The organism is Marmoricola sp. URHB0036, from assembly GCF_000426045.1.
Taxonomy (GTDB): domain Bacteria; phylum Actinomycetota; class Actinomycetes; order Propionibacteriales; family Nocardioidaceae; genus Marmoricola.
Window position 1 is genome coordinate 1 of record NZ_AUEP01000011.1, and the last position, 113,448, is coordinate 113,448.

Sequence of the window (113,448 nt, forward strand, 5' to 3'; positions counted from 1 at the left end):
CGACGGGACGGACACCGGAACCGGCACCGACCCGGGCACCGATACCGGCACGGACACCGGCACCAACGTCGGCACCAACGACGGGACGGACGTCGGGACGGACGTCGGGACGGACGATGGGACCGATGTCTCGATCGGGACCGGCGGCGAGACAGGAACCGGTATCGACGTGGGCACGGATATCGACGTGGGCACCGACTTCGATCCCGGAACCGCGCTCGAGGTGTTGGCTCCTCCCGAGGAGGACGAGGAGTTCGGCCGCGGTGCCGGTCGGGCAGGCGTCGCGCGGGCGGTGGCCACCATCGAGGGCGTCCGACGGGCCAGGGTGACAGTCGACTCCTCGACCAGCCGGCAGGAGCTCGACCTCCTGATGACGAGAGCGATGCACTCGGGCGATCTCGCGGCAGCGTCGTGGTTCGCCGACAAGCATGCGTTCAAGCTGACCGAGGAGCTGCAGCGCGAACGCTACTTGTCGATACCCAAGCTCCGGCACGATCTCGCCCAGCTGCGATATCTCGACGGCCTGGGGGTCACGCTGCCCCAGATGGACCGGATGATCGCCGCCTACCGCGACCTGCTGGAGGACGCCTCGCGCCGTGAGCCAGCCTCTGGTCGCTGGTTGATGAGCGAGACGGAGCGCAGCCGGATCGGCGCCTTCTACAACCGGATCCTGCACCGACCCGCCGCCGACCGCGTGCCCTCGGCCCTGTCTGCGAGCTGGGATCCGGAGCGCATCGAGGAGGAGTACCTCCACGGCCCGCGGCAAGCCGTGGTGATCGACGACTTCTTGTCGCTGCCGGCGCTCGACCTCCTGCGCAGGTTCTGTCTGGAGTCCACGGTCTGGTTCAACAACCGATACTCCTACGGCCGTCTCGGAGCCCTGTTCTCCCGTGGCTTCAACTGCCCGCTGTTGGTGCAGATCGGCGAGGAGATCGCCGCGTCGTTCCCGAACATCATCGGTCCCGAGCACCAGCTTCGTCAGATCTGGGGATACAAGAACAACGAGAACCAGCCAGCGACGCCGCCGCATGCCGACTTCGCGGCCGTCAACGTCAACATGTGGCTCACGCCCGACTCTGCCAACCTGGACCCGCAGACCGGCGGACTGGACGTGTACGACGTCGAGGCGCCGATGTCCTGGGGCTTCGACACGTACAACAAGGACGGCCGCGCCATCCGCGACTTCCTCCGCGAGTCCAAGGCGGTGGCCACCAAGATCCCGTACCGCGCCAACCGGGCGCTGATCTTCAACTCCGACCTGTTCCACGCGACGCAGCCACTGACATTCGAGGAGGGCTACGTCAACCGCCGGTTGAACGTGACGTTCCTGTTCGGCCGCCGCGAGGACGACTGGACGTCCACCGACAGCTGAGCAGGAACTCGCACACCGTCGATGAGTTCTGGGACGCGCGTCGGTCTGCCCCTACATGCGACCTTTGATCCTGAAGATGGAAATGACCCTCGACGGCTTCGTCGGACAACCCGACGAGGAGCCTGGGTGGCCCACGCACTACTACGACGACGACTTCTCCTCCTCCATGCTCGAGCTGATCAGCGGCGCCGGCGTGCACGCGCTGGGCCGGGTGGCGTACGTCGGGATGGCGCCGTACTGGCAGTCCTCCGACGACGCCTTCGCCAAGCCGATGAACGAGATCCCGAAGGCGGTGTTCTCGCGCACGTTGACCGAGGCCGAGGCCGACTGGCCGGAGACGACGGTCTACCGCGACGTCGCGAGTGGCATGGCCGAGCTCAAGGCCCAGGACGGCGGCCCGATCCTCACCTACGGTGGCGCCGGGTTCGCGCAGGAGCTGACCCGGCTCGGGCTCGTCGACGAGTACCGGATCAACGTCCACCCCATCGCCTTCGGCACCGGCTACCGGCTCTTCGGTGGACCGATGGACCTCGAGCTCAAGGACGTACGCCGCTTCGGCGCCGGATCGATCGCCTACACCTACACGTCTGGCTGAGCGTCCGGCCGCTGCGCCTGCAGTACGTCGAGGTCGCGCTCGGCGAACTGGCGGTGCGACCACTCCTCGTTGAGCACGACCCCCAGGCACTCCTTCACCGGGAAGCTCCGTGATGGGGGCCAGCCCGGACCCTCGACCGGCTCGGTATCGGCGGCCAGTGACTCGTCGGTCAGGCTGTCGATCAGCGTGCGCACGCCGTCCATCCGGTCGCGGCGCAGCGCCAGCACCTCGTCGAGCGACGGACGCACCTGGCGGTTGCGCGGGATGCCCGGTGTGTCGGGCATCTGGTCCCACGGCAGGTCTAGCGGGTCCCAGGGCGCCGGGTCGCCGAGGATGCCGCGGCGTACCCACGCGTCGGTGGCGAACACGAGGTGGCGCAGGGTCTCGATGAACGACCACTCCCCGTCCACCGACTCGTGCAGCTGCTCCGGCGGGAACCCGCGGGCGCGCTCCACGGTCTCGTCCCAGCGGCGTTCGACGACGGCCCAGGCCTCCCGGAAGCCGGCGGCATCCGTGGGTCGCAGCTTGACGCGATCGGGATCACGCTTGTCGAGCTCGGCGCTGACGTAGGCCGTCACGTCGACGCCGTCGATGCTCAGGTTGCGGATGAAGCCGTCGATGCGCACGTCGACCAGCTCGACGCCTCGCATCACGACGCCGTCCATGCCGGCACCGTGGATCAGCGCGCGCCGGAGGTTGACCCGTCTGAACTCGCAGTCGCTCAGGTCGGCATCGGCGAAGCGGGATCCGCTCAGGTCCTCCTCGATGAACTCAGCCATGGGCGGACACTAGACGCGCGCACCGACAAGCCGTGCGGTCTCAGGTCGACGGTCGTGACCCGGCCCAGACGAGGCTGCCGAAAGCGATGACCAGGGCGACGTTCACGGGGACGGCCACAGCCGACAGGTTGCCGATGTGAGCCACTGGCCACGCCGCCATGGCGACGAGGACGAGCAGACCCTGCCAGCGGTGACCGAGCCTGAGCAGCGCCACGGCGACCAGCGCGAACGACAGCGGGAAGAACAGCCCCAGCGGCTTGATCAGGTTGGCGGCGCCCGGCTGGTCGACGAGCTGGGTGTCGCCCAGGGACATGTGGATCGCCTCGAAGCCGTAGGCGGCGTTCCCGACCAGGCCGATCAGCCCGGTGAACAGGATCCAGGCGGCGAGCTTGGCGTCGTGGGGGAGCCAGGAGGCAGCCCGGAGCACGACGAATCCGTAGGCGATGGCGCCCAGGACGTGCAGCACGCCGGCAGTGGGGTCGTCCCAGCCGCGGGCGGCGTACGTCGAGTCGGCGGCCAGGTAGACGATCGGCGCGACGAGCAAGGAGCCGGTTAGCAGTCGTTCGGTCGGCGTGGTCGAGCTGAGCTCGGCCCTGACGTCCGCGGTCGCGGTGGTGCTGGTCATGAGATCTCCCGGTGGTCGATGTGGAACCCCACTCTGGGGAGGTGTCGACACGTTGCGCCCCGGGGAAGACCCTGGATCGGAGAAGCAGGGAAAACCCTGCATGGGCCGATGGTCCGGCATGCCACGATGACGCCGTGACCGCCACCGACCCTCGGGGACTCCGGGGGTTCCTGCCACTGCTGGTGGTCAGCCTGGTGGTCGTGGCCGTCGCCTTCGGGTTGTCGCGGGACCTCTGGCTGGAGAACCTGCACAACGGGTTGCTCGCCCTCTCGCTCACCATGGTGGGCGCCTACGTGCTGTTCCAGCGACCGGGACATCGCGAGGGGTTGCTGTTCCTGGCCGCCGGGGTCGTCGAAGGGGTGATGTTCCTCGGCCGGCAGGTGGGTCACGCGCCGAGCTCGGACGCGAGCCAGTGGTGGGGGTGGCTCGGGGTGTGGCCGCTGGCTGTCGCCCTGGCCCTGACCACGTTCGCGGTGATCTGCTTCCCCGACGGTCGGCTGCCGTCACCGCGTTGGCGCCCGGTCGCCGCGGTGGTCGTGGTTCTCGCGGTGTGCTGCGCGTCGGTCTCGGCGATCTGGCCGGTGGAGTACGCCGCGGCCGGCGTCGTCACTCCTCATCCGTTCCATGCCGAGACTCCCGATCTCGTCGCCCGCGTGTGGGACGCGGTCGCCCATCCGTCGTACATCGTGTTCCAGGTCCTCTGGGTGGTCGCCCTCGTCGCTCGCTGGCGGTCCTCCGACGGCAGCGGTCGCCGCCAGGTGGCCTGGCTCGCCGTGGCCGCCGGCATCTCGGTGGGCGCCCTGCTGGTCGGCCTGGTGATCTGGGGTACGCCGGTGCCGGGACTGATCTCGGCCACCCTGCTGCCGATCACGGCCGGCTGGGCGATCGTGCACGGCCAGAACGTGGCCGCCTACTCCGCACTGAGCTGGATGTCGCGGGCCGGGCCGGCGTCCGAGGACCGTCCGACCGACCTGGCCCGTGCCGTGGCCGAGGCCCTGGCTGCGCCGGGAGCGATCCTGTGGATGGGTCCGCGCGACGACCTCCACGCCGTGGGCGTCTGGCCTGAGAGCGACGAGGACATCCCGCCGATGGACCTCGACCTGTTGGCGAGCTGGCCCGACCACCAGGTCCGCGCCGTGACGAGCCGGGACGCGGTGGTGGGCGCCCTCAGCGTCCGGCGTACCGGGATCGACCGGCTCTCGCTGGCCGAGAACCGGCTCTTCGACGACCTCGCCGCCCAGGCCGCGCTCGTGATCGACCACCTCGACCTCGGCGAGATCATCCTGCGCCAGCGGCAGGCCGGGCACCTCGAAGGGCTCAGCCCTCGCGAGCGCGAGGTCCTGCAGCTGATGGCCCGTGGCCTCTCGAACGCGGCCATCTGCGAGGAGCTGCACCTCAGCGTCAAGACCGTCGAGCCGGTCGTCAGCACGATCTTCACCAAGCTCGGTCTGCATCCCGACGCGGCCAGCAACCGCCGCGTCCTGGCGGTGCTGGCGTTCATCCGCACCTGAGCACCCGGGCTAGCCAGGACGGGTGAGGTTTCGCCCGGGACCTTGCCTATCCGCGGCGCCGGGTCTGTGATCGAAGGTGCCCCGTGACCGGCCAGGCCGGGGCAACGAACCAAGGAGGAATCATGGCCACATCCCAGACGCGCAGCATCGACCAGCCGCACGAGACGCGCCCGTTCAAGGCCCACGGCCACATGGACGTCATCACCCTGGACGACTTCACCATGGGCCACGGAGTCTTCGAGCCGGGCTGGCGCTGGTCCGCGGACGTCAAGCCGATCGCCGGCACCGACTCCTGCCAGGCACGGCACACCGGCTACTGCCTCTCCGGCCAGATGACCGTCAAGTTCGACGACGGCTCCGAGATGAACGTCGGCCCCGGTGACGTCGTGCTCATCGAACCCGGCCACGACGCCTGGACGGTCGGCGACGAGGCGTGCGTGCTCCTGGACACCGGGGTGGCGGAGTACGCGAAGCCGTCCTGATCGACGCACCCGGGATCCGCGACGGACGCTGACCTTTCGTACCCTTGCGGGTACGTACCCGATCGGTTACATTACCTGCATGGACGCAGTACTGCAGGCACTGGCAGACCCGAGCCGGCGCACGGTGCTGGAGATCCTGCGCGACCATCCGGCGTCGGCCGGCGAGCTGGCCGATGCGCTGCCGATCGCCCGTCCGGGGGTGTCCCGGCACTTGCGCGTGCTGCGCGAGGCCGGGCTGGTCGAGGTACGCCAGGAGGCGCAGCGGCGCATCTACAGCCTGCGTCCTGAGCCGCTGGCCGACGTGGACGAGTGGCTGGAGAGCTACCGCGCGCTGTGGCGCAACCGGCTCGACGCCCTGCACACCGAGATCGCTCGAGGAAAGAGGAAGTCATGACCATCATCGGGAGTCTGCGAGCCCTGGACGAGAAACATGGAGTGGTGCGCGTCGAGGACGTCTACGACACCGGGATCCAGGACCTGTGGGAGGCGTGCACGACGCCGGAGCGGCTCGCCCGCTGGTTGGCCGAGGTGACCGGGGAACTGCGCGTCGGGGGAACCGTGCAGGTGGTGTTCACCAGCACGTGGACGGGTCCGGGACGCATCGAGGTGTGCGACGCACCGCACCACCTGCTGCTCACCATGCAGCCGGGTTCCGAGGGCGAGTGTGAGCTGGAGGCGTGGCTGACCGAGGAGGGCTCGAAGACCCGGCTGGCGGTCGAGGAACGCGGCCTGCCGCGCGACGAGCTCTACCTGCACGGAGCCGGGTGGCAGGCCCATCTCGAGCACCTCGGCATGTCGTTGACCACGGGCGCATCGGCCCACCCCGGAGGCTGGTCCTCCTCGCGACCCGCGTCCGTGTGGCAGGAGCGCTGGAACGAGCTCTCGCCGGCGTACAGCACCATGACGGTGGAAGAGGGGTGATCCGGATGAGCAACCCGAACGTCTACCCCGAACTGATCCTGGACTCGGCGCAGGAGAAGATCCGGGCCCTGGCGCGCAAGCAGGCCCGCGACGAGGCACGCCGCAACGCCAGAACCGCGCGGCGCCGCACCCGCGCTCATCACCCGTTCGGACCCTTGGCACGCTGGGCACATGGACTCCGATCCCAGCTGGGTCACCACGAACATCACCGCGGAGCTGATCCGCGGCGCCCTTGATCTCCAACCGACGGAGCAGGGGCTGCTGCCGCACCGGCTGCCGACGTGGGCTCGCAGGCAGATCCCCGACGACCAGCTGGCCGTGGCAGAGGCGCAGCCGTCCGGCGTACGCCTGGTGTTCCGTACGACGTCGACCGCGATCGAGCTCGACGTACTCCCCACGAAGCTGGCCTACGTCGGGGCACCGCCTCGGCCGGACGGGATCTACGACCTGGTCGTCGACGGGCACCTGCTCGACCGGGGGAGTGTGACCGGCGGCAACGTGCGGCTGGTCGACATGCAGACCGGTGCGACAGAGATCCAGCCGGGCTCGCCCGGCACGCTGGCGTTCACCGACCTCACGCCGGACGCCAAGGACGTCGAGATCTGGCTGCCGCACAACGAGGTCACCGAGCTGGTCGCGCTCCGCACCGACGCGCCGGTCGAGGCGCTGCCAGCCACGGGACGCAAGGTCTGGCTGCACCACGGCAGCTCGATCAGCCACGGGTCCGACGCCGAGAGCCCGAGCACGACGTGGCCGGCCGTCGCTGCCGCGGGTGGGGGAGTGGAGCTGGTCAACCTCGGATTCGCCGGGAGCGCCATGCTCGACCCGTTCACCGCGCGAGCGATCCGGGACACTCCTGCGGACCTGATCAGCGTCAAGCTCGGCATCAACCTCGTCAACGGCGACGTGATGCGGCTGCGGGCATTCGGTCCGGCGGTGCACGGGTTCCTCGACACCATCCGCGAGGGGCACCCGACCACGCCGCTGCTGGTGGTCTCTCCGATCCTCTGTCCCATCCACGAGGACACGCCGGGCCCGGCGATGCCAGACTTCAGCAAGCTGAGCGAGGGCCAGCTGAACTTCCTCGCCACCGGCGACCCGACGGACCCCACGCGGCTGACGCTTCGCATGATCCGCGACCAGCTCGCGCACATGGTCGAGTCACGTGCCGCCGACGACCCGCACCTGCACTACCTCGACGGCCGCGAGCTGTACGGCGAGGCCGACTTCGCCGAGCTGCCGCTCCCAGACCAGCTCCACCCCGATGCTGCGACGCACCGGCGGATCGGCGAGCGGTTCGCAGCCCTCGCCTTCGCCGGCGGGGGCGCGCTGGCTGTCGGCTGAGCTGGGTGCGCAGCACTTCCCCTGCTCTCGAACGTGGCCAGCGCAACCGAAGGTCACGCGCCGGCGGCTGGCTCGGCCCACGTGAAGGCGCCGGTCCGGCACTGGGTCAGGACGTCATACGAACTGGTCGCCATGACAGCCACTTCGTATGACGTCCCGGGCAACGTCATACGAACTGGTCGCCATAGCAGCCGATTCGTATGACGTCCCGCAACCCAAGTGCTCCCGGCAGAGCGGTACATCGACAACCCCGGGAGGCGAGCCGCATGCGGGCTGCGCGGAGGCTGACCGGTGTGCTCATCCGGACCGCGGCATCGCAGGCGCGGATGCCGAGCATCAGCACACACCGCTTCCGGGCGTACGACGGAGCAGGCACTCTCGGGGAGACCGCTCACCCGACCTCGAGGACGCGCATGTTCGAGTACTTCCCCGGCAACTACATCTGGAACCTCGGGGTGGTCGCGACCCTGAACAGCGGCGGTCTGATCGACGAGGTGGACCGGGCGTGCCGGCCGATCCGCGAGCTCGCCGCGCAGGGATCAGACGTCGGGACCAGGGAGTTCATGGCGTCGTGGAACGCGGTGGCCGACCAGCTGGAGGCACAAGCAGCCGAGGCCGAGAAGGCGGGCCACACGAGAACGGCCGGCCAGAAGTACCTCCGTGCCGCGGCGTACCTCTGCCAGGCCGAGCGGATGCAGAGCGCCAGCGACCCGAACCGGAAAGCCGTCTACCAGCACTGCCTCGACCTGATGCAGCAGTCGTTCGACCTGATCGACCCGGCGACGACGCGGGTGGAGGTGCCCTTCGAGGGGACCACGTTGCCGGCGTACTTCACCCGGGCCGAGCGACCGGACGGCAGCCCGGCACCGACCGTGATCATGTGGAACGGGCTGGACTCCACCAAGGAGCACATGTACACCTCGGGATGGCCGAGCGAGATGGCCGCGCGCGGGATCTCCGTGCTGCAGGTCGACACCCCCGGCAGCGGCGAGGCGTTGCGGTTCGGTGACCTGAAGTCGCGGATCGAGACCGAGGACTGGGCCGAGGCCTGTGTCGTCTACCTCGAGAGCCGCGACGACGTACGCCACGACCGGATCGGCCTGGTCGGCTGGTCGCTGGGTGGGTACTACGTGCCGCGCGCTGCCGCCTTCGAGAAGCGGCTCGCCTTCGCGGTCGCGTGGGGCGCCAACCACAACTGGGGCGAGGTGCAGAAGGCGCGCCTCGAGCGTGAGGGCGAGAACCCGGTGCCGCACTACTGGGAGCACGTGCTCTGGGTGTGGGGGTACGACGACGTCGACACCTTCATCGAGTTCGCCGAGGACATCCACCTCAACGGCGTGGTCGAGCAGATCACTTGCCCGTTCCTGATCACCCATGGCGAGAACGACCGGCAGATCAACATCAAGTACGCGCACCAGTCCTACGACCAGGCGGTCCGCAGCCCCAAGCGAGAGCTGCGGGTGTTCACCTCCGACGAGGGCGCGACGGAACACATCGGGCTCGACCATCTGCCACACGTCGGTGCGTTCACCGCGGACTGGATCGAGGACACCCTGGGCGAGCTGGACGGCTGAGAGACCACCCTGACGACACAACGGGCCGCCGAAGATGCCCGGTTCGGCATCCGCGGACTGCGTGAGTCCCCAGATGTTCGCGTCACCAGCCACCCGCGGCGACCTGCTGTGCGCTGACCATCCCACGACGAGAGCGCCAAAGCGATTCGGATCGGTCGAACTGGACAATCCGAGCGTAGTGGCCGGCTTGTCGGTGCTGCGTGCCACTGTGGCGCCATGGCGTACGACGAGGACCTCGCTGACCGGATCCGGGTGGCCATCGGCAACGCCGTGGACGTCGACGGGCTGGTCACCGAGAAGCGGATGTTCGGAGGGCTCGCCTTCCTGCTCGGCGGCAACATGGCGGTCGCCGCGAGCGGCCAGGGCGGGCTCATGCTGCGGGTCGATCCGGACGAGACCGAGACTCTCCTGGCGCAGCCACACGCCGCGCCGATGGAGATGCGTGGTCGCGAGATGGCCGGCTGGCTGAGGGTCGGCGCCGCCGGCGTGGACTCGGACGAGGACCTTCGGCGCTGGGTCGAGATCGGTCTCACCCGGGCCGGTTCGCTGCCACCGAAGTAGCTGTCTGCCACCGACACCCCCCCACGCGGAACGACCCCCGGCGGCGGGAGACAGAAGCTCCACAACCGCCGAAGGTCGCCCGTGGTTCACCTCAGCGGGGCCATTCTGCGCTCGTGACCCGTCCGCCTGCCACCGTCAGGGTCAGCCGCCGGACAGCGGTCTCCTTGAGGTAGAGCCCGTAGCGGCCTTCTCGCACCTCCGGGAAGACCAGCGAGGGCAGCTCTCCGCCTGCGACCGGACGGTTGACGACGGCCACGTGGGGATGGTGGACGTGACCGGTGGACCATCCGTCTTGCCCATCGGGTCGGATCTCGACCTCGACCCCCTCCATCCCGGAGGGCACCACGACCACGACCGCGCCGACGTCGTCACCGATGTCGAGCAGGACCGAGCCCTGCCCGGCGAACGGGTTCTCCACCGCCGGGGCGCTCATGACGCCTTCGTGGTGCCGGGCACGGTCTGGTACCCACCGCCCGGAAGTCCGAGGTACGGGAACGAGCCGAGCAGTGCCGCGTTGCTGTTCGAGGTGCCGTCGGTGATGGCACTGGCCGCGCCGTCCGGGGTGTACGACGGGTCGACCAGCGGGATCGTCGCACCGGCGATGGCCCGCAGCTCGATCGTGACCACGTCGTCGTCGATGCGTCGGCCGTTGGGGAACCCGGCCGCGTCACCGGCGACCAGTCCTCCGTTGTCCGGCTTCTTGGAGGGCGGCACCGCGAGGTTGAGCCGCAGCATGTCCGACTCGACCGGCCCGGTGTAGTTCTGGAACCCGGGTACAACTCCCGACGGGATGCCGGTGAGCAGGATCGCGTTCAGGTCCGCGCGCGGCTTGGTGTAGGCCTTGAGGTTCGGGAACACCCCCGGGTAGAGCACCGGCAGCAGCCCCTGGAGCTCGGGCTTGTCGACGTACTTCGCGAAGGCCGAGTCAGCACTGGGCTCGAGGTGGTTCCACCGGTCCTTCTCGGCCATCGGCACCAGCACCTCGTTGAACAGCGGGTTGCCCAGGCGGGAGACCTGCTCCCACGGACCGTGGCTGACGTAGCACCCCCTCTTGGCGTCCCAGACCCGCGACTTCTGCCGGCTGGCGGTGGCCCACACCCCGATGACCGAGCTCGGGTCCATCACGTTCTTCGGGATGTCGCCCTTGCGGCTCAGGTCGGAGATCGGCACCTGCAGCGCGATGGTGTGCACGTTGAACGCCTGCAGCCCGTTGACGCCCGTCGTGTCCGGCATCGAGATCAGGTGCAGGTGGTTGAACGGCCGCAAGGCCCCGAGGTCGAAGATGCTGCCGAGGTCGACGTGGAAGGCATCGGCGCGCTGGCCGGCGAACACCTTCCGGTTGCCGAGCGTGTGGACCGCTTGGTTGGCCAGGGTGGCGTAGTTCGGCGTACTCCTCTTGCCGACGTTGACGGGCGGGCAGGTCAGGTTCGTGCCGAGCACCTTGGAGTGGCCGCCCTCGATGCGGGTGACCGAGTAGAACTGCGGCCGGTTCCAGTTCGGGTCGTTGATGCTGGCGATCGGGCCGGTGTTGTAGAGGAACGTCTTCGGGTTCCGGATCCTGGTCTGGAACTGGAACCGGTAGACGATGTCGGCCTTCCCCTTGCCGCCGTTCGCGACCTTGATGTCGTAGGCCACGTCGTCGCCGAACTCATAGAAGTTCGGTCCGCCGTCCGGCGGCTGCAGCGGGATGAAGTTGGCGATGAGCGTGACGTAGCCGGGCTTGTCGGGGCTGACGAACGCGTAGGTGTCGGTCCCGTCGGCGACGGGGTCCTTGGAGATCTCCGGTGCTTCGCGGTGCGACGACATCTCACTCGCCCCCTGCCGCGTTCAGGATGCGGGTGACCAGGTCGCGGTCGTGCACCACGACCTCCCGCTCGCCCACCAGCAGCGTGACCGTGCTGCCCTGGTGGTCCTCCACGTAGGCGACGACCGTCTCCTTGGCCGCCGTGCTGCTGCGCGCGGGTCCCCCCGCGAACGCCGGCCCGGCGGTGATGCCGACGACGCCCGCAGCCGCTCCGGCACCAGCCGCAGCGAGGAACTTCCTTCTGTTGGTCTCACTCATGTCAACTGCCTCCAGTTGTCGCGACACGCGTCGGAGTGACCCGCGTCACCACGGGCTTCGACACGAGCCGGGGGCCGGATGGGGCCGGCCGCCGCCGGGCTAGACCAAGCTCACCGGATCGGCTTGGCTGGGAGCGTGAGCGTGCGTGTGGGACTGGTCGGCGCCGGCCCGTGGGCCGGGATGTTCCACGCGCCGATGCTGTCCGCGCACGCCGGTACGACGCTCGAGGCGGTCTGGTCGCGCCGCCCCGAAGCCGCCCAGGCACTGGCCGCAGACCACGGCGCCATCGCGGCTGCGACCTACGAGGACCTGCTCAGCCGCTGCGAGGCGGTCGCCTTCGCGGTGCCGCCCGACATCCAGGCCGAGATGGCCGTCGTCGCCGCGCGGGCAGGCAAGCACCTGATCCTGGAGAAGCCGCTCGCGTTCACCCTCGACGACGCCGAGCGCCTTGCCGGTGCGGTCGACGACGCCGGCGTGCAGACCGTGCTGATGCTGCGCAACCGGTTCACGGCGGTGGGGCAGGCGTTCGTCGAGACCGCCCAGGACTCCACGGTGCGGGGCGGGGTGGCCCACCACGTCACCGGCGCGGCTCTGCCCGGCAGCCCGTTCGCGACGCCGTGGCGCATCGAACGCGGTGCGCTCCTCGACCTAGGCCCTCACCTGCTCGACCTGATGGACGCCTCGATGGGCCGCATCGAGCACGTCGACGCGAGCGGCGACCCGCGGCGGTGGATCTCGATGGTCACCCACCACGAGGGCGGTGCGCTCGGTTCCGCCGCGCTGTCCATCACCGTTCCCGGAGTGACCGGCGACTGTCGGCTGGAGGTGTTCACCGACGACGGTCCGGTGGTCTTCGACAGCGAGGAGTCAGACAAGGACAGCGGCGTCGGCGAGGCGATCACGCGCGCGCTGGCCCGGGCGGTCGAGACCGGCGAGAGACCGTTGGTCGACGTACACCGGGGGCTGCACCTGCAGCGCCTGATCGCCGGGATCGAGGCCGAGCTGAGCTAGTCGACGAGCTTCTCGCGAAGGGCGTCCAGCACGTCGGGGGAGAGGCCCAGCCCGGTCGTCACGTAGTCCTCGACGGTGCCGAAGCTCTCCTCCATCTGCGCGGATGCTGCCTCGAGGTAGCTCTCCTGGACGCCGAGGATCGGCACGAGCAGCTCCGGGTCACCGCCCCCGGCGGCGAACTGGTCCATCCACGGCTGCACCATCGGGAGCAGCTCGGTGTTGGTGAGGAGGTACTCCTCCAGGATCTGGTCCTCGGGCACCCCGAGGAGCCGGAACAGCACCGCGGTGGCCCAGCCGGTGCGGTCCTTGCCGGTCGTGCAGTGGTAGAGCACCGGCGCGTCCGCGGCGGCGAGTCCCTCGAAGAGCCGGCGGTACGCCGACTGCGCCGACGGGAGGGTCACGAAGCCGCGATAGGCGGACTCGAAGTACTGCTGCGCCTGGCCCTCCCGGAGGAGCTCGTCGGCCCGCGACGGGTCCTCGAAGATCTGCTGCAGCTCGGCCGGCGCAGCGTGGCTGGCGTCGGCGAGGACGTCGAGCACCTCCGACGACGTGCCCGGGGGGAGTGCGTCGGGCTGGTGCGAGACCTCGGCAGCGGTGCGCAGGTCGTAGACGGTGCGTACGCCGAGCTCGGCGAACGCTGCCAGATCCTCACCGTGCAGCCGACTCAGCTCGGCGGACCGGTACACGACCCCCGGCCGGACCTGTCTCCCGTCGCCGGTCGGCCAGCCGCCGAGATCGCGGAGGTTGGCGGCGGTCGCGATGGCGAGGCGGGCTCGTCGCTCGGTGGTCACGGGCCCATCACAGCACGCTGTACCGCCGGTCCGGCACTCGCGGGGTTTCGAGTCAAATCCCGGCAATTCATCCCAAATGTATGCGACGATCCTCGCGGGCGAACCCGCCCGTGCCCTCGTCGTGCCTCGCCTGTGCAGAGCGTTTCCGACGCTACGGTGCTGACACAGGGGGCAACGACTCTTCAGCGGAGGAACGGCGGCATGCGTCACCCCATTCGGCACCTGGCGCCGGTCGCAGTCCTGGCGACCGTGCTGGCCCTCGTCGCAGGCTGCGGCGGTGGCAACGGTGTCAGCGAGCTGCCCAAGGCCCAGCCGCCGACGACCTCGCCGACTCCGACCGATCCCGACGTGACCGTGGCCGGTGTCGACTCCTCGGACCTCGACGTCACCAACGCCGCCGGGTCCTCGCCCGGGGTCAACCTCAGTTTCGCCTCTCCGATCTACACGGTGACCGCAGCCTCCGAGCTCACCGCTCCCGCGCAGGTGCAGCTCCTGCTCGACAACGCCCTGCCACGCACCGTGCCCGTCTTCGTGGTCTCGCGGCAGTCGGCGAAGCAGCCCTGGACCTATCAGCCCGGCCGGCTGATGTCCGACCAGCGGCACGTGCAGTTCACCACCTCGCGCCTCGGCGACCTCGCGGTCGTGGTGATGGACCTCGACGGCGCCCTGCAGAGCTTCCAGGACGACCTGCACAGCCGCCTCGACTTCAGCATCGACAAGAAAGTCAAGAAGCCGGAGTGTGCGGACGCCAAGGAAGCCCGCAGGGACGGCTACGCCGTGACCTCCTCGATCGGCCGCAAGACCGTCTTCTGGTGCTTCGGCTACGAGAACGGCAAGCGGGTGCTGCGTGTCGTCAACCGCCGCGTGCAGCCGATCCAGCTGGCGCACCCCAACGTCCCGGTGCTGCCGCCGACGGCCGAGGTCCCCAAGGCCTGGAACCCGTGGGTCGGTGTCATGGGTGACGACGCCTCCTTCCTGGCGCCCGGCCGTACAGCGACCTACGACGTCGACGTCGAGCCGACCAAGCGACTGCTCCTCAGCGCCACCGCCGACACCACCGCCCAGTCACTGCGGACCCTCCAGGCGACGACGACCTCGCTGGTGGCCCGGCTGAACGGCTTCGGCGGACCCCGGCACAAGCCCCTGGACACCATGACCGCCATGCTCGCGAAGCCGCAGTGCGCGAAGACGATCGGCCTCGGCGCCGACAAGATGCTCGCCGGCTGCTTCTCGCGGCCGAAGCTGGTCTCGATGTTCGGCACCCAGGGGCTGCTGCTCGCCAAGATCACCACCGACCCGAGGACGAAGGCCTACCTCCGCCAGCAGTTCAAGGCGGTGGCGCTCGACGTGCTCAAGAACGGCAACGAGAACATCCTGGTGCGGCGGGCCAAGCCCGACTTCACTGCGTTCGTCGGCTCCTTCACCGGCACGTCGCGGGTGATGGTCGTCAACGGCGACGGCCTCGTCTACGAGAGCGCCAGCAACACCACGGCGAAGGGTGTGACCACGCAGGTCGCCGACGTGACCTACCAGCTTTCGCTGCCACGCGTCGACAACGGTGTCGCGCATGCCGATGCCGTCGTCACCAAGGTGAAGATCTACGACAAGAAGGCGTTCAAGGGCCGCGTCCCGAGGGTCGGCGACACCGGTGTCTTCCGGCTGGACAAGGGCGTCGTCAGGTCGCCGTTCGTCAAGCGGCTCTACTGCGACGGCAAGGCCGCCAAGAAGGGCACCTGCGACTGACGGCTACTGCCGGGCGAGATACTCGGCCAGGGTCATCGGTTGCCGCGCGGTCAGGCGGAGCACGTCGTCGGTGACCTCCGCCATCTCGCCGGCGGCGACAGCGGTGTAGGTGCTCACCCATGCGTCGTACTGCCAGTCCGGCGCCTCCCAGCGCTTGCGTGACTCGTAGGCCTCCTCGACGGTCTCGTCGTGGAAGGTCACCTCTCGCCCCTGCACATGGGCGATGGTCTCGGCGACCTGCGACATGGTGATCGCCTCCGGGCCCGTCATCACGTACGTCGAGCCCACGTGGGCTCCCGGTTCGGTGAGCACAGCTACGGCCGAGGCAGCGATGTCGTCGCGCGTGACGGCGGCGACCACGCCGTCCCCGGCCGGTCCTCGGATCACGCCGTCCTCGCCGACCAGGTACGGGAAGAAGTCGAGGTAGAGGTTGTCGCGCAGGAAGGTCCAGTCCATGCCCGAGTCCTTGATCCGCTCCTCGGTGTGGAAGTGGTCGCGACCCAGCGTGAAGGTGCAGTCCGCGGCAGCGCCGGCGAACGAGGTGTAGACGACGTGACGTACGCCGGCCTCGGCGGCCGCGTCGACGAAGGCGAAGTGCAGGCCCAGGCGATCGGCGTCCTCGGCGGCCGACACCATGAACAACGTGGTGACTCCGTCGAGCGCCGCGACCACACTGTCGTGGTCGCCGTATCCGGCGAAGGGCACCGGCACGGCCCCGTCGAGTGTGGGGGCCCGCGAGGGGTCGCGGACGAGCAACCGCTGGCCGACGCCGGCGGCGGCCAGGAGCGTGGCCACCCGCCCGCCGAGGCCGCCCGTCGACCCGGTGACGGCCAGGGTGGGGAGTTCGGTGTTCACACCTCGAAGACTAGGTGGTCGACCACCGAGGGGTGGGCCCAGACCCAGCGCGGATGCGGAGGGGTGTTGGATGACGACAGACCCCGAGGAGATGAGCATGTCCCTGCCCGCATCGTTGGCCGCCACGACCGTCGCCGTGCTCGGTGGCACCGGACCCCAGGGCCGCGGTCTCGCGCGCCGCTTCGCCACCGCCGGGCTGCCCGTGGTGATCGGCAGTCGCAGCGCCGACCGCGCCGAGGAGACGGCCAAGACGCTGGCCTCGGCAACCGGCGGCGACGTCACCGGCGCCGACAACGAGGGCGCGGCGGCAGCCGGCGACATCGTCATCGTCGCGGTGCCGTGGGACGGGCACGGCGACCTGCTGAGGTCGCTCGCCGGCACCCTGGCCGGCAAGGTGGTGGTGGACTGCGTCAACCCGCTCGGGTTCGACAAGCAGGGAGCCTTCGTCCTCGAGGTGGAGGAGGGTTCCGCCGCCGAGCAGGCGGCCGCGCTGCTCCCGGACTCCACCGTGATCGGTGCCTTCCACAGCGTCTCCGCGGTGAAGCTCGAGGACCCCGACGTGGCCGAGGTGGACACCGACGTGCTCGTCCTCGGCGAGGGCGAGAACCGCGAGGCCTGCGACCTGGTCCAGGACCTCGCCGGCGTCATCCCAGGCGTCCGGGGTGTCTACGGCGGGCGGCTGCGCAATGCCCACCAGATCGAGTCGCTGACCGCCAACCTGATCGCGATCAACCGCCGCTACAAGGCCCACGCCGGCATCCGGATCACGGACATCTGATGGCGCTCGGATCCGGCATGTACGCCGCCTACCCCGAGCCGTCGGCTCAGGCCGTGCAGCTGTACGACGCACTCGTGGCCTTCATGCGCGAGGAGGTGTTCCCGGCCGAGGAGTCCTACGACGCGTACCGGGCCGAGGTCGGACCGAACGACCACACCGTCCCGCCGGTGATCGAGGAGCTGAAGGTCAAGGCGCGCGAGCGCGGACTGTGGAACCTCTTCCTGCCATCGGAGTCGGGCCTGACGCAGCTCGAGTACGCCCCGATCGCCGAGCTGTCGGGCTGGAGCAACGAGCTCGCACCCGAGGCCATGAACTGCCAGGCCCCCGACACCGGCAACATGGAGCTGCTCCACCTGATCGGCACCGAGGAGCAGCAGGCGCTGTGGCTGACGCCCCTGCTCGACGGAGAGATCCGCTCGGCCTTCTGCATGACCGAACCGGCCGTCGCCAGCTCGGATGCCACCAACATCGCGACGCGGATCGTGCGCGACGGCGACGAGTACGTGATCACCGGCACCAAGTGGTGGTCGAGCGGCGCCGCCGACCCGCGCTGCAAGCTGCTGATCGTGATGGGCAAGACCGACCCGTCGGCGGCGACGCACCGCCAGCAGTCGATGGTGCTGGTTCCGGCGAACACCCCCGGTGTGTCGATCAAGCGGTCGTTCCCGGTGTTCGGCCGGCATGACCAGCACGGCCACTGCATCGTCGAGTTCGACGAGGTGCGGGTGCCGGCGGCCAACATCCTCGGTGAGGAGGGCGGCGGCTTCGCAGCTGCGCAGGCCCGTCTCGGCCCGGGTCGCATCCACCACGTGATGCGTGCGCTCGGCGCGGGGGAGCGAGCCCTGGCGATGATGGTGTCGCGCACGCAGGAGCGGGTCGCGTTCGGCAAGCCGCTCTCCGACCAGTCCTCGGTCCGGGAGCGCATCGCCGAGTCGCGGATCGAGCTCGAGCAGGCCCGCGCCCTGTGCCACAAGGCGGCGTACGTCGTGGACAGCGCCGGCAACAAGGAGGCGCGGCACCTGATCGCCGCCGCCAAGGTCGCCGTGCCGCGGGCCGTGAACAACGTGATCGACCGCGCCATCCAGGTGCACGGCGCGGCCGGGATCTCCGACGCGACGCCGTTGTCGATGATGTACGGCTGGCATCGCGCGATGCGCATCTTCGACGGGCCCGACGAGGTGCACCTGACCTCGCTCGCGCGGGCCGAGCTCGGCGCCGAGCCGTTGTTCGACCTTCCCTGAGGAGCACACTGTGACGGTGCGACCCTCCCTCTACGAGTACGCCGGCGGCGACGCGGCCTTCCTGGCGCTGGCCCGGGCCCACCACCAGCGCTGCCTCGACGATCCCGAGCTGAACCATCCCTTCTCCCACGAGGGCCAGCACCCGCAGCACGTCGAGCGGCTGGCGGCGTACTGGGCCGAGGTGATGGGAGGCCCGTCGACGTACTCCCAGGAGTGCGGTGACCAGTCGGGACTGCAGCACATGCACTCGGGCAACGGCGACATCACCGACCTCGGGCGTCGCTTCGTGGAGTGCTTCGTGCTGGCGGCCGACGATGCCGATCTGCCTGACGACGCGGAGTTCCGAGCCGTGCTGCGCGACTACATGGTGTGGGCCGTCGCCGACGTGCTCGCCTACTCACCCGTCGGGGCAGCGGTCCCGGCCGGCTTGCCGATGCCGCACTGGTCGTGGGACGGCCTCGTGGAAGGAACGCAGCAGGATGCCTGACGAGGTCCTCACCGAGACCCGGGACGGCGTGCTCGTCGTCACCATCAACCGCCCCGAGGCGAAGAACGCCGTCAACGCGGCCGTGGCTGCCGGAGTGGCGGCTGCGATGGACGAGCTCGACGCGGACGACGACCTGCGCGTCGGCGTACTCACCGGGGCCGGAGGCACCTTCTGCGCCGGGATGGACCTGAAGGCGTTCCTGCAGGGCGAGGCCCCGATCGTCGAGGGGCGCGGACTGGCCGGCATCACCCAGCAGCAACCGCGCAAACCGCTGATCGCGGCCGTCGAGGGCTGGGCGCTCGCCGGCGGCTTCGAGATCATGCTGGCCTGCGACCTGGCGGTGGCGGCCGAGACGGCCCGCTTCGGCGTACCGGAGGTGAAGAGGGGGCTGGTCGCCGGCGCCGGTGCTGCTCTGCGACTGCCGGAGCGGGTGCCGATGCCGATCGCGCTCGAGCTGCTGCTCACCGGCGACCCCATCGACGCCGCGCGGGCAGCCGAGCTCGGCCTGGTCAACCGGCTGACTCCGGAGGGCGGCGCGCTCGACGCGGCGCTCGCGCTCGCCGCGACGATCGCCGAGAACGGTCCGCTCGCGGTGGAGGTGACCCGCCGGATCGCTCGTGGCTCCCGTGACTGGACGGTCGAGGAGGGCTGGTCGAAGCAGGACGAGCTGATGGGTCCGGTGTTCGTGTCCGAGGACGCGATGGAGGGCGCGAAGGCGTTCGCCGAGAAGCGCAAGCCGGTCTGGAAAGGGCGCTAGCCCCAGAGCCGGGCTAGCCCCCCGTGCTGCCGCGGTTGCCGACGATGGCGGCGATCGGCGGGATGACTGCCGCGATCACGCTCATCACGACCGCGGCCGTGACCGACCAGAACCGGACCACGTTCCAGGCCAGCAGGATGAGCACGATGCAGGTGCCCATCAGCCAGAAGTAGCCCTTCTTGCGGTCCATGCTTCGAGGCTAGCTGCTCCCTTCTCGCCCGGCCGACGGCATGAGCCGGGCAGCAATGGGCACGGAGTTCCCCCACCCCCCTTGACCCAGGAGGTACTCCGATGAAGGCAGCCGTGTGGCACGGCAAGCAGGACGTGCGTGTCGAGGAGGTGCCGGACCCGGCCATCAAGGAGCCCACCGACGCGATCGTGAGGATGACGACGACCGGGCTCTGCGGCTCCGACCTGCACCTCTACGAACCACTGACCCCGTTCATGACCGAGGGCGACATCCTCGGCCACGAGCCGATGGGCATCGTCGAGGACGTCGGCGCGAGCGTCGACAACCTCAAGGTCGGTGACCGGGTGGTGATGCCGTTCCAGATCTCCTGCGGCCACTGTCACATGTGCGACCTCGGCCTGCAGACGCAGTGCGAGACCACCCAGGTGCGCGAGCACGGCATGGGCGCCGCGCTCTACGGCTACACCAAGCTGTACGGGCAGGTGCCGGGTGCGCAGGCGGAGTACCTCCGCGTTCCGCACGCGGACTACAACCCGATCAAGGTGCCCGACGGTCCCTCCGACGACCGGTTCGTCTACCTCTCCGACGTGCTCCCCACCGCGTGGCAGGCGGTGGAGTACGCCGCCATCCCCGACGGTGGATCCGTCGTCATCCTCGGCATCGGCCCCATCGGCGACATGGCGGCCCGCATCGCCATCCACCGCGGGCACCACGTGATCGCCGTCGACCTCGTCCCCGAGCGACTCGACCGGGTGCGGGCGTTCGGCGCCGAGACCATCGATCTGCGTGACCACGACAACCTCGGCGAGATGGTCCGCAACCTCACCGAGGGCCGTGGTGCCGACTCGGTCATCGACGCGGTGGGCATGGAGTCGCACGGCTCCCCGGTGGCCGGGATGGCCCAGAAGATGGTCGGGCTGCTGCCGGACGCGCTGGCCGAGAAGGTGATGACGACCGCCGGTGTCGACCGGATGTCGGCCATCCACACCGCCATCGACGTCGTACGACGGGGCGGGACGATCTCGCTCATCGGCGTGTACGGCGGGGCCGCCGACCCGATGCCGCTGCTGACGATGTTCGACAAGCAGCTCACCCTGCGGATGGGCCAGGCCAACGTGCGCCGCTGGGTCGACGACATCCTGCCGCTGCTGACCGACGACGACCCGCTGGGCGTCGAGTCGTTCGCCACGCACCGGATGCCGCTCACCGACGCTCCGCACGCCTACGACATCTTCCGCCGCAAGCGTGACGGTGCCTGCAAGATCGTGTTCACGCCCTGAGCGACGTCAAGGGGCACCCGTCTAGGTTGGCGAGGTGGAACGCACGCACCGGTGGCAGGACTGGGACCTCGACGTACTGCTGAAGCGCAAGCGAGACACCGGTCTGAGCACCACCTTGGTGGTGCCGGCTCGCAACGAGGCGGCGACTGTCGGCGACGTGGTCTCCCGGGTGCGGTCGGCATTGATGGAGACCACCGAGCTGCTCGACGAGATCGTGGTGATCGACTCCGACTCGACCGACGACACCCACTCGGTCGCGACGGCTGCCGGGGCCGTCGTACACCGCTCGCGGGAGATCCGCCCCGACCTCGGCACCCACCCGGGCAAGGGCGAGGCGATGTGGAAGTCGCTGTTCGTGACCCGCGGGGACCTGGTGGTGTTCATGGACGCCGACCTCGTCGACTGGGACACGCACTTCGTGCCGGGCCTGCTGGGGCCGATGCTGAGCGACGACTCGGTCGCCCTGGTGAAGGGGTTCTACCAGCGGCCCCTGCGTGGCCACGCCGGTCTGGAGGAGTCCCTCGAGGGCGGCCGGGTCACCGAGCTGGTGGCGCGTCCACTGATCGCCCTGGAGTGGCCAGAGCTGAGCTGGCTGCTGCAGCCGCTGGCCGGTGAGTGGGCCGTACGACGCTCGCTGTTCGAGCAGCTGTCGGTGCCGACCGGGTACGCCGTCGAGCTGGCCGCGCTCATCGACACCCACCGGCTGCTCGGCGCCGACGCGATCGCGCAGGTCGACCTCGGCCGGCGCGCCCACCGCCACCAGGCGCTCGGTGACCTCGGCGCGATGGCCGCCCAGATCCTGGCCGCCTCCCGCCGCCGCTCGACCGGCGCTGCCCCCGACCGGGTGCAGCTCGACCAGCACCGTGTCGCCGACTCGACCGGCTCCGGGGAGATCGAGACCGTACGCCGCGAGATCACCCTCCTCGAACGCCCTCCAGCCGCAGGTCTCCGCTAGCCCGCCGACCGGGCAAGTTTGGTTGGCTGGAGTCCGCCGACAGGGCGGATTTGGTTGGCGGGAGCGTTCCGAGCGGGCGAGAGCGGTTGGCTCGGCCCAACCATGACTGCCCTCTCGGCGTACCGCCAGCAACCAGAAGTGCCCTCTCGGCGTACTCCGAGCGACCAAAAGTGCCCGCTCGGCGTGCTGAAGGAGGGCCTCCGGCGATTGAGGCTTCAACCGGGGTGGCAGGATCGACGGCATGACGCTCCGTCTCGGCCGGCACTCGTTCGCCGACGACCGACGGCTGATGATGGCGATCGTCAACCGGACTCCCGACTCCTTCTACGACAAGGGCGCGACCTGGTCCGAGGACAAGGCCTTCGACCGTGTCTCCGAGGTCGTCGAGCAGGGTGCCGAGATCATCGACATCGGCGGCATCAAGGCCGCACCTGGCGAGGAGATCGACGTCGAGGAGGAGCAGCGGCGCACGGTCGGCTTCGTCGAACGGGTCCGGGCTGCCCACCCCGACGTGGTGATCAGCGTCGACACGTGGCGCGCGCCAGTGGGCCGGGCGGTGTGCGAGGCCGGGGCCGACGTGCTCAACGACGCTTGGGGTGGCGCCGATCCGGCGCTGGTCGACGTCGCCGCGGAGTACGACGCCGCCATCATCTGCACGCACACCGGGGGAGTCACCCCGCGGACACGACCGCACCGAATCGAGTACGCCGACGTGGTGGCCAGCGCGATCGCCGACACCACCGCCTACGCCGACCGGGCGCTGGCGGCCGGCGTGGCCCGCGAGAGCATCGTCATCGACCCGGCCCATGACTTCGGGAAGACCACCCGCGACTCCCTCGACCTGACCCGTCGGCTCGACGAGATGGTCGCGACCGGCTGGCCGGTGCTGGTGAGCCTGTCCAACAAGGACTTTGTGGGGGAGTCCCTCGATCTGCCCGTCGGAGAGCGCCTCACCGGCACCCTGGCTGCCAGCGCCATTGCCGCGATGCACGGCGCCCGCATCTTCCGGGTGCACGAGGTCGTCGAGACCCGCCAGGTCGTCGACATGGTCGACGTGATCTTCCAGCGTCGGGCGCCACGTCGCGCGATCCGGGGACTGGCGTGAGGGGGTCGGCGTGATCGACTCCGCCCTCGTGCTGCCGAGCCCGCGCGCGCTGTTGCCCGAGCTCTCCGAGACCGACCCCGTCCCCGAGCTGCGTGCCGCCTGCGCGGCCGCGCTCGACATACTGCTCGCCGACGGCCCCGACCGGCTGGTCGTGCTGGCCCCTCCGGTCAGCGACCTCAACCGGGCGCGTGGCGTCGTCGACCCCGTCGGGCACCGCATCGCCAGGCACCTGCTGGGCGAGCACGACTTCGAGGCACAGGTGGCGCTGCCCTACGAGGCGGCGTCGCTGGTAGAGCACGAGGACGTCCGCTCGACGGCGGTGATCGTGATGGCCGACGGCTCGGCCTGTCGAGGCGAGAAGGCGCCTGGACACCTGCACCCCGAGGCAATCCCGTTCGACGACGCCATCGAGTGCGCGCTGCGCACCGGCGACGTCGACGCCCTCGCTGGCATCGATCCCTCGCAGGCACACGAGCTGTGGTGCGAAGGTGCCGCCGGCTTCCACGTCCTGGCCGAGATCGCCCGCGGTCGGCAGATCGCGACCGACGTGAGCTACGCCGATGCGCCGCACGGCGTCGCCTGGTGGGTGGCCCGCTGGGACCTGGCCTGAACGACAACGAGATGGAGGAGCGCGTGCACACGATCGAGATCCCGATGCCCGACGGCGGCGTGGCGGAGGCGCTGGTCGCCCGTCCGACCGGTGACAGCCGTGAGCACCCCGGCGTGCTGTTCTTCATGGACGCCATCGGGCTGCGGCCGCGGATCGAGGAGATGGCCGGGCGCATCGCCGACTGGGGCTACGTCGTGCTCGCGCCCAACGTGTTCTACCGCGAGGGCAGCGCCGAGGACCTCGCGCCGACGGCCGACCTCCAGGAGCCCGGCGAGCGGGAGGCGTTCTTCGCGGAGGCCATGCCCCGGGTGCACACCCTCTCCTCCGACAAGGCGGAGCGCGACATCCCGGCGTACCTCGAGGCGCTGCGCGGGCTCCCCGGCGTCGCCACCGGAGCAGTCGGGACCGTGGGCTACTGCATGGGTGCCCGACTCGCGATCCGCGCCGCCGCCCTCGACCCCGAGGTGGCGGCCGTGGCTGGCTTCCACGGTGGCGGTCTGGTCACCGACGCCGACGACAGTCCCCATCGGGGACTGCCGCGGGCACACGCCGAGTTCGTCTTCGGCCACGCCGAGAACGACCGGTCGATGCCGTCGGAGGCGATCGTGACGCTGGGGGAGACGCTGCGCGAGGCGGGTCTGACCGCCAGCAACGAGGTGTACGACGGAGCGGCCCATGGCTACACCATGTCCGACACCCCGATGTACGACGAGGCGGCCACCGAGCGGAGCTTCGAGGAGCTCCGCGAGCTGCTCGGACGCACCCTGCAGGCCTAGAGGCCCATCCCACCTGGGCTGATCGGGCGGCCGTGGGCACGGGTGCGCTGGCGCACGACGGCCGGGTCGGTCGGCACCGGGTTGCGGGGCCAGCTCTTGCCGAGGCCGAACTTCAGGCCCCTCATGACCGGTGCACCCGGAGGTTGCCGCTCACGGTGTGGGCGGTGATCTCGACTCGTTGCTGGCCGTCGGCCGGAGCGCCGGTCTGCTCGAGCTCCTGGATGACGCGGCCGGTGAGGGTGGAGACGTCGAGCCAGGCGGCGGTGCCCTCGGCCACGCCGATGGTGATGCTGCCGCTGGCGCCGTTGGCCTTGACCGAGCCACTCGTCGCACGTCGTACGACGAGGTCGCCGGAGCCGGACTTGGTCACGAGCGTCCCGCCCAGCCGGTCGACCTCGACATCGCCCGAGCCGGTCTTGGTCACGGTCTCACCCGTGACGTCGGCGATCTTGATGTCGCCGGAGCCGACGCTGAGCTGGGCGCTGTGGCCGGCGCTCTCGAGGCTGACGTCGCCCGAGCCGGTGCTGATCAGGGCGGCCTTCCCGATGGTGCCGGCGGTGACGGTGCCGGAGCCGGACTTGAGCTTGGCTGATCCGGTGACGTCGTCGATCTGGACCTCACCGGACCCGGTGGTCAGGACCGCCTCGGCGTAGCGACCGGTGGCGGTGATGTCGGCGGACTCGGCCTTGACCTCCACGACGCTGTCGATCGGGCAGGTGATCTCGATCCCGACCGAGGGGTGGGGGCGGAACAACCCACCGCGGTGGCGTGGGATGTCGACGACGACCGACTCGCGCTGCTGCTCGACGCGTGCCTCGGCGATCGCGTCCTGCCCGGCGGCGTTCAGAGCGGTGAGCTCGACGGTCGTGCGCGGGGTGTCCTCCGCGCGGACGGTCACGTGGCCGGCGCCGGCGCGGACCACCAGGGTGATCGGTGCGGGTGTCTCGAAGGTGTGCATGGAGATGCTCCTGTTCCTGTGGTCGGTCCGGGTCAGCTGACCCAGCCCCGGATCTGCTTGCGGCGGACGCCTTCCTCGCTGAACGTGATGCGGTTGCTGCCGATCTCGAGATCGATGCGGCGTCCGTCGAGGGCGCTGCGGACCGCGTCGACCAGCCAGGCGTTCAGGGACTGACCGATGCCGTTGGCTGCCTCCTCGGCCCGGACCTTGACCGACTCGGGGAGACGCAGGGTGATCCGCGACTGGGAGTCGTCCTCGGGCTCCGGCGGGGCGGGCGGCTCGGGGGGAGCGGGCGGGGCGGGCGGTCCGGCCGGCTCGACGTGGGTGATCACGAACTGCGGCTCGCGGCCGCTCATCCGCACGTCGACGGCGTCGCTCTCGAGCTCGCCGGTGATCTCGTCGGCGGCCTGGGAGAGCGCCTCGAGCAGCATCATCCGGGTGGCGGGGTCCAGCGCGAGGGCCAGGCGCTCGGCGGCGGCCTGGGCCTCGGGGCCGCCAGCTGCGGCAGCGTCGGTGAGGTCGCGGCGGAGCCGTTCGACGAAGGGCGTGAGTTCCATGACGTCACTGTGACACCACAGTGACGTCATGTCAAGGGAGAACGACATCACTGTGCTGTCAATGCGGCGTCACAGTGCCGTCATGCCGGCGTCGGGGTGCTGTCACTGGTCGCGAAGTCGCAGGAGTGCTTGGCTGGACCGGTGACCCAGAATCCGACCCAGAACCCGACCCAGAACCCGAGCCAGAGCTCGCTCCCCAGCCGCTTCGTCAGTGCCGTGCAGGACAGTCCGGTGAGCCGGGTCCTCGACCACGTGCTGACCACCGTCACCGCGCCGTTCGTGCCCTCCGACGACAACATCGCGCGCAGCACCGTGCTCGGTCACTCGCTGCATCCGGTGCTCACCGACCTGCCCCTGGGCTGCTGGACGTCGGCCTCGATCATCGACCTCGTCGGCGGCCAGTCGGGGCGTACGGCGGCCACCAGGCTGGTCGGGCTCGGGTTGCTGGCGGCCGGCCCGACGGCGTACGCCGGCCTGGCCTCGTGGAGCCGGCTGCAGGGCGAGGACCGGCGAGTCGGAGCGGTGCACGCGATCGGCAACGACGTGGCGATCGTGCTGTTCGCGGGTTCGTTCCTCGCCCGGGCACGCGGCGACCACTGGCTCGGCGTACGGCTGGCGCTGCTGGGCAACCTCGCGACGGCCGCGGCCGGCCACCTGGGCGGTCACCTGGCGCTGAGCAAGGGCACGGCGGACCGCTCGTGAGCGGAGAGATCCCCGGCTTCACCCGCGGTGAGCTGGAGGAGCTCCAGCTGCAGCGGCTGCGGAGCACGCTGCGCTCGGCGTACCAGCACGTGCCGCACTACCGACACGCCTTCGACGAGCTCGGCGTGACACCGGAGGACCTGCACACCCTCGGGGACCTCGCTCGGTTCCCGTTCACGGCCAAGGCCGACCTGCGCGCCAACTACCCCTTCGGGATGTTCGCCGTCCCGCGGGAGCAGGTGGTCCGGGTGCATGCCTCCAGCGGTACGACGGGCAAGGCGACCGTCGTCGGCTACACCCGCGAGGACCTCGACACCTGGGCCGAGGTGATGGCCCGCTCGATCCGGGCAGCAGGCGGTCGTCCCGGCGACATCTGCCACGTCGCCTACGGCTACGGACTGTTCACGGGTGGGCTCGGCGCGCACTACGGAGCCGAGCGGCTGGGCTGCACGGTGGTGCCGGTCAGTGGAGGGATGACCGAGCGACAGGTGCAGCTGATCCTCGACTTCGAGCCGCGGATCATCATGGTGACGCCGTCGTACTTCCTGGCGATCCTCGACGAGCTCGAGGCGCAGGGCGTCGACCCCCGCAGCACCAGCCTGGAGGTCGGCATCTTCGGCGCCGAGCCGTGGACCGACGAGATGCGTCGCGCGGTCGAGGAGCGTGCGGGGATCCGCGCGGTGGACATCTACGGCCTCTCCGAGGTGATGGGTCCCGGGGTCAGCCAGGAGTCGGGGGAGACCAAGGACGGGCTGCACGTCTGGGAGGACCACTTCCTGCCCGAGATCGTCGACCCGGTGACGATGGAGGTGCTGCCCGACGGTGAGGAGGGCGAGCTCGTCTTCACCTCGCTGACCAAGCAGGCGATGCCGGTGATCCGCTACCGGACCCGCGACCTGACCAAGCTGCTGCCCGGCTCGGCGTACCCCGCCTTCCGGAGGATGCAGAAGGTCACCGGCCGCACCGACGACATGATGATCGTGCGCGGCGTGAACGTCTTCCCCAGCCAGATCGAGGAGCAGATCCTCGCCATCGAGGGGCTCACGCCGCACTACCTGTGCGTGCTCACCCGGCCGGGGAACCTCGACGAGCTCACCGTCCAGGTCGAGCACGCCGGCGGTGTCGCGGACCCCGACGCCCTCGGCAGCGCGCTTCGCGACCGGGTCAAGCAGCGCATCGGGGTGAGCACCCGGGTCGAGGTGCTCACCCCGCACGCGCTCGAGCGGTCGCTCGGCAAGGCGAAGCGGATCAGCGACCGGCGTCGGCCTCGGTAGCCGGCCGGACCGGGTGGTTCGAGCGGATCACGTCGCTTGCGTCGTACTCCGCCTTGACCGCGCGCAGCCGTGCGTAGGTCCCGTAGGAACCGAACAGTGCCTTGCCGGTCTTGGGGCGCTCGGCGAAGTTCAGGTAGACCCCGCCGGTCGTCCACGGCCCCATCACGTGCTGTACGCCGACCACGGCCGACTCGACTGCCTCGGCCGCCTCCGGAGTCGGGGTGATCCCCACCGCGAACAGCGCGAACTCGGCGTCGATGCCGGACACGGCACCGCCCGTCATCCGTCCCGGTGTGAGTGCACCGCCGAGGTGACGCAGCTCGATCGACAGCAGCGGCGAGCTCTCGGCGGAGGCGACGCGTGCGAACGACTCGATCGCCTCGGCCGACAGGGAACCCAGCAGGGCACCGTCGCCCTTGCCCGGCACCGGACCAGGTGGGTCCATGTGCAGCTGCGAGAGTCCGATCATCGGGATCGTGTCGAAGGTGTCCATCGCCGGACCGAGCGCGCGTAGCGGGGCGAGCAGGTCCGCGGCCTCGTCGGCGGGCAGCTGGCAGGCGGCCTCGACGACGACGAAGGACTGACCGCTCAGGTGCGGCGGCAGGTCCGGGAGGGGCGGGAAGCGCAGGACCCGGCCCACCGAGGTCACCGAGTCGGGGACCGACGGCAGCCACTGCCGCCAGGCCTCGAGCACCTCGGCAGCACGGTCGAGCGGGAAGAACAGGACGCCGGCGTACACCTCGGTGACCGGGTAGAGCCGGAACTCGATCGCGGTGACGATGCCGAAGCTGCCGCCGCCTCCCCGCAGGGCCCAGAACAGCTCGGGCTCGTGGGACTCGTCGACGCGGCGGTGCACGCCGTCGGCGGTGACCACCTCGATGGCCACGACGCTGTTGGCGGCCAGGCCGTGCGACCGGGCCAGCCACGACATGCCGCCGCCCAGGGTGTAGCCGGAGACGCCGACGTCGGGTGCCGAGCCGGCCAGTGCGGCGAGCCCGTGCTCGGCCGCCGCGGGGGTGACGTCCATCCACATGGCGCCGCCTTCGGCGCGAGCCACCCGGGCCACCGGGTCGATCTGCACGTCGCGCATGGCGGAGGTCTTCAGCAGGATGGTGCCGGCGAGGTCGCCCATCGGTCCCGCGTTGTGACCGGTGGACTGAGGTGCGACGCGCAGGCCGTGCTCGCGTGCGACGTGCACGACGGAGACGACGTCGCGCACCGTCTCGGCGATGACGACGGCCGTCGGGCTCTGGTCGACGGCCAGGTTCCAGGCGGCGCGGGCTCCGTCCCAGGTCGGGTCGTCGGGCCGGGCGAGGGTGCCGTCCAGGTCGGCGGCGAGGGTGTCGAGTGCTCGGGTGAGAGCTGACCGGTCCTGCTGGCGGGGCAACCTGTGGGTCGTCTGGTCAGTCTGCTGGCCGGTGGTGGGGAGCGTGACGCTCATGGCGGGGGTTCCTCTCGATGCTGGTGGTGCTTTCCGGGGTCTTGGAGTGCCACCAGCCTCCGCTGGATACATCGCGTGACCCATCCCACGAAAGTGAGTCCGTTTCGCCGTACTGATCCCCGGGTCAAGGGGTCCATACCAGTGCGGCCCCCTACAGATGAGGGGTTGCCGCCGGGACGCTGGACTGTCGAGAATCACACTGTTCCCTTCGCGGGGGACACCCGTGGGAGGGGTCGTGTCCGTCACCGCCAGGTCCGCAGCCACCAGCCAGCGCCGGCTGGGTGAGCTCTCCGAGGTGTGCGCGAAGGCCGCCAACGACCAGCAGCTCTTCGAGGACGTCTCCAACCGACTGCGCGAGATGGTGCCGTACGACGGCGCCGCGTTCTTCGCGACTGACCCGACCACGATCCTCGCGACCAGCCCGGTGCGCATCGAGAACGTCGAGGAGGGCCACTGCGAGTCCTACTGGGAGCGCGAGTGTCTGGTCGAGGACACCATCCTCTACCGCGACCTCGCCCGCAGCCCGCTGGGGATCGGCACGCTCTACGACGCCACCGACGGTCAGCCGGGACGCAGCGCGCGCTACCGCGAGTTCCTCGCTCCGCAGGGGTACGGCGACGAGCTCCGCGCCGCCTTCCGGCTGGGCGACAGCACCTGGGGCGTGCTGGACCTCTACCGTGACCGCGCCCGGAAGGCGTTCTCCGCCGAGGAGATCGAGATGGTGCGTTCGATCGTGCCGCCGGTCGCCACCGCCCTGCGCAGCTTCGCGACCCAGCCGAGCCCGGCCCACCAGGGTCCCGACGGACCCGGCACCGCCTTGTTCTCCGGCCACAACACCCTGCTCTCGCTCGACGACCAGGCCGAGCGGCTCTTCGAGGAGGTCGCTGGACCCGACTGGGCCGCGACGCCGCTGCCGATGACGCCCATCTTCGCCGTCGTGGCCCGCGCCACCGCCGTCATGGAGGGTCGCGAACGCGGCCCAGCCCAGGCCCGGATGCGCTCGTCGGTCGGCCGCTGGCTCTCGGTCCACGCCTCGTGCCTGCGCGGCGCCGACGGCCAGCCCGGCCCCACCGCGCTGACCATCGAGCCGGCCAAGTCGGCACAGATCGCACCCATCATCGTCGAGGCCTACTGCCTCACGCCGCGCGAGCAGGAAATCACGAGGGGTGTCTCCCGCGGGCTCTCCAACCAGGAGATCGCGGCCGATCTCTTCTTGTCCCCCCACACCGTGCGTGACCACCTCAAGGCGATCTTCGCCAAGGTCGGGGTGACCAGTCGCGGCGAGCTGGTGGCCAAGCTGTTCGCGGAGCACTACTACCCGGCCATCCACGCCCCGGGTGCTTACGAGCACGTCGAGGTCTCGGCCTGACCCCCACGTAGCCCCTTCGGTCGGACCGCTCATCCCCCGGCAAGGAGCGGTCCGGCCGAAGCTGCCCGGATCCTCCCGACCCACCTACCAGCCGGCGCCGAAGCTCAGCATCGGCACGACGTCGTCGGCCTCGGCCGACACCTGCGCCAGCGCGTCGGCGGGTGCGGTGCCGGCGGCGAGCAGCGTGTGCCAGCGCGACATGGCGTCGCACGCGATGTCGTCGGCGATGAGGACGGGGGAGGAGAGCACCGTCCGCGCACCGGCGTGCAACCACGCGGCCGACATCCCGATCGCCTCCTCGCCGGAACGCACCGAGACGCGGCCGAGCTCGCAGGCCGAGAGCACCACGGTCGACGGCGTACGCCGCAGCTCGTCGATGTCGTAGCCGAACCAGGGACCGTCGACCAGCTCGACGGCGGAGAACAGCGGGTTCTCCCCGGTGTGCCGGCCGTGCCCGGCGAGGTGGAGCACGTCGACGGTCTCGGCCAGCTCGGCGACCCGCGTCGTGGTCGCGTCAGGCCCGCCGAGCACGGTCGCGTCCCGCCAGGCGAAGGCGGCACGGGTGACCTCTTCCGGTCCGCGGGCCACGTCCGGTCCGGCCACCAGCCCGACGCGGCCGGGCTGGGGCGCGCCGCGCAGCTCCAGCCAGCGGGTCGCCGAGGGCGGGATGGTGAGAGGTCGCCCGACGAGTCCCGGGAGCAGTGACCACGGCGTGCCCGCCAGACCGCCGGACGGGGTCAGCACCAGCCTGCTGTCGCCCAGCAGGTCCACCAACGGCGCCACCAGCTGCTCGGCGACGACCGCGAGACGGGCGCGCAGTGCAGCACGCAGGGGTACGGCGAGGGGGCCGTCGCGATGAGCCGCGGCCATGGTCAGGTCAGAGGTCAGACCGTCCAGCCGGTCGCGGAGCCCGTCCAGCCGGCCGAGGTTCACGACGGCGGACCGGTCCGGCGCACAGACCAGCGCCGAGACCCGGTCATTCACCACGAGGTGGGCCACCAGGACGGCGTCGTCCTCCTTGAGTGCCGACTGCAGCTGGTCGACGTCGGCGGGCTCGGTGACCTCGCCCGCTCCCTCGGCGTACCACCGGTGCTGGCGCACCCGGTCGCGGAGCGCCTCCATCCGTCGGGCCTCGGGCGTCCTGGGAGCCGGGCCGGCGGTCTGCAGCACCCGCAGCTCGGTGAGGTCGCTGGCCACCTGCTCGTCGGTCGGCGGGCGCACCGGGGTGACCCGGCCGACCAGGGTGCGGGCACGCTCGGACCACTCGAAGACCATCGCCGGGTCGCCGTGCTCGAGCGCGAGTCGCAGGCCCTGTCTGGCCAGGTCGCGGCCATGGCCGACGAGCGTGCTCTGGAGGTCGAGGCTCCCGAACGACGCCTGCCAGGTGTGCAGGTCGGCCAGCCCGGCCCGGACGTGGTCGCGTGCGTGTCGTGCGTCCCCGCGGGCGTGTGCCAGCTCGGCCCGGACCTCCCGCCAGAGCAGGCGCGTGGTGACAGGAGTGTTCATGTCGACGCGCACCGCGCTCAGCCGGTCCCGCGCGTCGTCGAGCTCGCGGCGGACGACGCTGACCCGGGCGCCCTGCAGCTCGAGCACGACGGCATCTCGCACCAGGCCGTGGGCGTGCAGCGCCGCGACCAGCCGGTCAGCCCGCTCGAGCAGTGATCGTGACTTCCCGCCGGCAGCGATCTCGGCCACCAGGGCCACCGTGTCGGCCCGCAGCTCTCGCGCCGGGCTGGCCTGACCGCGGAAGCGGCGGGCGGCGCGGCGGGCGACCACACGTGCCTTGGCCGGGTCGTCGCGGAGGAGCGTCCAGGCCAGGGTGAGCTCGCACTCGGCCTGGAAGGTGCGCAGCCGCCGGGAGCCGTAGGCCGTGGCCGCCTGCTGGAGGGCCCGGGCCGCTTCGCGCGGACGCCCGGCAGCAGTGAGGATCTCGGCGCGGTCCTGCTCCACGGTCGCCCGGTTGATCGCGGACGAGGGCGAGAGCACCTCGGCCGCCTCGGCGATCTGGGTCATGGCGCCGATCAGGTCGCCGAGGAGCAGCTGGGAGTACCCCAGGTTGTGCTCGGCCTTGGCCCGGTCGAGCTCGAGTCCGGGCTTGTCCAGCTCCGCGCTCGCCGCCGCGAAGTCGGCTGCCGCCTGGCGCGGACGCCCATGTTGCAGGTGCACGTTGCCCCGGTTGATCAGGGCGTAGCCGAGGTCGTCGCTGCCCGGCGGCAGCACGGCGATCGCCTGCGCGAGGGCCTCCATGGCCGCCTCGTTCTCGCCGGTGCGCATGCGGATCAGGCCGAGCTGCTGCCAGGCCTTGCCTTCCGTCACCGGGTCGAGGTCATCGCTGTCGAGCACCTCGAGACAGCGCTTGAGCGCCGCGGCCGGGTCCCCGGTCTCAGCCTCGATGTAGGCCCGCGTGATCTCCGCGCGCGCCAGGACGTACGGGTCCTGCGAGGCCGCGCACGCCTGTTCCAGATATCGGGTCGCCCGCGGGTAGCTCCCGCTGCTCGCCGCCAGTCGTGCGCGGTCGAGGAGGTCGTCAGCGCCCGGCATGCCTCACATCATGGCGTCAGGTCGGTGATGCCCGTCAACGCCTGCCAGCCGCGTTGCACCGCGGAGGAGCGGTCGTCGTGGTCGGGGTCGATGGTGTCGCACAGCTTGGTGGCGACCCGACCGGCGAAGAGGGGGGCCGCGAACGACGTGCCGCTCCACAGGGCGAAGGTGCCGGTGAAGTCGTCGGGGTCGATCGACTCGCGCACCCGTTGGTAGGCCTCCGTGCGGGCGGCCGGCTCGAGTCCGCCCTGGAACTGGGGGAGCGTGCTCATCACCGAGGCGCCGGGCGCGTAGGCCCGGACCCAGGGGCCGGCGTTGCTGAACAGGGCATCGGTGCCGTTGGGGTTGAGGGCTCCGACCGAGACCACCGGCACGAGATCCTTGGTCGCGGGCACGCCCCCCTTGCCGTCGGCCCACGGCGCGAAGGCGGCCGGGAACATCGGTCGCGCGGTGGCGTCGTTGCCGGCCGAGCAGACGACGGACACACCGCACTCGCCGAGCAGCTTCAAGATGTCGTACATCGTCGGGTCGAAGAGGAGGTCCTCGGGCGTCTCGTGGTAGTACCCCATGGACAGGCTGAGCACGTCGATCGGGTGGCCGCCCTCCTCGCCGTCACGGTGGCGGCGGGCCACCTCGGCGATGTCGCCCAGCGCCTTGACCAGGTCGCTCTCGACGACCGGCCCGTCGGAGCCGACGATGCGCCAGGCCAGGATGTCGGCGTCGGGGCAGCCCTGGTGGATCAGGCCGGCGATGAAGGTTCCGTGGCCGGCGAGCGGGTCGATCCCGCCGTCGAGCGCGCCGACCTGGTCGAACCACTTCTCCGGGTCGGAGGCGTCGTCGACGTAGCCGATCGGCTGACCGTCGAGCGAGGGGCCGTGGGAGACCACCGGTGCCAGCCAGTCGTGCTTGCCGCACCCTGTGTCGAGCGTGGCCACGACCGGACGTCGACCGACGATCTCGTCGTCGGTACGGCGCACGGGCCCGGGCCCGACGTACATCATCGGCTGGCGACCGCCGAAGCCGGGAGCGCCGTAGGAGCTGATCGCGGCCGAGTCCGCCACTCCGGACGCCGGACTGGGCGAGTGGAAGGGGCTGGGGGAGTGGAAGGGGCTCGGGGAATGGAACGGGTTGGAGTCGATCGAGCGGATCAGCACCACGTGGTCGAGGCCGACGCGGCTCATCGCCTCGATGCCGAACCGGGCGCGCGCGTTCTGGAGCAGCACCCAGCCGTCGGGTGCCAGCGTGGCGGTCTCGTCCTTGACCGCGAGATCGAGGCGTACGACGCGCGGCACTGCCTCGCGCGGCGGCTCGGCGGCCTTGGCCTCGTCGTCGGTGTGGACCGTCGCCACCCAGCCGAGCGACTCGGCCACCTCCTGCAGCTGCTGGATCACCCGCGGGGTGTCCGGCGTCAGCGAGACGATCAGCCGCGGGCCGACGTACACCGTGCTGCGCGGGCGCACGTTCTTCACCGACAGGGCCGTCCCGGGGTCCAGCACGCGCCCGCTGACCTGGTCGAGCACCGGTCGAGGTGGCACGAACGGCTCGCGTTGCGCCGAGAGCGACGACTGACGCGACTCGGCCTGGTTGGGGCGTTCGGGGTGGGGCGTGGAGTTGGAGCTCATGGGACCTCAGATCCAGAAGGGCGGGGTGACCCGTGGCTTGGAGCCGCGGGCCGGGTCGACGAAGGTGAGGCGGGAGAGGCCGGCGGCGACCGACGGGAACTCGAAACGACCGAACTCGTCGATCTCGCTCTCCAGCGGCTCGGCCTGTCCGTCGCCGCGCAGCTGCACGCTCAGCGGCTTCACGGGCACCACCCAGCCGTCGAGCCGGGTGCGGTCCTCGATCCGGGTGAACCGCACATAGATGCGTACGTCGGGACCTTCGTACTCCAGCATCCAGGCGCCGGTGTCGGGGCCGTCTTCCGGAGCCGCATGACGTACGCCGGCCAGGGCGCCGTCGGTCTCGACCAGGGTCAGCAGCTCGAACTCGAGGTCCTCGGCAGCGATCGCCGCGAGTACGCCGTCGACGAGGTCGACCGGCGGCGGGTCGACCTGGGCCCAGACCTCGGCGATCGCAGTCAGCAGTGTCGTGTCGTCGGGGTGGACGGGGGGACCGGTGGGCTGTTCGTTGACCATCAGAACCCTCCTGCCTGCGCCAGCTCGCGGCGCAGCTTGTCGAGACACCGACCCCGGGTGGGGCCGATGCTGCCCACCGGCATGCCGAGCTCGGTGGCGATCGCGGAGTAGTCGGGACGGGCCTCGGCGGCCACGATGCGCAGCAGCCGCTGGCACCGCTCGGGCAGCTTGCCCAGGCACCCCCAGAGCCGGGCGTTGTCGTCGTCGAGGACGACCTGGCCCTCGGGTGCGGGCTCGTCGGGCAGGCGGCGGGCGATCGCTTCGTCATCGGTGGGCTGCTGGCGCCCGGACGCGCGCGACACGCGCCAGGCCTCGCGGCGGGCGGTCGTGGTCAGCCAGCCGGCGACGGCACGCGGCTCGGTGATCGAGTCACCGGATCGCACCAGTGTCAGCCAGGTCGTCTGGACGACGTCCTCGGCGGTGCTGGGATCCAGCCGGCTCGCGCGCACGACCTGCCACAGCATCGGGCTCAACAGCCTGACGAGGTCGTCGAGGGCGCCCTGCTCGCCGGCACGCCACCGCTCGAAGAGACGCGCTGAGGCCTCCCACACCGACGGAGTCTCGGTGGGTAGTTCTGACATGGTCTGCACACCTCCCCATGAGCGGTCCCGGGACCGCCTGATACATCCTGCCTTGGAAAGGTCTCACAGAGCGAGACCTGCTCCGGATCAGTAGATCGGGGGGAGGTCGCTGGCCTTGCCGGTGAACTCGGGATCGCGCTTGTCCAGGAAGGCGGCCACGCCCTCCTTGCCGTCGCCGATGCTGGCGTGCCACATCGCGAGGCTGTCGGCGCGGTGCGCCTCGATCGGGTGGTCGACCGAGCTGTTGCGGTAGAGCAGTCGCTTGGCCAGTCCGAGGGCGACCGGAGAGCGGCGTACGACGAACGAGCGGGCCAGCTCGACGGCCGCCGGGAGCAGCTCGTCGGGCTCGTGCACCGACCGCAGCAACCGACCCTCGAGCGCCTGCTCGGCTGTGAGGATCTCGGCCGAGTAGACCCACTCGAGTGCCTGCTGGAGGCCGACGAGGCGCGGCAGGAACCAGGTGGACGCGGCCTCCGGCACGATGCCGAGCCGGCCGAACACGAACCCGATGCGCGCCTTGGTCGACGCCATCCGGATGTCCATCGCAAGGGTCATGGTGGCGCCGATGCCGACGGCCGGACCGTTGATGGCGGCGATCACCGGCTTGGGCAGCTCGTGGATGGCGAGCGTCACCTTGCCGCCGGTGTCGCGCACGCCGGACTGGTAGGGCTCCTCGGTCAGGTGGTCGCGGAGGTCCTCGGGCGTGGGATGCGCTTCCTCGTCGAGCCCGAAGACGTTGCCCTCCGCGGAGAGGTCCATGCCGGCGCAGAAAGCCCTACCGGCACCGGTCACGACGACCGCCTTGACGGCGTCGTCGGTGGCATCGGTACGGAAGAATTGCTCGAGCTCCTGCGCCATCGTGACGGTGAACGAGTTGAGCGCGTCGGGCCGGTCGAGGGTCAGGGTCGCGACGCCCTCGTCGTCCAGGGTCGAGCTGATCGTCTCGTAGGCCATCTCAGTTGTTGACTCCCGGCAGACCGGTCGGCGTGCACAGCCGCTTCGGGATGTCGCCGGTGCTGTCGGTCTTGATGTACTTGATCAGTGCCAGGGCGCGCTGCTTGTCCCAGTGGATCGCCTGGTCGGCGATCGGCATCGCGCAGGTCAGCCCGTTCTTGCCGTTGACCCGGGTCATCGCCAGCCCGAACTTGGCCAGTGCGATGGGGCCGGTGCCCTTGCTGATCACCAGCGAGGACGTGGCGGCGTCGTTGACCCGGAAGTAGCGCACCGGATTGATGAAGGTCCACGGCGACTTCACCTCTGAACCGATCGCGCTGACCACCTCGCGCTGGTGGCGGGCCCGGTCGATGTCGCCGTACCTGCTGACGTGGCGGGACCGCGAGTAGCCCAGGGCCGTGACGCCGTCCACCTCCTGGCACCCCTTCTTGATGTTCAGGTTGGCCCGGCGGTCCTTCATCCGCTGCGTCGGGCAGATGGTGATGCCGCCGACGGCGTCGACCGAGTTCACGAAGCCGCCGAAGCCGATCTCGACGTAGTGGTCGACCCGGATGCCGGTGTTCTGCTCGATGGTCTTGACGAGCAGCTTCGGTCCGCCGTACGCGAAGGCGGCGTTGATCTTGGTGGTGCCGTGACCGGGGATGTCGACAAGGGAGTCGCGGGGGATGGAGAGCAGCATGCTGGGGCCGCTGCCGGTGTGGAGCAGCATGATCGTGTCGGTGCGCTGCCCGACGTCGCCGACGCCGCCGGCGCCGAGCCGCCGCTTCTCCTTCTTGGACAGTCCCTTGCGGCTGTCGGAGCCGACGAGCAGGTACGTCGTGCCGGGCTGCGAGGCCGGTCTGGCCCCAGCGGGGTCGGCGTCGACCTTCTCGATCTTGCTCCAGGCCCACAGGGGTACGGCGATGAGGAACACGATCCATGCGACCAGGAGCAGCAGCAGGATCTTGCCGATCGGCCACCGGCGCCGCTGCTTCTTCTCCTGGGCCGGCGGCTGCACGGGTTGGGCCGGCTGCACCGGTCGTCGTCCGGGTGGGCCGTCCCCGCCGCGTGAGGCCGAGGTGGGCTCCGGACGATCCATCTTCGGCAGCATCCTGGTGGGTTCGGGGTCATCCGATCCGGTCGGGGCTGCGGGCGACGAAGGCGTGCCCGTGGACGGCGACTGCTGGCCCCCGTAGAGCCATCCGTAGTCGGGGCCGTCGTCCGGTGGGGTGCCGGGGCCGCCACTTCTCCCGCTGTCAGGCATGGCGCAGACGCTACCGTGCGGCCCCTCCGTCGGCGCGCCGCCACCGATGGGGCCCATGTGACTGGTGATACTGGGCGGCACCGACCGGCCCGCCTCGACCCGAGAGGTCCTTCCCCATGCCGCCAGTCCTGACTGCCGACCCACGCTCGTCCAGTGCGGGGGCTATCAGTGGTCGCTCCACCAGCGGCGTGCAGTTCCGTCGGGCCGTCGTACTCATGCTGATGACGCTGGTGCTCCCGGGCTCGGCCCAGCTGGCAGCCGGTCGCAAGCAGGTCGGCCGGATCGCGCTGCGCATCTGGTTCGGGTTGATCACCACCTGCGTGCTGCTGTTCGGGCTCGGGCTGCTGTCCAGCTCGTTCGTGTTCTGGCTGCTGAGCAACACCTTCGTGCTCGGCCTGGTCCGGATCGTGCTGATCGTGATGGCGATCGGGTGGGCCTTCCTGTTCATCGACGCCTGGCGGCTCGGCGATCCGCTGGCGCTGCGCCAGAAGCAGCGCCTCGCGATGGTCGGCATCAACGGGGTGCTGTGCTTCAGCGTCGCCGGCACGCTGCTCTTCGCCTCCCACGTCGTGGGCGTGCAGAAGGACTTCCTCAGCGCGATGTTCACCAACGGCCACGTCAGCAGCGCCGTCGACGGCCGCTACAACGTGCTGCTGCTGGGCGGCGACTCCGGGGCGGACCGCTGGGGCCTGCGCCCCGACAGCCTCTCGGTCGCCAGCATCGACGAGGACACCGGCCAGACGGTGCTCTTCGGCCTGCCCCGCAACATGCTGAACTTCCCGTTCCCCAAGGCCTCGATCATGGCCGAGCAGTTCCCCAACGGCTACGACTGCGGCTCGCAGTGCGAGCTGAACTCGCTGGCGACCTGGGCCGCCGACCACAAGAGCCTGTTCAAGGGCTATGCCAACCCCGGGGTCGAGGCCACCAAGGAGGCCGTCGAGGGGATCACCGGGCTGAAGATCAACTACTACGCGATGGTGAACCTCCAAGGCTTCCAGAAGCTGGTCAACGCCGTCGGCGGTGTCACCCTCAACGTGCGCGACCGGATCCCGATCGGCGGCATCGGCGCCCCGATCTCGGGCTACATCGAGCCCGGCAAGCGCAAGCTCAACGGCTTCGAGACGCTCTGGTTCGCGCGCTCGCGCGTGGCCGCCGACGACTACTCGCGGATGGCGCGCCAGAAGTGCGTGATGAACGCGATGCTCACCCAGCTGAGCCCCACGACCGTCGTGCTGAAGTTCGAGAAGATCGCCAAGGCCAGCGAGGCGCTGATCACCACCGACCTGCCCAAGAGCGAGGTCGACAACTTCATGCAGCTGGCCCTCAAGGCCCGCAGCAAGCCGATCCGCACCGTCTCCTTCGTGCCGCCGATGATCTCCACCGGCCACCCCGACATCGACCTGATCCACAGCTCGGTGCAGAAGGCGATCGACCGCGCCGAGGGCAAGAAGTCGAAGAAGAAGACCTCGACCCCGTCGAGGACCAGCCAGCCCACCGGCACCACCGGCGGCTCGATCGGCAACCTCAAGCAGGGGTACGCCGCCAACCAGTCCTCCGACCTGTCCTCCGTCTGCTGAAAACCAGGTGGTCGAGCAGCCTTGCGTTGAGCAGCGAGCGCCAGCGAGCGGTCAGTCGAAACGGGCGGAGCGAGTGATCGGTCGAGACCACACACCGCAAGCCGCACGCTGACCGGACGTTAGGGTTCCCACGTGCCCGAGACCAGCGAGCGATCGACCCGTGTGGTCGCGGTGGTGGTCACCTGGAACCGGCGTGAGCTGCTCGGCGAGGCATTGACGGCCCTGGGCGTCCAGACACACCCGCTCGAGCAGGTCGTGGTGGTCGACAACGCCTCCGACGACGGCACCGAGGAGCTGCTGTCGAGCCGCGCCGACCTCGACGTCGTACGCCTGGCGACGAACACCGGGGGCGCCGGCGGGTTCGCGGTGGGCATCGCGCGGGCGCTCACCCACGAGCCCGACCTCGTCTGGCTGCTCGACGACGACACCATCCCGACGCCGGACGCGGCGCGGGAGCTGGTCCGCGTCTGGGAGGAGTACGACGACCCGGCGGGCCGGCCGCCCGTCGTACTCGCCAGCAAGGTGGTGTGGACCGACGGTCGCGACCACCCCATGAACACACCGCGCCAGAAGCCCGGAGCCAGCCGCCACGAGATCGACTCGGCCGCCCGGCTGGACGCGATCCCGATCCGGTCGGCCTCGTTCGTCTCGATCATGTGTGACGCCGACGTGGTGCGTGAGCGCGGGCTGCCCATCGCCGACTACTTCCTGTGGAACGACGACTTCGAGTACTCCACCCGGCTGATCCGCGACCGGGTGGGGGTCTACGTCCCCACCAGCGTGGTGCTGCACAAGACCAGGACCTTCGGCTCCACGGACGCCGACCCGGGGGAGCGGTTCTTCTTCGAGGTGCGCAACAAGGTCTGGCTGTTCACCCGCTCGCGCGGGCTCAGGCCGGGGGAGAAGGCGGTCTACGGCGCCTCGACCCTGCGCCGCTGGGCGCGGACCTTCGCACGGTCGAAGGACCGCCGCACGCTGCGCTCGGCGCTGCGCCGCGGGCTCGGCGCCGGGCTGCGCAGCGGACCGAGGCCCAACGAGGTCGTGCTTGCGCCTTCGGTGGTCGACGCTCACCAGCTGCCGCCGGGCCAGCCGTTCGCCCTGCTGATCAGCACCTACGCCCGCGACAGTCCCCAGTTCCTGCGCCAGGCGTTCCACTCGACGGTGCACGACCAGACCCGTCGGCCGGCGCAGGTCGTGCTCGTCCAGGACGGGCCGGTGCCCGACACCCTGGCCGAGGAGATCGCACGGCTGAAGCAGGAGAGCCCCGTCCACGTGGACGTGGTCGAGATGCCGGTCAACCTCGGCCTCGGTCCGGCCCTCGACGCCGGGCTGCGCGCCTCCGAGCACGAGATCGTCGCGCGGATGGACGCCGACGACGTGAGCGTCCCCGAGCGGTTCGAGAAGCAGCTGCCGCTGATCGAGGCCGGGGCGGACATCGTCGGCTCGGGGCTCTGGGAGTTCGGCTCCTCGATCGAGGACGTCGTCGGTCGTCGTACGCCGCCGACGGACCCGGACGAGATCCGCCGCGTCATCCGCTTCCGCGACCCGTTCAACCACCCGACCGTGGTCTACCGGCGCAGCGCCGTCCAGGCCGCCGGGGGGTACGCCGACATGGCCCTGATGGAGGACTACCTGCTGTTCACCCGGATGGTCGCGGGGGGTGCCGTGCCGGCCAACCTGGCCGAGCCGCTCGTCCACTATCGGGTCGGCGATGGTGCCTACGCGCGCCGCGGCGGACGGCAGCTGCTCCGGTCGGAGCTGGCCCTGCAACGCCGCTTCCGCGAGCTCGGCCTGACCACCCGCTCGCAGTACGCCCGCAACGTGGCGGTCCGGGGCGGCTACCGGCTCGTTCCTGAGAGTGTGAGAAAGGTCGCGTACCGCCGCTTGTTGGCGAACCGTTCCGGCGGCACCCACGGCTGAGGCCGTGAACCTCGGACCTTCGCTGGCGTCCGCGGCGCTGCATCCCGCCTGGCTGCGTTGTCGGCGCTCAACGCAGCCCGCTGCGCTTTCACACCTCCGCCTTGCCAGACGTGCGCAGCGCCACGCCCGCCAAACGCGAATCTCCTCGGTTCACGGCCTAGACTGCCTTGGGCCACGAGCGCCGTACGGCCTGCCTGCCTGCGCGACAACTTCCCACCCCGTGGCCCGTAGTGAGGAGAGAGTCAGCCGTTGACTGACGGACACACGCCCGACCTGGTCGTCGTCGGATCAGGGTTCTTCGGACTCACCATCGCCGAACGCTGCGCGAGTGAGCTGGGTCTACGCGTCCTGATCCTCGAGCGGCGCCACCACCTCGGCGGCAACGCCTACAGCGAGCGCGAGCCGGAGACCGGCGTCGAGGTGCACAAGTACGGCGCCCACCTCTTCCACACCTCCAACGAGAAGGTCTGGGAGTACGTCAACCGGTTCACCACCTTCACCGACTACAAGCACCGGGTCTTCGGCAAGTACCAGGGGCAGGTCTACTCGCTGCCGATGAACCTCGGGCTGATCAACCAGTTCTTCGGCAAGAGCCACACCCCGCAGGAGGCCCGCGAGCTGATCGCCAGCCAGGCCAGCGAGATCTCCACAGAGGACGCCACCAACCTCGAGGAGAAGGCGATCAGCCTGATCGGCCGCCCGCTCTACGAGGCCTTCATCAAGGGCTACACCGCCAAGCAGTGGCAGACCGACCCGACGCAGCTCAGCGCCGACATCATCACCCGGCTCCCGGTCCGCTACACCTTCGAGAACGGCTGGTTCAGCGACACCCACGAGGGGCTGCCGACCGACGGGTACACCGCGTGGCTGACGCGGATGGCCGACCACCCCCACATCGAGGTCCGCCTCGAGACGGACTTCTTCGACGTCGTCGACGAGTTCAAGGGCCGGGTGCCGATCGTCTACACCGGCCCGGTCGACGAGTACTTCGGGAACTCCGAGGGTCGGCTGTCCTGGCGCACCGTCGACCTCGAGGCGTCGGTCGAGGACGTCGACGACTTCCAGGGCACCGGGGTCGTCAACTACAACGACCAGGAAGTCCCGTTCACGCGGATCATCGAGTTCAAGCACTTCCACCCCGAGCGCGTGAAGACCTACCTGCCCGGCAAGACCGTGATCGTGCACGAGTACTCCCGCTTCGCCGAAGAGGGCGACGAGCCCTACTACCCGATCAACACCGCCGAGGACCGCGAGAAGCTGCTCAAGTACCGCGAGCTCGCCAAGCAGGAGCCCATGGTGCTCTTCGGCGGGCGCCTCGGCACCTACAAGTACCTCGACATGCACATGGCCATCGGGTCGGCACTGTCGATGTACGAGAACAAGCTCAAGCCGCACTTCTCCGACGGTGCCGAGCTGACGTCCGGAGGAGTGGACGAACAATGACCACAGGTCTTTCCACAGACGCGACAGGTCCCGCCAGCGGCGCCGACACCGTCCGCAAGGTGCTGCAGCGCTTCGTGCTGCCCGCCGACCGTGACCTCGACGTCGTCCCGCTCTACGTCGACACCGAGCCTGCCGTCCTCGATGCCGACAAGGAGTCGATCGGCTCCAGTCGCACCGCCAAGAACCTCAACCGGGCCGCACTGCGCCAGTCGATCTCGACCGGGACGGCGCTGCACCCCGACGCGATCCTCGATCGCCGACGGCTCCGTGTCGACCACAGCGAGCGGATCTCCGCCGGTACCTACTTCAACGGGTTCGCGGCCAGCTACTGGCGACGCTGGACCGTCGTGGAGGAGGTGACGCTCGACATCACCGTCAGCGGTCCGGGCGCCACCGTCACCGTCTACCGCTCCATGGCCAACGGTCGTTCGCAGCGGGTCGACTCGGCGACCACCACCGAGGAGGGCGTCAACCGCTTCGAGTTCGCGCTGTCGCTGACGCCGTTCGTCGACGGCGGCTGGTACTGGTTCGACGTGGTGGCCGGTGACGCCGACGTCGTCGTCGAGGAGGCGAGCTGGGTCGCCGACGTCCCGGCGGACCGGGCGGAGCCCGGCAGCGTCACCGTCGGCATCACCACGATGAACCGGCCCGACTTCTGCGCCAAGCTGGTCGGCCAGATCGGCGGCGACGAGGACGTCAAGGCGTTGCTCGACGAGGTCCTGGTGATGGAGCAGGGCACCCAGAAGGTGGTGGACAGCGAGTTCTTCGCGGCGGCCGAGCAGTCGCTCGAGGGCAAGCTCCGCGTCATCGAGCAGGGCAACATCGGCGGGTCGGGCGGCTTCGCCCGCGCCCAGTTCGAGGCCCTCAGGGCCGACCGGTCGACGTACGTCCTGTTCCTCGACGACGACATCGTCGCCGAGCCCGAGAGCATCCTGCGCGCCGTCACCTTCGGCGACCTCGCGCGGCGGCCCTCGATCGTCGGCGGCCACATGTTCAGCCTGTTCAGCAAGTCCCGCCTGCACAGCTACGGCGAGATCATCAACCGCTACCGGTTCTGGTGGATGTCCCCGCCCACGGTCGAGACCGACTGGGACTTCGGTGCCCGCAACCTGCGCAGCTCGCGCTGGTTGCACCGTCGCGTCGACGTCGACTTCAACCCGTGGTTCATGTGCCTGATCCCGATGCAGGTCGTGCGCGAGATCGGGCTGAGCCTCCCGCTCTTCATCAAGTGGGACGACTCGGAGTACGGCGTCCGCGCCCAGGCAGCCGGCTTCCCGACGGTCACCATGCCCGGTGTCGCGGTGTGGCACGTGCCGTGGACCGACAAGAACGACGCCCTCGACTGGCAGGCCTACTTCCACCAGCGCAACCGCTTCGTGGCCGCGCTGCTGCACTCGCCCTTCCCGCACGGCGGGCGGATGATCCGGGAGAGCTTCAACCACCAGATCAAGCACCTGCTGGCGATGCAGTACTCCACGGTCGAGCTGCGCCACCTCGCCCTCGAAGACGCCCTGGCCGGCCCCGAGCACCTCCATGACGACCTGCCGACCAAGCTCGGCGAGGTCCGCGAGCTCCGCAAGCGGTTCTCCGACGCCCGCCTCGAGCCCGACCCCAACGTGTTCCCGCCCGTACGCCGGGCCAAGCCGCGCCGCAAGGACATGGACTCCGAGATCCCGGGTCGCGCCTCGCAGTACCTCTCCGCCGTGAAGGGCTCGCTGCGCCAGTTCCTCGGCACCCGTCCGTTGTCGCGCGAGTTCCCCGAGTCGGCCGTGCCCGCGATGGATGCCCGATGGTTCCGGCTGGCCACCCTCGACTCGGCGGTGGTGAGCATGCCGGACGGCACGTCGGCCGCGCTCTACCAGCGCGACCCCGAGCTGTTCCGCGACCTGCTCCGCCGCACCATCGAGATCCACGAGCGGCTCTACCGCGAGTGGCCGCGGCTCTCGCAGCTCTACCGCGACCAGCTCGGCGAGGTCACCTCGCCGCAGCGCTGGGAGAAGACCTTCGCAGCCTCGAAGGAGGGCTGATGGCCACCGCAGACAAGAAGGCCGAGTCCCAGGCCGCCATCGACGAGCGGGGCCGGCGCGAGAACGCCGCCCGCCGTGCCCGCCGGATGGCCAAGAACCAGGCCGACGCCATGCCGGTCGTCGAGGCGAGCGGTCCCCGCCAGCAGCGAGTGGTCGAGGCCGAGCTGATCTCGCCGGCACCACGCGGCGGGATCATCGAGACGATCCAGCAGCCCTACCTGCTGCGGCTGATCGTCTCGCGCCAGCTGGCCCAGATGTACGCCGCGTCGCTGCTCGGCCTGGCGTGGTCCTACGTCCAGCCGGCGATGCGCTTCGGCGTCTACTACATCGTGATGGGGTTCATCCTCAAGCTGCACAGGGACATCCCCTACTTCGCGCTGCACCTGTTCACCGGCATCGTGGTGGTGCACTACTTCAGCGAGACCTGGAGCGGGGGAACCCGGTCGATCTGGCAGAACAAGGCGCTCGTGCAGAAGATGCGAATGCCGCGCGAGATCTTCCCGGTCGCAGCGATGCTCGTCGCGGCGTACCACACCATGCCGCAGCTGCTCGTGCTCGTGCTGTGCTGCGTCATCATCGGCTGGCACATCACCTGGTCGGCGGTGGCAGCCGGGTTGCTGGGGTTGGCCATCCTGGTGTGCTTCTCGATGGCGCTCGCGCTGTTCTTCGCGGCCCTGAACGTGTTCTACAAGGACTTCCAGAACATCGTCTCGACCATGCTGCAGTTCATGCACTTCATGGTGCCGATGATGTACCCGTTCACCCGGGTCTACGCGATGCACGGGGACCACCCGATCCTCTACCAGATCTACATGGCCAACCCGGTCACGCAGGCGGTGCTCCTCTTCCAGAAGCTCTTCTGGGCCTCGTTGAGCGACAAGGACCTGTCCGCGGAGTTCCCGCCCGATCTCTGGGTGCGCGGCCTGATCACGCTGGTCGCCTGCGCGGGGCTGCTGTGGCTGGCCCAGAGGTTCTTCGCCCGTGTCGAAGGCAAGTTCCCGGAGCGTATGTGATGAACACCCCAACGAACCACTCGCTGCGCTCGCGCTTCGCCGGGGGCCCCGAATGACGATTTCCATCCAGGTCGAGAACGTGACCAAAGAGTTCACGATGCAGTACCACCGCACCCTCAAGCAGATGGCCGTCGCCTCGCTCAAGCGACTCCCGCTCCAGGAGAAGTTCCTCGCCGTCAACGACGTCTCCTTCAACGTCGAGCAGGGCTCCTCGATCGGCCTGATGGGCCTCAACGGCTCGGGCAAGAGCACCCTGCTCAAGCTGATCAACGGCGTGATGCGTCCCGACACCGGCATCATCCGCACCCGTGGCCGGATCGCCGGACTGATCGCCACCGGCGCCGGCTTCCACCCCCAGCTGACCGGCCGCGAGAACCTGTTCCTCAACGGCGCCATCCTCGGCATGAGCGAGGCCGAGACCAAGCGCAAGTTCGACGAGATCGTGGAGTTCGCCGACATCGGCAAGTTCCTCGACACCCCCGTCTCGCACTACTCCTCGGGGATGTACGCCCGGCTCGGCTTCTCCATCGCGGTCCACGTCGACGCCGACGTCTTCCTCGCCGACGAGGTGCTGGCGGTGGGGGACCGGCCGTTCAAGAAGAAGTGCATGGCCAAGATGCAGGAGATCCGCCAGCAGGGCACCACGATCTTCTACGTCAGCCACGCCACGGCCTCCGTGCGCGCCATGTGCGACCGCGTGCTGGTGCTCGAGTCCGGCCGTCTGAACTTCGACGGCGACGTCGACGAGGGCATCCGCTACCTGCAGTACGACGACGCCGACGACGACGAAGAGAACGAGATGGATTCCGAGCTCGGCGCCGACGTCTGAGCGCTCCCAAACGGCTCTTCGCATTTGATTACACGCCTGTTATTCGCAAAAATACAGGCGTGTAATTCATTAAATACACCTTTGTAATTCGGGCAAATCGCTTGCGGTAAACCCTGTTACGGGTGTGAAACTTGGTACTCGTGTGACACCTTCCCCTCTCACATGGAGTGCATTTAATGCGATTCAGTCGTGCTCGTTACGTCACCTTGTGCCAGCAATCTCTGGTCACGGCTGCCGTCCTCGCCGTCGGTCTCACCGCCGCCGGCGTGAAGACCCTGGACATCGTTCCCCAGCCGGGCGCCACTGCCGGCCCGCAGACGAATGCACCCGCCAACGGCCCCGCTGTCGACTCCGCGGGCCCGAGCCAGGTCCTGGCCGAGGGGGGCAGGCCGGGCAGCACCGAGGTCGACACCGCACCGGTCACTCCCAAGGTCCGAGAGGTCTCGGTGACCACGGCGCAGTCGCACACGGCTGCCCGACAGGGCCAGTCCCAGAAGGTGCAGCCGACACCGAAGCCGACGGCGACCCCGACCACGTCGCCGGACAAGAAGACCGCGACCACACCCACGCCGCGCACCGTCGAGTCGGCCCCGCAGAAGGTGTCGGGGTACGCCACCATCGGCGTGACGTGGGCCCATGGCGTGACCTACGCCGAGGACCAGATCAAGATCCAGGTCCGCACCCTCAAGGACGGCGCCTGGTCGGGCTGGACCAAGGTGCAGTACCACGACGACCACGGCCCGGACGGTGACTCCAGCGAGGAGGAGTCGGCTCGCGAGCGTCCCGGCACCGACGCCCTGGTGATCGGTGACGTCGACCAGGTGCAGATGCGTGCGACGACCGCCGACGGCTCGGTGCCGCCGGACATGAAGCTCGCCCTCATCGACCCGGGCACCGGCAAGATGACCAAGCAGGCTCCCGCGATCGACACCGCGAAGCTGCCCTCGGCCAAGACCGACGACGCCGGGAACGGCACGCCGCAGGCCTCCGGCACGTTGAAGGTCGAGGGCGACGACGGCACCCAGGACACCGTCACGCTGAGCGCGATGGCGCGGGCCCCCAAGCCCTACATCTACTCGCGTGCCCAGTGGGGTGCCAACGAGAAGATGCGCGAGCAGACCGCTCCGGCGTACGGCACCGTGAAGACCGGCTTCGTGCACCACACGGTCAACGCCAACAACTACACCGCGGCCCAGGTGCCGGCGCTGCTGCGCGGCATCTACGCCTACCACACGCAGTCCCGCGGGTGGCGCGACATCGGCTACAACTACCTCGTCGACCGCTTCGGCCGGATCTGGGAAGGCCGCTGGGGCGGCGTGGACCGCGCGGTGGTCGGCGCCCACACGCTCGGGTACAACGAGGTGTCCTTCGCGATGTCGGCGATCGGCAACTTCGACATCGCCCAGCCGCCGCAGGCCGTGCTCGACGCCTACGCCCGTCTGTTCGCCTGGAAGCTGTCGCTGTACAACATCCCGGCCAACCAGACCAACATCCTGGTCAAGGGTCGCCGCCTGAACGCGATCAACGGTCACCGTGACGTCGGGCAGACGGCATGTCCGGGCCGCTACCTGTACGCCAAGATCCCCTGGATCCGCACCAAGGCACGCGCCATCCAGGTCGCAGCCCAGTCCGGTGGTGGCGGTACGACGACGCCGACCCCACCCAAGCCACCGGTGTTCACCTCACCGACCCAGACGGCTCGCGCTGCCGTGGCACAGCCCAGCACCATCAGGTTCCCGCGCAGCCTCAACCTGGCTGGCTCGGCGTACCCGGACATCGCGATGCGCGACTACGCCGGCAACGTCAAGCTGCTCGCCACGGGTGGGCAGGCCGGCTACCGCGGCGGGACCTACTCGCGAGGTCCGTGGCGCTCGATGACCCTGCTGGCCGCAGTCAACGACGTGAGCGGCGACGGGCGGGGCGACGTCATCGGCCGCATCGGCGGCGGCTCGACCATGGTCTACCGCGGGGACGGGGCCGGCCACGTGTCGAGCGTCGGGATCGCGCCGACGACGATCTTCCGCCGGGCCAACCTGGTCGTGGCCGCGGGCGACTTCAACGGTGACCGCCGCAACGACGTACTGATGCGCAGCTGGAAGAACGGCGGCCTGTACCTCGTGCGTGGGCTCGGTGCCGGCAAGTTCGCCGCACCGCGACTGCTCGGCATGGGCTGGGCGAAGTACTCCTCGATCGCCGTGCCCGGCGACGTGACCGGTGACGGACGTCCCGACGTCGTCGGCGTGAAGAGCGGCGTCATGTACGTCTACCCGAACGTCGGCGGCCTCCGGATCGCTCGTGCGACCCAGAAGCAGACCGTGGGCTCGTCGTACACCGCTGTCGCAGGCTCGGGTCGCGACATCAGCGGCGACGGCGTCGGCGACCTGCTCGTCCGTGACCGGGCGAGCGGTGGCCTCGGCATCCGCACCGGTCAGCGGAAGTCGACCTTCGGTGCGACCCTCGGCTGGTTCGGCGGAGCAGCGCGGTTGGCCAAGGTGTCCACCGGACAGATGTCCGGCAGCTCGCAGGCCGACGTGCTCGGTGTCGGGCCGGGGGGCAGCCTCGTGGTGATGGCCCACAACGGGCTGAGCAACGTCGCGGCGGTGCTGTCCACGAACCTGAAGCTCCCGGACGCCTCGATGATCCTCGATGCCGGCGACTGGAACGGCGACGGCAAGGGTGACCTGATCGCCAGGGACACCGGCAAGGACCGGCTCGTCCTCTACCCGGGTCTGGGCAACGCCCGGTACGGCGCCGGTGCGGTGATGAGCACCGGATGGAAGACGTTCGTCAACCTGGCGGCAGTCGGCGACGTCACCGGCGACGGGCGGCCCGACCTGATGGGTCGCGTCGACGGCGGGAAGATGACCATCTTCCCGAGCGCGGGTGGCGCCAAGTTCCAGGCTCCGATCCTCGCCCCGGCGACGATGCGGACGTTCAACCAGATCGGCTCGGGCATGTGGCGCACGACCTCGATGCCGACGACGAGCGTGTTCAACATCGGTGCGTTCTTCGTGCCGACGGTGGACGCACGCGGCAAGATCCCCAGCCCCTACACCCGCGTCGTCGGTCCCGGCGACGTCGACGGTGACGGGCGTGCGGACCTGGTCATGCGAGACAACGCAGGAACGCTCTGGCTGGTCCCGGGCCGGGCCACGGGCTACGGCCCCCGGCGGTACCTCGCCTCGGGCTACAACGGCTTCATGACCTTCGGGTAGGAGGCGGGGAAACTTCACGCCCGAAGCTGTACGTCGGCCCGCTCGTCCTCCAGACGGGCGGGCCACGTCAGTTCCCGGGGATCGCGCAGCAGCACCAGCGAGCCGCCGCTGAGCAGTGGGCCGAGGAACGCCGGCACGCCGTGGTCGGCGGCCGGGTGCACGTCGGTCAGCAGTCGTGCCCCGGGTGCGTAGCCGGCCCCGGTGGCCTCCTCGAGCAGCTCGGCCTGGGTGCGCGCGTCGCCGGCGGCCAGCCAGGCGGGGGTGTCGGGAGTCGGCGGCGTCAGCGGCACGAAGACGTCGCTCTGGCCCGGCCACAGCACGCCGTAGTCCAGCACGCCCTCCGGCAGCGGCTCGGCGAACCGCACCGCGAACGGGAGCAGCGCGCAGGCCACCACAGTGTCGGCGTGCTGGTGCCGCTCGACCGAGTCGGGGCCGCAGACCACGAGGTCGTGCAGGACGTCGGTGTCGGTGGCGACCGAGAGTGCGGAGCTCCAGGCCGCGCCGAGGAAGACCGGCACCAGCCAGTGGGAGGGCAGGTCGAGGAGGACGGTGTCCCCGGCGTCGAGGCCGAGCTCGTCGGTGAGCAGGTTCGCGGTCTTGCTGACCCAGTTGGCGTAGGTCGTGACCGACAGCTCGGTGCGTTCGCCGGTCGTGTCGTCGTACGCCGTGAGGAGTGGCTGTCCCGGGTCGCCCGAGAGTCGTGCGGCGAGCAGCTCGGGGAAGGTGCGCGGCGGGTTCGCGGGAGAGCTCATCGGGGCACGGTAGCGCCGTATGACCAGTCGCCGGGCAGACGGGCGCCGGATGGCAGGATGCGCGCCATGACCTCCTCCGACCTGGACCGACTCTGGGCCGTCGTCCCGGCCGGAGGTGCGGGCACCCGGCTGTGGCCGCTCTCGCGGGCGCGCACCCCGAAGTTCCTCCTCGACCTCACCGGCACCGGGCGGACCTTGATCCAGGGCACGATCGACCGGCTGGCACCGCTGGTGGGGGACCGCGTCGTCGTGGTCACCGGCTCGGCCCACGAGCAAGCCGTTCGCCGCCAACTGCCGAGTGTGGCCCGCGTGCTCGCCGAGCCGTCCCCGCGCGACTCGATGGCCGCCATCGGGCTGGCCGCCGCCGAGCTCGAGCGAGAGGATCCCGACGCGCTGATCGGCTCGTTCGCGGCCGACCACCTGATCACCGACGAGCAGGCGTTCGCCGCCAGTGTCCGCGAGGCCGCCGGGCTCGCGGAGGCGGGCTGGCTGGTCACCATCGGCATCGAGCCCACAGCGCCGGCGACTGGCTTCGGCTACATCCGGGCCGGTGACGCGGTGCCGGGCTTCCCGACCGCGCGGGCCGTCACCGAGTTCGTCGAGAAGCCGGACGTCGAGCGCGCGCGGGCCTACGTCGCGTCGGGGGAGTACCGCTGGAACGCCGGCATGTTCCTGTGCCGCGCGACAGTGCTGCTCGACCTGCTCGCCGAGCACCACCCCGACCTCGCCGCAGGTTTGCGGTCCATCGCCGCGGACCCCTCGACGCTGGAGGCCCGGTGGCCCGGCCTCACCAGGATCGCCATCGACCACGCTGTGGCCGAGCCCGCCGCGGCAGCCGGCCGGGTAGCGGTCGTGCCCGGCCCGTTCGGGTGGGAGGACGTCGGCGACTTCGCCTCGCTGGCCGCGCTCACCTCCCCTGACGAGAACGGCGTGCGGATCCTCGGCGACGAGTCGCTCGTGGTGTCCGCGGACGCCAGTGGGCTCGTGGTCCCGGCCGCGGGGCGGACGGTCGCGATCGTCGGCCTCGACGACGTGGTGGTGGTCGACACCGGCGACGCGCTGCTGGTGACGTCGTACCAGAGGGCGCAGGAGGTCAAGGCCGCCGTGGACGAGCTCCGGCGGCGCGGTCGCACCGACCTCACCTAACGCCGAGCCGGCGTCACCGTGAGCGTGTCGTCGGCGGCGGTGTCGCTCTGCGGGCGCCAGCCGTGGGCATGCGCCACCAGCCGGACGCGTTCGGCGGCCGCCACCTGGTCACGGGCCTCGGCGGGCAGGTGCACGCGCACCGAGATCCCCTCGGCCTCGACATTCAGTCCGCAGGACTGCAGCGCTGCCCGCACCTCCTCGGTCGACGCAGGCGCCCCGAAGCAGTCGGCCTGGTCGCCGCGCACGGCGGCGAGCACTGCCTCGCGGGCGCCGAGGGCGAACATGTCCTGGTCACGCGGCCGCAGCAGTACGACGGCTCCGGGGCCGTCCTCGCCGGGCGGGAGCACCCGCTCCGCGAGCCCGCGCACGACCGAGACCGGCCGACCGCCGAGCTTGCCGGTCACCAGCTCGGCCAGGGAGGCGAGCTCGTCCGCGACCGCCGGAGCGGTGACGGCCAGCTCGTTGCCGTAGGAGTCGGTGCTCCCGTCGAAGTCGTCGAGCGGCTCGAGGCCGGCCACCCCGACGGCGAGATCGGTCTGTCCGGTGCGCCAGGCCCGGCCGGCGGTGTCCGTGACCAGGACGGCGACGTTGCGGCCCGACTCGTCGTACACCCGCTGCCGGATGGTGCGCGCCGAGGCGTCGGGGTCCTCCGGCAGCAGCACCACGTGCCCGGCAGTGACGTTGGAGGCATCGACGCCGGCGGCGGCCATCACCAGCCCGAGGTGGTTCTCCACGATCGAGGTCGGGCCACGACGGGCCACCACCCGTACGGTCTCGTCCCGGATCGCCTGTTCGCGCTCGCCGGCCCGGACGCGTCCCTCCGCCTTGCTGACCACCTTGCTGGTGACGAGCACGATGTCACCGTCTTGGAGGTCGAGGCGCGCGACGACGGCGGCGAGGTCGGTGCCCGCGTCCACCTCGCCGATGCCGTCGACGGGCCAGGCTTCGAGCCGCGTCAACGGACGCTCTTCGCCCGGCTCATCGGACGAGGTCGAGGGCTGCGGCCGCCATGTCGGCCGTCGCGTCGTGGTCGGTCATCCACAGCGGCACCGCCCGGCAGCTCAGGCCGGCTGCGGTGACCCGGTCGACGGAGTCCGCGTCGCTCGTGTCGACCAGCCAGCCGTCGAGCACACCGCCGTTGCTCCGTGCGCCGTAGTGCTCGGCGACTCCGGCCGCGGACACCTCCACCCCGATGACCTCGAGCAGCTGTCGAGCCATCCCACGGACGTGGTCGTGCCCGATGATCCCGGAGACGCCGACGACCGGGGCCGCGGTCCCGGTGATCGCGTCGCGCACGCCGGGCACTCCGAGGATGGTGCCCACCGACACGACCGGGTTGGACGGCGGCACGATCACGACATCGGCCTCGGTGATGGCCTCGACGACGCCGGGTCCGGGCTTGGCGTCCTCGATGCCGATCGGCACCACGGCGTGGGCGGTCACGGAGGCCTGGTGGCGGATCCAGTACTCCTGGAAGTGCACGGCCTTGCGCTCGACAGCTTCGGGGCCCGGCTCCGGGTCGTCGATGACGACGTGGGTCTCGACGCGCTGGTCGGTCATCGGAAGCAGCTCGACGCGGTCCCCGTGGACCGGACTCAGCCAGCGCCGGCAGAGAGCGGCGGTCACGGCGCTGAGCGGGTAGCCGGCGTCGAGCATCTGGGTGCGCACCAGGTGGGTGGCGATGTCGCGGTCCCCGAGTCCGAACCAGGTGGGCTCCACGCCGTACGCCGCCAGCTCGTCCTTGGCGTGCCAGGTCTCCGCCGTGCGGCCCCAGCCGCGCTCAGGATCGATGCCGCCGCCGAGCGTGTACATCACCGTGTCGAGGTCGGGGCAGACCTTGAGCCCGTGCACCCAGATGTCGTCGGCGGTGTTGGCGACCACGGTGACCCGGGTCTCGGCGCCGGTGCGCTCCACGAGGCGCAGCAGGCCCTGGATGAACCGGGCGCCGCCGACGCCTCCGGAGAGCACGGTGACGCGCGCCGGGGGAGTCAGGGAGGGGGTCTCGGGGACCGCTTCAGCAGTTGATTCGGGCATCTCAGACATGTGGTCGGGAGGGTGGACAGCAAAGGCGAGTGTGGACCAGCCGTCCCCAATACCAGACATCGGCTTGACTTCCGGGGTACGACAGGCATGTAATCACACCAGTGTGATTAGCAACTCGGTCCGTCAGGATCGAAGGGTCGAAGAGGGGCGAACACTGTGCGCGAACTGTATCTGCTGGATGACATGAGTGAAGAAGACGGCGGATGGGCGGAGCGCGGTCTGTGCGCTCAGACCGACCCAGAAGCCTTCTTCCCCGAGAAGGGCGGCTCCACTCGTGAGGCCAAGAAGGTCTGCCTCACCTGCGACGTACGCCAGGAGTGCCTGGAGTACGCACTGGAGAACGACGAACGGTTCGGGATCTGGGGCGGTCTCTCCGAGCGAGAGCGTCGCAAGCTGAAGAAGCGGGCCGTCTGACTCCTGACGATTGCGAGCGGGCCTCGAGGGTCCGGGGCCGGCTCGCAACCGTCAGGACTCACCTCAGCGGTGCCCGTCAGGGCTCGTAGTCCGGGTGGACCTCCTCGGCCGGTACGCCGAGGTAGTCCGCCAGCTGCTCCACCACGACGGTGAGCAGCAGGGCCTCGAGGTCGGCACGGGTCTCGGCCCGGTGCTCGATCGGACGCCGGAACAGCACGAGTCGCGGCGGCACCACCTGGGTGGCCGGCACCAGCGAGGCCAGCGGCACCCGCGGCGCCACCCACGTGTGCGGCAGCACCGGGATGTCCTCGACCGCGAGCTCGACGGTGGCGAGCTCCTCGGGCCAACGCGACTCGACGTCGCTCATCACGTCGATCGCGACCTGGTCGAACAGCTCGCGCGAGCTCAGGTGTGCCGGCACCCGGCCACCCGGAGCGTCCAGGCCGAAGGCCGGCCCGCGCATCCCCCGGCCGCGGCGGTCATGGATCTGCCCACGGATGTGACTGGTCACGACCGCGAGCCTACGGCGAGGGGTCGCTCCTGCGTTGTAGCGTCCGAGCGTGGGTCTCCTCCGCCGTTGTTCTCGCACCGCCTGTGGGCGTCCTGCGACGACCACGCTCACCTACGTGTACGCCGACATGACCGCCGTGGTCGGGCCGCTCGCGACCTATGCCGAGCCGCATGCCTACGACCTCTGCGACCCGCACAGCGAGCGACTCTCCGCCCCCCGCGGCTGGGAGGTCCTCCGCCTCGCCCATGACGACGATCGCGGCCCGTCCTCCGACGACCTGCTCGCGCTGGCCGACGCCGTCCGCGAGGCGGCCCAGCCGCGTCCGGTGGAGCAGCCGTTGCAGCCCGCCCGCCCGGTCGAGGGCACCCGTCGCGGCCACCTGACGGCCGTCCGCAGCGAGGACTGACCGGAGGACTGACCGGAGGCTGACGGCGGCGCGGCCCCGGCTAGGGTCGGGACATGTCGACCAGTGACCCTGCCGCCCTGGCCGCCACCTTCAAGGCCTACGACGTCCGGGGCACCGTCCCCGACCAGGTCGACGAGGACCTCGCCCGTCGGGTGGGCAACGCCTTCGTCACCGTCACGGGGGCCGAGGCCGTCGTGGTGGGCCACGACATGCGCCCCTCCTCGCCCGGGATGTCCCGCGCCTTCGCCGAGGGTGCGGCGCGCGCCGGTGCCGATGTCGTGCTGATCGGCCTGGCCTCGACCGACCAGCTCTACTTCGCCTCCGGGCGGCTGCAGCGCCCCGGCGCGATGTTCACGGCGAGCCACAACCCGGCTCGCTACAACGGCATCAAGATGTGCCACGCGGAGGCCGCCCCCATCGGCATGGAGACCGGGCTGGCCGAGATCCGCGACCGGGTGGCCTCCGGCGAGACGACCACCGCCGGGACTCGTGGCGAGATCACCGAGCAGGACGTGCTGGCCGACTATGCGTCGTACCTGCTCGACCTGGCGCCGGTGACCGGTCGCCACCTCCGCGTGGTGGTCGACGCCGGCAACGGGATGGCCGGCCTGACCGCGCCGGCGGTGCTCGGCCGGCTGGACCTCGACGTCGAGGAGCTGTTCTTCGAGCTCGACGGCACCTTCCCCAATCACGAGGCCAACCCGATCGAGCCGGCCAACCTGGTCGACCTCCAGGCCAAGGTGATCGAGACCGGCGCCGACATCGGCCTGGCCTTCGACGGTGACGCCGACCGCTGCTTCCTGGTCGACGAGCGCGGCGAGCTGGTCAGCCCGAGCGTGCTCACCGCGCTGATCGCCGCCCGCGAGCTGGCCAAGGAGCCCGGGGCGACGGTGATCCACAACCTGATCACCTCGCGGGCGGTGCCCGAGATCGTCGAGGAGCTCGGCGGCAAACCGGTGCGGACGCGCGTCGGGCACTCCTTCATCAAGGCCCGGATGGCCGAGACCGGGGCGATCTTCGGCGGGGAGCACTCGGGTCACTTCTACTTTCGCGACTTCTGGCGTGCCGACTCCGGGATGCTCGCCGCCTTGCACGCGCTCGCCGCGCTGGCGGAGTCGGACGCCCCGCTCTCGGAGGTGCTGGCGCCCTACGTGCGCCACGTCGCCAGCGGCGAGATCAACTCCGAGGTCGCCGACCAGGCCGCCATCCTGGCCGAGCTCGAGCAGACCTGGGGCAGCCGCGAGGACGTGGAGGTGGACCAGCTCGACGGGCTCACCGTCACCCATGCCGACTGGTGGTTCAATGTTCGCGCGTCCAACACCGAACCGCTCCTGCGGCTCAACGCCGAGGGCGCCGACGGTGCCACCATGGCCCGGGTCCGCGACGACGTCCTGGCCGTCATCCGAAGGAGCGACCGATGAACCTCGACCGCCATCTGCTCGACGTGATCGTGTGCCCGGCCTGCCGGCAGTCGCTCGCCGCCGACGAAGCGGCCCAGGAGCTGGTCTGCGTCGGTTGCGGCCTGGCCTACCCGGTGCGCGACGACATCCCCGTCCTGTTGGTCGACGAGGCGCACAAGCCGGCCTGAGAGGTCCACGGCGATGACCTTCGACGACGGCCTCCTCGACGACGAGACGGCGCTGGCTCGGGCCGACGTACGCCTGCGCTACCTGGCCGAGAGCGGCGCCCGCGTACGCCGGGAGGCCGTGGCTGCCCAGGAAGCCGTCCTCGAGGCGATGCAGCGGCTCTCCGACGAGCAGCCGCGTGCGGTGGTGGCAGCCGGTCCCGACTCCCGGCTGCTCCGTGCGGTGCTGGAGCCGGTCTGCCCGGTGCCGTTCGTCGCCTGGCCGGGACCGGGACTGCCCGGTTGGGCCGGCAGCCTCGACCTCGTGGTGGTGCTCGCGCCCGAGGGCGACGACCCGGGCACGGCGGCCGGCGTCGCGGAAGCCGTACGACGAGGCTGCCAGCTGGTCGTGGCCGCACCCGAGGAGTCCCTGGTCGGGCAGCACGCGCAGGGTCGCTACGCCACCCTCCTGCCGACCCAGACCGGTGACCAGCTCGCCATCGCCGTGGTGGTGCTCGACCTGCTCGACCGTGTGCACCTCGGGCCGCAGACCGACCCCAACGTGGTCGCCGACGCGCTCGACGAGATCGCGGTGTCCTGCAGCCCCCATCACGACCTGGCGGTCAACCCGGCCAAGATCCTGGCCATCGGCATCGCCGACTCCAACCCGGTGCTGTGGGGCGGCACCGTGCTCGCCGCCCGCGCGGCCCGCCGGATCGCGGAGTCCATCCGCCGCGCGACCGGCCGGACCGCCCTGGCCGCGGACGCCGAGCACCTGCTGCCCGTCCTGGAGGCGACGGCGCCGGCCGACGTCTTCGCCGATCCCTTCGCCGACGGCGGTGCCCAGCGCCGGCCGGCCCTGGTGCTGCTGGACGACGTCACCGGCGACCCGACGGTGCTCGAGACCCGCCAGAAGCTCGAGCAGACCGCGCACGACCACGGCGTACGCGTGGAGTCCATCGCCTCGGAGGCCGACGGCGACGTGGCGCGCTACGCGGCACTGCTCTCGACAGGCACCTATGCCGCGGCGTACCTCCAGCTCGGGCTGGACGCCTGAGGGTCGCTGGCCCCGGCTCGCTACGCTGCCGCCATGTCAACCGAAGGCGGCAACCGGGCTGTCGTGGCGGCGCTCCTGGCCAACACCGGCATCGCCGTCACGAAGTTCATCGCGTTCGCGCTGACCGCGTCCTCCTCGATGCTGGCGGAGGCGATCCACTCGGTCGCCGACTCCGGCAACCAGCTGTTGCTCCTCCTCGGCGGCCGCCGGGCCCGCAAGGACGCGACGCCGGAGCACCCCTTCGGCTACGGGCGCGAGCGCTACATCTACGGCTTCATCGTGGCCATCGTGCTGTTCAGCGTCGGTGGCCTGTTCGCGCTCTACGAGGCGTACCACAAGTGGCACCACCTCCATGAGCACCCGGGCGACATGGGCGAGCTCGACGGCCGCTGGTGGTGGGTGCCGCTGCTGGTGCTGGGCGTAGCCATCGCGATGGAGTCGTTCAGCTTCCGTACGGCGATCCACGAGTCCAACCAGGTGCGCGGCGACGCCAACTGGGTCCAGTTCGTACGACGGGCCAAGGCGCCCGAGCTGCCGGTGATCCTGCTGGAGGACTTCGCCGCCCTCACCGGTCTCGGCTTCGCGCTGTTCGGGGTCGGGCTCACCCTGATCACCAAGCAGCCCATGTTCGACGTGATCGGCACCGCCATGATCGGGCTGCTGCTCGTCGCCGTCGCGGTGATCCTGGCCATCGAGACCAAGAGCCTGCTGCTCGGCGAGGCCGCCAGCCCCGATGCCCAACGCCGGATCCGCGAGGCGATCGAGGCCAGCGAGGGGATCGACGGTGTGATCCACATGAAGACGATGCACCTCGGTCCCGACGAGCTGCTGGTGGCGGTGAAGATCGCCGTCTCCGCCTCGGACACCGCGGCCCAGGTGGCCAGCGCCATCGACACTGCCGAGATCGCCATCCGCGAGGCCGAGCCGACGGCGCGCGTCATTTACCTCGAACCCGACCTGCGTAGGGTCATGTCCTAGAATCGAAGATGCGCCTTTCGCACGAGATCGTGGTCAGACGCTCGCGCTCTTTCTGCGCGCCACCACGACACATGACCCCTCGCTGAAAAGGAACTTCACGCATGGACTTCAAGGTCAAGGACCTCACGCTCGCCGACTACGGCCGCACCGAGATCTCCCTCGCCGAGCACGAGATGCCCGGGCTGATGGCGATGCGCGAGCGCTACGGCGCCGACAAGCCCCTCGCGGGCGCCCGCATCGCCGGCTCGCTGCACATGACCATCCAGACCGCGGTGCTCATCGAGACCCTGGTCGCCCTCGGCGCCGAGGTGCGCTGGGCCTCCTGCAACATCTTCTCCACCCAGGACCACGCGGCGGCCGCCGTCGTCGTCGGCCCGGACGGCACCCCGGACGACCCGAAGGGTGTCCCGGTCTTCGCGTGGAAGGGCGAGACCCTGCAGGAGTACTGGGAGTGCACCCAGCAGATCCTCGACTGGCCCGGCGACGAGCAGCCCAACATGATCCTCGACGACGGCGGCGACGCCACGATGCTGCTGCACCTCGGGGTCCAGGCCGAGAAGACCGGCGAGGCCCCCGACCCCGCCACCGCCGGCTCCACCGAGCAGCGGATCGTCTTCGAGGTGCTCAACGCCCAGCTGGCCAAGAACGCTGACCACTGGGGCCCGATCGCCAACTCGGTCAAGGGCGTCACCGAGGAGACCACGACCGGTGTCCACCGTCTCTACGAGATGATGCGCGAGGGCACGCTGCTGTTCCCGGCCATCAACGTCAACGACTCGGTCACCAAGTCGAAGTTCGACAACAAGTACGGCTGCCGCCACTCGCTCATCGACGGCCTCAACCGTGCGACCGACGTCCTCATCGGCGGCAAGGTCGCCGTGGTCTGCGGCTACGGCGACGTGGGCAAGGGCTGTGCGGAGTCGCTGCGCGGCCAGGGCGCCCGTGTCATCGTCACCGAGATCGACCCGATCTGCGCGCTGCAGGCGGCGATGGACGGCTACCAGGTCGACACCCTCGACAACTCACTGGCGATCGCGGACATCATCATCACCTCGACCGGCAACAAGGACGTCGTCACCGTCGACCAGATGCGCCAGATGAAGCACAACGCGATCATCGGCAACATCGGCCACTTCGACAACGAGATCGACATGGCCGGCCTCGAGGCCGAGGGTGTGGCCGAGCGCAAGAACGTCAAGCCGCAGGTGGATGTCTGGACCTTCCCCGAGGGCAACGCGATCATCGTGCTCAGCGAGGGACGTCTGATGAACCTCGGCAACGCGACCGGTCACCCGTCGTTCGTGATGTCGAACTCGTTCACCAACCAGGTGCTGGCCCAGATCGAGATCTACACCAAGACCGAGGAGTACCCGGTCGGCGTCTACGTGCTGCCCAAGCACCTCGACGAGGAGGTCGCCCGGCTGCACCTGGGTGCCCTCGGGGTCAACCTGACGACCCTGACCGACAGCCAGGCCGCCTACCTCGGGATCCCGGCGGAGGGCCCCTACAAGTCCGAGCACTACCGGTACTGACCGAGGAGCTCGCGTGGCGCAGGCGGAGGTGGTGGCAGATCGGCCACGGGTGCTCGTCGTCGACGACGACGCCGCCCTGGCCGAGATGCTCACCCTCGTCCTGCGCAACGAGGGGTTCGTCAGCGAGATCGTCACGCGCGGTGACGAGGCAATGGCGGTCTTCCGTTCGTTCCGCCCCGACGTGGTGCTGCTCGACCTGATGCTGCCCGGCAAGGACGGCATCGACGTCTGCCGCGAGATCCGCGCCGAGTCCGGCGTACCCATCGTGATGCTGACCGCGCGCAGTGACACGGTCGACGTGGTCGTCGGCCTCGAGTCCGGGGCCGACGACTACGTCGCGAAGCCGTTCAAGCCCAAGGAGCTGATCGCCCGCATCCGGGCGCGGGTACGCCGCTTCGAGGTGCCCACGCCGGAGGACCTGCACATCGGCGACCTGGTCATCGACGTCACCGGCCACGAGGTCACCCGCGCGGGCAGTCCCATCGGGTTGACCCCGCTGGAGTTCGACCTGCTCGTGTGCCTGGCCCAGAACCCACGCAAGGTGTTCACGCGCGAGGTCCTGCTGGAGCAGGTCTGGGGCTACCGCCACGCCGCCGACACCCGGCTGGTCAACGTGCACGTCCAGCGACTTCGCGCCAAGATCGAGGTCGACCCCGAGAATCCCACGATCGTGCTGACCGTCCGTGGTGTGGGCTACAAGGCGGGCAGCGCGGATGAGCCCGCAGGGGACTGAGGGACGCTTCCGGCTCTGGGCACTGGTGCGTGCCTGGCCGAGCAGCGCGCTGCACCTGTGGCGCCGGTCGCTGCGCACGCGTGTCGTGACCGCGATCGTGGTGCTGAGCGCGGTGGTCGTCGGCTCGGTCGGTTTCATGGTGATGCGGCAGATCTCCAGCGGCCTGGTCAAGGGCCGGGTGGACAGCTCGGTGGCCGAGGCCCGCACCGAGACCTCGACGGCGCGCGAGCTGCTGAATTCGGCCGGTGGCAGCGACTACGACCCCGAGACACAGCTGCGGCTGCTGGCGGAGAACCTCGTCTCGCGCGGCGAGGTCAAGGGGTTCGACGTCGTGGTCCGCGGACCGGTCGGCACGGGCAGCACCGCCGGCGGCGTACGCACCACACCCGCGGTCGACATCGCGAGCGTCCCGGCCAACCTGCGCAGGACGGTGGAGGACGACGGCAGCAACGGTGTGGCCTGGACCTACACCCGGATCCGCCACCTCGCGACGTCAACGACGGACCGGGTCGACGAGCCCGGAGTGGCCGTCGGCTCGACCGTGGTGCTGCCGTCCGACGGCGGCACCTACGCGCTCTACTACCTGTTCCCGATGGACGAGGAGCAGCAGACGCTCCTGCTCCTCCGTCGGGTGCTGCTGACTGCCGGCATCCTCCTGCTGCTCCTCGTCGCCGGAGTCGCTGCCCTGGTGACGCGCCAGGTGATCACCCCGGTCCGGCTCGCCCGCCGCGTCGCGGAGCGGATCGCCTCCGGACGGCTCGAGGAGCGGATGCACGTCTCGGGGGAGGACGACATCGCCCGGCTCGCGATGTCGTTCAACCAGATGGCCGAGGCGCTGCAGTCGCAGATCCGCAAGCTGGTGGAGCTCTCCCGGGTGCAGCGCACCTTCGTCTCCGACGTCTCCCACGAGCTGCGCACTCCGTTGACGACGGTGCGGATGGCCGGCGACGTGCTGCACGACGCGCGCGAGAGCTTCGACCCGGTCACGGCGCGGGCGGCCGAGCTGCTGCAGACCGAGCTCGACCGGTTCGAGAACCTGCTCGGCGACCTGCTCGAGATCAGCCGGTTCGACGCCGGCGCCGCGGTGCTCGAGCTCGACGACACCAATCTCGGCGACGTCGTCCACCGCGTCGTGGGCACCGTCGCACCTGTGGCGTTGCAACGCGGCGTCCCGGTGCGCGTGGTGGACGACGGCGTGTTCATGGTCGAGGCCGACGTACGCCGGGTCGAGCGGATCGTCCGCAACCTGCTGACCAACGCGATCGACCATGCCGAGGGCAGCGAGGTGACCGTCCGGCTCGCCTCCGACGGGGAGGCCACCGCGTTGACGGTGCGCGACCACGGGATCGGGCTCCAGCCGGGCCAGTCGGCCATGGTGTTCAACCGCTTCTGGCGAGCCGACCCGGCCCGCGCCCGCGCCACCGGGGGCACCGGTCTCGGCCTGGCCATCGCGCTCGAGGACGCGCGGCTGCACGGTGGCTGGCTGCAGGCCTGGGGCACGCCGGGTGGGGGAGCGCAGTTCCGGCTGACCCTGCCGCGCCGTGCCGGCGACCCGCTGACCCACAGCCCGCTCCCGCTCGTGCCGCGCGACGTCCCGGAGAGTGTCACGTGAGCGCCCGTCGAGTGCTGGCAGCGATCGTCGCCGTGCTGGCGGTCGCGCTGACCGGCTGCGCCACCCTTCCGGAGTCCGGGCCGGTGCACCGCGCGTCGTCGGAGGAGGCCGACCGGCCCCAGGACCCGCCGTACTTCAGCCCGCCGGGACCGGCCCAGGACGGCAGCCCGTCGGCCATCGTCTCGGGGTTCCTGCTCGCCATGCAGGCCAACCCGCTGAGCACCTCGGTGGCGCGCTCCTACCTGACCGAGCACGCCCGGGCCTCGTGGAAGCCGAACGACGGCACCATCATCTACGACGCCTACACCGTGCGGCAGACCACGGACGGCGCCGTGGTCCGGTTGGCCGACACCCACCGTCTCGACGCCCGCGGCGGGTGGCAGAACACGCCGCCCGGGCGGTCGCTGGACCTGCGGTTCGACCTCGTCTCCGAGCACGGCCAGTGGCGCATCGACAACCCGACCAACGCGTTGATCGTGCGCACCTCGTTCTTCGAGAGCAGCTTCGCCCGGTTCAACCTCTACTTCTACGACCAGACCGGTCGGGTGCTGCTGCCCGACCCGGTGTTCATCCCGCGCGGCGAGCAGACGGCCACCAACCTGGTGCGCGGGCTGCTCGCCGGACCTGGCTCGACGCTGGCGGAGGTGAGCCGGTCGGCGCTGCCCGAGCGCACCGACCTCGACCTGTCGGTCGTCGTGACCGAGAGCGGAGTGGCCGAGGTGCCCCTCAGTCGCGACGTCCTCAGGGCAGCGCCCGGCGAGCTCAGCCGGGCCGTCGACCAGCTGGCGTGGACCCTGCGTCAGGTTCCCGGCATCGAGCGGGTGCGCATCACCGTCGCCGGCGCGACCGTGCCGCTCTCCGGTGGCCGGATCGACGCCCCGGTCACCAGCGGCAACGAGTTCGACGCCGCGGGGCCCGACACAGCGGCGCTGTGGGGACTGCGCGGCGGCCGTGTGGTCGACCTCGCCAGCCCGACCGGCACGGCGACCACCGGACCGCTCGGTCGCCCCGGCTACTCGATGCGCAGCCTCGCCGTGAGCGAGTCCCCGCGCAGGCTGGCTGCCGTCTCGGGCAACGGCTCGACGGTGTTCGTGGCGCCGGCCGAGGGTGGCAACGCGTCCACCCCGGTCGCACGGCCGGTCGTCGGTGGCACCGACATCCTGCGACCGTCGTACGACATGTTCGGCGACCTGTGGCTGATCGACCGGACCCCCGGCGGCGCCCGCGTGCTCGTCGTCCGGGGCGACCAGGTGCGACGCCTGCGCGTCCCCGGCGTGACCGGCGCCGACGTCGCCGCCTTCTCGGTGGCCCGTGACGGCAGTCGCCTCGCGGTGGCCTACGCCGGCAGCCGCGCTCCCACGATCCGGGTGACCGACATCCTGCGCACCGACGAGGGGATCGTCTCCGGCGCCGGGCGGTCGCGCACCTTCGCCGCCGGCGGCCGTGATGCCTCCAAGCTGGTCGACCTCGGTTGGCGCGACCCGTCGACCCTGGCCGTGCTGAGCCGGACCTCGGCCGAGACCAGCCAGGTCACCTACATCTCCGCCGACAGCTCCCCGGTCGACTCCACGCTCACCGATCCCAACGTCTTCCGCGGTGCGACCGCGGCCATGGTCATCGCTCCGGCCGTCAACCTGCCGCTCCGGCTGATCACGCCCGACCAGCGTCTCTACACGCTGAGCAGCAACGGCAACTGGCCGCGCAGCGACTCGAAGGTCCTCGCGGCGACGTACGTCCGCTGACCGGTCCACAGGCCACCAGGAGTCGCATCCGCTCCACAGGTCGACCTCGGCCTCTGTCCCGGGACCGCGACGGCGGTCAGGGTGGTGCGGTGCTCGATGCCTGGCTCGACCTCGTCCACGGCGGCGGCTGCGTGGGCTGTGCGGCCCCGGGACGCTCGCTGTGCCACGACTGCGCCGAGCGACTCCCGACCGGCGGGCGCCCGGTCCGGCCGACGCCGTGTCCTCCCGGGCTGGCTGCGTGCTTCGCAGCGGGGGAGTACGCCGACCTGCTGCGCGCCATGGTGCTCGCCCACAAGGAGCACGGAGTGTTCGCGCTGGCCGGTCCACTCGGCCGCGTGCTGGCCGCGGCAACGGCGGCCGTCGTGCCCGCGACTCCCACCCTGCTCGTGCCGGTGCCGTCGCGAGCGTCGGTCGTGCGTGCCCGTGGTCACGACCCGATGCTCCGCATCGCCCGCGCCGCCGGCCACACCCTGAGCCGTTCTCCGGGCCGCGACGGACGACCGGTGCGTGTGGCACGCCTGCTCGAGGTGCGCGGGCCGGTGCGTGACCAGGCCGGGCTCGACGCGCGACAGCGGGCCGCCAACCTGTCCGGCTCGATGGCCGTTCGGGCCGGCACGCGCAGGTCCCTCGCCCGGGCGCGCGTCCCGGTGTCGATCGTGGTCTGCGACGACGTGCTCACCACCGGTGCCACCGCCCGCGAGGCCCAGCGTGCGCTGGAGGACACCGGTGTCCCGGTCCGCGCGATCGTGACGGTGGCCGCCACCCGGAGGCGTTTGCCGGTCAGCACTGCACCATCGCAGCCGGGCCTACCGCTTTTCGGACGTGGCGACTAGCGTCTGCACATGGAGACCCTGCGAGTCCGTGCAGCTGGCGGACTTCGGCTGGTCGAGGCCGGTTCCCGGCACTTCGGGTCCGGTCCATTCGTTGACGAGGTAGCAGGTGCTACCCGCACGAAGGTGCACCGACCCGCGCTCGGCCTCGTGGACAGGAGTCTCCGGACAACCAGATAGTCGCTCGGTTCGATCGAACAGCACGGGAGGTCTGTGGTGGATGTCGTGGTCAGCAGCCGGCACTGCGAGGTGTCGGATCGGTTCCGGGAGCACGTCGAGGAAAAGCTCACCAGGCTGGAGAAGCACAACCACCGGATCATCCGGGTCGAGGTGCTCCTCGAGAAGGAGGCCCGACCTCGCGATCCCGAACGAACGGTCCGGGTCGAGCTGACCGCGAAGTCCAAGGGACCGGTGGTCCGTGCCGAGGCAGCCGCGGAGGACAAGATGGCCGCCCTCGACCTCGCGCTGGACAAGATGGCCGCGCAGATGCGCCGGGCCGCCGACCGCAAGAAGGTCCACCGGGGCCAGCACAAGCCCGAGTCGCTCGGCCAGGCGATGGCACGCACGTCGCCCCCGCTGGCCGACCAGTCCGACGCGGAGCACATCGCCGAGCGCAAGGTCGGTCCCGTCACGGTGACCGGCGACGGCCCGCTCGTCGTACGCGAGAAGAGCCACGCCGCCGCGCCGATGACGCTCGAGCAGGCGCTCTACGAGATGGAGCTCGTCGGCCACGACTTCTACCTCTTCGTGGACAAGGAGAGCGAGAAGCCCTCGGTGGTCTACCGCCGACGTGGTTATGACTACGGAGTCATTTCCCTCGAGATGGGCTGAACGGGTCAGCCCGGAGGGCCATCGCCTGACCCGATCGGACCACGACCCGAGTGGCCCGGTCGTGTACCAACCGTGTGTTCCTCTGCCATAGTGAGCAAATGGTCGCTGAGGGCGCAGCATCAGGTGTCGACGCAGTGCGCGTCGTCGTGGTGGACGACCAGGAGCTCTTCCGACGCGGGTTGACCATGCTGCTGGGCGTCGAGCCCGGTATCGAGGTGGTCGGCGAGGCCGGCGACGGCATCAGTGCCACCGACCTGATCGTGGCCACGGTGCCCGACGTCGTACTCCTCGACGTGCGCATGCCCAAGCGCTCCGGGCTCCAGGCCTGCATGAAGATCAAGGAGCTCGTGCCGAGCGTCAAGATCATCATGCTGACCGTCAGCGACGAGGAGGGCGACCTCTACGAGTCGGTGAAGAACGGCGCCTCCGGCTACCTGCTCAAGGACTCCTCGATCGACGAGGTGGCCCAGGCCGTCCGGGTCGTGGCCGAGGGGCAGTCGCTGATCAGCCCGTCGATGGCGGTCAAGCTGATCGACGAGTTCAAGGAGATGGCTCGCACCGACCGCGAGCAGGTGCCGACGCCGAGGCTGACCGAGCGCGAGCTCGAGGTGCTCCGACTGGTGGCCAAGGGCATGAACAACCGCGACGCCGCCCGAGAGCTGTTCATCAGCGAGAACACCGTGAAGAACCACGTGCGCAACATCTTGGAGAAGCTCCAGCTGCACTCGCGCATGGAGGCGGTCATGTACGCCGTCCGCGAGAAGCTCCTCGACATCCCGCAGTAACTGTCGGCTGCGGCCGTTAGCCTCTCGACGTGTCGTCGTCACCGACTGCCTTCTCCCAGGCGCAGGCCCGCCGGATCGCCCTCGTCGCCCAGGGCTTCCGCGACCCCCGCCACACCACCCCGACGATGCGCACGTTCACGCGCACGCTCGCACGCACCGGTGTGCTCCAGGTCGACTCGGTCAACGTGCTCCAACGAGCGCACTACATGCCGCTGTTCTCGCGGATGGGGCCCTACGACATCGACATGCTGAAGCGCGCCTCGGAGCGCAAGCCGCGCCGGATGGTGGAGTACTGGGCGCACGTCCAGGCCTTCATGCCGGTCGACCTGTGGCCGGTCATGCAGCACCGGATGACCGGGTTCCGGGAGAGCCCGCGCTGGGGCGCCTGGCTGCAGACCAACCACGAGGTGGTCAGGCGTGTGCACGACCAGGTGCGCGACCTCGGCGCCTCCACGGCTCGCGAGCTCGACACCGGCGCTCCGCGCGAGAAGGTCGACTGGGGGTGGAACTGGTCGGAGGCGCGCAAGGCACTCGACTACCTCTTCCTCGTCGGCGACCTGGCGATCGCCGGCCGCAACGGCCAGTTCGAGCCCGTCTACGACCTCGCCGAGCGGGTGCTGCCGGCGGACGTCCTTGCGGCACCGGTGCCCGACGCCAGGGAGTCGACCAAGGAGCTGGTCCGTCGTGCCGCCCGCAGCCACGGGGTGGGCACGGTCCGCTGCCTGACCGACTACTACCGCCTCCAGCTGCAGCGCGGCGAGGGAGCCGCGGCCGCCCAGCGGGCGATCGACGAGCTCGTGGAGGAGGGCGAGCTGCTGCCGGCCACCATCGAGGGGTGGAAGCGACCGGCCTGGCTGCACCGCGACGCGGCGATCCCGCGCAAGGTGCAGGCGAGGGCGTTGCTGAGCCCGTTCGACCCGGTGGTGTGGGAGCGCGAGCGCACCGAGCACATCTTCGACTTCCACTACCGCATCGAGATCTACGTGCCCGAGCCGAAGCGTCAGTTCGGCTACTACGTGCTGCCGTTCCTGCTCGGTGACCGGATCGTGGGTCGGGTCGACCTCAAGGCCGACCGCAAGGACCGCGTCCTGCTGGTCAAGGCGACCTACGCCGAGCCCGACGCGCCGCCCGAGACGGCTGTCGAGCTGGCCGAGGAGCTGCGCGACCTCGCGTCGTGGCTCGACCTCGACGACATCGTGGTCGCGGACAAGGGTGATCTCGCCCCCGCGCTCGCGGCCGAGATGGCGGCATGCTGATCCGCCCGGTCGACCTGGCCCGGATCCGCGACGGCGAGATCGACCTCGCCTTCCGTCGGTGGGCACGGCCGCGGCTGCTCGTCGGCACCCGGATGCGCACCTCGGTCGGCCTGGTCGAGGTGACCTCTGTCGACGAGGTGGACGACGTGAGCGACGAGGACGCCGCCCGGGCGGGTGCGCCGCGGGAGCAGCTGCTGCAGCTGATGGCGCCCAAGGCCCCGGCCCCGATCTGGCGGGTCGGCCTGCGGTACGCCGGCGAGGATCCGCGGGTGGCGCTGCGCAACGAGCCGGACCTCAGTGCGGAGGAGCGGGTCGCCCTCGTGGCCCGGCTCGACCGGTTCGACCGCGCCTCGTCGTACGGTCCCTGGACGCGGGAGACCCTCGCGATCATCGCGGCCAACCCCGCGCGCCGGGCGCCCGACCTCGCCGCCGAGCTCGGTCGGGAGACCGCGCCGTTCAAGCGCGACGTGCGCAAGCTCAAGGAGCTGGGGCTGACCGAGTCGCTCGAGATCGGCTACCGGCTCTCGCCCCGCGGCGCGGCCCTGCTCGAGGGTCTCTGACCCTTGCCGAAGCGGGTGGGGGCGGTCAGGCTGACCACGTGAAGCCTCGGGTCGTCGTACCTCTCCTGCTCGTGCCGCTGGTCGTCACGGCCTGTGGTGCAGACCCCGCGGCCACGGCCGGGTCGGTGCGCGACGTCGCCCGCACCTCGCCGGTCGTGATGGGCTACGCCCTCGAAGGGTCGGCGAGGCCCGCGTCGATCACGCGCGACGGCGACTTCCTCGACACGATCGGCGTCGACGGGGTATCCCTGACGGCTCGTGGGGGAGTCACCGCCCTGAGTGCGCAGGCGGCGGGTCTGCGGCGCGCCGCCAACCGCGCCGGGCGACCGCCGGTGCTGCTCTTCTCCAACTACAACAACCGGATCGGCGACTTCGACGAACCGCGTGCCCACCGGATGCTGGTCAGCCCCCGCAAGCGTGCTGCCGTGGCCCGGGCGCTGGCTCGCCGCGCGGCCGGGTTCCGCGGCGTGCAGCTCGACCTGGAGTCACTGCGTCCTCGTGACGCCCGCGGACTGGTGGCTTTCACCCGTGCCGTCCGCCACGCGCTGCCGAAGGGCCGGACCGTCTCGATGGCGTTCATGGCCAGCGTCAACGCACGCGGGTACGCCGCCCGGGGCTACCGGCTGACCGCACTTGCCCGGCTGCTCGACGTGGCGGTGCTGATGTCCTACGACCAGCACGGGCCCTGGTCGGGACCCGGGCCGATCGCCGCGATGCCGTGGGTGAGGTCCGAGCTGCGCTACTTCGTCTCCCGGGTGCCGCGACGCAAGGTCGACCTGGGCGCGGCGGCGTACGGCTACCAGTGGGGCGGCGGAGCGTCCGAGCTGACCGTCCCGGAAGCGCGCAGCCTGGCCGGCTCGCGGGCGACCTGGAGCTCGACGTTCGGCGAGTGGCACGCGACCCTCGCCAACGATCGACGGATCTGGTGGGACGACGCCCGCTCGGTCGACGTGCGGCGGCGGCTCGCGGTCGACCAGCACCTGCACGGGCTCGCGATCTGGCAGATCGGGTCCTCGGGAGGGCTGCGGCCATGAGTGAGACCCTCGTCCGGCACCCGCTGTTCGCCCGCCTCTACAACCGGGTGCTCGCCCCGTCCTTCGCCCGTCAGGGCGGCGACGACCTGCGGCGACGCGTGCTGGCCGGGCTGAAGGGCATCGTGGTGGAGATCGGCGCGGGCGACGGCGCCAACTTCCCGCACTACCCCGACGAGGTCGAGCGCATCGTCGCGGTCGAGCCCGAGGCCTACCTCCGCGAGCAGGCGTCCTCGCACACCGACGAACGGGTGGAGCTGCGCAACGCGGTCGCCACCGACCTCCCGGTGGCTGACGGGGAGGCCGATGCGGTGGTGTGCACGTTCGTGCTGTGCTCGGTCGACCAGCCCGCTGCGCTGGCCGAGGCGCGGCGGGTGCTGCGCTCCGGCGGCGAGCTCCGCTTCCTCGAGCACGTGCGCTCCCACGAGCCCGGCCCTGGCCGGCGTACCCAGCGGGTGCTGGACGCCACCGTCTGGCCGCCGCTGTTCGGCGGCTGCCACGTCTCCCGCGACACCGTGGCCGCGATCGAGGCGGCCGGGTTCACCCTCACCGAGCTGGAACGGTTCCACATCCCCGAGGGCTCTCGCGGGCCCTCGGCCGCGGCGGTCATCGGCTGCGCCGTCCGTGCGTGACCAAGCGGGTGAAACTCCGCGGAGGTCCCGCCCGTTAGCATGGTTGACGGGCCTGAACGGCCCTCGTCCCCACTGAGTCAATCCCCAGGAGTAGTCCGCGTGTCGATCATCGACAAGGTCCTGCGCATCGGCGAGGGCAAGATCCTCCGCCAGCTCGAAGCGATCGCCAAGGCCGTCAACGCCATCGAGGACGACTTCGTGGCCATGTCCGACGACGAGCTGCGGGGCATGACCGTCGAGTTCAAGGAGCGCCTGGCGAACGGCGAGACGCTCGACGACATCATGCCGGAGGCGTTCGCCACCGTCCGTGAGGCGGCCAAGCGGGTGCTCGGCCAGCGTCACTTCGACGTCCAGATCATGGGTGGCGCGGCGCTGCACCTCGGCAACATCTCCGAGATGAAGACCGGTGAGGGCAAGACCCTGGTCTCCACCCTCCCGGCGTACCTCAACGCGCTGACCGAGCGCGGCGTCCACGTGGTCACCGTCAACGACTACCTCGCCAAGTACCACGCCGAGTGGATGGGCCGCATCCACCAGTTCCTGGGCCTCACCGTCGGCGTGATCCTCCCGGAGATGAGTCCCGACGAGCGCCGGGTCGCCTACAACGCCGACATCACCTACGCCACCAACAACGAGCTGGGCTTCGACTACCTGCGCGACAACATGGCCACCTCGCTCGACAACTGCGTGCAGCGGACGCCGTACTTCGCCATCGTCGACGAGGTCGACTCGATCCTGATCGACGAGGCCCGGACCCCGCTGATCATCTCGGGCCCGACCCAGGACGAGGTCGAGTGGTACGCCGAGTTCGCCAAGGTCGCGCGCAAGCTCGAGAAGGACACCGACTACGAGGTCGACGAGAAGAAGCGCACCATCTCCATCCTCGAGCCGGGCATCACCAAGGTCGAGGACCACCTCGGCATCGAGAACCTCTACGAGTCGGCCAACACCATGCTGATCTCGTTCCTGAACAACTCGATCAAGGCCAAGGAGCTGTTCCGCAACGACAAGGAGTACGTCGTCATCGACGACGAGGTGCTCATCGTCGACGAGCACACCGGCCGCATCCTCTCCGGCCGTCGCTACAACGACGGCCTGCACCAGGCGATCGAGGCCAAGGAGGGCGTGACGGTCCGCGAGGAGTACCAGACGCTCGCCACGATCACGCTGCAGAACTACTTCCGCCTCTACGAGAAGCTCTCCGGCATGACCGGTACGGCCATGACCGAGGCCTCCGAGTTCGACAAGATCTACAAGCTCGGCGTGGTCCCGATCCCGACCAACAAGCCGATGGCCCGCATCGACCAGCGCGACCTCGTCTACCGGACCGAGGAGGCCAAGTTCGCGGCCGTCGTCGACGACATCGCCGAGCGGCACACCAAGGGCCAGCCGATCCTGGTCGGCACCACGTCGGTGGAGAAGTCCGAGCTGCTCTCCGGGCTGTTGAAGAAGAAGGGCGTGCCGCACTCGGTGCTGAACGCCAAGCAGCACGCCGACGAGGCCAAGGTCGTCGCACTCGCCGGCCACAAGGGCGCGGTCACGGTCGCCACCAACATGGCCGGTCGAGGCACCGACATCATGCTCGGTGGCTCCACCGAGTTCCTTGCCGACCAGGAGCTGCGCAAGCAGGGCCTGGACCCGGTCGAGAATGCCGAGGAGTACAACGCGGCCTGGCCCGCGACCCTCGAGCGCATCACCGCGCAGGTGAAGGCCGAGCACGACGAGGTCAAGGAGGCCGGCGGCCTCTACGTCCTCGGCACCGAGCGCCACGAGTCGCGGCGCATCGACAACCAGCTGCGTGGTCGTTCCGGTCGCCAGGGTGACCCGGGCGAGTCGCGGTTCTACCTCTCGCTGGGCGACGACCTGATGCGGCTGTTCAAGTCCGACTGGGTCGAGCGGGTGCTGCTCGCGCTGAAGGTCCCCGACGACGTACCCATCGAGAACAAGTCGGTGACCAAGTCGATCCAGTCGGCGCAGAGCCAGGTCGAGGCGCTCAACTTCGAGTCCCGCAAGAACGTCTTGAAGTACGACGACGTGATGAGCCGCCAGCGCGAGGTGATCTACGGCGAGCGCCGCGAGGTCCTCGAGGGCGCCGACCTCACCGACCAGGTGCACCAGATGATCGACGAGGTCGTGGAGACCTATGTCATCGCGGCGACCGAGAACTTCCCGGAGGAGTGGGACCTCGACGCGCTGTGGACGGCACTGAAGTCGATCTACCCGGTCTCGCTGCGCTACCAGGACCTCGAGCGCGAGGCCGGCGGCCGCGACGGGCTCGACCGCGACACCCTGCTGGCCGACCTGCAGGCCGACGCGCAGAAGGCCTACGAGGCCCGCGAGGCCGAGGTCGGCGCCGAGGTGATGCGCGAGCTCGAGCGGCAGGTGCTGCTCTCGGTGCTGGACCGCAAGTGGCGTGAGCACCTGTACGAGATGGACTATCTGCGCGAGGGCATCGGCCTGCGGGCCTACTCCCAGCGCGACCCGCTGGTGGAGTACCAGCGCGAGGGCTTCGACATGTTCAACGCCATGAAGGAAGGCATCCGCGAGGAGACGGTGGGCTTCCTGTTCAACCTCGAGGTCCAGGTCGAGGAGGAGGACGACGCCGCGATCGACGTCGACCTGCTGGCCTCCGCCGACACCAGTGGCGCGTCCGGCCTGCCGGTCGAGCACGACCATGACCACGCGGCCGACCACACCGGGAACGGCCACGAGCACCACGCGCCGCACATCTTCGCCAAGGGTCTGCAGCCCTCGCGGGCACCGGAGAACCTCACCTACTCCGCCCCGAGTGAGGACGGCGAGGCCGAGGTCAAGGGCAGCACGTCGGTCAGCAACGCCGACGACCCTTACGCCACCGCCGGCCGCAACGACCTGTGCCCCTGCGGCTCGGGCAAGAAGTACAAGAAGTGCCACGGCGCCCCCGGCGGCCCGACCGACCTCAAGGCCCGCCCCGCCGGCTGAGCTCAGGTTCTCAACACCCGAGCCTGCCGTTGGGCGGGATGCTCAGGCTCGTCAAGGCGAGGCGCCAGTAGCTGTCCACTCGATTGTCCTGCGGGATGAACATCCGGTTCCAGTACCGCGCGAAGCTCTGACGCGACCGCGTGCGCAGCTCGATGATGATGAGGCGTTCGCGCAGCAAGGCGCTTGCCACCTTGCTGGTCGCGGATGCTGCCTCCGTCGTGGGCCACTCGGACGGCGTGTTCGTCAGGTGGCTCGCAGCGGTGAAGTCCGTCCGCTGGAGACGCAGGAGGGCGGCGCGAACCCGGCGCAGCCGCTTGCCCTTGACCTGTCCTGCTCGGACCAGGTGGTTTCCCTGGGAGAGCGCGTTGATCACGCTGTTCCAGGCGGGGATCTGCGGACACACCGAGTTCAGGTAGTACTGGCTCGCGTAGTCGGGAGTCATGGCCCACGCCGGAGCCATCGCCCCCAGCGCCAGAGTGAGGGACAGCACGATGGCGGCAGACAGGCGCTTGGTCATGTCGACTCCAAGGGGAGGCCGGTTCATGCAGAGATCTTGACTTAGTCTCATCATGCGGACACGAGCCGACCTGGCCTCCGCGGTCTACACCGCCATTGCCGACCTGAGCCACACATCGCCAGCGCGAAGCCGAGCCTCAGCCGAACTGCAGCGCCGTGCAGCACCAGCGGCCCTCGACCAGCTCGATGCGGGCGGCGATGGCGCGCGAGCGCTCGCCCTGGCGGACGTGCACGCTGACCTCGGCCGCCTCCGGCGAGGGACAGAACAGGTGCACGCTGCGCACCTGGCTGCGTAGCCGGCGCAGTCGCCGGTCCCCGGGCGTCGTCCCGGAGAGCAGGGCCGACCGGCGTTGGAGCTCGGCGTAGACCTTCTCGCTGGTCCACCGCAGCAGCTGGCTCGGACCCCGGTCGCCGCCGACCACCTCGACCACGGCGCAGGCGAAGCGGTGCGCGAACGCCTCGAGCTCGGCGCGCCCGCCGGCCACGAGGCGTAGGTCGGGGGAGGGCGACGAGCGGACGTCGTGGCCGTAGTCGAGGGCCAGGGTCCCTTGGACGCTGGTCATCGGGGCCGGGTGCCGGTGGGGGTGAGTGAGCTGTGCGGTCATGGGTGTCTCCTGTCGGTCCTTCAGTGGCGTGGCTGGTCCTGGCGCTGCAGCGGGATGCGCAGCCGCTGACCGGGCCGGATCAGGTCGGGGTCGGCCCCGATGACCCTCCGGTTGGCGAGGTAGGTGCGGGCGACCATTCGCGCGAGGTCCTGTTGCGAGGTGGTTGTCCGGGAGTGCTCCCGCGCCAGTCGCCACAGGCAGTCGCCGGGTTGCACCTCGACCCGCTGGCGGGGCAGGGCGTACGCCGAGCCGGTCGGCCTGGCCGGGACCGGCAGCCCGAGCCCGGTGCGGGTGTCGCTGCCCAGCGGAGCCGGCGCGGCGGACACCGGACCCGCCACGACGGCACCACCACTGGCGAGCACGAGGCCGAGGCCGGCGAGCAGTGCACGCCTCGCCGGGGCCGGGCAGCCGAGGCGCGCGGTCGCGGCGAGGCGACCGGACGAGAGGACCTCGACGACGCCTGCCACGACGATCAGGACCGCCCACGCGGCCCCGATGGCGAGGGCCCACGTGGCCCCGGTGACGAGAAGGTCCCCGAACGACATCCCCAGATCCTTGCGTTTGCTTGTGTTTGCACCAGACAACGCCCAGAATCATCGGGTGTCAAACGTTTGTCCACAGACTGTTTGGGGCCTACCGACCCGGGGCATGCACAGGGTCATGAGCTGGGAAGAGTCGATGTTCGCCGTCTTCGACGACCTCGAGCAGCAGGCGAGCGGGCTCCACCTGGCCGAGCGCGATGCGGAGGTCGCCGACCTCACCGTGGCGGAGTACTCCCGGGTCAGCCTGGCCTCACGGGTGCACGCCTCGATGGGCGAGGACCTGCGGGTCCGGCTGCTCGGCGGACGCGTCGTCGGGGGCCGGCTGGCGCGGCTGGGGGAGGACTGGTTCCTGCTGGTCGACGGCTCCTCGGAGTGGGTCGTCCGGCACGCGGGCGTCGCCACCATCGGCGGGCTCTCGGGCAAGGCGCACAGCGAGGACACCTGGTCGCCGGTCGACCGGTTGACCATGCGCGCCGTGCTGCGCCGACTGGCGATGGCCCACGAGCCGTGCGTGGTGCACTTCTGCGACGACCAGCAGGTGGAGGGGGTCGTCGGACGCGTCGGCCGGGACTTCTTCGAGCTCGCCGTCGGCGAAGGTGCGGGCCGCCTCGCCCAGGCCGTCCCCCACGCGGCGGTGGCGGCCCTCCAGGGCCGCCGATGAAGCAGGCGCCGGTATCAGTCGCGGGGGGTGGGGGATCCCTCGACGAACGGGTGCTCGCGCACGAACTGCTCGGCGTCGGCGTAGGCCCGCTGGATGTAGGCCTCGAGTTCGCTCGCCTCGACGCGCCACTGGCCACGACCGCCGATCTTGATCGCCTTCAGCTCATGTCGCCGTACCAGCGCGTAGACCTGGGCGCCGGAGATGTTGAGCACCTCGGCGACGTCGGCCAGCTGGAGGAACCTCGGCGTCGCGTCCATGACCTCCACTCTGCCACTGGAAGCAGACGGTTGCGACTGTTTGACACGCGTTGCCTGTGGATGGCACCGGCGAAAGGACACCTGCGATGACGCTCACTGCTCCGCGCCAGGAGACCGTGCCGGCCAGGGCGCAGCGCAGCCGACGACCGGGCTGGCGCAATCCACGTCTCATCCTGGGACTGCTGCTTGTCGCCGCGTCAGTCGTCATCGGCGCCCGGCTGATGGCGGCGGCCGATGACACGGTCGGGGTGTGGGCGGTGGCTCGCGACCTGCCGGCCGGGGCCAGCCTCGGCGACGGGGACCTCGAGCGCCGGCAGGTGCGCTTCCCGGACGAGGCGACGGCCGACAGCTACCTCGCTGCCACCGACGAGGTGCCGGCGGCGGCCACGCTGAACCGACCCGTCTCGGCCGGCGAGCTGTTGCCGCGAGCAGCCATCGCCGAGCAGGCCGGCCATGACCTGGTCGAGGTGCCGATCAGCGTCGCCGTCGACGATCTGCCCGCGACCGTCCGCCAGGGTTCGGTGGTCGACGTCTGGGTCGCACCCAAGGTCGGTGCCGAGAGTGGTCAGCGGTCCACCGCCGTTCCCGTGCTGACCGACGTCACCGTGGTCGCCGTACCCCGCGGGTCGAACAGCCTGGCGCCGGAGTCGACGCGCCAGGTCATCGTCGGAGTGCCGGCCGATCGTGCCGGCGAGCTGGGTAAGGCGTTGGGCGGCATCTCCGACGGCCGCGTCGTGATCGCACGGAAGGGCTGAGCGATGGCCGACCGGGTGGCCGTGCTGCTGGCCGCGGGTGGTGAGTCGTGGGAGGCCGCGGCCCTGCGGCTGCTCGACGGCGACGGCATGGTGGTGCTCAAGCGGTGTGTCGACCTCGCCGACCTGCTGGCCAGCGCCGCCACCGGGCAGGCCGACGTCGCAGTCGTGTCCGGCGACCTGGGCGGCCTCGACGCCGACGCCGTCATGCAGCTGTTGCGCGACGACGTGCGGTGCGTGGCGGTCGGGGGCGACGCGGACGCCCTGGCGCGCATCGGTGTGGTGGCGGTGGTGGCCGCGGCCCAGCTCTCCGACCTGTCGGAGACCGTGAGCTCGGCGGGAGCACGGGCGCTGGTCGTCGACCCCGACCCGCTACCCGCACCGAGCCCGGATCCGGTGACGGCGCGCGGACGGGTGATCGCGGTGCACGGTCCCGCCGGCGCCCCAGGACGTACGACGCTCGCGATCGGCCTCGCCGCCGAGCACGCCCAGCGCGGCCACCCGAGCGTGCTGGTCGACGCCGATCCCCACGGAGGAGCCGTGGCGCAGCACCTCGGCGTGCTCGACGAGGTCTCCGGCCTGCTCGCGGCGGCCAGGCTGGTCAATGCCGGATCACTGGACACCGAGTCGTTCGCCCGCTGCCGACGCGTGGTCTCCGACCACTTCGAGGTGCTCACCGGTCTGCCGCGCCCGGACCGATGGGTGGAGGCTCGCCCGGGCGTGCTCGATGCCGTGCTGGATCGCGCTGCCGAGGTCGGCGACGTGGTGGTCGACACCGGGTTCAGCCTCGAGGACGACGCCGACCTCGGCCGCCCGCTCTCGCGCAACCAGCTCACTCTCGACGCCGTCGCGGGCGCCGACCAGGTCGTCGTGGTCGGGTCCGCCGAGCCGACCGGGTTGGCTCGGCTGGCCCGCACGCTGGTGGAGATCCGCGACAGCACGGGCGCGCCGGTGACGGTGGTCGTCAACCGGATGCGCGACTCGCTCGGCTGGGGCCGGCGCGACATCGTCGGCATGGTCGAGGGCTACGTCCGGCCCACCGGCGTGCACTTCCTGCCCGAGGACCGGTCGACGACCGACAAGGCGCTGGTGGGCGGCCGCTCCGTGGTGGAGCTGGGTGACTCAGCGCTGCGCAAGGCCCTCTCCGAGGTGTACGACGCCGCGCTGGTCGCCCCGTCGGCTCACAGCGCCCCGCCCATCAGCAGGTAGAGGCCGGTCGCCGTGTAGGCGACCATGATGACCAGCATCCCGATCTGGCCGCTGACGTGATGCCGCTTCGGGAGCAGCGAGATCGCCCGGTCGTGCGCGGCGATCACCCCACAGATGTGGCCGGTGACCACGGCCAGCACCTGGATGCTCGCGAGCAGCGACGGGTGGAACGAGAGCCAGTAGTTCACGTTGAAGTTGGCCGTGCCGAGCAGGTTGTCCCCGCGGACCATCGGGTCGCTGAGCTGGATGATCGTGTTCTGCCCCTGCTCGATGAAGTAGCTCAGGTAGTGGGCGGTCATGTAGCCGACGATGATCGGGATCACCGAGTGGGCCAGCAGGGCCGGAAGGTCGCGGCGACGTACGGCGCTGGGTCCCTCGGTCTCCACGCCCGTGGACATCGCGGCCAGGGTGAAGGAGACCCCGACGATCAGGCAGAAGACCAGCAGGGCCGCCGTGTTGGTGAGCTTGTTGTCGAGGCCGACGTCGGTGAGGATCCGCTGCCAGGAGAGCGTGTCCTTGTAGGTGTCGAACGCGGTCGATCCGAAGAGCGTCGCGACCACCGCCACCAGCCCCGGTCGGGGAGTCACGGTGGCGAGGTTCGCCAGCGGACTGCGTACGACGAGCCGGGCTCCGTCGCGTCCCCAGGCCGACAGGTGGGCGAGCAGCGAGGAGTACACCTCGAACGGGTCGGCGCGCTCCAGCCAGACGTCGCCGAACACGGCGGCGCCGATCAGCATGGTCGCGAGGTAGGCCACCAGCCACAGCCGGACCGAGCTCAGGTAGGCGCTCTGCGGGTTGACCAGCTCCTGCCAGGTGAACGCGAACAGCCCGACCGCGGCCGGCCAGTAGCCCCACCGGGCGGGGTACGTCGCCAACCCGGTCGCCGGATCGCCGCCGGTCACCTTGGCGAGCAGCAGGTTGAGCGTGCGCACCGGGCTGACCGCCTTGACCACCGGGCCGAGCAGCAGGGAGGCGGGCACGATCCCGACCCACACCAGCACGTAGAACGTGCCGAGCACCGGGTTGGTGACCAGGTCGGGTCCCCAGATCAGGGCCCAGGTGAGGTAGGCAGCGAGGGCCAGCCCGAGGATCCGCATCGTCCACTGGAAGCGCGGGTCGTCGACGACCCGTTGCACGCCCGGCACCGGACGACCCGGGCGCGGACCCTCGTAGCGCGGCTGCCGCCAGGCCAGGGACAGGACGCAGAAGGAGACGACGAGCGCCGCGACCGCGCCCGAGATCGCCAGTGCGAGCGGGATGGGCAGGTCCTTGGACCCGCCGATGCCGTGCAGGGGCAGGAACTCGGGGAGCCGGCCTGCGAGGGCTGGGGCCCGGGGCACTCAGCGCACCGTGAGCTGGAGGATGAGCTTGTCGAGCGAGTGCGACTCGACGTCGACGACGCCGGGCTGGTCGATGGTCACCGTCTTGTCGGTCGTCCCGGCGGCGTACTCGATGTGCTGCTCGGGGGAGCTGTGCACGTGGATCTCGCCGGCCTTGTCCGCCGTGATGTGCAGCTTGAGCGGGTCACCGGCCTTCACCTTGACCTTGGCGCCCGACGGGGTCACGCTGTCGCCCTTGAAGGTGATGTCCACGGTCGAGGTGCCGCTGGAGTCCTTCTTCACCACCGAGCTGTCCGAGCCGGACCCGCTTCCGGAGTCGTCGGAGCCACATCCCGCCACCGCCAGGGCCATCACGGCAGAGACGAGCACGGCGCCCAGCGGACGGAACGGGCGCGCAGAACGGGACATCGAAACCTCCACCTGGTGGGTCGGCCGTTCAGACGTGAGCCGGCCTCTGCCAGAATCCCATGAGGCCCAAGTACTCAACGGGAGGGGGTTCGCAGGATGAGCGAGAGGCTGCGCGCGAGCGACCTCGCTCTGCTGGCGGAGGAGACGCCGCAGACGCCCATGCACAACGCGACCCTCGAGATCTTCGACCCGAGCGACTCGGACTTCGACTACGACGCCCTGCTGGCGCACATCGACGACCGGATCTCGTTCGTGCCCCGCTACCGCCAGCACGTACGTCGGGTCCCGGGTCGACTCGCCAACCCGGTCTGGGTCGACGACGAGGACTTCGACCTCGCCTACCACGTACGCCGCTCGGCGCTGCCACGTCCCGGCACCCTCGACCAGCTGCGCGAGCTGACGGCCCGGATCCTCTCCCGACGCCTCGACCCCGACCGCCCGCTGTGGGAGATCTACTTCGTCGAGGGCCTCGAGGACGGCCGGGTCGCGCTGCTCTCCAAGTCCCACCAGATCCTGGTCGACGGCATCTCCACCGTCGACCTCGGCCAGGTGCTGCTCGACGTCGACCCCGGCCCCCGCCAGCTGGTCCGCGACGACTGGGTGGCTCCGGCCGAGCCGACACCGGCCAAGCTGGCGGCCAGCGCGATGCTCGAGTCGGTGCGCAGCCCCAAGGTCGCCGTGAGCACCCTGCGCAGCAACGCCGAGGCCGTCGGTCGCACGGTCGGGGGAGCCGCCGCCAAGTTCGGGGCCATCGCGGGCGAGCTGGCCAACCGCCGCTCGAGCCCGGAGTCGCCGTTCAACATCGAGCCCTCGGCCCAGCGTCGGGTGGTGCTGGTGCGCACCTCGCTGAAGGACTACCGCAAGATCCGCCGCGTCCACGGCGGCACCGTCAACGACGTCATCCTGGCCACCCTGTCCGGGGCCATCCGGGCGTGGTTCATGACCCGTGCCGAGTCCGTGGCCGCCGGGCGACGGCTGCGTGCGCTGGTGCCGATGAGCGTGATCGACGAGGAGCTCGAGCCGACCTCGCTCGGTTCCCAGGTGGTGGGGCATCTCGTCGACCTGCCGATCGGCGAGGGGTCGCCCGTCGTACGCCTCCACCAGGTGTCCTACGCCCTGCGCGTGCACAGCGAGACCGGGCGCGCGGTGGCCGCCGACCGGATCGCGGGGGTCGCCGGGTTCGCGCCGACCACGTTCCACGCGCTCGGCTCGCGGGTGGCGTTCAAGGAGGCTCGCGGCAACGTCAACCTCGTCATCACCAACGTCCCCGGGCCGCAGTTCCCGATGTACCTCGCTTGCGCCGAGATGGTCGAGACCTACCCGGTGCCGCCCCTCCTCGACGGCTTCTCGGTCTCGGTCGGCGTCACGTCGTACGACGGGGCGGTCTACTACGGCATCAGCGCCGACCGCGACGCCCTGCCCGACATCGACGTGCTCGGCCAGTGCGTGCGCGAGTCCCTCGACGAGCTGGTCGACAGCGCCAGCGACAACCGGCTGCGCGCCCCGCGTGGCCGCAAGCGCGCCCCGCTGACGCCGGGTCCCGTGGAATGAGCGTGCGCATCTACGTCCCGGCGACCCTCACCACGCTGGCGGGGTTCCTGGCCGACGGCGGCGTCGGGCCCGCACCCGTACCGGCCCGGGCGGTGACCGGCTGGCTGCGCGAGCAGTGGCCCGAGGCCGACGAGGAGGAGTGGGAGTACGCCGCCCTGATGGCCGCTGCTGACGATTCCGTCGGCCTGCTGACCGACGAGGACCAGCCCCGACGCGTGGTGCTGGCCGTCGATGTCGACTCGGCGGTCGAGAGCGACGACTCCACGCGGGTGGAGGTGCTCTCGGCCTTCCCGTTCCGGCTGGTCAAGGCCGTGCACGCCGACACCGGCGACCTCGAGCGGGCGGCGTCGTACGACCCGGAGGCGCTGGGCGACCTGGCCTGGTTCGGCACGCAGGAGATCCCGGACCTGCTGTCCTGAGCACCATTTTCCTATTTATGAGTTCTGTCCGGGTTTGTCCGACTAGCATGTCCATCGACAGGAGTCGGAGACCCCGCCATGACTCGACGCTGGTCACTGCTCGCCGGTGCCATCGCGCTCAGCCTGGCTGCCCCCCAGGCCGCTTTCGCGAGCCCGGAACCGCCGGCCGCCTCGTCCGCTCCCGACCCCGACACCTCGTCGGCCGATGCCATCCGGGACCTGAAGGCCGACGCCGACGGCGCCGTCCGGGTGACCCGCGACGCCTCGGGTGACGTCGCCTTCGTGACCTCCACCGACGGCAGCGCGATGCTCGACAGCGACTCCTCCACGCCGCAGGGCTCGGTCCAGGAGCAGCTGAAGGAGCACGGCGACGCGTTCGGCATCGACGGCACCACCTCCCGGGCCGTGGTGACCCGGACCCTCGGCTCCGCCACCGGCGGCACGATCGTCCGCGCCGACCAGGTCGTCGACGGGGTACCCGTCTTCGGCGGCCAGCTGGTGCTGAGCCTCGACGACCACCAGGACGTCGTGTCGGTCGCGTCGGCCACCACCGACGCCACCCAGGTGCCCGTCCCCGCGGTGAGCGAGGCCCGGGCTCGGCGTACGGCGATCGACGCCATCGCCAAGGGGCACCACGTCAGTGCCGCAGACCTCTCGGCCACGGTGCAGGGTCGCCGCGTCTACGACCCGGCGATCGTGCACGTCGCGGACCCGGTCGGCGCCCGCCCGGTGTGGCAGCTCGAGGTCACCAACGGCTCCGAGATCCGCGAGACCGTGCTGGTCGGCACCGACCGGGGCGAGGTCGCACTGCACTTCAACGACGCTCCCGAGGCGCTCAGCCGGCGGATCTGCGACAACGGGGACGCGCGACTCACCTCCGGCGACGACCCGGTGCCGCCCTGCACGGCCCCGATACGCACGGAGCTCACCACACCGATCCCGGCGAACGACGACGTCAACGACGCCTTCGACAACCTCGGCGCCACCGCCGACGCCTACCAGCAGCTCGCCGGGACCGACCTGACCGACCTCATCGGGGTGGACCACGTCGGCACCAAGTCGCTGGAGGCGACGGTGCAGTGGTGCTACCAGGCGCAGGACCTCGACCACGACAGCCACGACGACTTCGGTGGCTGCCCCTACCCGAACGCGTTCTGGGACGGCACCCAGATGGTCTTCGGCGCCGGCTATGCCGGGGCCGACGACGTGGTGGGCCACGAGCTCACGCACGGCTACGTCCAGCACACCTCCAACCTGTTCACGCTGCACCAGAGCGGAGCGATCAACGAGTCGGTCGCCGACACGATCGGCGAGATCGTCGACCACCGCAACCCGCTGTCGCCCGCCGGCGATGCCGGCTGGACGATCGGCGAGGACCTCACCGACGGGTCCATCCGCAGCCTCGCGGACCCGCCGTCGATCGATCCTCCGCCGGGAGAGGCTCGCCAGCCGGACAAGATGGCCGACTACCACGCGGCCGACATCTTCGACGACAACGGGGCCGTGCACCTCAACGACGGCATCGGCAACAAGACGGCCTACCTGATCTCCCAGGGCGGCGCCTTCAACGGCCAGGCCGGCATCGTGGGGATCGACGGCAGCGACAACGGCCTGACCAAGACCGGCCAGCTCTACCTCGAGGTGATCAAGCGGCTCACCTCCGGCGCGCAGTACGCCGACCTCGGCCGCACCCTGGTCGCCACCTGCGACGACTTCGCCACCCACGCGACCGACGGCTTCACCACCGCCAACTGCGACTCCGTGCGCCAGGCGGTCGCAGCCACCCAGCTCGAGCTGGCGCCGACCGACGCCAAGGCCGTCAACCACGAGGCGCCGTCCACCTGCGCCTCCGGTGCACGCCGGGTGGACCTGCGCCGCGACGACGACAACGTCCAGCAGTTCGGCTTCACCGCCAACGGCCTCTGGCAGCGCACTCCGGCCAACCAGACCCCGGCGTACACCCGCAGCGGGCAGAGCTCGTGGTTCGGGTGGGACCCCGACCCGACCCTCGACGGCATCTCCACCAGCCAGATCATCAGCTCGCCGTTCAAGCTGCCGGCCGCGCAGCCGACGTACCTGCGCTTCGACCACGCCTACGCGATGGAGTGGTACGACGCCGTCAACGGCATGCCCGCGATCTACTTCGACGGCGCGATCGCCTTCGTGCAGACACTGAGCGGCAGCACGTGGACGACTCGGACCGTCCCGTGGGACAACGGGCCGACCAAGACGTTGCAAGGAACGTCCACCAAGGTCTTCGGCGGCGACAGCCACGGCTACGGGTCGAGCCGGATGAACCTCACCTCGCTCGCCGGCCAGACCGTGCGCGTGGTCTTCCGCGTCACCGGCGACCAGGACACGGCCGCCTACGGCTGGTGGGTCGACGACATCGAGGCCTACACCTGTCCCAACGCCGTCGCCTCGGTGCCGGTCACGACGGTCTCGGCCGCGACGACGAGCGCACGGGTCGCGTGGAGCGCCCCGGCGTACGTCGGCGGCAGCCCGGTCGCGTCGTACCGGATCACCCGGTCCGGCGGCCAGGTGAACACCGCCCCGGCCTCGGCCCGCTCGATCACCCTCACCGGGTTGAGGGCCAACACCAACGTGAGCGTCGCCGTGGCGGCAGTCACCCAGGACGGCCACGTCGGCGCGGCCAGCGCCGTGCCGATCTACGCGACCACTGCGAGGGTCTCCTCGGTCGCCACGGTCAAGAAGAACAGGTACTTCACCGTCACCGGCGTGCTCACCCGGCAGGGCACCACCGCCCGGGTCGCCGGAGTACGCCTCACCCTGCAGCGGCACCTGCTCGGCCAGGCGACCTGGCACACGGTGACGAGCGCGACGACCAGCTCGATCGGAACTCGGGCCTGGAAGGTGAGGCAGACCCGCGCGACCTACTACCGCGTGATCGCCACCGGCACCCGGAACTACCTGGGCACGACGTCGGCAGCGCGAGGTGTCGGCATCCGGCGCTGACCCGGTTGGTGACGGCTCGGGGTGTCTGGCAGCATCGCGAGCATGGACGCGATCACCACACCCCCGGCTCCGGTCAACGAGCCGAACCTGAACTACGCCCCCGGTAGCCCGGAGCGCACCGGCATCGAGGGCGAGCTGGCCCGCATGAGCTCGGCCGGCCCGATCGACCTGACCGCCACCATCGGCGGGCGCAAGGTGATGGGCGGGGGAGCGGAGGTGTCCGTCGTGCAGCCCCACGAGCACAAGTCGGTGCTCGGCGTGCTCAAGAACTCCACGAGGCGTGACGCCCAGGCCGCCGTACGGGCTGCGGCGGACGCGGCGCCGGCCTGGCGGGCGATGTCGTACGACGACCGCGCCTCGATCATCCTGAAGGCGGCCGACCTGCTCGCCGGACCGTGGCGAGCGAGGCTCAACGCGGCCACCATGCTGGGCCAGTCCAAGACCGTCTGGCAGGCCGAGATCGACTCGGCCTGCGAGCTGATCGACTTCTGGCGGTTCAACGTCCACTACGGCGCCCAGATCATGGCCGAGCAGCCGATCGCGAACAGCCCCGGCGTCTGGAACCGCACCGACCACCGGCCGCTCGAGGGCTTCGTCTACGCGATCACGCCGTTCAACTTCACCGCGATCGCGGGCAACCTTCCGACGGCTCCGGCGCTGATGGGCAACACGGTCATCTGGAAGCCGTCGCCGACCCAGCAGTTCGCCGCCCACGTCACCATGGAGCTGCTGGAGGAGGCCGGCATGCCCCCGGGCGTGATCAACATGCTGCCCGGTGACGGCATCGAGGTCTCCGACGTGGTGCTGCACCACCCCGACCTCGCCGGCATCCACTTCACCGGCTCGACGCCGACCTTCCAGAAGCTGTGGGGCACGGTCGGGGAGAAGCTCTCGACGTACCGCTCCTACCCGCGGATCGTCGGCGAGACCGGCGGCAAGGACTTCATCGTCGCCCACCCCTCGGCTGACGTCGACGTGCTGCGCGTCGCGATGATGCGCGGTGCCTTCGAGTTCCAGGGGCAGAAGTGCTCGGCCGCCTCGCGTGCCTACGTGCCCGCGTCGGTCTGGAAGAAGCTCAAGGATCAGCTGATCTCGGAGACCGAGGACCTCGCGATGGGCCCTACGACCGACCTGTCCAACTTCATGGGTGCCGTGATCGACGACCGGGCGTTCGCCAAGCACAAGAAGGCGATCACGCGGGCCAGGCGGTCCAGCAAGCTCGAGGTCGTGGCCGGTGGCCAGGTCGACGACTCGATCGGCTACTTCGTGCGGCCGACGATCGTGCAGTCCGATGACCCGACCGACGCGATGTTCAAGGACGAGTACTTCGGCCCGATCCTCAGCGTGCACGTCTACGACGACCGCCGGTTCGAGGCCGTGGTCGACCAGATGGAGTCGTTCGCGCCGTACGCCCTGACTGGTGCGGTCATCTCCCAGGACCGTCAGGCCGTCGCGTGGGCGAGCGAGCGACTGCGCTTCGCCGCCGGCAACTTCTACGTCAACGACAAGCCGACCGGTGCCGTCGTGGGCCAGCAGCCGTTCGGTGGGGCGCGCGCGTCGGGCACCAACGACAAGGCCGGTGCGCCCGCGAACCTGATGCGGTGGACCTCACCACGCTCGATCAAGGAGACCTTCGCGCCCCCGAAGGACCACCGCTACCCGCACATGGGCTGACCGCGCGTGATCCTGCTCCACCTCGGGCCGCTGCACCCGGTCGAACGGATCCTCACCCTGGTGCTGGCGTTCGGGCCGTTCGTGCTCCTCGCGATGACCATCTGGATCACCCGGCGACGCAACGCGGCCGAGGACCTGGAGGACGAATAGGGTTCGTCGGCATGACCCGCACCGATCCGCCTCTCGCAGGATCCGAGGCCGAGACCCTGACCGCCTTCCTCGACCACCACCGCGAGACCCTGCGGCTGAAGACCGCCGGCCTCGACGCCGCCCAGCTCGATCAGCGGCTGGCGCCGTCGACGATGACGCTGGGCGGACTGCTCAAGCACCTCGCCTACGTCGAGGACTGGTGGTGCAACCAGGTCTACGCCGACAACCCGCCCCCCGAGCCGTGGGCCTCGGTCGACTGGCAGGCCGACGGTGACTGGGACTGGCACTCCGCCGCGCAGGACTCACCCGCCCAGCTCAGGGAGCTCTACGACGAGATGGTGGCCGCCTCCGACCGGATCGTCCGCGAGGCACTCGCCCATCCCGGAGCGATGGAGTCGCTGTCGCGTCGTACCTTCCGCTCGGACCCGTCCCGCCGGTACAACCTGCGTTGGATCCTCGTGCACCTGATCGAGGAGTACTCCCGCCACAACGGCCACGCCGACCTCCTCCGCGAGTCCATCGACGGCCAGGTGGGCGACTAGCCCCGCGACCGGGCACTTCTGGTTGGCTGCAGTACGCCGAGCGGGGGATTTTGGTTGGCCGAAGTGCACCGACCGGGCATCTTTGGTCGGTACGACGGAGCCGAGTCGCTCAGAGAACGGTGAAACCGTCCGGCAGACCGCCCCGGCCGGTGGCGGCCAGCACGAGCGGACCGGCCAGCCCGTCGCCGATGGCCAGCTCGCTGACCAGACCGAGCACTGTCGCAGCCGGGAGGGCCGGGACGTCGACAGCGACGTCGATGGCGCGGCCCAGGTCCAGCGTGTGTACGACGAGCTCGAACGTGCGCGTCGGTAGATAGTCGCTGAGCCGCATCCCACCGGCGATCGTGGTGAGCAGCTCGGTGCCGTCCGTAGTCCCCACCAGCTCGAGCACCCGGGTCGCCAGCGCCGAGACGGATGACAGCGGATCCTGGCCCAGGGCGCGCCCCGCCTCCCGGCCGCGCTCGGCGACGCCTGCCCCAGTCGCTGCCATCTCCCGGGTCGCGCGGTAGTAGTCAGCAGTCGAGCCGACCGCGACGGCTTTCGCTGGTTGTGCGAGGTAGCTCTCGACCGTGACGAACGAGCGACTCGTGTGGCCGACCAGCGCGCGCACGTCCCACTCGCCGAGCCCGGGCTCCTCCCAGCGGTCACCGACGAGAGCGGCGGTGTCGACGAAGCAGGCAGAGGCCTCGGCGTACGCCAAGCGGGCGTCGTCCCAGGAAGAGGGCATGTCAGGAGGCTAGACGAGTCAGGTGCGACCAGAAGTGCCCGGTCGGCGTCGTACGGCCAGCCGAAAGTGCCCGGTCAGCGTCGTACGGCCAACCAAAAGTGCCCGGTCGGCGAGCTATCGGTCAGCCAGCCACTGGACGCCGGTGCGGTGCTCGGCGCGGAGGGCCTTGGCGAGCAGGTCGGCGATGAGGCCCTCGATCTTGCCGCCGACGAGTGGGATGTTCACCTTGACGGTCAGGTTGACCGTCTCGGTGGTGCCGTTGGGGTCCTCGGTGAGCAGGGCGGTGCCGGACATCTCGCCGGGCTTGCCGGGGATGGTGACGTGGATGTTGCCCTTCTCCGGAGAGGTCCAGTCCTCCGACTGCACGATGTTGATCTCGTCGCCGACGAACTTCTTGGCGAAGCCGGGGATGCCCGTCGCCTCCTGCACCTGGTCGATGGTCACGGTCATGCCCTGGCCGTCGCGCTCGATCTGCACCGTGTGCCGCTTGTAGCGCTGGTTCTCGCAGACCTGCTCCCGGAAGGCCGGGGTGGCGAGCATCTCGTGGACCTGCTCGATCGTGGCGCCGTCGTAGCGCAGCTCCTCGCTGACCTTCCTCATCGCCGCTCTCCCTCCAGCCACGCCTCGCCGGCGACCTGCTCCTTGTCCATGCCGGCCGAGACGAGCTCGGCCATCAACGACTCGAGCTTGCCGCCGATCAGCGGCACCTTGACCTTCACCTCGACGTCGAGGGTCTCGGTGGTGCGGCCGCCGGACTCGGAGAGGGCCAGCGTGCCCCTGATCGAGGTCGGCTTGCCGGGCGTCTCGATGGTGATGGTCCCGCCCGCTGGCGAGTCCCACTCCTCGGTCTGTACGGCGCGGGTGGTCTCGCCCGCGAACTTCTTGGCGAACCCGGGCACTCCCTCGGTGGGCTGCACCTGGTCGATGTGCACGCTCATGCCCTCGCCCTTCGGCGTGATCGTCACGTCCGCTGAGATCACCCCCATCGCCGTGGCCGAGGACTGACGGAACGCGGGGTCGGCCAGCATGGCGTAGACGTCCGCGAGCGGGGCGTCGTAGCTGATCTCGTGTCGCAGCTTCATGGCGGCATCATGCTGCATGCCCAGCGAGCGCGCGCGGGTGGACCCGCATATGTTGAGCGGCATGGAAGACGAGAACTTCGTGCTCTTCGGGGAGGAGGGGGCCAAGGAGGCGCGGCAGCTGACCTACGGCAGCTACCTCCGGCTCCCGCAGCTCCTCGACGCCCAGCACCTCGAGTCCGACCCGCCCGCGCATGACGAGCTGCTGTTCATCACCATCCACCAGGTCTACGAGCTCTGGTTCCAGCAGCTGCTGCACGAGGCGCAGACGGCCCGCGACGCCCTGGTCGCCACCCGGGCCGAGAGCGAAGGACGCGACCTCTGGTTCGCCCGACACCTGCTCAGCCGGATGCACGTGATCGAGCGGGTGCTGGTGCAGCAGGTCGACGTGCTGGAGACGATGACGCCGCAGGACTTCCTCGAGTTCCGCCAGCGGCTGGCACCCGCGAGCGGGTTCCAGTCGGTGCAGTTCCGCGAGCTCGAGTTCCTCTCCGGGGCCAAGGACGCCGGCTACCTGAAGCGTTTCCGCGGCCTCACCGAGCAGGAGGAGCAGAGCCTCGCTCGCCGGCTCGAGGAGCCCAGCCTGTGGGACGGCTTCGTGCACGTGCTGGCCGAGGCCGGTCTGGACACGTCCTCCGACGAGGCCATCACCGCCTCGCTCCGGGCGGTGGCCCACGACCGTTCGTCGTACGCCGACATCTGGGGTCTGGCCGAGGCACTCCTCCAGCACGACGAGCTGGCCTCGGCCTGGCGCGGACGTCACGTGGTGATGGTCGAGCGGATGATCGGCGGGCGCACCGGCACCGGTGGATCGACCGGAGCGACGTACCTCCGCAGCCGTCTGGACCTGAAGTACTACCCGCTTCTGTGGGACCTCCGTTCGGCGCTCTGAGGAACGTCGGACGAACCCCTGTGGGATTTCTCGGATCCGAGACGGTGGTCCCGACGCGGCACGTTGCCGCGCGGCAGGTGCGGTCCTAGTGTCGAAACCGTGACGATGCTGGAAGCGAGCAAGTCCGAACTCCTCACCAGGTTGTGTGCCTACGCCGAGTCCAAGGGCGCGAAGGCGCCCGATGGTGTGGAGCTCGCGGCGCTGCTGAAGTCGTTCTACAAGCACGTCGCGCCCGAGGACCTGATGGAGCGCGACGAAGCGGATCTCTACGGCGCGGTGATGGCCCAGCTCAGGCTGGCGGCCGAGCGTCCCCAGGGCAAGGCGGCCCTGCGGGTGTTCACCCCGAACGTCTCGGTCAACGGATGGTCCGCCGGTGGGCACACCGTCGTCGAGGTGATCACCGACGACATGCCGTTCCTGGTCGACTCGGTCTCGATGGCGCTGTCGCAGGCTCAGCACGACATCCACCTGGTGATCCACCCCCAGTTCGTCGTACGCCGCGACCTCGGTGGGCAGCTCCAGGAGGTGCTCGACGAGCATGCCGACACCGACGCCCACGACGTGCACCGCGAGTCGTGGATGCACCTCGAGATCGACCGGGTGGCCGACGACGAGATCGGGCTGATCCTGGAGCAGCTCAACAAGGTGCTCATCGACGTCCGCGACGCCGTCGAGGACTGGAGCCGGATGCACACCCAGGTGCAGCGGATCGTCGACGACCTCGAGGAGCACCCGCCGCCCCTGCCCGCCGAGGAGCTCGAGCAGGGCAAGTCCCTGCTGCGCTGGCTGGCCGACAACCACTTCACCTTCCTCGGCTACCGCGAGTACGCGCTCGAGGCACGGGGCGACGAGGAGACGCTGGTGGCGGTGCCCGGCACCGGCTTCGGCATCCTGCGCGCCGACCCCGAGGGACCGCGGGTGCTGCCCGAGGCCGTCGCCTCCCGTGCCCGCGACAAGCACCTGCTGGTGCTGGCCAAGGCCAACAGCCGGGCGACGGTGCACCGGCCCGTCTTCCTCGACTACATCAGCGTGAAGCGGTTCGACGAGGCCGGTGAGGTCGTCGGCGAGCGCCGGTTCCTGGGACTGTTCTCGTCGGCCGCCTACACCGAGTCGGTGAAGCGGATCCCGGTGCTGCGCGAGAAGGCAGCCGCGGTGATCGACATCGTCGGGCTCGACCCGATGAGCCACGCCGGCAAGGCCCTGATGGACGTCCTCGAGACCTACCCGCGCGACGAGCTGTTCCAGACCGACGTCGAGGACCTCGTGCCGATCGCCTCCCAGGTGATGTACACCCGCGAGCGCCGGCAGCTGAAGCTGTTCGTCCGGCGCGACGTCTACGGCCGGTTCCTGTCGTGCCTCGTCTACCTGCCGCGCGACCGCTACAACACCACCGTGCGCGAGCGCGTCGCCGCGATCCTCAAGGAGCAGCTCGGCGGCGACAGCATCGAGTACACCGCCCACGTGGGGGAGTCCTTCGCCGCGCGGCTGCACTTCGTCGTACGCCCCAAGCCGGGTGAGCCGCTGCGCGAGGTCGACATCCCCGACCTCGAGCGTCGCTGCTCCGAGGCGGCCCGCTCCTGGCGCGACGACTTCACCAACGCGGTCATCTCGACGTACGGCGAGGAGCTCGGCAGCCGCTACGTCCGCACCTACGCCTCGTGCTTCCCGGAGGCCTACAAGGAGGACTACCCGCCGCAGACCGGCGCGGTCGACCTCGGACGGCTCGAGGAGATCACCGATGACGTCGGGATGACGCTCTCCCTCTACGAGGACATCGCTGCCCCTCCGGGCGAGGCCAGGCTGAAGGTCTACCGGATCGGGCCACCCCTGTCGCTCTCCGAGGTGCTGCCGATCCTGTCCACGACCGGGGTCGAGGTTGTCGACGAGCGGCCCTACCAGCTCGAAGGTCTGGAGCGGGAGTCCTACATCTACGACTTCGGGCTGCGCTACCACCGCACGATGCCCGACCGGGCGCGCGAGCTGTTCCAGGACACCGTCGCGGCAGTGTGGAACGGCTACAACGAGAGCGACGGCTTCAACGCGCTGGTCCTGGCCGCCGGGCTGACCTGGCGGCAGGCCACGCTGCTGCGCGCCTACGCCAAGTACATGCGCCAGGGCGGCACGCCGTTCGCGCAGGACTACATCGAGGACGCGCTGCGCAACAACGTCGACATCACCCGCTACCTCGTGCAGCTGTTCGAGGCGCGTTTCGACCCCGGTCGCAAGGAGGGACGCAGCGGGGCCATCCCGGCCGACGGTGAGGCCCGGCAGGCCAAGTGCGCCGACCTCGAGGAGCGCATCATGCGGGCCCTCGACGAGGTGTCCAGCCTCGACCACGACCGCATCCTGCGTTCCTACCTCACCAACATCCGCGCCACGCTGCGCACCAACTTCTTCCAGACCGACGACAACGGTCACCCGCTCGAGCGACTGTCGCTGAAGGTCGACCCGTCCTCGATCCCCGACCTGCCCGAGCCGCGGCCCAAGTTCGAGATCTTCGTCTACTCGCCGCGCGTCGAGGGCGTGCACCTGCGCTTCGGTTCGGTTGCGCGCGGTGGCCTGCGCTGGTCCGACCGTCGCGACGACTTCCGCACCGAGGTCCTCGGTCTGGTCAAGGCTCAGATGGTGAAGAACACCGTGATCGTGCCGGTCGGCGCCAAGGGCGGGTTCTTCGCCAAGCAGCTGCCCGACCCGAGCAACCGCGACGCGTGGATGGCCGAGGGCGTGGCCTGCTACACGACGTTCATCTCCGGTCTGCTCGACATCACCGACAACCTCGTGAACACCCCGGAGGGACGCAAGGTCGTGCCGCCCCGCGCCGTCGTACGCCACGACGGCGACGACCCCTATCTGGTGGTGGCGGCCGACAAGGGCACGGCGACCTTCAGCGACATCGCCAACGGCATCTCCCAGGACTACGGCTTCTGGCTGGGCGACGCGTTCGCGTCGGGCGGCTCGGTCGGCTACGACCACAAGGCGATGGGCATCACCGCGCGCGGTGCCTGGGTGTCGGTGCGCCGTCACTTCCGCGAGATGGGGGTGGACTGCCAGAAGGAGGACTTCACCTGCGTCGGCATCGGCGACATGTCCGGCGACGTCTTCGGCAACGGGATGCTCTGCTCGGAGCACATCCGGCTGGTCGCGGCCTTCGACCACCGCGACATCTTCATCGACCCGAATCCCGACTCCGCAACGTCGTACGCCGAACGCAAGCGCCTCTTCGACCTGCCGCGCTCGTCGTGGCAGGACTACGACAAGGACTTGATCTCCGAGGGTGGCGGCGTCTTCCCGCGCAGTGCCAAGTCGATCGTGATCACCCCCCAGATGCGCGACGCACTTGGCCTGGAGCCGCCGGCCAACGGACGGATGACTCCGGCCGAGGTGATGCGCGCGATCCTGCTGGCCGAGGTCGACCTGCTCTGGAACGGCGGCATCGGCACCTACGTCAAGGCGCGCTCCGAGACGCACGCCGAGGCCGGCGACAAGGCCAACGACGCCATCCGCGTCGACGGTCGCGAGCTGCGCGCCAAGTGCGTCGGCGAGGGCGGCAACCTCGGCCTGACCCAGCGGGGCCGCATCGAGTACGCCGACCGCGGCGGCCGGATCAACACCGACTTCATCGACAACTCCGCGGGCGTGGACACCTCCGACCACGAGGTGAACATCAAGATCCTGCTCGACCGGGTGGTGGCCGACGGCGACCTCACCGGCAAGCAGCGCAACGAGCTGCTCGCGTCGATGACCAACGAGGTGGCCGACCTCGTGCTGGCCGACAACTACGACCAGAACGTCGCGCTCGCCAACTCGGTGGCCATCAGCCCGGCGCTGCTGCACGTGCACGAGGACTGGATGCGGACCCTCGAGCGTGGGGGACTGCTCAACCGCGAGCTGGAGGCGCTCCCCACCCGGCGTGAGGTGAGCCGACTGGCCGACCGCAACGAGGGCCTCAGTGCCCCCGAGCTGTCGGTGCTGATGGCCTACACCAAGATCGTGCTGGCCGAGGACCTGCTGCGCAGCGACCTGCCCGACGACCCGTTCCTGCGCTCGGAGCTGTTCTCCTACTTCCCGGCCAAGATGCGCCAGGGCTACCGCAGCTACATGGAGCAGCACCAGCTGCGGCGCGAGATCGTGGTCACCCAGATCGTCAACCAGCTGGTCAACAACGCCGGCATCACCTACTTCCACCGGCTGGCCGGCGAGACCAACGCCACCACCGCGGAGCTGACCAAGGCCAACTTCGTGGCCCGCGAGATCTTCGGCGCCGCCAGCCTGCAGCGCCAGATCTCCTCACTCGACAACCAGCTCGACGCCGACCTGCAGGTCCACATGCGACTGGAGAGCCGCACCCTGGTGGAGCGCGCCTCCCGCTGGCTGCTGAACTCCCGCCGGGTCGGCGAGGAGACCGAGTCGGTGGTCGACACCTTCGAGGTGGTCGTCGAGAAGGTGATGGCCGAGCTGCCCACGCTGATGGTCGGGGCCGAGCTGGTGGCCTTCGAGCAGCGGCGCGACCAGCTCATCGGGAAGGGCGTGCCGGAGGAGCTGGCCGTCCGGGTGGCGGTGTGCCCTCCGGCGTACATGATCCTCGGCATGGTCGAGACGGCCGCCCGCGACGACCGCGACCCCACCGACGTGGCACGCACCCACTTCGAGGTCGGCGAACGGCTGGGGCTGCCGATGCTGGTGGCCCGGATCCTGGCCCTGCCCCGCGACGACCGCTGGCAGACGATGGCTCGGGCCGCGCTGCGCGACGACCTGCACGCCGTGCACGCCCAGCTCACGGCCGCCGAGCTGGCCGGAGACCCACCTCCGGACAAGGAGGTCGACCAGGCGGTGCGCACCCTGCAGGAGATCTGCTCCGACGAGGACACCGACCTGGCCCGCCTCTCGGTCGCGCTGCGGGTCGTGCGTTCGCTGCTCTGACCGGGGTCGGTCAGGCGGCTGCCTCCTGCACGTTGTCGACCTCGTTGAGCGTGCCGGTCGCGACGTCGAAGACGAAGCCGCGCACGCTGTCGGTCTTCGGGATGAACGGTGACGCCTTGATCCGTGCGATCGACTGGCGGACGTCCTCGTCGAGGTCGGAGAACGACTCGGCCGCCCACTCGGGCTTGATGCCGGTCTCGTCCTGGATCGAGCGCTTGAAGAACTCGCCGCCGGTGAAGGACGCAGCTCGGGAGTCGGTGTGGTGGATCAGGATGATCTCCTCGGTCCCGAGCAGGCGCTGGCTGATCGCGAGTGAACGGATCTCGTCGTCGGTGACCACGCCCCCCGCATTGCGGATCACGTGCGACTCGCCCGGCTCGAGACCGAGGAGGGAGTAGACGTCGAGGCGGGCGTCCATGCAGGCGACCACCGCGAGGTGCTTGGCCGGGGGGAGGGGGAGCGGTCCCTGGAAGGTCTTGGCGTACTCGGCGTTGTGGGCGAGGAGGTCGTCGGTCACGGTCATAGTGAAGTTCTCCTAGTGAGTTGCTGGACTTTGAACTCTACGCCACTCCCGGCCGAGCGCCACCCTCGTCCGGATCCCGGCCCGCAACCTGGCGCTAGCCTTCGGCCCATGACCACACCGAACGAGCACCTGGCTGATCTGTCGGTGGCCGAACTGGCCCGCCGTACCGGCGAGCGGGAGGTCAGCGCGGTCGACCTGGTCGAGGCCTGCCTGGCCCGGATCGCGGAGCGCGACCCGGCGCTGAACGCCTTCTCGGTGGTGCTGGCCGACGAGGCCCGGGCCGAGGCTGCAGCGCGCGACCGGGCGATCGCCGAGGGTCAGACCCCTGGCCCGCTGCACGGCGTACCGGTGGCGATCAAGGAGGAGATCGACGTGGCCGGCTGCGTCACCACCTTCGGAGGTCGCGCCAACTCGACGCCGGCGGCGGTCGACGGCGAGGTGGTACGCCGGCTGCGGGATGCCGGCGCCGTCGTCATCGGCAAGACCCGGATGCCCGAGTTCGGCCAGTGGCCCTTCACCGAGTCCGTCGACGGGGGCTACACCCGCAACCCCTGGAAGATCGGGCACACCCCGGGTGGCTCGAGCGGGGGCACCGCCGTGGCCGTGGCCGCCGGGATGGTGCCGGTCGGCATCGGCGGCGACGGTGGCGGATCGATCCGGATCCCCTCGGCGTGCTGCGGCCTGTTCGGGCTCAAGCCGCAGCGCGGGCGGGTCACGACCGCACCGATGGAGCACCTCTGGTGGTCGCTCGGGACCGTGGGACCGCTGACGAGGTCGGTGCTCGACTCGGCCATCGTGTACGACGCCATCCGCGGCAACACGGCAACTGACCTGTTCCGCGCCACCGATCCGGCCACCACCTTCACCGAGGCGGCCCGCTCCGAGCCCGGTCGACTGCGCATCGGCTGGTCCACGAAATCACCGATCAAGGGGATGCGTCCGGACCGGACACACGTGGAGGCAGTCACCCGGACCGCGCAGCTACTCAGCGACCTCGGGCACGAGGTCGTCGAGGCCGACCCGCGCTACCCGGACGCCACCCTGGCGTTCGTCCCGCAGTTCTTCGCCGGGGTGCGCGCCGAGGCCGACGCCGTGGAGCACTACGAGCGCCTCGAGAAGCGGACCCGCGAGACCTATCGCCTGGGCAGCTGGGTGCGACCGGGTGTCGTGCAGTGGGCGTTGCGGACGGGCGAGAAGGTGTCGGCCAAGGCCAACCGGGTCTTCGCGGAGGTCGACGTGCTGCTAACACCGAGCATCGCGCACCGCCCACGCACGGTCGGTGCGCTGGACAAGGGCGGCACCGTCCGCGCGGCGCTGGCAGCCCAGCCGATGATCGCCTACGCCGCGTTGTGGAACATCGCCGGGAATCCGGCCGCGTCGGTGCCCGCAGGGGTCGCGGCCGACGGTCTCCCGCTGGCGGTGCAGCTCGTCGGGCGGCAGCACGACGAGACCACACTGCTCAGCCTGTCGGCCCAGCTCGAGGCCGCCCGACCGTGGACGATGCCGGTCCTCGGATGAACCTGTTCCTCACCCCGAAGGCCCTGGTGCGCCGCCACCTGGTCGCCCCCGTGGCCAGGCTGGTGGGTTCCCCGTTGCCGAGCCCGCTGGCCGGCCGTGTCGTGCTGGTCACGGGCGCGTCGTCGGGGATCGGCGAGGCCACTGCCAAGGCGGTCGCCGCACGCGGCGCGAGGGTGCTCTGCGTCGCCCGTCGTCAGGGCGAGCTCGACCGGGTGGTCCGTGAGATCGAGGCGTGCGGCGGTTCGGCGTACGGCTATGCGTGCGATCTCACCGATCCTGCGGCCACCGACGCCCTCGTCGAGCGGGTGCTGCGCGAGCACGAGTCGGTCGACATGCTCGTCAACAACGCCGGGCGGTCGATCCGGCGCTCGCTGGAGTTCTCCTACGACCGGATGCACGACTTCGAGCGCACCATGGCCATCAACTTCTTCGGTCCGGTGCGACTGACCCTCGGGCTGCTGCCCCGGATGCGGGAGCGGCGCTTCGGACACGTCGTCAACATCGTGACGTGGGGCGTGCAGATGAAGGCGCCGAAGTTCACGGCCTACATCGCCTCCAAGACGGCCCTGGACACCTTCTCGCGGATCGCGGGACGCGAGACCTGGTTCGATGACGTCACCTTCACCAACCTGCGGCTCGACCTGGTGCGGACCGACATGATCACGGCCACCGATGCCTACCGTCGAGCACCGGCCAAGTCACCCGAGCAGGCAGCGGCTCTCGTCGTACGCGCGCTGGAGGACCGTCCGGTCACCATCTCGACGGTCGCCGGTCGCGTCGGTGAGGTGCTGAACCTGGTCGCGCCGCGGCTCTCGGACGCCGCCATGGGACTGATGGCGGCCCGGATGCCGGACTCGCCGGCGGCTCGCGCCGGTCGGGGGAGGACCTAGGAGCCCTTCGGCTTCTTCCGGGCGTCCGGTACGCCGAGCGGCTCGGCGAACACCACGACGTTGCTGGTGTACTCCTTGCCCGTCCACCCGGTGCAGGTGATCAGCACCAGCCGCTCGTCCTCGCGCTTCTGGCCGAACAGCTCGACCGAGCGCTTGGCGAGCTCCCGCTTGGTCCACGTCACCACCTCGGTGGTGCGGTAGACCATCGTTCCCTTGCGTGTCACCACCTTGACCAGCTGGCCCTTGTGCAGGCGGCCGAGGTGATCCATCACGCCGCCACCGGTGTGCACGGTGTGCCCGGTCAGCACCGTCTGCCCGTGGGTGGCACCCGGTCGGGCACTCTGCCGCCACCAGCCGACGTCGCGCGGGTTGTGCGGCGGGTCGAGCACTCCGTGGTCGACCTGGATGGGCTCGATCGGCGCGCGGATCTTCAGTGCCGGGACGACCAGCCGCACGGGCGCTGCCGGAGCAGCCATCGCGTGGTAGCCGTCCGAGGCGGTGCCGCTGGAGGGGAGCAGGTAACCGACCCCGACCAGCAGGCCGCACAGCGCGAGCAGGGTGGCGCTGAAGCCGCCGATCCTCGATCCGGAGCCACTCATCGTCGTGTCCCCTCAGGCGCGGAGCCAGCGGATGACCACCAGCGCCGTACCGCCGGCGAGCATCATGGCCAGGGCGACCAGGGCGATCCCGCTGTGCGGGTCGTCGTCGCCGGGTGCCGTGGCGAGTCCGGCCGAGACGGCGGTCGGCAGTGACTGCGGCGCGGCGGCCTCGGCAGTCGGGGCGGCGACCGCGACGCGAGCCACCGGGGCGCACGCGGCGTTGCCGACCTGGAGGTTCACCAGCGAGTTGCCGTCGAGCTGCGCCTTCGCGGCCGGGAGCACCTGCACGTCGAGCGCCCGGACCTTGATCGAGTCGCGGGTCGGGTGCACCTGCTGGTTGAGCGTGATGTCGAGCAAGTTCTGCTCCAGCGGCGCGAGCTGCGACTCCAGCTGCGCGTGCACCTGCGTGACGATCTGGCTGCGGACCTGGGCGGTCAGCGCCTTGAGCGGTGACGCGTTGCCCTGGAGCGACTCGGTCAGGTCGGCGTCCACGCCGTCGAGGATGGCGTTCATGACATCGCTCAGGTTGGTGAACAGATGCGTGTTCGGCTTCGGGTGGACCGGCAGCGTGAGGACGGTGATCGGGTCCTGTCCGGGGATGTTGAACGACAGTGACGCGTCGGTCAGTGTCGAGGTGCCCGTGGGGCCGCCGTCGCCGGCGGTGCACCGACCCTCGACCATGTCGAGGTTGGCCACCAAGCCACCGTCCCCGAACTGCTCCTGGGCCTGGCTCAGCGCAGTGTTGATGAGGTCGGTGAGGGGCGCGGCGCCGGTGCCGAGCTGGGTCAGGAGGTCCTGGGCCTGCTGCGGCAGCTGGCCGGTGGGAAGGCTGGCGGTGTCCGGGATCAGGGTCGAGGGGTCGAAGGACCCGAACGAGCCGGTGACCAGGTTGCCCGGCTGGAGGCAGCTGCTGTCGCCGATGCTGAGCACTGAACCACCGTCACCCGCGAGCCCCGAGCAAGCGGCGGAGAACCCGGGCCTGGCAGTGGCCTCCTGGGCCAGCACGCCGCCCGTGATGAACTTCTGGCCGGTCGGGTCGGGGAACGCCGGCTTGCTGTTGCCGGCGGTGGTCTCCTTGCCGTTGGAGTAGCTCGCGGTGACGTTGCCGGTTCCCTGGCCGTTGCCGGCGATGGAGACGAAGACAGCGTTGGCGCCGGCTTGGTTGTCGGTGGCGGCCAGGGCCGGCGCCGCGGCGACCGCGCCCAGCGTGACGGCTCCGACGACGGCTGCGAAACGCAGGTATGACCGCATTGAGTGTTTCCTCCCCAGGAATGACCACGAGCCGCGTGCGGCCCCTGCTGACTCAACGCCTGGTGAGGGGGGAGGTTACGCCGTGAGGCCGCCTCTCCACGGCCTCACGACGTGACCCCGGTCACTGGAGCACGATGCTGAAGCTCAGCGCCCGGTTCGTGCTCGAGTTGGCGGTCGCCGTCAGGCCCCCGGTGCTGCCGGAGACGTCGCCGTTGCTGTCGACCAGCAGGCCCGACATCGCACCGCTCGGCGAGCCGAACTTGTTGCTGCGGAAGGTCTGGCTGGCCGGGGGAGTCCAGGCGGTGGTGGCACTCGTCTTGTCGGACCAGTACGTGACCAGCCACTTGCTCCCCGCCGGGGCATTGACGGTCGGGGAGGTGTGCGCCGCCGTCGTGGTGGTCTCCAGGTTGCCGGCGCCGGCGGCCACGCCGGTGGCGCCGCGGTAGACGGCCAGCGCCATGTCCGACTTGGAGTACGCCGAGGAGGTGATGCGGACGGTGCTCCCGGGTGTGTCGCTCGCCGTGGCCACCCGCGTGTAGGCCCGCCCCACGATGAGCGTGCCGTTCTGGGCAGGCGCGGCCGCCGTCCAGCCCGACGGCGTGCTGAACGTCGGGTTGGTGGAGTTGGCGGCGAAGAAGAGCACCATCAGGTCACCCGGCTGGGTGCCGGCCGGCACCGTGACGTCGTGGTTGGTGCGGTTGGCATTGGTCTCGTTCACCCCCACGAACGTCACCGGGCTGGCCGTGTCGGAGACGGTGAAGTCCTTGGTGGCCGTGCCGGTGTCGTTGTCGTTGTCGGTCACCGTGAGCGTCACGTGCTGTGGACCACCGGGCGGGGGGAAGTCGTAGCTCGGGTTGGCCTCGGTCGAGGTGTCCCCGTTGCCGAAGTCCCACAGGTACCCGGTGATGGTGCCGTCGCTGTCCCCGGAGCCGGTCGAGGTGAAGTCGCAGTGCAGCAGGCTGCACGTCACGTTGATGGTCGCGTGCGGTGGCGTGTTGCCCGCCGGCGGCTGCGGGTTGACCGTCGTGGTGGTCGAGCTCGCCGTCGCGTCGTTGTCGGTCACGGTGAGGGTCACCGTGTGCGTGCCGGCCGTGACGTAGGTGTGGCTGGCGATCGGGTCGGTCGAGGTGGCGCCGTCGCCGAACTGCCACAGCACCGAGGCGATGTTGCCGTCGGGGTCACTGGAGCCCGTCGAGTCGAAGTCGCAGGTCATGTCGGTGCAGGTGGCGGACTTGATCACCGGGACCGGCGGCTGGTTGGTCTGCTGGCCGGAGGACTGGAAGACGAACATCGACCGCGAGTTCCAGGTCTGGCTGTCCTTGCCCGGACCGGAGATCTGTACGGCGGTGCCGGCCACCGGTGCGGTTCCGGCCCACTGCGCGCGCCACAACCGGCCCGTCGTGTCGGCGAAGTAGAAGAGGTTGTTCGCCACGAACGCGCCGCGCATCGTCGAGTAGTTGATGCCGGTGACGTTGGAGCTGCTGAACCGCTGCTGGCCCACGATGTCGCTCTCGACCTCGAAGCCGCGCCGGTAGAGCGTGCTCTGGCCCGACTTGGTGAAGAACATCCGGCCGTTGTAGTAGAAGAGGCTGGTCATGTTGGGCACGTCGTTGGTGTGCCACTCCGTCTGCTGCACGATCGCGTCGGACACGGCGATCGTCGTCGCCGGGCCGTAGGCGCTGCCGTTGAACGTGCGCCTGGTGAAGGTGCCGTTGGTCGAGGTCGTGTAGAGGACGCCGTTGACCATGAACGCACCGGTGGTGCTGCTCCAGGTGGGCGCAGTGCCGGTCGTGCTCGGGCTGGAGACAGCGCCGGGCGTGGTGCCGTCGAAGTTGCGGCGGTTCAGCGTCGACCCGCTCGTCGCGACGTTGTAGACGTCGGCGGGCAGCGTCATGTTGTTCTCGGCGGGCAGGGTCTTGCCGCCGGCGAGCGGCACGAACGCGATCCGGCCGTGGTACTCGTAGGTGGGGCCGAAGCGCTCGGTGTCGGACCCGACCCAGACGCCCTGGGAGGTGGCCAGCATGTCCTGGATGCCGACGCCGCGCGTGCGGGTCGGGTTCCAGGAGTAGGGCATGCCGTTGAGCGGGTTGAGCGCCGCGATGCCCTCGCGGCTGACCGCGCCGGCTCCCGCGGCGTCGCCGGCGTTGGGGTTGTTCTGCCAGCGCTGGTGGCCGCCGACGTAGATCACGTTGTCGGTGACCTCGATGCTCCAGGTCGTGTCGCCGCCGGTGTACGCCGACCAGGTGTTCGGGGTCGGTGAGGTGCTGGTGCCGGCCTCGAACCGGAAGACGCCGTCGCAGCCGACGGTCCCGTTGTTGCTGCCGGAGGTGCCGCCGTAGGCCCCGGTCGTCGCGACCACGAAGTAGCTGCCGTCGGGGGAGTACTCCACGTCGGTCATGTAGGTGTCGAACTTCGTCGAGCAACCCGCGGTGAACTGGTTGGTGGTCCAGGGCGAGAGAGTCGCGCTGCTCGCGCCGAGGTCGAACTTGGCGATCTGGGAACGGGACTGGCCGTTGACCGTGGTGAAGTTGCCGACCGCGACGAGCTCGGTGTTCTGCGGGTTGCTCGAGATCTGCAGCACGTCGGTGACGGAGCCGGCGAGCTCGGGTCGGTGCAGCCCGTCCAGCTGGTTGGTGAAGTAGGTGTCGCGAGCACCGGTCGTGGCGTTCAGGGTGCCGAGACCCTTCTGGGCCACGCCGCTGAAGTGGGTCATCTTGCCGGCCACGAAGAGGTGGTTGCCGACCACCTCGAGGTCACGGACGTTCCCGGAGATGGTGGGAGCGGTGAAGCCGGTGTTCAGTGCTCCGGTGGTGACGTTCATCCGGAAGATGCGACCCGGCATGGACCTGCCGGCCGCCGAGGTGAAGGCGCCCCCGACGTACACCTCGTTGGGGTTGCTGGTCTGCTGCACCTTGTAGACGGTGCCGTTGGGCGCGGGGTTGAAGCTGTTGTTGATCGCTCCAGTGGTGGCGTCGAACGCGAAGACCCGGTTGCGGGTGATCACCGTCGAGCTGGTCGCCGTGCGGACCTGTGTGAACGTCCCCCCGACGACGATCTGGTTCCCGACCTGGACGATCGAGTAGACGGTGCCGTTGAGGATGTGTGGCGTCCAGTTGGCGGGGTCCTCATTGGCGATACGGCCGGTCTGTGGATCGCTGAGCCCGACGTCCGCGGCACCAGCGGTCGGAGCCAGGCTCACGCCGGCGACGACGCTCGAGACAACGAGCAGGACAGACAGTACGAACCTGCGCACAGCAACCACCAGAATCCCCGTATATGCAAGAAAGAGCAGCCACTCCTCTGGGCATGTTTCGGAGTATGCGCACCGGTTCAGCCCGACACCTACTCAGGCATCGGAATTCATCAGTTTTGGGGTGCCCGGTCTAGTCAGCGACCGGGAACCACCAAGCTCAGCTGGCCTTCTTGTCCGCAGCTTTCTTGGTCGCGCTCTTCTTTGCCGCGCTTTTCTTGGTCGTCTTCGACTTGCGGGCCGACGATTTCTTTGCGGGCGATTTAGTGGATTTCTCCGCCTTTTCTGAATCGTCGGATTCGACCTTTTCGCCCCGGGCGGACTTGGCGGCGTCGACGCTGCGCTGCAACGCGGCGAGCAGGTCCACGACCTCGCCGGAGGACTTCTTCGCCTCGGGGGTGCGCTTGACCTCGCCGCCCTCGACCTTGGCCTTCACCAGCTCCTCGACGGCCTCGCGGTAGTCGTCCTCGTACTCGTCGGCGTCGAAGTCGCCGGCGAGGGTGTCCACGAGCATGGTCGCCATCTTGACTTCGGCCGGCTTGGCCTCACTCGTGTCGACCGACCCGAAGTCGGGCTTGCGGATCTCGTCCGGCCACATCATCGTCTGCATCACGATCACGTCGTCGCGCACGCGCAGCACGGCGAGCGACATCCGGTTGCGCAGCGAGACCGTGACGAGCGCCATCCGGTCGGCGGCCTCCAGGGCCTCGCGGAGCAGTGCGTAGGGCTTGGCCCCGGTCTTCTCGGGCTCGAGGTAGTAGCTCTTCTCGAACAGCATCGGGTCGATCTGCTCGCTCGGCACGAACTTCTCGACGCTGATCTCGCGACTGCTCTCGGAGGGCAGGCTGGACATGTCCTCGTCGGTGAGGATGACCATCTCGCCGTCCTCGGTCTCGTAGCCCTTGGCGATGTCGGCGTACTCCACCTCTTCGCCGTCGATGCTGCAGACCCGCTGGTACTTGATCCGGCCACCGTCCTTGGCGTGGACCTGCCGGAAGGAGATGTCCTTGCTCTCCGTCGCGGAGTACAGCTTCACCGGGACGCTGACCAGGCCGAAGGAGACGGCACCTTTCCAGATTGCGCGCATGTGATCAAGGATGCCTGTTGTCACAAGTGATGCGCCAGCCGCCATGCCTCGAACGCCTCAGCACTGGTGTACGACGGCACGTAGCCGAAGACCTCCTTGAGCCGGGTGTTGTCGAGCACGGGGCGGAACTGCAGGAACTTCGTCTGCTCGGGTCCGTACGCCGTGAGGCCGAGCAGCTTGCCGACCGCGAGGCCACGGCGCAGCACTTCAGCAGCCGGGGTCGCTGGAAGAGCGCCGTGATCTGGTTGTCGACCCGTTCCCCGAGGATCGTGCCGATGCGCAGGACCACCTGCTCGAGGTCGGGACGCGACTCCCGCAGGTCGGCCAGCATCTCCTCGATGAGGCGCTTGTGGTCGGCGTACGCGAACTCCTCGTTGCCGCGCACGGGCTGGTCCTCGGTGATCCACTGCGGGTTGTCGCGGTGGTAGCCGTAGGCCGCTCCGCTGGAGGAGACCACGATCCGGCGTACCCCGTGGATGAGGCAGGCGTCGAGGACATAGCTCGTCCCGTCGACGTCGACCGCGCGCTCGAGGGCACGGTTGGAGTCCTTGCCGGGCGTCACGATCGAGGCGAGGTGGACCACGACCTCGGGACGCCATTCGTGCACCACCTCGTTGACGCGGCCCGGGTCGCGGACGTCCATCAGCACGTGGTGGGCGGCCACGGCGGCGTGGGCCTCCGGCGCTCGCAGGTCGGCGCTGATGACCTCGTGGCCGGCCTCGACCAGACCCGCGACGACGGAGGTGCCGAGGAAGCCGCTCCCGCCGGTGACCAGGACTCTCATGCGGCAACCGGCTCCCTCTGCGTCGTACGACGCCACACGGTCGCGACGACCAGTCCGGCGATGATGTCGTAGATGCCCCACCAGGCGGCCACCAGCGCCATCCCACCGAGGCCGTCGAAGTAGGTGAACACCAGCAGCAGCCCCAGCCCCGCGTTGCGGACGCCGACCTCGAAGGTCATCGCCTTCACGCTCGCCGGTGGCAACCGGGTGGCCCGCCCGATGGAGTACCCGAGCAGCAGGGCCAGGGCGTCGTGCAGGAACACCGCGACGACGACGATGCCGATGTAGTGCACGAAGACGTCCCAGTTCTTCGCCAGCCCGAGCACGATGACCAGAGTCAGCCCGACGAAGGCGACCGGCCCGACGACCCGGTGCGCCGCGGCCGCGAGCCGTGGCGCGAACCGCCTGATCGTCAGGCCCGCGGCGAACGGCACCCCGATCACCAACAGGACCTCGACCAGCATCTCGGAGGGCTTCAGGTCGATGGACTCGAGCAGCTTGCTGCCGGTGGGGCTGAGGCCGCCCCAGAACGCCATGTTGATCGGCATCAGCACGATCGTGAGCAAGTTGGAGACGGCGGTCATCGACACCGAGAGGGCCACGTCGCCACCCGCGCGGTGGGTGAGGATGTTGGACACGTTCCCCGGCGGGCAGCAGGCCACCAGGATCATCCCGAGCGCCACCGAGCCGCGCACGTCGAGCAGCAGCGTCAGCAGGAGCGTGATCGCGGGCAGCAGCACGAACTGCGCCGCCACTCCGATGGCGATCGTGACCGGCCGTCGGGCGGCCCGCTTGAAGTCCTCGAGATCGGTGTCGAGCGCGATCCCGAACAGGATCAGGCCGATGACGATCCTCAACGTGGTCAGGGAGGACTCGCTGAAGACGATCTTGATGTCGTCCACGTCGGCGGCCAGGGGGATGAGCAGCGCCGTCACGGCTGCACCCCCAGGGCCTCGATCTCGGTGCGTACGGCGCTCCGGTAGGCGTCCTTGTTCACGTAGTAGGCCATCCGCTCGAGGCCGAGGTAGTGGTAGCCGCCCGACAGGTCCGGAGGGGGACCGTGCAGGTGCTCGTCGAACGCCGCGGCCTGTGCCGGTGCGACCTCACGAGCCTTGATCACGCTGGCCACCAGCTCCGCCTGCTCGTAGCGGCCCTGCCAGCCGATGCCGGACGCCTCGATCATGCCGAGCACGAAGAGGTTCGGGTCACGACGGCTGAACACGTTGAGGTAGAGGTCGGGTGCCATCCCGGTCCAGTCGAGCAGCGCTGGCTCGACGAACGGGTAGTGGAGCCGGTAGCCGGTCGCGAGCACGACCAGGTCGTAGTCGCTGCGGCTCCCGTCGACGAAACACACGCCGGTGCCGTCGAAGCGGTCGACGTCCTTGCGCACGTGGATGTCGCCGTGGCCGAGGTGGTGCAGGACCAGCGAGTTCACGATGGGATGCGACTCGTAGATCCTGTGGTCGGGCTCCGGGAAGCCGAACCGCGTCGGGTCGCCGGTGAACATCCGCAGCACCCGGCTGTCGACCGCCTGCTTGATCCGCGGCGGCAGCGGCCTGCCCTGGTTGAGGGTGTCGGCCGGCTTGCCGAAGAGGTACTTCGGCACGAAGTGGTAGCCGCGGCGGACGCTCAGGTCCACCGAAGCCGCGTGGTGCACGGCGTCGACGGCGATGTCGCAGCCGGAGTTGCCGGCGCCGATCACCAGCACCCGCTTGCCTGCGAAGACGGTCGCGCTCTTGTACTCGCTCGTGTGCCGGCACCGTGCCGTCGAAGTGACCGGGGAACGTCGGCACGTTCGGCTCGCTCAGGGTGCCGTTGGCGATGAGGACGCCGGCGTGCCGGGTCGTCTCGCCGTTGGCGGTCACCTGCCAGGCCCCGTCGACCGGCTCGATCCGGGTGACCTCGGTGCCGAAGCTGTACCCGTCGCGCAGCCCGAAGTGGTCGGCGAAGTCGGTGAAGTAGGCGAGCAGCTCCCGATGGCTCGGGTAGTCGGCCACGTCGCCCCCCATCGGGAACTCGGTGAACTGGGTCGTCGTACGAGAGGAGATCAGGTGTGCCGACTCGTACACCGCGCTGCGCGGACCCCCGATGTTCCACAGCCCGCCGACGTCGTCGCCCAGCTCGAAACCGGTCCACGGGATCCCGAACCGTTGCAGGTTGCGCGCCCCGGCCAACCCGGAGGGCCCAGCCCCGATGACGGCGTACGGCCCGGCGGTTGCGTCCACCCGCCGAAGTCTGCCGTATCCGTTTTCCGGGGTGTGCTCCTGCCAAGATGTCCCCGTGCTGCCGATGCTCGCGACCAAGGGGGACCACGTGCCCACCGGGGCGGAGTGGACCCACGAGGTGAAGTGGGACGGCATGCGCGTGCTGGTCGACCGTGCGACGAACGGGCTGCGGATCTGGTCGCGCAACGAGAACGACGTGACCGTCTCCTTCCCCGAGCTGCACGCCCTCGCAACCGTCGGGGACGACTTCCTGCTCGACGGAGAGGTGGTCGCCCTCGGGGAGGGGATCCCGACCTTCGGCGCGCTGCAGGACCGCATGCACGTGCGCGACGCGGGCCGCGCGCTGCGGCTGGCCGAGCGCAACCCGGTCACCCTGATCGCCTTCGACCTGCTCCGGCTCGACGGGGAGGACCTGTGCGAGCGACCGCTCTCGGAGCGTCGCGAGCTGCTGCTCGGCCTCGGCCTCGACACGGTGCCTGATCGGATGGGCGCCTGGCAGGTCCCTCCGACGTACGACGACGGGCAGATGCTGCTCGACGCTGCGGAACAGCAGGGCCTCGAGGGGATCGTCAGCAAGCGACTGTCCTCCCGCTACCGGCCCGGCGTGCGCAGCCGCGAGTGGCTGAAGTTCCCGATCCGCCCGACGGGGTCCTTCGTCGTCGGCGGCTACCGACACGAGGTGGGCTCCGACCAGCGGCTGGGAGCCGTCCTGGTCGGGCAGCCGACGGCCACCGGACTGTCCTTCCGCGGCCGTGTCGGCAGCGGCATCGCGGGGAAGGCCGGCCGGATGCTGGCCGAGCTGCTCCTCCCGCACGTCGTGGAGCGTTCGCCGTTCGACGCCGAGCTGCCCCGGCTCGACCGTGACGGCACGGTCTGGGTCGATCCGCTGCTCGTCGTCGACGTCCAGTACCTGCGGCTCACGACCGACGGACGCCTGCGCCAACCGGCGTACCGTGGCGTCCGCACGGACCTCAGCCCCTCGGACCTGGAGTGACCTGACGTGACCCGCATCCTCGCGCTGGCCCTCTGCCTGCTGCTCGCCCTGACGCTGGGTCCTGCACCCAGCGCGTCGGCGGCGACCGTGCAGCTCGACGGCGTCACCGTGGCGCTGCAACCCGGCACCTCCCAGGTGATCACGGTCAACCGCACCCGGTCGTGGCACGCGCGGGTGACGTTCTGGCGCAAGACCTCGGCGGGCTGGCAGGCGGTGCTGCGGTCAAGCAACGGGCGGATCGGCTTCGGCGGGCTGGTGGTCGGCACGAAGCGCCAGCAGGGCACCGGCACCACCCCGCTCGGCAGCTACCGGCTGCTCGGTTCCTTCGGCACCCACCCGCGCGCCTCGGGCTGGGACCTGGCCTACCGGAAGATCCGTCCCGGGGACTACTGGGTCGAGGACAACCAGTCGGCGTACTACAACCGCTACCGCAACAAGTCCCAGGGCGGCTTCCGCTGGTGGCTGAAGTCAGGCGAGAACACCTCCGAGCGGTTGGCGGACTTCCCGACCCAGTACGAGTACGCCGTGAACACCGCCTTCAACCGCGAGCAGGTCCGCCACCGCGGCGCCGGCATCTTCCTGCACGTCAACGGGCGCGGTGCCACCGCAGGGTGCGTCTCGGCACCGCGGGCGTTCCTGCGCTCGGCGATGGTCCGCCTCGACCCGGCGCGGGTGCCGGTGATCGCGATCGGCCGCTGAGAGGTGCCGAAGGAGTCGCGCACGGAGACACCGGTCGAGGTCGACGGCCGGCACCTCACGCTGGTCAACCTCGAGAAGGTCATGTACCCGCGCACCGGCACGACCAAGGGCGAGGTGCTCAACTACTACGCGCGCGTCGCTCAAGTGATGCTCCCGCACCTCGCCGACCGGGCGGTGACCCGGATCCGGTGGCCCAACGGCACCAGCGAGCAGTCCTTCTTCGAGAAGAACGTGCCGGGCGGCACCCCGTCGTGGGTGCGCACCGTGACCGTGCCGACGACGGGATCACGCACCCAGTCGGGCGAGGAGGGCGAGCTCACCTTCCCGGTGGTCGACTCCCTCGCCTCGCTGACCTGGCTGGTCAACCTCGCCTCCCTCGAGCTGCACGTGCACCAGTGGACGGTCAGCCGGGCCGGCAAGCCGCGCAACCCCAACCGGCTGGTGATCGACCTCGACCCCGGTGAACCGGCCGGGCTGGGGGAGTGCGCCCAGGTGGCGCTCCTGGTCAAGGACCGGCTGGAGCAGGACGGGCTCGAGTGCGTCCCGGTGACCAGCGGCTCCAAGGGGCTGCACCTGTACGCCGGACTCGACCGCAAGCGCACCTACGAAGAGGTGCGCGACTACGCCAAGGGGATCGCCGAGGAGCTCCAGACCGAGCATCCCAAGCTGGTGCTCTCGCAGATGACCAAGTCGCGGCGCAGCGGCAAGGTGTTCCTCGACTGGTCGCAGAACACCGGCGCGAAGACCACGATCTCGCCGTACTCCCTGCGCGGACGGGAGCTGCCGATGGTCGCCGCACCTCGGACCTGGGCCGAGGTCGAGGCCGGCGCCGACGACCCGCTCGCCCTGGAGCACCTCCGCTTCGAGGAGGTCCTCGAGCGCGTGGAGGACGACGGCGACCTGTTCACCATCGACGGGTGACGCGCTTTCATCAATTCTGACGATGCCGCCCCGGTCGCTCCTCGGAGAAGGTGTGCCTCGCAGCACTCGGCACTCGGCCGAGCGCGCCTTTTCAGGGGGAGCAATCCATGAACAAGTCCAAGACCGCTCGCGTAGCGGCCTTCATCGGCGCGCTGGGCGCGTCGGCGGCGCTGATCGGCGCTGCGGTGTCCGGTACCGGTGCCTACTTCCAGGGCACCACCGACCAGGCCCACATCACCGGCACCATGGGCACGATCAAGATCGAGGGCGTCGGCGGCCTCGACGTCGTGTTCCAGAAGATGCTGCCGGGCGAGGCTCAGAGCAAGACCGTCGAGTACCGCAGCACTGGTGCGAACAACGAGGACGTCTGGCTGGTCTTCACCAACCCGTCGCAGCTCGGTTCCCACGACGCCCAGACCGGGCTCAACTCGCTCGGCACCTACGGCGAGGTCCACATCGCCAGCAACGGCGTGGAGAAGTTCGGCTCGGCCAACCTCAACGACAACGCGAGCAGCTGCCCGCCCGGAGCCGGCAACCCCGCCTGCAACCCGCTGCCCGAGAAGATCAAGCTCGCCGACAACGTGCAGCCTGACCAGCACGGCGTCTTCTCCTTCTCGTTCAAGCCGTCGGAGAAGTTCAAGAGCAACCAGGGTCTTCCGGTCCTCGGCCTGGACTACAAGCTCGTCGCGACCCAGCACGGCATCGACCCGTCCTGATGTCGAGCGCGGTGTGGGGGGCTCGGGCCCCTCACTCCCGCAGGACTCCCTGGCTGAAGGGAGTGGCCTGGGGAGTCGTAGTCGTCGTGCTCGGCACGATCATCGCCACTGGTGCGGTGGCGTGGCACGAGGGCTACCGCGTCTACGCGGTGAAGACGGGGTCGATGACCCCGGGGCTGCCCGTCGGCAGCCTGCTCATCGATGAACCTCCGTCGCCGCCCTACCACCGCGGCGACGTGGTCACAATCGAGCGTCCGCAGGACGCGACCAACCCGCGTGTGACCCACCGGGTGTTCTCGGTCGGTCTGCACGGCGGGATCCGCACCAAGGGTGACGCCAACTCCGAGCCCGACGTGTTCGTGGCCAAGCCGAGCAACGTCATCGGCGAGGTGGTCGGGCACATCAACAACGGTGGCTACGTGCTCGTCTACTTCTCGCAGTGGACCGGCGTGCTCAGCCTGATGATGATCGTGCTGATGGTCTGGCTCGCCTGGGGCATGTGCTTCCCGGCTGCCGAGTCCGCCGATGCGTCGGAGAGCAGTCCCCGCGCCTCGCGTCTCCGGGTGCCTCGGCAGCGTCAGCCGGCGCCCACCGCGGCGGACGTAGTCGTCCCCGACACGCAGCCGGACCGTGCTCCGGTGGCGCCGGACGGCACCCCGGTCGAAGGAAAGCGGATACCGACACCGCGGGGTCCCTCGGCCTAGACACAGGTCCGGACACAGAGCGTCCGCCGCTCCCGAGACACGGCGGACGATGGTGAACCCCCCGGACGTTCACCATGGAGAAGGTTGCCCGGCCCGGCGCCGGGTAAACGTCTCGTCCGGGTTGCGGACACCACTCGCGGGAAGCGTTGCCGATCGCGGGTTCGCTCGTTGAGGTGCGCAGAGCCACCGTGGAGTCGTGGCTCGGCGAGGAGCCCACCCATGACCGCAATGACCCGACGCACCCTGATCGGCGGCGCTGCTGCCGTCGGGGTCGGCGCCCTCACCGTGGGCGTCCTCGACGGAGCCGCTGAGGCAGCCACCACCAGTGGCGCGCTGCCCGCGAACGTCGACGTCGTCGTGGTGGGCGGCGGCATCTCCGGCCTGGTGGCCGCCCGGCAGGTGGCCCGCACCGGCCGTTCGGTGCTCGTGGTCGAGGCCCGCGACCGCGTCGGCGGCCGGGTGCTCAACCACCGCCTCGGGACCGGCGACACGATCGAGTCCGGCGGCGCCTTCGTCGGGCCGACCCAGGACCACATCATCGCGCTGGCCAACGAGCTGAAGGTGCCGATGTTCGAGGAGTACGTCGACGGCAAGTCGGTCTACAACTCCTCGGGACTGCTCGGTCGGCAGGAGTACGACGGCACCGTCCCGCCCGACCCGCTGATCCTTCCTGACGCCGCCGTCCTGCAGTACCAGCTCGACCAGTGGGCCTCCGAGATCGACGTGGACGCTCCCTGGGCCCATCCGCGCGCCAAGGAGTGGGACTCCCAGACGTTGGGCGACTACATCCGCAAGAACACCGTCAACCCCAGCGGCATCGGCAACCTCATCAACTGCTGGACCCAGCCCGGATTCGGGGCCGACCCCGACCAGCTCTCACTGCTGTTCGTCATCCACTACGTCGCGTGCTCGGGCAACGAGACCAACAAGGGCACCTTCGAGCGCAACTCCAACACCGCCGACGGCGCCCAGGAGCGACGCTTCATCGGTGGCTCGCAGCTGATCCCGCTGCGGCTGGCGAGCCAGCTCGGCTCCCGGGTCGCGCTGAACGCTCCGGTCACCCGGATCGACCAGAACAGCACGCACGCCGTCGTACGCACCAGTCGCGGAGCCGTCACCTGCAAGCGCGTCATCATGGCCGTGCCGCCCGAGCTGTCCCGCGCCATCCAGTGGGGTCCCGACCTGCCGGCAGCGCACCGGGCGCTGCTCAACCACATGAACATGGGCGATCTGATGAAGTGCGACGCGGTGTACGACGAGCCGTTCTGGCGTGCCGACGGGCTCAACGGCTTCGGCCTGAGCGACCACGGCGCGGTGCGGGCCGCCTTCGACAACTCCCCGGCCGACGCCAAGCCGGGCGTGCTGCTCGCGTTCGTGGGCGGCTCGACCTGGAAGCAGTACGGCCTGACCACGCTGGCGGCTCGTCGCTCGGCTGTGCTCCAGGGCTTCGCGGAGATGTTCGGCGAGAAGGCCCTGCACCCGATCGAGTACGTCGAGCACGACTGGACCAAGGAGCGGTGGACCAAGGGAGCCCCGGTCGCGATCATGGCACCCGGCACCCTGACCACCTGGGGCCGGGAGCTGCGCAAGCCCCACCTGCGCACCCACTGGGCCGGCACCGAGACCTCGACCTACTGGACCGGCTACATGGACGGTGCCGTCCGCGCCGGCCAACGCGCCGCCCGCGAGGTCATCGCGCTCACCTGACCGAGCCGATCGGTCAGTGCAGCAGCGACTTGCCGATCACGATGAGGACGCCGAAGCAGGCTGCTCCGGCCACCTCGCCGGCCATGGCCCGTCCCCGGAGGCCGGCCCGGTGGGCGCCGAGGTAGCCGAAGACCATCAGCAGCACGACCGAGGAGTACACCGCGACGGCGGCTGCGTCCGAAACGTCCCTGCCGAGGACGTAGGCGACGAGGTAGATCACCAGCGCCGGGACCCCGCCCTTGAGCACGCCGGTCTCGTGACGTGAGGCCACCAGGAGCCGGGGCAGGAAGGCCCGGGTGTCTCCCTCGAACTGGGTTGACAGGGTGGCGATGTAGACGTGGGCCATCCAGTAGACGATCAGGAACACCGCCGTGGTCAGGACGACCCGCTTGGAGTCGTCGTCGTGGGCGCTGACCGCGGCCAGCACAGCGGCGGTGACGATGGCGCCGTAGAGCAAGCCGCTCGGGTCGGCGCCGGCCACCCAGTGGGCTGCCCGGGTCCGGATCGTCGAGGTGGGCACGAGGTCAGCGTAGGGGTCGAGAAACCCTGACGTCCGCCGCGTTTGCCGGGTTTCCTCACCAAATCGTCGTCTACCGGGCTCCTCCACCAGCGAGCAGGATGAGACGCGTGGGATGTCGCGGGCGTGACGGGAGGCTGGGATGACGCGGACGCGGGTGGATGTCTGGACGGCGACCGACGCAGAGGGTGACTGGCCGGAGGTGCTCTCGGCGTACGAGCGGGCGATCGGCACCATGCGTGGCCTCGATCCTCCGGACGGGCCGCCGACCGATCCCGTGGGC

Annotated in this window: 108 protein-coding genes and 2 pseudogenes (1 of these 110 only partly in view); 69 read left to right on the plus strand and 41 right to left on the minus strand. The window is 70.1% G+C overall.

Annotation, left to right across the window (positions count from 1 at the left end; all coding sequences use genetic code 11):
- Both H976_RS30375 and H976_RS0113240 read left to right on the plus strand, forming a co-directional pair.
- Positions 1–1,372 (plus strand): hypothetical protein (locus H976_RS30375; RefSeq protein ID WP_051276790.1); only part of this gene is annotated, 1,372 nt, incomplete at its 5' end.
- Between the two features lie 76 nt (positions 1,373–1,448).
- The gene (locus H976_RS0113240) at positions 1,449–1,967 is read left to right on the plus strand and encodes a dihydrofolate reductase family protein (protein WP_196804069.1); all 519 of its coding nucleotides are present in this window, start codon (positions 1,449–1,451) and stop codon (positions 1,965–1,967) included.
- Here the strand turns inward: H976_RS0113240 and H976_RS0113245 are convergent.
- Positions 1,952–2,746 carry a DinB family protein gene (locus H976_RS0113245; RefSeq protein WP_027861937.1) on the minus strand — a complete coding sequence of 265 codons (795 nt, stop codon included), beginning with the start codon at positions 2,744–2,746 and terminating at the stop codon, positions 1,952–1,954. The two genes, H976_RS0113240 and H976_RS0113245, sit on opposite strands and share 16 nt — an antisense overlap.
- A gap of 40 nt (positions 2,747–2,786) precedes the next feature.
- Positions 2,787–3,371 (minus strand): hypothetical protein, encoded by a 585-nt coding sequence (locus tag H976_RS0113250; protein ID WP_027861938.1) that lies wholly within the window; start codon positions 3,369–3,371, stop codon positions 2,787–2,789.
- Between the two features lie 134 nt (positions 3,372–3,505).
- On the opposite strand from H976_RS0113250, the gene H976_RS30380 reads away from it, so the two are divergent.
- From H976_RS30380 to H976_RS0113285, 7 genes are all read left to right on the plus strand, one after another.
- The gene (locus tag H976_RS30380) at positions 3,506–4,882 is read left to right on the plus strand and encodes a LuxR C-terminal-related transcriptional regulator (RefSeq protein WP_051276792.1); all 1,377 of its coding nucleotides are present in this window, start codon (positions 3,506–3,508) and stop codon (positions 4,880–4,882) included.
- A gap of 122 nt (positions 4,883–5,004) precedes the next feature.
- The gene (locus H976_RS0113260) at positions 5,005–5,364 is read left to right on the plus strand and encodes a cupin domain-containing protein (RefSeq protein WP_027861939.1); all 360 of its coding nucleotides are present in this window, start codon (positions 5,005–5,007) and stop codon (positions 5,362–5,364) included.
- 79 nt (positions 5,365–5,443) lie between these two features.
- Complete coding sequence (locus H976_RS0113265) at positions 5,444–5,758, plus strand: helix-turn-helix transcriptional regulator (protein ID WP_027861940.1); 315 nt, start codon at positions 5,444–5,446, stop codon at positions 5,756–5,758.
- Complete coding sequence (locus H976_RS0113270; RefSeq protein ID WP_027861941.1) at positions 5,755–6,285, plus strand: SRPBCC family protein; 531 nt, start codon at positions 5,755–5,757, stop codon at positions 6,283–6,285. Before H976_RS0113265 ends, H976_RS0113270 begins: the two co-directional genes overlap by 4 nt.
- Positions 6,286–6,456: 171 nt before the next feature.
- The gene (locus H976_RS0113275; protein WP_027861942.1) at positions 6,457–7,629 is read left to right on the plus strand and encodes a GDSL-type esterase/lipase family protein; all 1,173 of its coding nucleotides are present in this window, start codon (positions 6,457–6,459) and stop codon (positions 7,627–7,629) included.
- A gap of 266 nt (positions 7,630–7,895) precedes the next feature.
- The gene (locus H976_RS0113280; RefSeq protein WP_231388913.1) at positions 7,896–9,203 is read left to right on the plus strand and encodes a S9 family peptidase; all 1,308 of its coding nucleotides are present in this window, start codon (positions 7,896–7,898) and stop codon (positions 9,201–9,203) included.
- Positions 9,204–9,419: 216 nt separating this feature from the next.
- The gene (locus tag H976_RS0113285) at positions 9,420–9,764 is read left to right on the plus strand and encodes a TfoX/Sxy family protein (protein ID WP_027861944.1); all 345 of its coding nucleotides are present in this window, start codon (positions 9,420–9,422) and stop codon (positions 9,762–9,764) included.
- Positions 9,765–9,855: 91 nt separating this feature from the next.
- On the opposite strand, the gene H976_RS0113290 is transcribed toward H976_RS0113285, so the two are convergent.
- The 3 genes from H976_RS0113290 to H976_RS0113300 are packed head-to-tail and all read right to left on the minus strand — an operon-like array spanning position 9,856 to position 11,826.
- The gene (locus H976_RS0113290) at positions 9,856–10,197 is read right to left on the minus strand and encodes a hypothetical protein (RefSeq protein WP_027861945.1); all 342 of its coding nucleotides are present in this window, start codon (positions 10,195–10,197) and stop codon (positions 9,856–9,858) included.
- Positions 10,194–11,570, minus strand: a complete 1,377-nt coding sequence (locus H976_RS0113295) for a DUF4331 domain-containing protein (protein ID WP_027861946.1) — start codon at positions 11,568–11,570, stop codon at positions 10,194–10,196. Before H976_RS0113295 ends, H976_RS0113290 begins: the two co-directional genes overlap by 4 nt.
- A gap of 1 nt (position 11,571) precedes the next feature.
- Positions 11,572–11,826 carry a twin-arginine translocation signal domain-containing protein gene (locus H976_RS0113300; protein WP_027861947.1) on the minus strand — a complete coding sequence of 85 codons (255 nt, stop codon included), beginning with the start codon at positions 11,824–11,826 and terminating at the stop codon, positions 11,572–11,574.
- 135 nt (positions 11,827–11,961) lie between these two features.
- Between H976_RS0113300 and H976_RS0113305 the strand changes: the two genes are divergently transcribed.
- Positions 11,962–12,837: a Gfo/Idh/MocA family protein gene (locus H976_RS0113305; protein ID WP_027861948.1), complete on the plus strand. Its 876-nt coding sequence runs from the start codon at positions 11,962–11,964 to the stop codon at positions 12,835–12,837.
- Here the strand turns inward: H976_RS0113305 and H976_RS0113310 are convergent.
- On the minus strand, positions 12,834–13,628 hold the full coding sequence (locus tag H976_RS0113310; RefSeq protein WP_027861949.1) for a tyrosine-protein phosphatase: 795 nt from the start codon (positions 13,626–13,628) through the stop codon (positions 12,834–12,836). The two genes, H976_RS0113305 and H976_RS0113310, sit on opposite strands and share 4 nt — an antisense overlap.
- Positions 13,629–13,829: 201 nt before the next feature.
- Between H976_RS0113310 and H976_RS0113315 the strand changes: the two genes are divergently transcribed.
- Entirely contained in the window at positions 13,830–15,371 is a 1,542-nt protein-coding gene (locus H976_RS0113315) for a hypothetical protein (protein ID WP_027861950.1), read from the plus strand.
- Between the two features lie 3 nt (positions 15,372–15,374).
- Here H976_RS0113315 and H976_RS0113320 read toward each other — a convergent pair whose 3' ends face one another.
- Positions 15,375–16,226 carry an SDR family oxidoreductase gene (locus tag H976_RS0113320; protein WP_027861951.1) on the minus strand — a complete coding sequence of 284 codons (852 nt, stop codon included), beginning with the start codon at positions 16,224–16,226 and terminating at the stop codon, positions 15,375–15,377.
- 70 nt (positions 16,227–16,296) lie between these two features.
- Here H976_RS0113320 and npdG point away from each other — a divergent pair, with 70 nt between their 5' ends.
- Genes npdG through H976_RS0113340 form a run of 4 tightly spaced genes read left to right on the plus strand, consistent with a single transcriptional unit; the run spans position 16,297 to position 19,489 of the window.
- A complete protein-coding gene (gene npdG, locus H976_RS0113325; protein ID WP_051276793.1) occupies positions 16,297–17,004 on the plus strand; it encodes an NADPH-dependent F420 reductase in 708 nt (235 codons plus the stop codon).
- Complete coding sequence (locus H976_RS0113330) at positions 17,004–18,245, plus strand: acyl-CoA dehydrogenase family protein (protein ID WP_036226351.1); 1,242 nt, start codon at positions 17,004–17,006, stop codon at positions 18,243–18,245. Before npdG ends, H976_RS0113330 begins: the two co-directional genes overlap by 1 nt.
- A 10-nt stretch (positions 18,246–18,255) precedes the next feature.
- On the plus strand, positions 18,256–18,732 hold the full coding sequence (locus H976_RS0113335) for an oxidoreductase (protein WP_196804071.1): 477 nt from the start codon (positions 18,256–18,258) through the stop codon (positions 18,730–18,732).
- On the plus strand, positions 18,725–19,489 hold the full coding sequence (locus tag H976_RS0113340; protein WP_027861955.1) for a crotonase/enoyl-CoA hydratase family protein: 765 nt from the start codon (positions 18,725–18,727) through the stop codon (positions 19,487–19,489). The genes H976_RS0113335 and H976_RS0113340 overlap by 8 nt, the downstream gene beginning before the upstream one ends.
- Positions 19,490–19,502: 13 nt before the next feature.
- Here the strand turns inward: H976_RS0113340 and H976_RS29555 are convergent, their stop codons facing one another.
- Positions 19,503–19,679, minus strand: coding sequence for a DUF3099 domain-containing protein (locus H976_RS29555; protein WP_081682885.1), 177 nt, complete (start codon positions 19,677–19,679; stop codon positions 19,503–19,505).
- A gap of 101 nt (positions 19,680–19,780) precedes the next feature.
- On the opposite strand from H976_RS29555, the gene H976_RS0113350 reads away from it, so the two are divergent.
- The 5 genes from H976_RS0113350 to H976_RS0113370 all read left to right on the plus strand — a co-directional run bounded on the left by H976_RS0113350 (position 19,781) and on the right by H976_RS0113370 (position 24,405).
- A complete protein-coding gene (locus H976_RS0113350) occupies positions 19,781–20,959 on the plus strand; it encodes a zinc-dependent alcohol dehydrogenase (RefSeq protein WP_027861956.1) in 1,179 nt (392 codons plus the stop codon).
- Between the two features lie 34 nt (positions 20,960–20,993).
- Positions 20,994–21,914, plus strand: coding sequence for a glucosyl-3-phosphoglycerate synthase (locus H976_RS26200; RefSeq protein WP_036226355.1), 921 nt, complete (start codon positions 20,994–20,996; stop codon positions 21,912–21,914).
- A gap of 241 nt (positions 21,915–22,155) precedes the next feature.
- Positions 22,156–23,019 carry a dihydropteroate synthase gene (gene folP / locus H976_RS0113360; RefSeq protein ID WP_027861957.1) on the plus strand — a complete coding sequence of 288 codons (864 nt, stop codon included), beginning with the start codon at positions 22,156–22,158 and terminating at the stop codon, positions 23,017–23,019.
- Between the two features lie 10 nt (positions 23,020–23,029).
- The gene (locus tag H976_RS0113365; protein ID WP_027861958.1) at positions 23,030–23,629 is read left to right on the plus strand and encodes a hypothetical protein; all 600 of its coding nucleotides are present in this window, start codon (positions 23,030–23,032) and stop codon (positions 23,627–23,629) included.
- 11 nt (positions 23,630–23,640) lie between these two features.
- A complete protein-coding gene (locus H976_RS0113370) occupies positions 23,641–24,405 on the plus strand; it encodes a dienelactone hydrolase family protein (protein ID WP_027861959.1) in 765 nt (254 codons plus the stop codon).
- Here the strand turns inward: H976_RS0113370 and H976_RS30910 are convergent.
- The 3 genes from H976_RS30910 to H976_RS26205 are packed head-to-tail and all read right to left on the minus strand — an operon-like array spanning position 24,402 to position 25,920.
- A complete protein-coding gene (locus tag H976_RS30910; protein WP_255337315.1) occupies positions 24,402–24,530 on the minus strand; it encodes a hypothetical protein in 129 nt (42 codons plus the stop codon). The genes H976_RS0113370 and H976_RS30910 overlap by 4 nt on opposite strands.
- Positions 24,527–25,363, minus strand: a complete 837-nt coding sequence (locus H976_RS0113380; RefSeq protein WP_027861960.1) for a DUF4097 family beta strand repeat-containing protein — start codon at positions 25,361–25,363, stop codon at positions 24,527–24,529. Before H976_RS0113380 ends, H976_RS30910 begins: the two co-directional genes overlap by 4 nt.
- Before the next feature lie 32 nt (positions 25,364–25,395).
- Positions 25,396–25,920, minus strand: coding sequence for a pilus assembly protein HicB (locus tag H976_RS26205; RefSeq protein WP_155918239.1), 525 nt, complete (start codon positions 25,918–25,920; stop codon positions 25,396–25,398).
- A gap of 141 nt (positions 25,921–26,061) precedes the next feature.
- Between H976_RS26205 and H976_RS0113390 the strand changes: the two genes are divergently transcribed.
- A complete protein-coding gene (locus H976_RS0113390) occupies positions 26,062–26,622 on the plus strand; it encodes a DUF2231 domain-containing protein (RefSeq protein ID WP_027861961.1) in 561 nt (186 codons plus the stop codon).
- Entirely contained in the window at positions 26,619–27,896 is a 1,278-nt protein-coding gene (gene paaK, locus H976_RS0113395) for a phenylacetate--CoA ligase PaaK (RefSeq protein ID WP_027861962.1), read from the plus strand. The genes H976_RS0113390 and paaK overlap by 4 nt, the downstream gene beginning before the upstream one ends.
- Here paaK and H976_RS26210 read toward each other — a convergent pair.
- Positions 27,871–29,337 carry an FAD-binding oxidoreductase gene (locus tag H976_RS26210; protein ID WP_081682886.1) on the minus strand — a complete coding sequence of 489 codons (1,467 nt, stop codon included), beginning with the start codon at positions 29,335–29,337 and terminating at the stop codon, positions 27,871–27,873. The genes paaK and H976_RS26210 overlap by 26 nt on opposite strands.
- Positions 29,338–29,572: 235 nt before the next feature.
- Between H976_RS26210 and H976_RS26215 the strand changes: the two genes are divergently transcribed.
- Positions 29,573–30,706, plus strand: a complete 1,134-nt coding sequence (locus H976_RS26215) for a LuxR C-terminal-related transcriptional regulator (protein ID WP_155918241.1) — start codon at positions 29,573–29,575, stop codon at positions 30,704–30,706.
- Between the two features lie 84 nt (positions 30,707–30,790).
- Here the strand turns inward: H976_RS26215 and H976_RS26220 are convergent, their stop codons facing one another.
- The 6 genes from H976_RS26220 to H976_RS0113435 all read right to left on the minus strand — a co-directional run bounded on the left by H976_RS26220 (position 30,791) and on the right by H976_RS0113435 (position 37,995).
- Positions 30,791–33,247 carry a CHAT domain-containing protein gene (locus tag H976_RS26220; RefSeq protein WP_051276795.1) on the minus strand — a complete coding sequence of 819 codons (2,457 nt, stop codon included), beginning with the start codon at positions 33,245–33,247 and terminating at the stop codon, positions 30,791–30,793.
- Between the two features lie 8 nt (positions 33,248–33,255).
- Positions 33,256–34,869, minus strand: coding sequence for a S8/S53 family peptidase (locus H976_RS26225; protein WP_051276796.1), 1,614 nt, complete (start codon positions 34,867–34,869; stop codon positions 33,256–33,258).
- Positions 34,870–34,875: 6 nt separating this feature from the next.
- Positions 34,876–35,382, minus strand: coding sequence for a hypothetical protein (locus H976_RS0113420; RefSeq protein ID WP_027861963.1), 507 nt, complete (start codon positions 35,380–35,382; stop codon positions 34,876–34,878).
- Positions 35,382–35,963 carry an RNA polymerase sigma factor gene (locus H976_RS0113425; protein WP_027861964.1) on the minus strand — a complete coding sequence of 194 codons (582 nt, stop codon included), beginning with the start codon at positions 35,961–35,963 and terminating at the stop codon, positions 35,382–35,384. The genes H976_RS0113420 and H976_RS0113425 overlap by 1 nt, the downstream gene beginning before the upstream one ends.
- Positions 35,964–36,050: 87 nt before the next feature.
- Positions 36,051–36,917 carry a crotonase/enoyl-CoA hydratase family protein gene (locus H976_RS0113430; protein WP_027861965.1) on the minus strand — a complete coding sequence of 289 codons (867 nt, stop codon included), beginning with the start codon at positions 36,915–36,917 and terminating at the stop codon, positions 36,051–36,053.
- A gap of 1 nt (position 36,918) precedes the next feature.
- On the minus strand, positions 36,919–37,995 hold the full coding sequence (locus tag H976_RS0113435) for an LCP family protein (protein WP_231388914.1): 1,077 nt from the start codon (positions 37,993–37,995) through the stop codon (positions 36,919–36,921).
- A gap of 353 nt (positions 37,996–38,348) precedes the next feature.
- Here H976_RS0113435 and H976_RS0113440 point away from each other — a divergent pair, with 353 nt between their 5' ends.
- The 7 genes from H976_RS0113440 (at position 38,349) to H976_RS28860 (ending at position 50,184) form a co-directional block, all read left to right on the plus strand.
- The gene (locus H976_RS0113440; RefSeq protein WP_231388916.1) at positions 38,349–39,737 is read left to right on the plus strand and encodes an LCP family protein; all 1,389 of its coding nucleotides are present in this window, start codon (positions 38,349–38,351) and stop codon (positions 39,735–39,737) included.
- 132 nt (positions 39,738–39,869) lie between these two features.
- On the plus strand, positions 39,870–41,657 hold the full coding sequence (locus tag H976_RS30690) for a glycosyltransferase (RefSeq protein ID WP_027861968.1): 1,788 nt from the start codon (positions 39,870–39,872) through the stop codon (positions 41,655–41,657).
- A gap of 249 nt (positions 41,658–41,906) precedes the next feature.
- Positions 41,907–43,100, plus strand: a complete 1,194-nt coding sequence (gene glf / locus H976_RS0113450) for a UDP-galactopyranose mutase (RefSeq protein ID WP_027861969.1) — start codon at positions 41,907–41,909, stop codon at positions 43,098–43,100.
- The gene (locus H976_RS0113455; RefSeq protein WP_027861970.1) at positions 43,097–45,127 is read left to right on the plus strand and encodes a glycosyltransferase; all 2,031 of its coding nucleotides are present in this window, start codon (positions 43,097–43,099) and stop codon (positions 45,125–45,127) included. Before glf ends, H976_RS0113455 begins: the two co-directional genes overlap by 4 nt.
- Positions 45,127–46,140, plus strand: coding sequence for an ABC transporter permease (locus H976_RS0113460; RefSeq protein ID WP_051276798.1), 1,014 nt, complete (start codon positions 45,127–45,129; stop codon positions 46,138–46,140). The genes H976_RS0113455 and H976_RS0113460 overlap by 1 nt, the downstream gene beginning before the upstream one ends.
- Positions 46,141–46,192: 52 nt before the next feature.
- Positions 46,193–46,969: an ABC transporter ATP-binding protein gene (locus H976_RS0113465; RefSeq protein WP_027861972.1), complete on the plus strand. Its 777-nt coding sequence runs from the start codon at positions 46,193–46,195 to the stop codon at positions 46,967–46,969.
- 176 nt (positions 46,970–47,145) lie between these two features.
- The gene (locus H976_RS28860; RefSeq protein ID WP_051276799.1) at positions 47,146–50,184 is read left to right on the plus strand and encodes an FG-GAP-like repeat-containing protein; all 3,039 of its coding nucleotides are present in this window, start codon (positions 47,146–47,148) and stop codon (positions 50,182–50,184) included.
- 14 nt (positions 50,185–50,198) lie between these two features.
- Here the strand turns inward: H976_RS28860 and H976_RS0113475 are convergent, their stop codons facing one another.
- Positions 50,199–50,936: a TIGR03089 family protein gene (locus H976_RS0113475; RefSeq protein ID WP_027861973.1), complete on the minus strand. Its 738-nt coding sequence runs from the start codon at positions 50,934–50,936 to the stop codon at positions 50,199–50,201.
- Positions 50,937–51,002: 66 nt separating this feature from the next.
- On the opposite strand from H976_RS0113475, the gene H976_RS0113480 reads away from it, so the two are divergent.
- Positions 51,003–52,082: a mannose-1-phosphate guanylyltransferase gene (locus H976_RS0113480; RefSeq protein WP_027861974.1), complete on the plus strand. Its 1,080-nt coding sequence runs from the start codon at positions 51,003–51,005 to the stop codon at positions 52,080–52,082.
- On the opposite strand, the gene cofE is transcribed toward H976_RS0113480, so the two are convergent.
- Both cofE and cofD read right to left on the minus strand, forming a co-directional pair.
- The gene (cofE, locus tag H976_RS26235; RefSeq protein WP_051276800.1) at positions 52,079–53,041 is read right to left on the minus strand and encodes a coenzyme F420-0:L-glutamate ligase; all 963 of its coding nucleotides are present in this window, start codon (positions 53,039–53,041) and stop codon (positions 52,079–52,081) included. The genes H976_RS0113480 and cofE overlap by 4 nt on opposite strands.
- Before the next feature lie 19 nt (positions 53,042–53,060).
- On the minus strand, positions 53,061–54,116 hold the full coding sequence (cofD, locus tag H976_RS0113490) for a 2-phospho-L-lactate transferase (protein WP_051276801.1): 1,056 nt from the start codon (positions 54,114–54,116) through the stop codon (positions 53,061–53,063).
- Between the two features lie 192 nt (positions 54,117–54,308).
- On the opposite strand from cofD, the gene H976_RS0113495 reads away from it, so the two are divergent.
- Positions 54,309–54,539 carry a WhiB family transcriptional regulator gene (locus tag H976_RS0113495; RefSeq protein ID WP_255337316.1) on the plus strand — a complete coding sequence of 77 codons (231 nt, stop codon included), beginning with the start codon at positions 54,309–54,311 and terminating at the stop codon, positions 54,537–54,539.
- Positions 54,540–54,615: 76 nt separating this feature from the next.
- Here the strand turns inward: H976_RS0113495 and H976_RS0113500 are convergent, their stop codons facing one another.
- The gene (locus H976_RS0113500; RefSeq protein WP_027861977.1) at positions 54,616–55,050 is read right to left on the minus strand and encodes a metallopeptidase family protein; all 435 of its coding nucleotides are present in this window, start codon (positions 55,048–55,050) and stop codon (positions 54,616–54,618) included.
- A 49-nt stretch (positions 55,051–55,099) separates the two neighbouring features.
- Here H976_RS0113500 and H976_RS0113505 point away from each other — a divergent pair, with 49 nt between their 5' ends.
- The 17 genes from H976_RS0113505 to secA all read left to right on the plus strand — a co-directional run bounded on the left by H976_RS0113505 (position 55,100) and on the right by secA (position 73,560).
- Entirely contained in the window at positions 55,100–55,456 is a 357-nt protein-coding gene (locus tag H976_RS0113505; protein WP_027861978.1) for a DUF3499 domain-containing protein, read from the plus strand.
- A 53-nt stretch (positions 55,457–55,509) separates the two neighbouring features.
- On the plus strand, positions 55,510–56,877 hold the full coding sequence (locus H976_RS0113510) for a phosphomannomutase/phosphoglucomutase (RefSeq protein ID WP_027861979.1): 1,368 nt from the start codon (positions 55,510–55,512) through the stop codon (positions 56,875–56,877).
- A complete protein-coding gene (locus H976_RS29560) occupies positions 56,874–57,044 on the plus strand; it encodes a Trm112 family protein (protein ID WP_081682889.1) in 171 nt (56 codons plus the stop codon). The genes H976_RS0113510 and H976_RS29560 overlap by 4 nt, the downstream gene beginning before the upstream one ends.
- 13 nt (positions 57,045–57,057) lie before the next feature.
- Entirely contained in the window at positions 57,058–58,077 is a 1,020-nt protein-coding gene (locus H976_RS0113520) for an SIS domain-containing protein (RefSeq protein ID WP_027861980.1), read from the plus strand.
- A 33-nt stretch (positions 58,078–58,110) separates the two neighbouring features.
- Positions 58,111–59,055 (plus strand): cation diffusion facilitator family transporter, encoded by a 945-nt coding sequence (locus H976_RS0113525; RefSeq protein ID WP_027861981.1) that lies wholly within the window; start codon positions 58,111–58,113, stop codon positions 59,053–59,055.
- Between the two features lie 101 nt (positions 59,056–59,156).
- The gene (ahcY, locus tag H976_RS0113530) at positions 59,157–60,587 is read left to right on the plus strand and encodes an adenosylhomocysteinase (protein ID WP_027861982.1); all 1,431 of its coding nucleotides are present in this window, start codon (positions 59,157–59,159) and stop codon (positions 60,585–60,587) included.
- 31 nt (positions 60,588–60,618) lie between these two features.
- Positions 60,619–61,320, plus strand: coding sequence for an MtrAB system response regulator MtrA (gene mtrA / locus H976_RS0113535; protein ID WP_036226467.1), 702 nt, complete (start codon positions 60,619–60,621; stop codon positions 61,318–61,320).
- Positions 61,301–62,932, plus strand: a complete 1,632-nt coding sequence (gene mtrB, locus H976_RS0113540; protein ID WP_081682890.1) for an MtrAB system histidine kinase MtrB — start codon at positions 61,301–61,303, stop codon at positions 62,930–62,932. The genes mtrA and mtrB overlap by 20 nt, the downstream gene beginning before the upstream one ends.
- On the plus strand, positions 62,929–64,674 hold the full coding sequence (locus H976_RS0113545; protein ID WP_155918243.1) for an LpqB family beta-propeller domain-containing protein: 1,746 nt from the start codon (positions 62,929–62,931) through the stop codon (positions 64,672–64,674). The genes mtrB and H976_RS0113545 overlap by 4 nt, the downstream gene beginning before the upstream one ends.
- An 89-nt stretch (positions 64,675–64,763) precedes the next feature.
- Positions 64,764–65,507 carry a ComF family protein gene (locus tag H976_RS26240; RefSeq protein WP_051276802.1) on the plus strand — a complete coding sequence of 248 codons (744 nt, stop codon included), beginning with the start codon at positions 64,764–64,766 and terminating at the stop codon, positions 65,505–65,507.
- Between the two features lie 213 nt (positions 65,508–65,720).
- Positions 65,721–66,335 (plus strand): ribosome hibernation-promoting factor, HPF/YfiA family, encoded by a 615-nt coding sequence (gene hpf / locus H976_RS0113555; RefSeq protein ID WP_027861986.1) that lies wholly within the window; start codon positions 65,721–65,723, stop codon positions 66,333–66,335.
- Positions 66,336–66,433: 98 nt separating this feature from the next.
- Positions 66,434–67,120, plus strand: a complete 687-nt coding sequence (locus tag H976_RS0113560; RefSeq protein WP_027861987.1) for a response regulator transcription factor — start codon at positions 66,434–66,436, stop codon at positions 67,118–67,120.
- A gap of 29 nt (positions 67,121–67,149) precedes the next feature.
- Positions 67,150–68,376: a winged helix-turn-helix domain-containing protein gene (locus tag H976_RS0113565; RefSeq protein WP_027861988.1), complete on the plus strand. Its 1,227-nt coding sequence runs from the start codon at positions 67,150–67,152 to the stop codon at positions 68,374–68,376.
- A complete protein-coding gene (locus H976_RS0113570; RefSeq protein WP_027861989.1) occupies positions 68,370–68,936 on the plus strand; it encodes a hypothetical protein in 567 nt (188 codons plus the stop codon). Before H976_RS0113565 ends, H976_RS0113570 begins: the two co-directional genes overlap by 7 nt.
- 38 nt (positions 68,937–68,974) lie before the next feature.
- Positions 68,975–69,970, plus strand: coding sequence for a glycosyl hydrolase family 18 protein (locus tag H976_RS0113575; RefSeq protein WP_027861990.1), 996 nt, complete (start codon positions 68,975–68,977; stop codon positions 69,968–69,970).
- The gene (locus H976_RS0113580; protein ID WP_027861991.1) at positions 69,967–70,599 is read left to right on the plus strand and encodes a class I SAM-dependent methyltransferase; all 633 of its coding nucleotides are present in this window, start codon (positions 69,967–69,969) and stop codon (positions 70,597–70,599) included. The genes H976_RS0113575 and H976_RS0113580 overlap by 4 nt, the downstream gene beginning before the upstream one ends.
- A 99-nt stretch (positions 70,600–70,698) precedes the next feature.
- Positions 70,699–73,560 carry a preprotein translocase subunit SecA gene (secA, locus tag H976_RS0113585; protein WP_027861992.1) on the plus strand — a complete coding sequence of 954 codons (2,862 nt, stop codon included), beginning with the start codon at positions 70,699–70,701 and terminating at the stop codon, positions 73,558–73,560.
- Positions 73,561–73,570: 10 nt separating this feature from the next.
- Here the strand turns inward: secA and H976_RS0113590 are convergent, their stop codons facing one another.
- The 3 genes from H976_RS0113590 to H976_RS0113600 all read right to left on the minus strand — a co-directional run bounded on the left by H976_RS0113590 (position 73,571) and on the right by H976_RS0113600 (position 75,226).
- Complete coding sequence (locus tag H976_RS0113590; RefSeq protein ID WP_027861993.1) at positions 73,571–74,077, minus strand: hypothetical protein; 507 nt, start codon at positions 74,075–74,077, stop codon at positions 73,571–73,573.
- 136 nt (positions 74,078–74,213) lie between these two features.
- The gene (locus H976_RS28865; protein ID WP_051276804.1) at positions 74,214–74,681 is read right to left on the minus strand and encodes an Rv3235 family protein; all 468 of its coding nucleotides are present in this window, start codon (positions 74,679–74,681) and stop codon (positions 74,214–74,216) included.
- 20 nt (positions 74,682–74,701) lie between these two features.
- Positions 74,702–75,226, minus strand: a complete 525-nt coding sequence (locus H976_RS0113600) for a LysM peptidoglycan-binding domain-containing protein (RefSeq protein ID WP_027861994.1) — start codon at positions 75,224–75,226, stop codon at positions 74,702–74,704.
- 115 nt (positions 75,227–75,341) lie between these two features.
- On the opposite strand from H976_RS0113600, the gene H976_RS0113605 reads away from it, so the two are divergent.
- Complete coding sequence (locus H976_RS0113605; protein WP_027861995.1) at positions 75,342–75,884, plus strand: hypothetical protein; 543 nt, start codon at positions 75,342–75,344, stop codon at positions 75,882–75,884.
- Positions 75,885–75,898: 14 nt separating this feature from the next.
- On the opposite strand, the gene H976_RS0113610 is transcribed toward H976_RS0113605, so the two are convergent.
- On the minus strand, positions 75,899–76,141 hold the full coding sequence (locus H976_RS0113610; RefSeq protein ID WP_027861996.1) for a helix-turn-helix domain-containing protein: 243 nt from the start codon (positions 76,139–76,141) through the stop codon (positions 75,899–75,901).
- Positions 76,142–76,227: 86 nt separating this feature from the next.
- On the opposite strand from H976_RS0113610, the gene H976_RS30025 reads away from it, so the two are divergent.
- Both H976_RS30025 and H976_RS0113620 read left to right on the plus strand, forming a co-directional pair.
- The gene (locus H976_RS30025; RefSeq protein ID WP_051276806.1) at positions 76,228–76,896 is read left to right on the plus strand and encodes a hypothetical protein; all 669 of its coding nucleotides are present in this window, start codon (positions 76,228–76,230) and stop codon (positions 76,894–76,896) included.
- A 3-nt stretch (positions 76,897–76,899) separates the two neighbouring features.
- Positions 76,900–78,102, plus strand: coding sequence for a hypothetical protein (locus H976_RS0113620; protein WP_027861997.1), 1,203 nt, complete (start codon positions 76,900–76,902; stop codon positions 78,100–78,102).
- Here the strand turns inward: H976_RS0113620 and H976_RS0113625 are convergent.
- Both H976_RS0113625 and H976_RS0113630 read right to left on the minus strand, forming a co-directional pair.
- Positions 78,075–79,442, minus strand: a complete 1,368-nt coding sequence (locus H976_RS0113625) for a hypothetical protein (RefSeq protein ID WP_231388920.1) — start codon at positions 79,440–79,442, stop codon at positions 78,075–78,077. The two genes, H976_RS0113620 and H976_RS0113625, sit on opposite strands and share 28 nt — an antisense overlap.
- Positions 79,443–79,850 carry a hypothetical protein gene (locus H976_RS0113630; RefSeq protein ID WP_231388921.1) on the minus strand — a complete coding sequence of 136 codons (408 nt, stop codon included), beginning with the start codon at positions 79,848–79,850 and terminating at the stop codon, positions 79,443–79,445.
- A gap of 96 nt (positions 79,851–79,946) precedes the next feature.
- Between H976_RS0113630 and H976_RS0113635 the strand changes: the two genes are divergently transcribed.
- From H976_RS0113635 to H976_RS0113660, 6 genes are all read left to right on the plus strand, one after another.
- Positions 79,947–81,401, plus strand: coding sequence for a wax ester/triacylglycerol synthase family O-acyltransferase (locus H976_RS0113635; RefSeq protein WP_027862000.1), 1,455 nt, complete (start codon positions 79,947–79,949; stop codon positions 81,399–81,401).
- Positions 81,398–81,820, plus strand: coding sequence for a hypothetical protein (locus tag H976_RS26255; RefSeq protein WP_155918245.1), 423 nt, complete (start codon positions 81,398–81,400; stop codon positions 81,818–81,820). The genes H976_RS0113635 and H976_RS26255 overlap by 4 nt, the downstream gene beginning before the upstream one ends.
- Positions 81,821–81,898: 78 nt before the next feature.
- Positions 81,899–84,796 (plus strand): M4 family metallopeptidase, encoded by a 2,898-nt coding sequence (locus H976_RS28875; protein ID WP_051276808.1) that lies wholly within the window; start codon positions 81,899–81,901, stop codon positions 84,794–84,796.
- Positions 84,797–84,838: 42 nt separating this feature from the next.
- On the plus strand, positions 84,839–86,470 hold the full coding sequence (gene pruA, locus H976_RS0113650; RefSeq protein ID WP_027862001.1) for an L-glutamate gamma-semialdehyde dehydrogenase: 1,632 nt from the start codon (positions 84,839–84,841) through the stop codon (positions 86,468–86,470).
- Between the two features lie 6 nt (positions 86,471–86,476).
- A complete protein-coding gene (locus H976_RS30030) occupies positions 86,477–86,620 on the plus strand; it encodes a hypothetical protein (RefSeq protein WP_155918247.1) in 144 nt (47 codons plus the stop codon).
- An 11-nt stretch (positions 86,621–86,631) separates the two neighbouring features.
- Positions 86,632–87,162 carry a DinB family protein gene (locus H976_RS0113660; RefSeq protein ID WP_027862002.1) on the plus strand — a complete coding sequence of 177 codons (531 nt, stop codon included), beginning with the start codon at positions 86,632–86,634 and terminating at the stop codon, positions 87,160–87,162.
- 109 nt (positions 87,163–87,271) lie between these two features.
- Here the strand turns inward: H976_RS0113660 and H976_RS0113665 are convergent, their stop codons facing one another.
- The 3 genes from H976_RS0113665 to H976_RS0113675 all read right to left on the minus strand — a co-directional run bounded on the left by H976_RS0113665 (position 87,272) and on the right by H976_RS0113675 (position 88,971).
- Positions 87,272–87,889 (minus strand): maleylpyruvate isomerase N-terminal domain-containing protein, encoded by a 618-nt coding sequence (locus H976_RS0113665; RefSeq protein WP_027862003.1) that lies wholly within the window; start codon positions 87,887–87,889, stop codon positions 87,272–87,274.
- Positions 87,890–88,003: 114 nt separating this feature from the next.
- Entirely contained in the window at positions 88,004–88,489 is a 486-nt protein-coding gene (locus tag H976_RS28880) for a DUF2505 domain-containing protein (RefSeq protein ID WP_027862004.1), read from the minus strand.
- Complete coding sequence (locus tag H976_RS0113675) at positions 88,486–88,971, minus strand: DUF2505 domain-containing protein (RefSeq protein ID WP_027862005.1); 486 nt, start codon at positions 88,969–88,971, stop codon at positions 88,486–88,488. Before H976_RS0113675 ends, H976_RS28880 begins: the two co-directional genes overlap by 4 nt.
- A 61-nt stretch (positions 88,972–89,032) precedes the next feature.
- On the opposite strand from H976_RS0113675, the gene H976_RS0113680 reads away from it, so the two are divergent.
- Positions 89,033–89,860 carry a tryptophan 2,3-dioxygenase family protein gene (locus tag H976_RS0113680; RefSeq protein ID WP_036226361.1) on the plus strand — a complete coding sequence of 276 codons (828 nt, stop codon included), beginning with the start codon at positions 89,033–89,035 and terminating at the stop codon, positions 89,858–89,860.
- 105 nt (positions 89,861–89,965) lie between these two features.
- Positions 89,966–94,780 (plus strand): NAD-glutamate dehydrogenase, encoded by a 4,815-nt coding sequence (locus H976_RS0113685; protein ID WP_036226493.1) that lies wholly within the window; start codon positions 89,966–89,968, stop codon positions 94,778–94,780.
- A gap of 10 nt (positions 94,781–94,790) precedes the next feature.
- Here H976_RS0113685 and H976_RS0113690 read toward each other — a convergent pair whose 3' ends face one another.
- Positions 94,791–95,297: a beta-class carbonic anhydrase gene (locus H976_RS0113690; RefSeq protein WP_369759031.1), complete on the minus strand. Its 507-nt coding sequence runs from the start codon at positions 95,295–95,297 to the stop codon at positions 94,791–94,793.
- 114 nt (positions 95,298–95,411) lie between these two features.
- On the opposite strand from H976_RS0113690, the gene H976_RS0113695 reads away from it, so the two are divergent.
- On the plus strand, positions 95,412–96,821 hold the full coding sequence (locus H976_RS0113695; protein WP_081682894.1) for an amidase: 1,410 nt from the start codon (positions 95,412–95,414) through the stop codon (positions 96,819–96,821).
- On the plus strand, positions 96,818–97,711 hold the full coding sequence (locus H976_RS0113700) for an SDR family NAD(P)-dependent oxidoreductase (protein WP_051276835.1): 894 nt from the start codon (positions 96,818–96,820) through the stop codon (positions 97,709–97,711). The genes H976_RS0113695 and H976_RS0113700 overlap by 4 nt, the downstream gene beginning before the upstream one ends.
- On the opposite strand, the gene H976_RS26270 is transcribed toward H976_RS0113700, so the two are convergent.
- From H976_RS26270 to H976_RS31140, 8 genes and pseudogenes are all read right to left on the minus strand, one after another.
- A complete protein-coding gene (locus H976_RS26270) occupies positions 97,708–98,310 on the minus strand; it encodes a class F sortase (RefSeq protein ID WP_051276809.1) in 603 nt (200 codons plus the stop codon). The genes H976_RS0113700 and H976_RS26270 overlap by 4 nt on opposite strands.
- 12 nt (positions 98,311–98,322) lie before the next feature.
- Positions 98,323–99,561 carry a hypothetical protein gene (locus H976_RS0113710; RefSeq protein ID WP_027862011.1) on the minus strand — a complete coding sequence of 413 codons (1,239 nt, stop codon included), beginning with the start codon at positions 99,559–99,561 and terminating at the stop codon, positions 98,323–98,325.
- A 121-nt stretch (positions 99,562–99,682) separates the two neighbouring features.
- Positions 99,683–102,760, minus strand: a complete 3,078-nt coding sequence (locus H976_RS0113715; RefSeq protein ID WP_155918249.1) for a PKD domain-containing protein — start codon at positions 102,758–102,760, stop codon at positions 99,683–99,685.
- 211 nt (positions 102,761–102,971) lie between these two features.
- Entirely contained in the window at positions 102,972–103,898 is a 927-nt protein-coding gene (locus H976_RS0113720) for a Ku protein (protein WP_027862013.1), read from the minus strand.
- A gap of 4 nt (positions 103,899–103,902) precedes the next feature.
- Entirely contained in the window at positions 103,903–104,682 is a 780-nt protein-coding gene (locus tag H976_RS26275) for an NAD-dependent epimerase/dehydratase family protein (RefSeq protein ID WP_051276810.1), read from the minus strand.
- Positions 104,679–105,617, minus strand: a complete 939-nt coding sequence (locus H976_RS0113730) for a bile acid:sodium symporter family protein (RefSeq protein WP_196804072.1) — start codon at positions 105,615–105,617, stop codon at positions 104,679–104,681. The genes H976_RS26275 and H976_RS0113730 overlap by 4 nt, the downstream gene beginning before the upstream one ends.
- Positions 105,614–106,432 (minus strand): annotated as a pseudogene (locus H976_RS30915) (hypothetical protein); the annotation flags it as partial. The gene H976_RS0113730 and the pseudogene H976_RS30915, both read right to left, overlap by 4 nt.
- Positions 106,433–106,508: 76 nt before the next feature.
- Positions 106,509–107,042, minus strand: a pseudogene (locus tag H976_RS31140) (hypothetical protein); the annotation flags it as partial.
- Between H976_RS31140 and ligD (H976_RS0113740) the strand changes: the two are divergent.
- The 6 genes from ligD (H976_RS0113740) to H976_RS0113765 all read left to right on the plus strand — a co-directional run bounded on the left by ligD (H976_RS0113740) (position 106,972) and on the right by H976_RS0113765 (position 112,648).
- Positions 106,972–107,901 carry a non-homologous end-joining DNA ligase gene (gene ligD / locus H976_RS0113740; protein ID WP_036226508.1) on the plus strand — a complete coding sequence of 310 codons (930 nt, stop codon included), beginning with the start codon at positions 106,972–106,974 and terminating at the stop codon, positions 107,899–107,901. The pseudogene H976_RS31140 and the gene ligD (H976_RS0113740) sit on opposite strands and share 71 nt — an antisense overlap.
- Positions 107,902–107,907: 6 nt before the next feature.
- Positions 107,908–108,600 carry a L,D-transpeptidase family protein gene (locus H976_RS0113745; protein WP_027862016.1) on the plus strand — a complete coding sequence of 231 codons (693 nt, stop codon included), beginning with the start codon at positions 107,908–107,910 and terminating at the stop codon, positions 108,598–108,600.
- A 3-nt stretch (positions 108,601–108,603) separates the two neighbouring features.
- A complete protein-coding gene (gene ligD / locus H976_RS0113750; RefSeq protein WP_027862017.1) occupies positions 108,604–109,521 on the plus strand; it encodes a non-homologous end-joining DNA ligase in 918 nt (305 codons plus the stop codon).
- A gap of 107 nt (positions 109,522–109,628) precedes the next feature.
- Positions 109,629–110,237: a hypothetical protein gene (locus H976_RS0113755; RefSeq protein ID WP_027862018.1), complete on the plus strand. Its 609-nt coding sequence runs from the start codon at positions 109,629–109,631 to the stop codon at positions 110,235–110,237.
- Between the two features lie 62 nt (positions 110,238–110,299).
- Positions 110,300–110,941 (plus strand): signal peptidase I, encoded by a 642-nt coding sequence (locus tag H976_RS0113760; RefSeq protein WP_027862019.1) that lies wholly within the window; start codon positions 110,300–110,302, stop codon positions 110,939–110,941.
- A 219-nt stretch (positions 110,942–111,160) separates the two neighbouring features.
- Positions 111,161–112,648 (plus strand): FAD-dependent oxidoreductase, encoded by a 1,488-nt coding sequence (locus H976_RS0113765; RefSeq protein WP_027862020.1) that lies wholly within the window; start codon positions 111,161–111,163, stop codon positions 112,646–112,648.
- A gap of 13 nt (positions 112,649–112,661) precedes the next feature.
- Here H976_RS0113765 and H976_RS0113770 read toward each other — a convergent pair whose 3' ends face one another.
- Positions 112,662–113,168 carry a hypothetical protein gene (locus H976_RS0113770; protein ID WP_027862021.1) on the minus strand — a complete coding sequence of 169 codons (507 nt, stop codon included), beginning with the start codon at positions 113,166–113,168 and terminating at the stop codon, positions 112,662–112,664.
- A 139-nt stretch (positions 113,169–113,307) separates the two neighbouring features.
- On the opposite strand from H976_RS0113770, the gene H976_RS0113775 reads away from it, so the two are divergent.
- Positions 113,308–113,448, plus strand: partial view of a tyrosinase family protein gene (locus tag H976_RS0113775; RefSeq protein WP_027862022.1) — the 5' end (the start) only. 1,347 nt of this gene lie beyond the right edge of the window; 141 of the gene's 1,488 nt are visible here — the first part of the coding sequence; its start codon is at positions 113,308–113,310; its stop codon lies off the right edge, out of view.

What these genes read in the sequence shown, in the direction of transcription:
- H976_RS28880 (WP_027862004.1), bottom strand. Translation starts at nt 88,489, where the DNA reads ATGAGGAAGGTCAGCGAGGAGCTGCGCTACGACGGCGCCACGATCGAG.
- H976_RS0113315 (WP_027861950.1), top strand. Translation starts at nt 13,830, where the DNA reads ATGCGTCACCCCATTCGGCACCTGGCGCCGGTCGCAGTCCTGGCGACC.
- H976_RS0113685 (WP_036226493.1), top strand. Translation starts at nt 89,966, where the DNA reads ATGCTGGAAGCGAGCAAGTCCGAACTCCTCACCAGGTTGTGTGCCTAC.
- H976_RS29555 (WP_081682885.1), bottom strand. Translation starts at nt 19,679, where the DNA reads ATGGACCGCAAGAAGGGCTACTTCTGGCTGATGGGCACCTGCATCGTG.
- H976_RS0113425 (WP_027861964.1), bottom strand. Translation starts at nt 35,963, where the DNA reads ATGTCAGAACTACCCACCGAGACTCCGTCGGTGTGGGAGGCCTCAGCG.
- H976_RS0113605 (WP_027861995.1), top strand. Translation starts at nt 75,342, where the DNA reads ATGAGCTGGGAAGAGTCGATGTTCGCCGTCTTCGACGACCTCGAGCAG.
- H976_RS26275 (WP_051276810.1), bottom strand. Translation starts at nt 104,682, where the DNA reads ATGAGAGTCCTGGTCACCGGCGGGAGCGGCTTCCTCGGCACCTCCGTC.
- H976_RS0113590 (WP_027861993.1), bottom strand. Translation starts at nt 74,077, where the DNA reads ATGACCAAGCGCCTGTCTGCCGCCATCGTGCTGTCCCTCACTCTGGCG.
- cofD (WP_051276801.1), bottom strand. Translation starts at nt 54,116, where the DNA reads ATGCCCGAATCAACTGCTGAAGCGGTCCCCGAGACCCCCTCCCTGACT.
- H976_RS0113280 (WP_231388913.1), top strand. Translation starts at nt 7,896, where the DNA reads ATGCGGGCTGCGCGGAGGCTGACCGGTGTGCTCATCCGGACCGCGGCA.
- H976_RS0113720 (WP_027862013.1), bottom strand. Translation starts at nt 103,898, where the DNA reads ATGCGCGCAATCTGGAAAGGTGCCGTCTCCTTCGGCCTGGTCAGCGTC.
- H976_RS28875 (WP_051276808.1), top strand. Translation starts at nt 81,899, where the DNA reads ATGACTCGACGCTGGTCACTGCTCGCCGGTGCCATCGCGCTCAGCCTG.
- H976_RS0113435 (WP_231388914.1), bottom strand. Translation starts at nt 37,995, where the DNA reads ATGGATCGTCCGGAGCCCACCTCGGCCTCACGCGGCGGGGACGGCCCA.
- H976_RS0113295 (WP_027861946.1), bottom strand. Translation starts at nt 11,570, where the DNA reads ATGTCGTCGCACCGCGAAGCACCGGAGATCTCCAAGGACCCCGTCGCC.
- H976_RS0113330 (WP_036226351.1), top strand. Translation starts at nt 17,004, where the DNA reads ATGGCGCTCGGATCCGGCATGTACGCCGCCTACCCCGAGCCGTCGGCT.
- H976_RS0113430 (WP_027861965.1), bottom strand. Translation starts at nt 36,917, where the DNA reads ATGGCCTACGAGACGATCAGCTCGACCCTGGACGACGAGGGCGTCGCG.
- H976_RS0113420 (WP_027861963.1), bottom strand. Translation starts at nt 35,382, where the DNA reads ATGGTCAACGAACAGCCCACCGGTCCCCCCGTCCACCCCGACGACACG.
- H976_RS0113710 (WP_027862011.1), bottom strand. Translation starts at nt 99,561, where the DNA reads ATGCGGTCATACCTGCGTTTCGCAGCCGTCGTCGGAGCCGTCACGCTG.
- H976_RS26270 (WP_051276809.1), bottom strand. Translation starts at nt 98,310, where the DNA reads ATGAGTGGCTCCGGATCGAGGATCGGCGGCTTCAGCGCCACCCTGCTC.
- npdG (WP_051276793.1), top strand. Translation starts at nt 16,297, where the DNA reads ATGACGACAGACCCCGAGGAGATGAGCATGTCCCTGCCCGCATCGTTG.
- H976_RS29560 (WP_081682889.1), top strand. Translation starts at nt 56,874, where the DNA reads ATGAACCTCGACCGCCATCTGCTCGACGTGATCGTGTGCCCGGCCTGC.
- H976_RS0113290 (WP_027861945.1), bottom strand. Translation starts at nt 10,197, where the DNA reads ATGAGCGCCCCGGCGGTGGAGAACCCGTTCGCCGGGCAGGGCTCGGTC.
- H976_RS26205 (WP_155918239.1), bottom strand. Translation starts at nt 25,920, where the DNA reads ATGGAACTCACGCCCTTCGTCGAACGGCTCCGCCGCGACCTCACCGAC.
- H976_RS0113620 (WP_027861997.1), top strand. Translation starts at nt 76,900, where the DNA reads ATGGCCGACCGGGTGGCCGTGCTGCTGGCCGCGGGTGGTGAGTCGTGG.
- H976_RS0113370 (WP_027861959.1), top strand. Translation starts at nt 23,641, where the DNA reads ATGGAGGAGCGCGTGCACACGATCGAGATCCCGATGCCCGACGGCGGC.
- H976_RS0113460 (WP_051276798.1), top strand. Translation starts at nt 45,127, where the DNA reads ATGGCCACCGCAGACAAGAAGGCCGAGTCCCAGGCCGCCATCGACGAG.
- H976_RS30025 (WP_051276806.1), top strand. Translation starts at nt 76,228, where the DNA reads ATGACGCTCACTGCTCCGCGCCAGGAGACCGTGCCGGCCAGGGCGCAG.
- H976_RS0113275 (WP_027861942.1), top strand. Translation starts at nt 6,457, where the DNA reads ATGGACTCCGATCCCAGCTGGGTCACCACGAACATCACCGCGGAGCTG.
- H976_RS0113525 (WP_027861981.1), top strand. Translation starts at nt 58,111, where the DNA reads ATGTCAACCGAAGGCGGCAACCGGGCTGTCGTGGCGGCGCTCCTGGCC.
- H976_RS0113660 (WP_027862002.1), top strand. Translation starts at nt 86,632, where the DNA reads ATGACCCGCACCGATCCGCCTCTCGCAGGATCCGAGGCCGAGACCCTG.
- H976_RS0113765 (WP_027862020.1), top strand. Translation starts at nt 111,161, where the DNA reads ATGACCGCAATGACCCGACGCACCCTGATCGGCGGCGCTGCTGCCGTC.
- H976_RS26225 (WP_051276796.1), bottom strand. Translation starts at nt 34,869, where the DNA reads ATGAGCTCCAACTCCACGCCCCACCCCGAACGCCCCAACCAGGCCGAG.
- H976_RS0113600 (WP_027861994.1), bottom strand. Translation starts at nt 75,226, where the DNA reads ATGTCGTTCGGGGACCTTCTCGTCACCGGGGCCACGTGGGCCCTCGCC.
- H976_RS26210 (WP_081682886.1), bottom strand. Translation starts at nt 29,337, where the DNA reads ATGAGCGTCACGCTCCCCACCACCGGCCAGCAGACTGACCAGACGACC.
- H976_RS0113480 (WP_027861974.1), top strand. Translation starts at nt 51,003, where the DNA reads ATGACCTCCTCCGACCTGGACCGACTCTGGGCCGTCGTCCCGGCCGGA.
- H976_RS0113265 (WP_027861940.1), top strand. Translation starts at nt 5,444, where the DNA reads ATGGACGCAGTACTGCAGGCACTGGCAGACCCGAGCCGGCGCACGGTG.
- ligD (WP_036226508.1), top strand. Translation starts at nt 106,972, where the DNA reads ATGCTCGCGACCAAGGGGGACCACGTGCCCACCGGGGCGGAGTGGACC.
- H976_RS0113580 (WP_027861991.1), top strand. Translation starts at nt 69,967, where the DNA reads ATGAGTGAGACCCTCGTCCGGCACCCGCTGTTCGCCCGCCTCTACAAC.
- H976_RS0113380 (WP_027861960.1), bottom strand. Translation starts at nt 25,363, where the DNA reads ATGCACACCTTCGAGACACCCGCACCGATCACCCTGGTGGTCCGCGCC.
- H976_RS0113260 (WP_027861939.1), top strand. Translation starts at nt 5,005, where the DNA reads ATGGCCACATCCCAGACGCGCAGCATCGACCAGCCGCACGAGACGCGC.
- H976_RS0113680 (WP_036226361.1), top strand. Translation starts at nt 89,033, where the DNA reads ATGGAAGACGAGAACTTCGTGCTCTTCGGGGAGGAGGGGGCCAAGGAG.
- H976_RS0113250 (WP_027861938.1), bottom strand. Translation starts at nt 3,371, where the DNA reads ATGACCAGCACCACCGCGACCGCGGACGTCAGGGCCGAGCTCAGCTCG.
- H976_RS0113270 (WP_027861941.1), top strand. Translation starts at nt 5,755, where the DNA reads ATGACCATCATCGGGAGTCTGCGAGCCCTGGACGAGAAACATGGAGTG.
- H976_RS0113610 (WP_027861996.1), bottom strand. Translation starts at nt 76,141, where the DNA reads ATGGACGCGACGCCGAGGTTCCTCCAGCTGGCCGACGTCGCCGAGGTG.
- H976_RS0113340 (WP_027861955.1), top strand. Translation starts at nt 18,725, where the DNA reads ATGCCTGACGAGGTCCTCACCGAGACCCGGGACGGCGTGCTCGTCGTC.
- H976_RS0113245 (WP_027861937.1), bottom strand. Translation starts at nt 2,746, where the DNA reads ATGGCTGAGTTCATCGAGGAGGACCTGAGCGGATCCCGCTTCGCCGAT.
- H976_RS0113510 (WP_027861979.1), top strand. Translation starts at nt 55,510, where the DNA reads ATGTCGACCAGTGACCCTGCCGCCCTGGCCGCCACCTTCAAGGCCTAC.
- H976_RS0113630 (WP_231388921.1), bottom strand. Translation starts at nt 79,850, where the DNA reads ATGTCCCGTTCTGCGCGCCCGTTCCGTCCGCTGGGCGCCGTGCTCGTC.
- ahcY (WP_027861982.1), top strand. Translation starts at nt 59,157, where the DNA reads ATGGACTTCAAGGTCAAGGACCTCACGCTCGCCGACTACGGCCGCACC.
- H976_RS0113285 (WP_027861944.1), top strand. Translation starts at nt 9,420, where the DNA reads ATGGCGTACGACGAGGACCTCGCTGACCGGATCCGGGTGGCCATCGGC.
- H976_RS0113700 (WP_051276835.1), top strand. Translation starts at nt 96,818, where the DNA reads ATGAACCTGTTCCTCACCCCGAAGGCCCTGGTGCGCCGCCACCTGGTC.
- H976_RS0113675 (WP_027862005.1), bottom strand. Translation starts at nt 88,971, where the DNA reads ATGAAGCTGCGACACGAGATCAGCTACGACGCCCCGCTCGCGGACGTC.
- H976_RS28860 (WP_051276799.1), top strand. Translation starts at nt 47,146, where the DNA reads ATGCGATTCAGTCGTGCTCGTTACGTCACCTTGTGCCAGCAATCTCTG.
- H976_RS0113300 (WP_027861947.1), bottom strand. Translation starts at nt 11,826, where the DNA reads ATGAGTGAGACCAACAGAAGGAAGTTCCTCGCTGCGGCTGGTGCCGGA.
- folP (WP_027861957.1), top strand. Translation starts at nt 22,156, where the DNA reads ATGACGCTCCGTCTCGGCCGGCACTCGTTCGCCGACGACCGACGGCTG.
- H976_RS0113570 (WP_027861989.1), top strand. Translation starts at nt 68,370, where the DNA reads ATGCTGATCCGCCCGGTCGACCTGGCCCGGATCCGCGACGGCGAGATC.
- H976_RS0113350 (WP_027861956.1), top strand. Translation starts at nt 19,781, where the DNA reads ATGAAGGCAGCCGTGTGGCACGGCAAGCAGGACGTGCGTGTCGAGGAG.
- H976_RS0113560 (WP_027861987.1), top strand. Translation starts at nt 66,434, where the DNA reads ATGGTCGCTGAGGGCGCAGCATCAGGTGTCGACGCAGTGCGCGTCGTC.
- H976_RS0113240 (WP_196804069.1), top strand. Translation starts at nt 1,449, where the DNA reads ATGGAAATGACCCTCGACGGCTTCGTCGGACAACCCGACGAGGAGCCT.
- H976_RS0113755 (WP_027862018.1), top strand. Translation starts at nt 109,629, where the DNA reads ATGAACAAGTCCAAGACCGCTCGCGTAGCGGCCTTCATCGGCGCGCTG.
- H976_RS26220 (WP_051276795.1), bottom strand. Translation starts at nt 33,247, where the DNA reads ATGCCGGGCGCTGACGACCTCCTCGACCGCGCACGACTGGCGGCGAGC.
- H976_RS0113520 (WP_027861980.1), top strand. Translation starts at nt 57,058, where the DNA reads ATGACCTTCGACGACGGCCTCCTCGACGACGAGACGGCGCTGGCTCGG.
- H976_RS0113455 (WP_027861970.1), top strand. Translation starts at nt 43,097, where the DNA reads ATGACCACAGGTCTTTCCACAGACGCGACAGGTCCCGCCAGCGGCGCC.
- H976_RS30910 (WP_255337315.1), bottom strand. Translation starts at nt 24,530, where the DNA reads ATGAGGGGCCTGAAGTTCGGCCTCGGCAAGAGCTGGCCCCGCAACCCG.
- H976_RS0113465 (WP_027861972.1), top strand. Translation starts at nt 46,193, where the DNA reads ATGACGATTTCCATCCAGGTCGAGAACGTGACCAAAGAGTTCACGATG.
- H976_RS26255 (WP_155918245.1), top strand. Translation starts at nt 81,398, where the DNA reads ATGAGCGTGCGCATCTACGTCCCGGCGACCCTCACCACGCTGGCGGGG.
- H976_RS0113475 (WP_027861973.1), bottom strand. Translation starts at nt 50,936, where the DNA reads ATGAGCTCTCCCGCGAACCCGCCGCGCACCTTCCCCGAGCTGCTCGCC.
- H976_RS0113665 (WP_027862003.1), bottom strand. Translation starts at nt 87,889, where the DNA reads ATGCCCTCTTCCTGGGACGACGCCCGCTTGGCGTACGCCGAGGCCTCT.
- H976_RS0113695 (WP_081682894.1), top strand. Translation starts at nt 95,412, where the DNA reads ATGACCACACCGAACGAGCACCTGGCTGATCTGTCGGTGGCCGAACTG.
- H976_RS0113495 (WP_255337316.1), top strand. Translation starts at nt 54,309, where the DNA reads ATGAGTGAAGAAGACGGCGGATGGGCGGAGCGCGGTCTGTGCGCTCAG.
- H976_RS0113635 (WP_027862000.1), top strand. Translation starts at nt 79,947, where the DNA reads ATGAGCGAGAGGCTGCGCGCGAGCGACCTCGCTCTGCTGGCGGAGGAG.
- mtrB (WP_081682890.1), top strand. Translation starts at nt 61,301, where the DNA reads ATGAGCCCGCAGGGGACTGAGGGACGCTTCCGGCTCTGGGCACTGGTG.
- pruA (WP_027862001.1), top strand. Translation starts at nt 84,839, where the DNA reads ATGGACGCGATCACCACACCCCCGGCTCCGGTCAACGAGCCGAACCTG.
- H976_RS28865 (WP_051276804.1), bottom strand. Translation starts at nt 74,681, where the DNA reads ATGACCGCACAGCTCACTCACCCCCACCGGCACCCGGCCCCGATGACC.